This window comes from Maribacter halichondriae (assembly GCF_027474825.1).
GTDB lineage: Bacteria > Bacteroidota > Bacteroidia > Flavobacteriales > Flavobacteriaceae > Meishania > Meishania halichondriae.
In genome coordinates, this window is the sequence record NZ_CP107030.1 from 1,158,015 (window position 1) to 1,273,357 (window position 115,343).

88 protein-coding genes, 1 tRNA gene and 16 pseudogenes (2 of these 105 cut by a window edge) are annotated in these 115,343 nt (G+C 41.8%); 61 read left to right on the plus strand and 44 right to left on the minus strand.

Annotated features, from left to right (window positions below; translation table 11 throughout):
* Nucleotides 1-1,504 carry the 3' portion of a WD40/YVTN/BNR-like repeat-containing protein gene (locus N8A86_RS05335; protein WP_273568118.1) on the plus strand. 1,643 nt of this gene lie to the left of the window's left edge, so 1,504 of the gene's 3,147 nt are visible here — the last part of the coding sequence; the start codon falls outside the window, past its left edge; it ends in the stop codon at nt 1,502-1,504.
* 93 nt (nt 1,505-1,597) lie between these two features.
* Here the strand turns inward: N8A86_RS05335 and N8A86_RS05340 are convergent, their stop codons facing one another.
* From N8A86_RS05340 to N8A86_RS05350, 3 genes are all read right to left on the minus strand, one after another.
* Complete coding sequence (locus N8A86_RS05340; protein ID WP_273568119.1) at nt 1,598-2,230, minus strand: LVIVD repeat-containing protein; 633 nt, start codon at nt 2,228-2,230, stop codon at nt 1,598-1,600.
* Entirely contained in the window at nt 2,188-2,889 is a 702-nt protein-coding gene (locus N8A86_RS05345; RefSeq protein WP_273568120.1) for an LVIVD repeat-containing protein, read from the minus strand. The genes N8A86_RS05340 and N8A86_RS05345 overlap by 43 nt, the downstream gene beginning before the upstream one ends.
* Nucleotides 2,890-2,994: 105 nt before the next feature.
* Entirely contained in the window at nt 2,995-3,723 is a 729-nt protein-coding gene (locus N8A86_RS05350; RefSeq protein WP_273568121.1) for a hypothetical protein, read from the minus strand.
* Between the two features lie 130 nt (nt 3,724-3,853).
* On the opposite strand from N8A86_RS05350, the pseudogene miaB reads away from it, so the two are divergent.
* The 7 genes and pseudogenes from miaB to groL all read left to right on the plus strand — a co-directional run bounded on the left by miaB (nt 3,854) and on the right by groL (nt 10,766).
* Nucleotides 3,854-5,298: pseudogene (miaB, locus tag N8A86_RS05355) on the plus strand (tRNA (N6-isopentenyl adenosine(37)-C2)-methylthiotransferase MiaB).
* Between the two features lie 40 nt (nt 5,299-5,338).
* Nucleotides 5,339-6,615: pseudogene (locus N8A86_RS05360) on the plus strand (sigma-54 interaction domain-containing protein).
* A gap of 80 nt (nt 6,616-6,695) precedes the next feature.
* Nucleotides 6,696-7,219: pseudogene (lptE, locus tag N8A86_RS05365) on the plus strand (LPS assembly lipoprotein LptE).
* An 84-nt stretch (nt 7,220-7,303) separates the two neighbouring features.
* On the plus strand, nt 7,304-8,215 hold the full coding sequence (locus N8A86_RS05370; RefSeq protein WP_273568122.1) for a hypothetical protein: 912 nt from the start codon (nt 7,304-7,306) through the stop codon (nt 8,213-8,215).
* Nucleotides 8,215-8,586, plus strand: a complete 372-nt coding sequence (gene secG / locus N8A86_RS05375; RefSeq protein WP_273568123.1) for a preprotein translocase subunit SecG — start codon at nt 8,215-8,217, stop codon at nt 8,584-8,586. The genes N8A86_RS05370 and secG overlap by 1 nt, the downstream gene beginning before the upstream one ends.
* Before the next feature lie 140 nt (nt 8,587-8,726).
* Nucleotides 8,727-9,005, plus strand: a complete 279-nt coding sequence (locus N8A86_RS05380) for a co-chaperone GroES (RefSeq protein WP_273568124.1) — start codon at nt 8,727-8,729, stop codon at nt 9,003-9,005.
* A gap of 123 nt (nt 9,006-9,128) precedes the next feature.
* A complete protein-coding gene (gene groL / locus N8A86_RS05385; RefSeq protein ID WP_273568125.1) occupies nt 9,129-10,766 on the plus strand; it encodes a chaperonin GroEL in 1,638 nt (545 codons plus the stop codon).
* A gap of 86 nt (nt 10,767-10,852) precedes the next feature.
* On the opposite strand, the gene N8A86_RS05390 is transcribed toward groL, so the two are convergent.
* Together N8A86_RS05390 and N8A86_RS05395 are read right to left on the minus strand one after the other, a co-directional pair.
* Nucleotides 10,853-11,917 carry a DUF3179 domain-containing protein gene (locus tag N8A86_RS05390; protein WP_273568126.1) on the minus strand — a complete coding sequence of 355 codons (1,065 nt, stop codon included), beginning with the start codon at nt 11,915-11,917 and terminating at the stop codon, nt 10,853-10,855.
* Nucleotides 11,918-11,923: 6 nt separating this feature from the next.
* The gene (locus tag N8A86_RS05395) at nt 11,924-12,880 is read right to left on the minus strand and encodes a hypothetical protein (protein WP_273568127.1); all 957 of its coding nucleotides are present in this window, start codon (nt 12,878-12,880) and stop codon (nt 11,924-11,926) included.
* A gap of 157 nt (nt 12,881-13,037) precedes the next feature.
* Here N8A86_RS05395 and N8A86_RS05400 point away from each other — a divergent pair, with 157 nt between their 5' ends.
* A complete protein-coding gene (locus tag N8A86_RS05400; RefSeq protein ID WP_273568128.1) occupies nt 13,038-13,232 on the plus strand; it encodes a hypothetical protein in 195 nt (64 codons plus the stop codon).
* 125 nt (nt 13,233-13,357) lie between these two features.
* Here N8A86_RS05400 and N8A86_RS05405 read toward each other — a convergent pair whose 3' ends face one another.
* From N8A86_RS05405 to N8A86_RS05440, 8 genes and pseudogenes are all read right to left on the minus strand, one after another.
* Nucleotides 13,358-13,714, minus strand: a complete 357-nt coding sequence (locus N8A86_RS05405; protein WP_273568129.1) for a heavy-metal-associated domain-containing protein — start codon at nt 13,712-13,714, stop codon at nt 13,358-13,360.
* A 28-nt stretch (nt 13,715-13,742) separates the two neighbouring features.
* Nucleotides 13,743-15,979: pseudogene (locus N8A86_RS05410) on the minus strand (TonB-dependent receptor).
* A gap of 102 nt (nt 15,980-16,081) precedes the next feature.
* A pseudogene (locus N8A86_RS05415) lies at nt 16,082-17,347 on the minus strand (efflux RND transporter periplasmic adaptor subunit); the annotation flags it as partial.
* A 13-nt stretch (nt 17,348-17,360) separates the two neighbouring features.
* Nucleotides 17,361-19,856 (minus strand): heavy metal translocating P-type ATPase, encoded by a 2,496-nt coding sequence (locus N8A86_RS05420; protein WP_273568130.1) that lies wholly within the window; start codon nt 19,854-19,856, stop codon nt 17,361-17,363.
* A gap of 2 nt (nt 19,857-19,858) precedes the next feature.
* Entirely contained in the window at nt 19,859-20,398 is a 540-nt protein-coding gene (locus N8A86_RS05425) for a DUF3347 domain-containing protein (RefSeq protein ID WP_273568131.1), read from the minus strand.
* A 65-nt stretch (nt 20,399-20,463) separates the two neighbouring features.
* Nucleotides 20,464-21,681 (minus strand): TolC family protein, encoded by a 1,218-nt coding sequence (locus tag N8A86_RS05430; RefSeq protein ID WP_273569029.1) that lies wholly within the window; start codon nt 21,679-21,681, stop codon nt 20,464-20,466.
* Nucleotides 21,682-25,446: pseudogene (locus N8A86_RS05435) on the minus strand (efflux RND transporter permease subunit); the annotation flags it as partial.
* A 113-nt stretch (nt 25,447-25,559) separates the two neighbouring features.
* Entirely contained in the window at nt 25,560-25,982 is a 423-nt protein-coding gene (locus tag N8A86_RS05440; protein WP_273568132.1) for an HYC_CC_PP family protein, read from the minus strand.
* A gap of 291 nt (nt 25,983-26,273) precedes the next feature.
* Here N8A86_RS05440 and N8A86_RS05445 point away from each other — a divergent pair, with 291 nt between their 5' ends.
* The 8 genes and pseudogenes from N8A86_RS05445 (at nt 26,274) to rodA (ending at nt 35,575) form a co-directional block, all read left to right on the plus strand.
* A complete protein-coding gene (locus N8A86_RS05445; RefSeq protein ID WP_273568133.1) occupies nt 26,274-27,380 on the plus strand; it encodes a hypothetical protein in 1,107 nt (368 codons plus the stop codon).
* 95 nt (nt 27,381-27,475) lie between these two features.
* Nucleotides 27,476-27,931, plus strand: a complete 456-nt coding sequence (locus N8A86_RS05450) for a GAF domain-containing protein (RefSeq protein ID WP_273568134.1) — start codon at nt 27,476-27,478, stop codon at nt 27,929-27,931.
* Between the two features lie 294 nt (nt 27,932-28,225).
* Nucleotides 28,226-29,754 (plus strand): annotated as a pseudogene (purH, locus tag N8A86_RS05455) (bifunctional phosphoribosylaminoimidazolecarboxamide formyltransferase/IMP cyclohydrolase).
* 168 nt (nt 29,755-29,922) lie between these two features.
* Entirely contained in the window at nt 29,923-30,951 is a 1,029-nt protein-coding gene (locus tag N8A86_RS05460; RefSeq protein WP_273568135.1) for a rod shape-determining protein, read from the plus strand.
* Nucleotides 30,952-31,031: 80 nt separating this feature from the next.
* Nucleotides 31,032-31,850, plus strand: a complete 819-nt coding sequence (mreC, locus tag N8A86_RS05465; RefSeq protein ID WP_273568136.1) for a rod shape-determining protein MreC — start codon at nt 31,032-31,034, stop codon at nt 31,848-31,850.
* Nucleotides 31,843-32,352 (plus strand): rod shape-determining protein MreD, encoded by a 510-nt coding sequence (locus N8A86_RS05470; protein WP_273568137.1) that lies wholly within the window; start codon nt 31,843-31,845, stop codon nt 32,350-32,352. The genes mreC and N8A86_RS05470 overlap by 8 nt, the downstream gene beginning before the upstream one ends.
* Nucleotides 32,349-34,280: a peptidoglycan D,D-transpeptidase FtsI family protein gene (locus N8A86_RS05475; RefSeq protein ID WP_273568138.1), complete on the plus strand. Its 1,932-nt coding sequence runs from the start codon at nt 32,349-32,351 to the stop codon at nt 34,278-34,280. The genes N8A86_RS05470 and N8A86_RS05475 overlap by 4 nt, the downstream gene beginning before the upstream one ends.
* A 12-nt stretch (nt 34,281-34,292) precedes the next feature.
* Nucleotides 34,293-35,575, plus strand: a pseudogene (gene rodA / locus N8A86_RS05480) (rod shape-determining protein RodA).
* Between the two features lie 40 nt (nt 35,576-35,615).
* Here rodA and N8A86_RS05485 read toward each other — a convergent pair.
* Nucleotides 35,616-36,428 carry a DNA/RNA non-specific endonuclease gene (locus N8A86_RS05485; protein WP_273568139.1) on the minus strand — a complete coding sequence of 271 codons (813 nt, stop codon included), beginning with the start codon at nt 36,426-36,428 and terminating at the stop codon, nt 35,616-35,618.
* 159 nt (nt 36,429-36,587) lie between these two features.
* Here N8A86_RS05485 and msrB point away from each other — a divergent pair, with 159 nt between their 5' ends.
* The 6 genes from msrB (at nt 36,588) to N8A86_RS21395 (ending at nt 39,682) form a co-directional block, all read left to right on the plus strand.
* Nucleotides 36,588-37,049, plus strand: a complete 462-nt coding sequence (msrB, locus tag N8A86_RS05490; protein WP_273568140.1) for a peptide-methionine (R)-S-oxide reductase MsrB — start codon at nt 36,588-36,590, stop codon at nt 37,047-37,049.
* Nucleotides 37,042-37,593: a peptide-methionine (S)-S-oxide reductase MsrA gene (gene msrA, locus N8A86_RS05495; protein ID WP_273568141.1), complete on the plus strand. Its 552-nt coding sequence runs from the start codon at nt 37,042-37,044 to the stop codon at nt 37,591-37,593. The genes msrB and msrA overlap by 8 nt, the downstream gene beginning before the upstream one ends.
* Nucleotides 37,594-37,670: 77 nt before the next feature.
* On the plus strand, nt 37,671-37,922 hold the full coding sequence (locus N8A86_RS05500; RefSeq protein WP_273569030.1) for a peptide methionine sulfoxide reductase: 252 nt from the start codon (nt 37,671-37,673) through the stop codon (nt 37,920-37,922).
* Nucleotides 37,922-38,464 (plus strand): peptide-methionine (S)-S-oxide reductase, encoded by a 543-nt coding sequence (locus tag N8A86_RS05505; RefSeq protein WP_273568142.1) that lies wholly within the window; start codon nt 37,922-37,924, stop codon nt 38,462-38,464. The genes N8A86_RS05500 and N8A86_RS05505 overlap by 1 nt, the downstream gene beginning before the upstream one ends.
* A 2-nt stretch (nt 38,465-38,466) precedes the next feature.
* Entirely contained in the window at nt 38,467-39,015 is a 549-nt protein-coding gene (locus N8A86_RS21390; protein WP_337251742.1) for an alpha/beta hydrolase family protein, read from the plus strand.
* Between the two features lie 223 nt (nt 39,016-39,238).
* Nucleotides 39,239-39,682, plus strand: coding sequence for an OsmC family protein (locus N8A86_RS21395; RefSeq protein ID WP_337251743.1), 444 nt, complete (start codon nt 39,239-39,241; stop codon nt 39,680-39,682).
* Between the two features lie 443 nt (nt 39,683-40,125).
* Here the strand turns inward: N8A86_RS21395 and N8A86_RS05515 are convergent.
* Nucleotides 40,126-42,320: pseudogene (locus N8A86_RS05515) on the minus strand (carboxy terminal-processing peptidase).
* A 189-nt stretch (nt 42,321-42,509) separates the two neighbouring features.
* On the opposite strand from N8A86_RS05515, the gene surE reads away from it, so the two are divergent.
* The 6 genes and pseudogenes from surE (at nt 42,510) to N8A86_RS05545 (ending at nt 47,800) form a co-directional block, all read left to right on the plus strand.
* A complete protein-coding gene (surE, locus tag N8A86_RS05520) occupies nt 42,510-43,289 on the plus strand; it encodes a 5'/3'-nucleotidase SurE (protein WP_273568143.1) in 780 nt (259 codons plus the stop codon).
* Nucleotides 43,282-43,562: pseudogene (locus N8A86_RS05525) on the plus strand (hypothetical protein). Before surE ends, N8A86_RS05525 begins: the two are co-directional and overlap by 8 nt.
* 48 nt (nt 43,563-43,610) lie before the next feature.
* A complete protein-coding gene (locus tag N8A86_RS05530) occupies nt 43,611-43,910 on the plus strand; it encodes a four helix bundle protein (RefSeq protein ID WP_273568144.1) in 300 nt (99 codons plus the stop codon).
* Nucleotides 43,911-43,996: 86 nt separating this feature from the next.
* Nucleotides 43,997-45,111 (plus strand): annotated as a pseudogene (lpxB, locus tag N8A86_RS05535) (lipid-A-disaccharide synthase).
* A gap of 326 nt (nt 45,112-45,437) precedes the next feature.
* Nucleotides 45,438-45,739: pseudogene (locus N8A86_RS21400) on the plus strand (C40 family peptidase).
* Between the two features lie 33 nt (nt 45,740-45,772).
* Nucleotides 45,773-47,800, plus strand: a complete 2,028-nt coding sequence (locus N8A86_RS05545; protein WP_273568145.1) for a ComEC/Rec2 family competence protein — start codon at nt 45,773-45,775, stop codon at nt 47,798-47,800.
* On the opposite strand, the gene N8A86_RS05550 is transcribed toward N8A86_RS05545, so the two are convergent.
* Nucleotides 47,797-49,329 carry a peptide MFS transporter gene (locus tag N8A86_RS05550; RefSeq protein ID WP_273568146.1) on the minus strand — a complete coding sequence of 511 codons (1,533 nt, stop codon included), beginning with the start codon at nt 49,327-49,329 and terminating at the stop codon, nt 47,797-47,799. The genes N8A86_RS05545 and N8A86_RS05550 overlap by 4 nt on opposite strands.
* Before the next feature lie 17 nt (nt 49,330-49,346).
* A pseudogene (locus N8A86_RS05555) lies at nt 49,347-51,513 on the minus strand (S9 family peptidase).
* A gap of 154 nt (nt 51,514-51,667) precedes the next feature.
* Between N8A86_RS05555 and N8A86_RS05560 the strand changes: the two are divergent.
* Nucleotides 51,668-52,987: a hydroxymethylglutaryl-CoA reductase, degradative gene (locus N8A86_RS05560; RefSeq protein WP_430682181.1), complete on the plus strand. Its 1,320-nt coding sequence runs from the start codon at nt 51,668-51,670 to the stop codon at nt 52,985-52,987.
* Complete coding sequence (locus N8A86_RS05565) at nt 52,987-53,898, plus strand: GYDIA family GHMP kinase (RefSeq protein ID WP_273568147.1); 912 nt, start codon at nt 52,987-52,989, stop codon at nt 53,896-53,898. Before N8A86_RS05560 ends, N8A86_RS05565 begins: the two co-directional genes overlap by 1 nt.
* 10 nt (nt 53,899-53,908) lie before the next feature.
* On the opposite strand, the gene N8A86_RS05570 is transcribed toward N8A86_RS05565, so the two are convergent.
* From N8A86_RS05570 to N8A86_RS05600, 7 genes and pseudogenes are all read right to left on the minus strand, one after another.
* On the minus strand, nt 53,909-56,029 hold the full coding sequence (locus tag N8A86_RS05570; RefSeq protein ID WP_273568148.1) for a peptidylprolyl isomerase: 2,121 nt from the start codon (nt 56,027-56,029) through the stop codon (nt 53,909-53,911).
* Between the two features lie 91 nt (nt 56,030-56,120).
* Nucleotides 56,121-57,349 (minus strand): annotated as a pseudogene (locus N8A86_RS05575) (hemolysin family protein).
* A 62-nt stretch (nt 57,350-57,411) separates the two neighbouring features.
* Nucleotides 57,412-57,615 carry a hypothetical protein gene (locus tag N8A86_RS05580; protein WP_273568149.1) on the minus strand — a complete coding sequence of 68 codons (204 nt, stop codon included), beginning with the start codon at nt 57,613-57,615 and terminating at the stop codon, nt 57,412-57,414.
* Between the two features lies 1 nt (nt 57,616).
* Nucleotides 57,617-58,219 carry an LPS export ABC transporter periplasmic protein LptC gene (lptC, locus tag N8A86_RS05585; protein ID WP_273568150.1) on the minus strand — a complete coding sequence of 201 codons (603 nt, stop codon included), beginning with the start codon at nt 58,217-58,219 and terminating at the stop codon, nt 57,617-57,619.
* Nucleotide 58,220: 1 nt separating this feature from the next.
* Nucleotides 58,221-59,594 (minus strand): tetratricopeptide repeat protein, encoded by a 1,374-nt coding sequence (locus tag N8A86_RS05590; protein WP_273568151.1) that lies wholly within the window; start codon nt 59,592-59,594, stop codon nt 58,221-58,223.
* A gap of 38 nt (nt 59,595-59,632) precedes the next feature.
* Nucleotides 59,633-60,937, minus strand: a complete 1,305-nt coding sequence (gene bamG, locus N8A86_RS05595; RefSeq protein WP_488226203.1) for a BamG family beta-barrel-assembly machinery protein — start codon at nt 60,935-60,937, stop codon at nt 59,633-59,635.
* Complete coding sequence (locus tag N8A86_RS05600; RefSeq protein WP_273568153.1) at nt 60,922-61,650, minus strand: type III pantothenate kinase; 729 nt, start codon at nt 61,648-61,650, stop codon at nt 60,922-60,924. Before N8A86_RS05600 ends, bamG begins: the two co-directional genes overlap by 16 nt.
* A 155-nt stretch (nt 61,651-61,805) precedes the next feature.
* Between N8A86_RS05600 and N8A86_RS05605 the strand changes: the two genes are divergently transcribed.
* The 3 genes from N8A86_RS05605 to N8A86_RS05615 all read left to right on the plus strand — a co-directional run bounded on the left by N8A86_RS05605 (nt 61,806) and on the right by N8A86_RS05615 (nt 64,576).
* Nucleotides 61,806-61,878 (plus strand) — tRNA-Phe (locus N8A86_RS05605).
* 431 nt (nt 61,879-62,309) lie between these two features.
* Nucleotides 62,310-63,284 (plus strand): phosphotransferase, encoded by a 975-nt coding sequence (locus N8A86_RS05610; protein ID WP_273568154.1) that lies wholly within the window; start codon nt 62,310-62,312, stop codon nt 63,282-63,284.
* A complete protein-coding gene (locus tag N8A86_RS05615; RefSeq protein ID WP_273568155.1) occupies nt 63,281-64,576 on the plus strand; it encodes an ADP-ribosylglycohydrolase family protein in 1,296 nt (431 codons plus the stop codon). Before N8A86_RS05610 ends, N8A86_RS05615 begins: the two co-directional genes overlap by 4 nt.
* 25 nt (nt 64,577-64,601) lie before the next feature.
* On the opposite strand, the gene N8A86_RS05620 is transcribed toward N8A86_RS05615, so the two are convergent.
* Complete coding sequence (locus tag N8A86_RS05620; RefSeq protein WP_273568156.1) at nt 64,602-66,167, minus strand: glycoside hydrolase family 32 protein; 1,566 nt, start codon at nt 66,165-66,167, stop codon at nt 64,602-64,604.
* 66 nt (nt 66,168-66,233) lie between these two features.
* Here N8A86_RS05620 and N8A86_RS05625 point away from each other — a divergent pair, with 66 nt between their 5' ends.
* The 5 genes from N8A86_RS05625 to N8A86_RS05645 all read left to right on the plus strand — a co-directional run bounded on the left by N8A86_RS05625 (nt 66,234) and on the right by N8A86_RS05645 (nt 70,071).
* Nucleotides 66,234-66,758 (plus strand): rhodanese-like domain-containing protein, encoded by a 525-nt coding sequence (locus N8A86_RS05625; RefSeq protein ID WP_273568157.1) that lies wholly within the window; start codon nt 66,234-66,236, stop codon nt 66,756-66,758.
* A gap of 27 nt (nt 66,759-66,785) precedes the next feature.
* Nucleotides 66,786-67,457 carry a TIGR04282 family arsenosugar biosynthesis glycosyltransferase gene (locus tag N8A86_RS05630; RefSeq protein WP_273568158.1) on the plus strand — a complete coding sequence of 224 codons (672 nt, stop codon included), beginning with the start codon at nt 66,786-66,788 and terminating at the stop codon, nt 67,455-67,457.
* A complete protein-coding gene (locus tag N8A86_RS05635; protein ID WP_430682182.1) occupies nt 67,454-68,275 on the plus strand; it encodes a purine-nucleoside phosphorylase in 822 nt (273 codons plus the stop codon). Before N8A86_RS05630 ends, N8A86_RS05635 begins: the two co-directional genes overlap by 4 nt.
* A 115-nt stretch (nt 68,276-68,390) precedes the next feature.
* Nucleotides 68,391-69,356 (plus strand): arsenosugar biosynthesis arsenite methyltransferase ArsM, encoded by a 966-nt coding sequence (arsM, locus tag N8A86_RS05640; RefSeq protein ID WP_273568159.1) that lies wholly within the window; start codon nt 68,391-68,393, stop codon nt 69,354-69,356.
* A gap of 10 nt (nt 69,357-69,366) precedes the next feature.
* A complete protein-coding gene (locus tag N8A86_RS05645) occupies nt 69,367-70,071 on the plus strand; it encodes a TIGR04283 family arsenosugar biosynthesis glycosyltransferase (protein ID WP_273568160.1) in 705 nt (234 codons plus the stop codon).
* Here N8A86_RS05645 and N8A86_RS05650 read toward each other — a convergent pair.
* From N8A86_RS05650 to N8A86_RS05675, 6 genes are all read right to left on the minus strand, one after another.
* Nucleotides 70,068-71,138, minus strand: coding sequence for an N-acetylmuramoyl-L-alanine amidase family protein (locus N8A86_RS05650; protein ID WP_273568161.1), 1,071 nt, complete (start codon nt 71,136-71,138; stop codon nt 70,068-70,070). The two genes, N8A86_RS05645 and N8A86_RS05650, sit on opposite strands and share 4 nt — an antisense overlap.
* A gap of 155 nt (nt 71,139-71,293) precedes the next feature.
* Nucleotides 71,294-72,553 carry a POTRA domain-containing protein gene (locus N8A86_RS05655; protein ID WP_273568162.1) on the minus strand — a complete coding sequence of 420 codons (1,260 nt, stop codon included), beginning with the start codon at nt 72,551-72,553 and terminating at the stop codon, nt 71,294-71,296.
* Between the two features lie 85 nt (nt 72,554-72,638).
* On the minus strand, nt 72,639-73,361 hold the full coding sequence (locus tag N8A86_RS05660; protein ID WP_273568163.1) for a hypothetical protein: 723 nt from the start codon (nt 73,359-73,361) through the stop codon (nt 72,639-72,641).
* On the minus strand, nt 73,358-74,365 hold the full coding sequence (locus N8A86_RS05665) for a glycoside hydrolase family 113 (RefSeq protein ID WP_273568164.1): 1,008 nt from the start codon (nt 74,363-74,365) through the stop codon (nt 73,358-73,360). The genes N8A86_RS05660 and N8A86_RS05665 overlap by 4 nt, the downstream gene beginning before the upstream one ends.
* 169 nt (nt 74,366-74,534) lie before the next feature.
* A complete protein-coding gene (locus tag N8A86_RS05670) occupies nt 74,535-75,497 on the minus strand; it encodes a hypothetical protein (protein ID WP_273568165.1) in 963 nt (320 codons plus the stop codon).
* Nucleotides 75,498-75,528: 31 nt separating this feature from the next.
* On the minus strand, nt 75,529-76,245 hold the full coding sequence (locus N8A86_RS05675; protein ID WP_273568166.1) for a DUF547 domain-containing protein: 717 nt from the start codon (nt 76,243-76,245) through the stop codon (nt 75,529-75,531).
* Nucleotides 76,246-76,479: 234 nt separating this feature from the next.
* On the opposite strand from N8A86_RS05675, the gene N8A86_RS05680 reads away from it, so the two are divergent.
* The 16 genes and pseudogenes from N8A86_RS05680 (at nt 76,480) to argH (ending at nt 94,614) form a co-directional block, all read left to right on the plus strand.
* Nucleotides 76,480-77,826 carry an NAD(P)/FAD-dependent oxidoreductase gene (locus N8A86_RS05680; RefSeq protein WP_273568167.1) on the plus strand — a complete coding sequence of 449 codons (1,347 nt, stop codon included), beginning with the start codon at nt 76,480-76,482 and terminating at the stop codon, nt 77,824-77,826.
* Between the two features lie 4 nt (nt 77,827-77,830).
* The gene (locus N8A86_RS05685; protein ID WP_273568168.1) at nt 77,831-79,417 is read left to right on the plus strand and encodes a 4Fe-4S binding protein; all 1,587 of its coding nucleotides are present in this window, start codon (nt 77,831-77,833) and stop codon (nt 79,415-79,417) included.
* Nucleotides 79,418-79,483: 66 nt separating this feature from the next.
* Nucleotides 79,484-79,966: a toxin-antitoxin system YwqK family antitoxin gene (locus N8A86_RS05690; RefSeq protein ID WP_273568169.1), complete on the plus strand. Its 483-nt coding sequence runs from the start codon at nt 79,484-79,486 to the stop codon at nt 79,964-79,966.
* Nucleotides 79,966-80,676, plus strand: a complete 711-nt coding sequence (locus tag N8A86_RS05695) for a glycosyltransferase family 2 protein (RefSeq protein ID WP_273568170.1) — start codon at nt 79,966-79,968, stop codon at nt 80,674-80,676. The genes N8A86_RS05690 and N8A86_RS05695 overlap by 1 nt, the downstream gene beginning before the upstream one ends.
* Nucleotide 80,677: 1 nt before the next feature.
* A complete protein-coding gene (locus tag N8A86_RS05700) occupies nt 80,678-82,162 on the plus strand; it encodes a glycosyltransferase (protein ID WP_273569033.1) in 1,485 nt (494 codons plus the stop codon).
* Between the two features lie 389 nt (nt 82,163-82,551).
* Nucleotides 82,552-83,940 (plus strand): MptA/MptB family glycosyltransferase, encoded by a 1,389-nt coding sequence (locus N8A86_RS05705; protein ID WP_273568171.1) that lies wholly within the window; start codon nt 82,552-82,554, stop codon nt 83,938-83,940.
* A gap of 189 nt (nt 83,941-84,129) precedes the next feature.
* Nucleotides 84,130-84,753 (plus strand): GNAT family N-acetyltransferase, encoded by a 624-nt coding sequence (locus N8A86_RS05710; protein WP_273568172.1) that lies wholly within the window; start codon nt 84,130-84,132, stop codon nt 84,751-84,753.
* Between the two features lie 66 nt (nt 84,754-84,819).
* Nucleotides 84,820-86,007 (plus strand): argininosuccinate synthase, encoded by a 1,188-nt coding sequence (gene argG / locus N8A86_RS05715; RefSeq protein ID WP_273568173.1) that lies wholly within the window; start codon nt 84,820-84,822, stop codon nt 86,005-86,007.
* On the plus strand, nt 86,000-86,974 hold the full coding sequence (gene argC, locus N8A86_RS05720; RefSeq protein ID WP_273568174.1) for an N-acetyl-gamma-glutamyl-phosphate reductase: 975 nt from the start codon (nt 86,000-86,002) through the stop codon (nt 86,972-86,974). The genes argG and argC overlap by 8 nt, the downstream gene beginning before the upstream one ends.
* Nucleotides 86,975-87,185: 211 nt before the next feature.
* Nucleotides 87,186-88,019: a pyrroline-5-carboxylate reductase gene (gene proC / locus N8A86_RS05725; protein WP_273568175.1), complete on the plus strand. Its 834-nt coding sequence runs from the start codon at nt 87,186-87,188 to the stop codon at nt 88,017-88,019.
* A gap of 205 nt (nt 88,020-88,224) precedes the next feature.
* A complete protein-coding gene (locus N8A86_RS05730) occupies nt 88,225-89,364 on the plus strand; it encodes an aspartate aminotransferase family protein (protein ID WP_273568176.1) in 1,140 nt (379 codons plus the stop codon).
* Between the two features lie 195 nt (nt 89,365-89,559).
* Nucleotides 89,560-90,504 carry a Rossmann-fold NAD(P)-binding domain-containing protein gene (locus N8A86_RS05735; RefSeq protein WP_273568177.1) on the plus strand — a complete coding sequence of 315 codons (945 nt, stop codon included), beginning with the start codon at nt 89,560-89,562 and terminating at the stop codon, nt 90,502-90,504.
* 4 nt (nt 90,505-90,508) lie between these two features.
* Entirely contained in the window at nt 90,509-91,261 is a 753-nt protein-coding gene (locus tag N8A86_RS05740) for an SDR family NAD(P)-dependent oxidoreductase (protein ID WP_273568178.1), read from the plus strand.
* A gap of 1 nt (nt 91,262) precedes the next feature.
* Complete coding sequence (gene argB / locus N8A86_RS05745) at nt 91,263-92,042, plus strand: acetylglutamate kinase (RefSeq protein WP_273568179.1); 780 nt, start codon at nt 91,263-91,265, stop codon at nt 92,040-92,042.
* A 2-nt stretch (nt 92,043-92,044) separates the two neighbouring features.
* Nucleotides 92,045-93,108, plus strand: a pseudogene (locus tag N8A86_RS05750) (M20 family metallo-hydrolase).
* A gap of 225 nt (nt 93,109-93,333) precedes the next feature.
* Nucleotides 93,334-94,614 (plus strand): argininosuccinate lyase, encoded by a 1,281-nt coding sequence (gene argH, locus N8A86_RS05755; RefSeq protein ID WP_273568180.1) that lies wholly within the window; start codon nt 93,334-93,336, stop codon nt 94,612-94,614.
* On the opposite strand, the gene N8A86_RS05760 is transcribed toward argH, so the two are convergent.
* Genes N8A86_RS05760 through N8A86_RS05780 form a run of 5 tightly spaced genes read right to left on the minus strand, consistent with a single transcriptional unit; the run spans nt 94,607 to nt 99,430 of the window.
* A complete protein-coding gene (locus N8A86_RS05760) occupies nt 94,607-95,449 on the minus strand; it encodes a pseudouridine synthase (RefSeq protein ID WP_273568181.1) in 843 nt (280 codons plus the stop codon). The two genes, argH and N8A86_RS05760, sit on opposite strands and share 8 nt — an antisense overlap.
* Nucleotides 95,450-95,475: 26 nt before the next feature.
* Nucleotides 95,476-96,426 (minus strand): carbon-nitrogen hydrolase family protein, encoded by a 951-nt coding sequence (locus tag N8A86_RS05765; protein ID WP_273568182.1) that lies wholly within the window; start codon nt 96,424-96,426, stop codon nt 95,476-95,478.
* Nucleotides 96,411-97,331: a geranylgeranylglycerol-phosphate geranylgeranyltransferase gene (locus tag N8A86_RS05770; protein ID WP_273568183.1), complete on the minus strand. Its 921-nt coding sequence runs from the start codon at nt 97,329-97,331 to the stop codon at nt 96,411-96,413. Before N8A86_RS05770 ends, N8A86_RS05765 begins: the two co-directional genes overlap by 16 nt.
* Nucleotides 97,332-97,348: 17 nt before the next feature.
* Entirely contained in the window at nt 97,349-98,287 is a 939-nt protein-coding gene (locus tag N8A86_RS05775; protein WP_273568184.1) for a mevalonate kinase family protein, read from the minus strand.
* 60 nt (nt 98,288-98,347) lie between these two features.
* Nucleotides 98,348-99,430 (minus strand): diphosphomevalonate decarboxylase, encoded by a 1,083-nt coding sequence (locus N8A86_RS05780; RefSeq protein WP_273568185.1) that lies wholly within the window; start codon nt 99,428-99,430, stop codon nt 98,348-98,350.
* Nucleotides 99,431-99,571: 141 nt separating this feature from the next.
* On the opposite strand from N8A86_RS05780, the gene N8A86_RS05785 reads away from it, so the two are divergent.
* Nucleotides 99,572-100,045: a TspO/MBR family protein gene (locus tag N8A86_RS05785; protein WP_273568186.1), complete on the plus strand. Its 474-nt coding sequence runs from the start codon at nt 99,572-99,574 to the stop codon at nt 100,043-100,045.
* A gap of 102 nt (nt 100,046-100,147) precedes the next feature.
* Here the strand turns inward: N8A86_RS05785 and N8A86_RS05790 are convergent, their stop codons facing one another.
* From N8A86_RS05790 to N8A86_RS05825, 8 genes and pseudogenes are all read right to left on the minus strand, one after another.
* Nucleotides 100,148-100,687 (minus strand): DUF1697 domain-containing protein, encoded by a 540-nt coding sequence (locus N8A86_RS05790; RefSeq protein ID WP_273568187.1) that lies wholly within the window; start codon nt 100,685-100,687, stop codon nt 100,148-100,150.
* Between the two features lie 54 nt (nt 100,688-100,741).
* Complete coding sequence (locus tag N8A86_RS05795; protein ID WP_273568188.1) at nt 100,742-102,070, minus strand: BaiN/RdsA family NAD(P)/FAD-dependent oxidoreductase; 1,329 nt, start codon at nt 102,068-102,070, stop codon at nt 100,742-100,744.
* Nucleotides 102,070-102,831, minus strand: a complete 762-nt coding sequence (locus N8A86_RS05800; RefSeq protein ID WP_273568189.1) for a glycerophosphodiester phosphodiesterase — start codon at nt 102,829-102,831, stop codon at nt 102,070-102,072. Before N8A86_RS05800 ends, N8A86_RS05795 begins: the two co-directional genes overlap by 1 nt.
* 5 nt (nt 102,832-102,836) lie before the next feature.
* Nucleotides 102,837-104,704: pseudogene (locus N8A86_RS05805) on the minus strand (alpha-amylase family glycosyl hydrolase).
* A gap of 65 nt (nt 104,705-104,769) precedes the next feature.
* Nucleotides 104,770-105,138, minus strand: coding sequence for an endonuclease domain-containing protein (locus N8A86_RS05810; RefSeq protein WP_273568190.1), 369 nt, complete (start codon nt 105,136-105,138; stop codon nt 104,770-104,772).
* A gap of 245 nt (nt 105,139-105,383) precedes the next feature.
* A complete protein-coding gene (locus N8A86_RS05815) occupies nt 105,384-107,696 on the minus strand; it encodes a glycoside hydrolase family 65 protein (protein WP_273568191.1) in 2,313 nt (770 codons plus the stop codon).
* A 38-nt stretch (nt 107,697-107,734) separates the two neighbouring features.
* Entirely contained in the window at nt 107,735-108,394 is a 660-nt protein-coding gene (gene pgmB / locus N8A86_RS05820) for a beta-phosphoglucomutase (protein ID WP_273568192.1), read from the minus strand.
* 20 nt (nt 108,395-108,414) lie between these two features.
* A complete protein-coding gene (locus N8A86_RS05825; RefSeq protein WP_273568193.1) occupies nt 108,415-109,437 on the minus strand; it encodes a LacI family DNA-binding transcriptional regulator in 1,023 nt (340 codons plus the stop codon).
* A gap of 361 nt (nt 109,438-109,798) precedes the next feature.
* Here N8A86_RS05825 and N8A86_RS05830 point away from each other — a divergent pair, with 361 nt between their 5' ends.
* The 5 genes from N8A86_RS05830 to N8A86_RS05850 all read left to right on the plus strand — a co-directional run.
* Entirely contained in the window at nt 109,799-111,358 is a 1,560-nt protein-coding gene (locus N8A86_RS05830) for a SusC/RagA family TonB-linked outer membrane protein (RefSeq protein WP_273568194.1), read from the plus strand.
* Between the two features lie 56 nt (nt 111,359-111,414).
* Nucleotides 111,415-112,794, plus strand: coding sequence for a TonB-dependent receptor domain-containing protein (locus N8A86_RS05835; protein ID WP_273569034.1), 1,380 nt, complete (start codon nt 111,415-111,417; stop codon nt 112,792-112,794).
* 10 nt (nt 112,795-112,804) lie between these two features.
* Entirely contained in the window at nt 112,805-112,984 is a 180-nt protein-coding gene (locus N8A86_RS05840) for a hypothetical protein (RefSeq protein ID WP_273568195.1), read from the plus strand.
* Between the two features lie 44 nt (nt 112,985-113,028).
* Nucleotides 113,029-114,405: a RagB/SusD family nutrient uptake outer membrane protein gene (locus N8A86_RS05845; protein WP_273568196.1), complete on the plus strand. Its 1,377-nt coding sequence runs from the start codon at nt 113,029-113,031 to the stop codon at nt 114,403-114,405.
* Nucleotides 114,406-114,475: 70 nt separating this feature from the next.
* On the plus strand, nt 114,476-115,343 hold the 5' portion of the coding sequence (locus N8A86_RS05850) for an FG-GAP repeat domain-containing protein (protein ID WP_273568197.1). 236 nt of this gene lie beyond the right edge of the window; the window shows 868 of its 1,104 coding nt (coding positions 1-868); its start codon is at nt 114,476-114,478; its stop codon lies beyond the right edge, outside the window.

The window sequence follows — 115,343 nt, forward strand, 5'->3', positions numbered from 1 at the left end:
CGAATCTTCCGGCGGACCGATTACGCAAGACAATACCGGGGCCGAATTCTATTCCAATCTTTTTGCCATCAACGAATCGCCCTTGGAACAAGGAGTCATTTGGGTAGGCAGTGATGACGGATTGATTCATATTACCCGAGATAACGGAGCGAATTGGGAGAACATTACACCTCCCTCGAATATGAGTCCGAAATTGAATATGATAAATTGCATCGATCCAAGTCCGTTTCAAAAAGGGACGGCTTACGTCGCGGCCACCTCGTATAAGTTCGGGGACTATACCCCGTATTTGTACAAAACTTCCGACTATGGAAAAACCTGGAAAGTGATTACTTCAGGGATAAAAGACAATCACTATACTAGAGCCATATGTTCCGACAAAGTACGGGAAGGACTTTTGTACGCCGGTACCGAATGGGGCATATATGTTTCTTTTGATGATGGCGCCAGTTGGGCACCCTTTCAATTGAACTTGCCCATCACGGCAATACGCGATCTCGAGGTTCGGGACAATGATTTGATCGCCGCGACCCACGGAAGAAGTTTTTGGATGATCGATGACCTCACTCCCTTGCATCAACTTTCTTCGGAAATGGTTATGAGCGAATTTCATCTCTACAAACCCGATAAAGCGTATCGCACGCAACAATCGGGTGGTTGGGAAGAACCAGACACAAGACTCGTCGGCGAAAACCATCCCGATGGGGCGATTATCAATTATTATGTCAAGAACAAAAAGGAAACGGATACGGTCAGTCTTGAGATTTTGGAAATGGATGGCATCTTGATACAACGGTTTTCCAACGTTGCCAAAGAAGATAAGCTGGACCCTTCGGCACCCAAACCTTTGGAAATGAAATCAGGAGGTAATCGCCTCATCTGGAATATGCGTTATCCCGGGTTCAAGAGTTTTAAAGGTATGGTACTTTACTCTTCGCCCAACGCAGGACCAAAGGCCGTTCCTGGAGATTATAAAGTTAAAATGAATTATAACGGAAATGTTTCCGAGCAGGTCTTCACTATTGTCAAAGACCCTAGATTGCCCAATACCGATGAAGATTACCAAAAACAATTCGACTTTTTGATAAAAGTACGCGAACAGGTTTCAAGAGCCAACAATGCCATAACAGATATTCGGTCGGTCAAAAAAGATTTGGACTATCTAAAGGAGAAGACAAAGGAAAACGAAGAAATGAAAAAATTGATTTCTGATTTCGAGACGCAACTAGAGGTTATCGAGAACAACATTCATATGACCAAAAACCAAAGCCGACAAGACCCTTTGAACTATGGTATTCGAATCAATAACCGTTTGGCATTTTTGATGGCCGATTCCCAACGGGGCGATTATCCGCCAACGGGGCAATCTTTGGAATTTTTTATCGAAGTAACCAAAGAACTTGACGCGGAAATCAACGCTTTGAACCAATTAATGAAAGAACATATTTCTAAAATCAACGATCGGGTATCGGAGAATAAGATTCAAATGATTTCGTCGGAGTAGCTGCTTTAATATATAGAATCTGTCAGTTAGAGCGGAGTCGAGAACCTTTACGAAAGGCATCTCGACTCCGCTCGATGTGACAGTAATCCATATTTAGTTCAACTGTAAAGTACTCAACAACCGAATATCATTATCGATATATTCATATTGGTACAACACTTTATCGCCGATCATCAGCAATGAATTTGCCAACGGAATAACGTCATACGCAAATATCTCCGGAAAAACGCTGAGCGGGGTAATATTGGGCGCATCGGTTTTATCATATACCTTAAGTCCGGAATTACCATCACAGACAAAAAGTTTATGGCCTTGAATACCAAGTCCGTAAGGCTCATCCATCGGATATATGACTTCGAGTTGGGGATCATTCAAATTTGAAACATCCACAACATATAGTCCGCTTTCGGTATTTCCACACGTATTTCCCGAGCGCAAGGTTATATAGGCGTAATCCCCATCGACCACAACTGGGTCGCAGGCCCGGCCGTGCACAAATTCGCTGACAAATTCAGGTTTGTCGGGCGAGGATATATCATATATATACATGCCCTGTGTACCGCCGATAAAAAGAATATCACCCTGATTAAAAATGGTCTCGACAGTACCATTGGTATAGACATCTTCCAAAACTTTGGGCTTTTCAAGATCCGAGATATCGAAAACGCTGATACTGGCCCACTCTACTGCATATAAGTAATCGCCAACAATTTTGAAACGTGCCAAAGAACCACCTTGGCCAGTTGTTGATTCGGCACTACTCGGCGCCCCCCACCTGTAGATAAACCATTAAAGGAAGCATCTTCGTTCACAAAAGGACCTCCAAACCTTTTTTGAAACTCTTCATCCGATAATCTTTGGGTAGTTACTTCCCATCCTACAATCGCTTCGGTCGTCGCATCAAAAGAACCGTAATCGAACAAATCGGCCTCTGGCCATGCAACATCCCATCCTACGGTGCACCAATACTCTTGATAGATTGCGTTCTCCATACGGGTAATTGTCTTGATGTCATTGACATCCGAAATATCCAAAACTACAAGATCACCATAGCTATCAGCGAACAAACGATCGTCTTTGATAGAAATATCATAATTACCTTCCAAACGTATAAACTTTATATTTTGGGGCGAAGTGGGATCACTATTGTCGATAATGTGAAAACCCTGGTTGACGTCATTCACTAAAATATAGTTCTTATAGGCATATATCTTACCCGATTCTGTAATGGGTATAGGTTCGGTTACTTCTACGGCATCTTCCTTAAACTGTATTAAATCAGCAGTCAAGGGTATTGCAATACGGTATTCTTTTCCAGGTAGGTCATCCATATCGTCTCCACAGGATACCATAAAAAAAAGCACGCCAACAAGAGTAGCGGCCATTGATTCATCTTTTTCATAAGAATGTTATTTATCGGTTTGTATCCCATAGATGCGGTCTTGCCAAAAAAGTTGCGCCCAAACGCTGAAAATTCGATGAACGTATCCTTAGGCATTAAAAGAAATACCGATACTATCCTTATATATGAAGTAAGCAGGGATTTTGGACAGCATCGCCGTAAACAAAATTCCGACACAACATAGTAGTATTCCAAGTTCCGCCAGAATTCCCATTAAGAATACCAGGCCGAAAATAACCAGCCAGTTCTTGTTGCCCAGAGCAAAGCCTGCCTTGACGATTTCCATGGGCGATAGTTCTTCATCAAAAGCCAAAAAAGCTGGTATGATGGAAATCGGAACCATAACGTAGATAAGGCCAACTCCACAGGCCAACATACCCAAGATACTTATTCCGAAAACAAGCAGAGCCAGTGTCATACTTTTACCAAGATATCCTTTCTTCAGATAGAAAAAATAATCTTCCCTACTATTTTCATTCAAATCTTTTTGTCTGCAAATTCTTAGAAAAGCAGCATTTAAGGCTATTGAGATGGTCATTGCGGCAATCATAAGTATAGGTCCCAAGATGAGCATTGGAATGAATACCTCCGGCGGCAACTCTTCGGTCCGCATCATTTCTGGATCGGTAATTCCGGCGGCTATAAATGGAATATAGAACAATACATAAAAGGGCAGTATGACCACAAAAGTTAACAACAGGGTCACAAACCCTTGTAACCATACTTTTTTGAACAATTCGATAGCTCTATTGAAAATAGAACCGAAATCCAAATGGGTACTACTTCGTATTCTCTCGGTAACGGCATCGAAATTCATAACGTTGGATTTAGGAAATTAAAGGTATGAATAACGTCGCAAACCCTAAAATAGTACTAAAATATACTGTCATAATGTCACGATTTTGAATATAATGTTATCTTTGCAACCCCATTCAAAATGGCGATTAATGGATAAAATCATTGACGAATCGGTTCAGGGCACGACGCTGACCATCCAAAATAGCGAGAAGAACACGCGCAAGCTGTATATAGAAAGCTATGGGTGCCAGATGAATTTTTCCGATAGTGAAATCGTTGCCTCGATTTTGGCAGGGGAAGGATTCAATACCACCGATATTTTGGAGGAAGCCGATCTCGTCTTGGTCAATACCTGCTCGATTCGCGAAAAAGCGGAACTGACCGTTCGCAAGCGTCTTGAAAAATTCAATGCGGTTAAAGAAAAACGTCCGCATATGAAAGTGGGTGTCTTGGGCTGCATGGCAGAGCGCTTGAAAAGCAAGTTACTCGAGGAGGAAAAAATCGTGGATATGGTCGTAGGACCGGATGCCTACAAAGACCTTCCCAATCTGTTACAAGAAATCGATGAGGGTCGAAATGCCGTGAATGTAATTCTTTCGAAAGAAGAAACCTATGGCGATATAGCCCCTGTACGTTTGAATTCGAATGGAGTCACTGCCTTTGTTTCGATTACCCGAGGTTGCGATAACATGTGTACGTTTTGTGTGGTGCCCTTTACTAGAGGACGCGAACGTAGTCGCGATCCACAATCCATAATAGAAGAGGTCAACGATCTTTGGGAAAAGGGATTCAAAGAGATTACCCTACTTGGCCAAAATGTCGATAGCTACCTTTGGTATGGCGGCGGATTGAAAAAAGATTTCGACAAAGCCTCGGAAATGCAAAAAGCGACGGCGGTAGATTTTTCGAACTTATTGGAAATGGTCGCCTTGGCACAACCTAAAATGCGTATTCGTTTCTCGACCAGCAATCCGCAGGATATGACCTTAGATGTAATTCATACAATGGCCAAATACGAGAATATTTGCAACTATATTCATCTGCCCGTACAAAGCGGAAGCAACCGTATTCTGAAAGAAATGAACCGTCTGCATACGCGGGAGGAATATTTTGAACTTATCAATAATATTAAAAAAATAATTCCCGATTGTGCCATTTCGCAGGATATGATTACTGGATTTCCTACGGAGACAGAGGAAGACCATCAAGACACCTTATCCTTAATGGAATATGTAAAATACGATTACGGATTCATGTTTGCCTATTCAGTAAGACCGGGCACAATGGCGGCAAGAAAATTGGAGGACGACGTTCCGTTTGAAACTAAAAAAGAAGATTAGCAGAGATTATCGCCCTGCAACGCGAACATTGCCAAGAACGTACCGAACAACATTTGGGACAAGTGCAAGAAGTACTTATCGAAGGAACGTCAAAAAAATCGGGTGCTCATTTCATGGGCCGGAATTCTCAGAACACCGTTGCGGTCTTCCCAAAAGAAAACTACAAAATCGGTGATTTTGTTATGGTACGTATGGATAGCTGTACTTCGGCAACCTTGATCGGAGAGGCCGTTGGTTACAGCAAAAATAACTGAGTTTAAAATTTCATGAAAATATGGAATTGAACTAAAATAAATGGAAAGTATACAAGCCATAAAACAACGTTTTGAGATCATCGGTAACGATGTCAAGCTCAACCGCGCCATCGAAAAATCGATTCAAGTGGCCCCGACCGATATTTCCGTTTTGGTGACGGGTGAAAGTGGGGTCGGTAAAGAGGCACTCCCGAAAATCATACATTCGCTTTCGCACCGTAAACATGCAAAATATATTGCGGTAAACTGTGGGGCGATTCCTGAAGGCACTATCGACAGTGAACTTTTTGGCCACGAAAAAGGAGCTTTTACCGGTGCGACCCAGACCCGGAGTGGTTACTTTGAAGTAGCCGATGGAGGCACCATTTTTTTGGATGAGGTTGGTGAACTGCCCCTGACCACTCAAGTTCGATTGTTGCGGGTGCTCGAAAATGGAGAGTTTTTAAAAGTTGGATCGTCACAAGTTCAGAAAACCGATGTACGCATCGTGGCCGCCACTAATATCAATATGTTCGAGGCCATTAAAAAGGAAAAATTTAGGGAAGACCTTTATTATCGGTTGAGCACCGTGGAAATTAATATTCCGCCACTTCGCGAACGAAAAGATGATATTCATTTACTGTTCAGAAAGTTTGCCTCAGATTTCGGTCAGAAATACAAAATGCCAACGATTCGACTGGAAGATGATGCCATACAGTTGTTATTACGATATCGCTGGCCCGGAAACATTCGCCAACTTAGGAACATTGCCGAGCAGATTTCCGTGCTGGAAGAAAGTCGTAGTATTTCTGCCGCAACCTTAAATGGCTACTTGCCTAATGCGAGTAGTTCTAATTTGCCGGCCGTCATCGGAGGTGAAAAAAAGAAGGCGATTTTAGCACAGAGCGCGAAATTTTGTACAAAGTACTTTTCGATATGAAAGGTGACCTCAACGATCTGAAAAAGTTGACTTTGGAACTTTTAAAGAATAATGATTCTGAAAAAGTGCAGGAAGAAAACGAAGGTTTGATTCAAAAAATATATGGGGGCAACGGGCAAGATGTCGACGACGATACTTTTGAAGATGCCTCTTCAATGGAAGTATTGCAACTTCCATCGACCCATTCAGAAGCACCTGTTCGTCATGTTTCACAAGAGGATAAATACCATTTTGCCGAAGAAATCGAAGAAGAAGAAACCCTATCTTTACACGAGAAGGAAATCGAACTCATCAAAAAATCATTGGAACGAAATCGCGGAAAACGAAAGGCCGCGGCGGCCGAATTAGGAATCTCGGAACGAACTTTGTATCGTAAGATTAAACAATACGATCTTTAATTCAGTAAGCAGTTGACAGTGGCAGTTGGCAGTCCTCATTTGGAATTTGGAATTTGGAAAATTAATCTAAGTTGGAATTTTTGAGAAAACACGTTAATATTCTTTTCATTCTTTTGGTTTTAGCGACCCTTTCAAGTTGTGGTGCCTATAACTTTACCGGTGGTGATCCCGGACTTGCGAAAACTTTTCGGGTCGACTATTTTCAGAACTATGCGACCCAAAGTCCGGGCTCTACTTTTGAACCTGGAATGGACAGAGATTTTACACAGGCACTGCAAAACAGAATTCAAGACCAATCGAATCTCACCTTGGTCAATCAGGGTGGCGATTTGGTCTATGAAGGTGAAATTGTCGAATACCGTATCTCCCCTATGAGTGCTACGGCCCAGCAGACAGCCGCTCAGAATCGTTTGTCCATAGCTGTAAAAGTTCGGTTTTTCAATAATACTATCGACGATGGATCCAAAGATTTTGATCAGCGCTTTTCTTTTTTTATGACTATCCTGCGGCTACGCAACTGTCTTCGGTAAAAGATGAAGCCCACGAAGTAATATTTGAACGTATCACACAAGATATCTTTAACGCCTCATTGGCCGATTGGTAATTTTAAATACGAGGTTAGAGGTGCGAAATACGAAAGTTCGAATACACAAAAAATCAATATAAAAGAAAGCATCCAGCAAAAAACATGAACGTACAAGACTTTACATATCTTTTGCAACATCCTGAAAAGGTAAGCTCCAACGAGCAAACACAACAGTTGGAAGACGTTCTAAATGAATATCCCTATTTTCAAGCCGCACGTGCCTTGCACCTTAAAGGTTTGAAAAATGGCAATAGCTTCAAATACAATAATGCCCTAAAACTGACTGCAGCCTATACAACCGATAGAGATGTACTTTTCGATTTTATCACTTCAAAGGAATTTCTTCAAAACGGCATTGCAGAAGCAATTCAAAATGAGAATGAACATGCTAACAGTGAACAAGTAGCGGAAGAACCTACGCAACTCGTTAAGTCAACGGATGACAAGGTACTCCCCCAATCAAAAGAAGTTGCCGACTACATACTCGATCCCGAGCTTTTTAAATCAAAAGACTCCTTGATCGACAAAAAAATAGCCGAGGAAAAAGAAAAGGCAGAAGCAACTTTAGAACTAGGAAAGCCCTTGGCATTTACAAAAAATGAAAAACATTCTTTTGGCCAATGGCTACAGTTGACTTCCTTAAAAAGGATAGATAGAGACCCTGAAAAGGAAAATAAAGTGGCTCGAACGCCTTCGGAAAGCTCGGCCGCAGGATTAGAAGAGGATGTTCTGAAAAAGAAAAAATTCAAGCTTATCGACAAGTTCTTGGATGAAAACCCAAAAATCGAACCCCAAGAGAATACGGCAAAGGTAGATATTAAAAGTTCGCTGGAATTCGATAAAAACGAATTGATGACGGAGACTTTGGCAAAGGTCTATCTAGAACAAAAAAAGTACAAAAAAGCAGTCCAAGCTTATAAAATTTTAAGTTTGAAATATCCGGAAAAAAGTGGTTTCTTTGCAGACCGAATTCGAGCGGTAGAAAAAATTCAAAAAGAAAATTCAGAAGAGTAATGAGTACATTTTCAATATTCTTGATTCTTATCATCATAGTGTGCTTTCTATTGGTACTGGTCATCATGGTTCAAAACCCGAAAGGTGGCGGATTGTCGTCTTCTTTTGGCGGCGGTGGTAGCCAAATTGTGGGTGGTGTAAAAAAAACAGGTGATTTTCTTGATAAAAGTACTTGGACTCTGGCCATTTTATTGGTCGTTCTGATATTGGCCTCGAACATTGCCCTTAAAGGTAATTTCGGCGATGCCGATTCCAAACTATTACAAGGTGACGATATTGAGACGGTAGTACCGGAAACGGTTCCCGAAAGTGTACCCGAAGAAGTTCCAGCACCGACCAACGATCAAACAGATCCAACGGATAGTCTTTAAAAATCGGACAAATACTATAAAAAATGCCAGCCCAAATGACAAGCTGGCATTTTCATTTTACAAAATGTCAGTTTCTGGGCAATGGCACAATTTATGTCCATGCATACAAGAATTTTCAAAACAATTAAAAACTAAACAATATGGCTAAAGTTAACATTAAACCATTGGCGGATAGAGTTCTTATTGAGCCCATGGCGGCCGAGACCAAAACCGCTTCCGGCATCTACATTCCTGATACTGCAAAAGAAAAACCGCAAAAAGGTAAAGTCGTTGCCGTTGGACCAGGCACAAAAGATGAAAAAGTTTCCGTTAAAGTAGGCGATAAAGTCATCTATGAAAAATTCGGAGGTACCGAATTGAAATGGGAAGGCAAAGACTACCTGATGATGCAAGAGAAATATATCATCGCGATCATATAACCGACGTAAATTCCAAAAAACAAAATCCAAATTCCAAAAAAACAAGACTCAAATTCCATTATACAAGAATTGGAATTTGGGATTTGAAAATTGGAGCTTAAAATTTTAAAATAAAATTTCATTATGGCAAAAGATATAAAATTTGACATTGATGCCCGCGATGGCCTAAGAAGAGGTGTAGATGCCTTGGCCAATGCAGTTAAAGTTACTTTGGGGCCTAAAGGCCGTAACGTGATAATCAGTAAATCATTCGGCGCACCCCAAGTGACCAAAGATGGGGTCACCGTTGCAAAAGAAATAGAATTGGCCGATGCCCTTGAGAATATGGGCGCCCAAATGGTCAAGGAAGTTGCTTCCAAGACCAACGATCTTGCCGGTGACGGTACGACCACAGCCACGGTTTTGGCACAATCCATCGTTAAGGAAGGTTTGAAAAACGTTGCCGCCGGTGCAAACCCAATGGATTTAAAAAGAGGTATTGACAAAGCCGTAGAAGCTATTGTTGCCGACTTGGCAAAACAAGCCAAAAAAGTCGGGGATTCCTCTGAAAAAATCAAACAAGTTGCCGCTATTTCATCAAACAACGATGAAACTATAGGTGAACTTATCGCCCAAGCGTTTGAGAAAGTAGGTAAAGAAGGTGTTATAACTGTTGAAGAAGCCAAAGGAACAGACACCTATGTTGACGTTGTAGAGGGAATGCAGTTCGACAGAGGCTATCTTTCTCCATATTTCGTGACTGATTCTGAAAAGATGACAGCCGTCTTGGAGAACCCGTACATTTTGTTGTTCGATAAGAAAATCTCTTCAATGAAAGATTTGCTTCCTGTTTTGGAGCCAGTAGCACAATCAGGAAAGCCTTTGCTAATCATTGCCGAGGATGTTGACGGTGAAGCCTTGGCCACGTTAGTGGTGAACAAATTGAGAGGTTCATTGAAAATCGCGGCCGTAAAAGCCCCAGGTTTTGGTGATCGAAGAAAAGCGATGTTAGAAGATATCGCCATCTTGACCAAAGGTACGGTCATTGCCGAAGAAAGAGGATTCTCTTTGGAAAATACAACTTTAGATATGTTAGGTACTTGCGAAAAAGTATCGATCGACAAGGACAATACTACCATTGTTAATGGAGGTGGAGTACAAAAAGATATCAAAACTCGTGTCAATCAAATCAAATCTCAAATAGAGACTACCACTTCAGATTATGACAAGGAAAAACTTCAAGAGCGTCTGGCCAAATTGGCAGGTGGCGTTGCCGTACTATATGTAGGTGCTGCTTCTGAAGTTGAAATGAAGGAAAAGAAAGATCGCGTTGACGATGCTCTACATTCCACAAGAGCTGCTGTCGAAGAAGGCATTGTAGCAGGTGGAGGAGTTGCATTGCTCAGGGCCAAATCGGTACTTTCTAAAGTAACAACAGAAAACGAGGATGAGGAAACTGGTGTACAAATCGTTGCAAGGGCTATTGAATCACCGATTAGAACAATAGTAAGCAATGCTGGTGGAGAAGGTTCTGTTGTGGTAGCCAAGATTTTGGAAGGCAAAGGAGATTTTGGTTACGATGCTAAATCAGAAAAATATGTTGACATGCTTAAGGCAGGTATTATCGATCCTAAAAAAGTAACTCGAATCGCATTGGAAAATGCCGCTTCGGTTGCGGGAATGATTTTGACTACCGAATGTGCATTGACCGACATTAAAGAGGAAGCACCAGCCGGTGGCGGTCACGCCCACGGTGGTGGAGGTATGCCTGGAATGATGTAGGTAACAAGCCACTATAAACAAATAAGTAGAAGCAAAAACGCCCCGATATAACTGTTGGGGCGTTTTCTATATGGGGAAACTTTAATTTATTCACCATAAACTTCAGTTTCATAAAATGCGGGTATTGAAAACCAATAACCCATAAAAGAAGAAGATGCTTTCAACGCATTGCCCGAGCCTACAACTAGCTCTCCAAAAATGTTCCATTGGTTACCATTGTCATCTTGCACAAAGGCCTCGCCCGAACCATTATAAATAAATTCAAAATTAGATGTATTCTGAGTCGTATCCAGTTTAAAAGAAACGATGACTTTTGAGTTTCCGACAATCAAATAGTCTTTTCCATTAAAAGTATCCTTAAACACATTATTATCGTCAAAATTGCTGAAACGATATGCTTTTGCTTTGTCATTATCGATGATTGCGTGAACCCGCTCTTTTAACGGCAAGCGATTATCCTTTGGTGTAGGGAACAAAAAGAAATCATTGTTGGTCTTATAACTTGAATACGGATACACCCCATAGGTTCGATCAAAATCAGTTTCCAAGCTAACAACTTTAGTAGTAGGGAACATGGCGCGCCACGTGGCCCAATCGGTTTCTACCAGTTGAATTAAATCCGCTTTTTCTCCGCTAAGACTTCCGTTTACCGATTCGTTCAGAATTTGCGACCAGTTGCTTTTTGTGGCACGATCAAAAGGCACTAGATTCGTCTGGTATAAAAGTCCGGAGACACCAAACGTAGTTTCATTTCCATCAATGACCCTATTCCAACCAATACCTGTTCCTGTTAAAGGGCAATACGTGATGGCCAAAGAAACATCCCCAATGTTATCATTTATGATTTCGTGCCAATCCAATATAATATGAGGGTAGGCCCTGGTATCGTTTCCGTTCTTATACCCCAAGACCAAATCTTCGTCGAACAATATGGGATACACATTTTCGGCGGCTAAAAAAGGAGGATTTTCAAGCGCGGGAATTCCATCCCTCCCCGGACCACCATCCAAAACTTCGGATATTGGAATGCTCCACTCTTGTGAAGTATTCTCGATCTCAACTTCATCGGGCGTTTGTGTCGTTTCTTGGGTACTTGAAGTACTGCACGAAAACAGCATCAAGCAGCTAGTCAATAGTAAAATCTTGTTCATAGCAATTTAATTTATGACGTTCGATATTTTCTTTTTAAAGGTATATGACATTCCAACTGTTGACCGTACTGTAGGTGTCAATTGCGTTCCATCGACATAATTATACAAAGGGAGTTCGACACGGGCGTACAATCTTAGGTCAGGGGTTACTAAAATGGTAAGTTCCGGTCTGGCAAAAACCCATTGTCCGCCTGTGTTCGGCACATTGGAATCGTCTATCTTATCTTCGAAGGCTTTTCGATATTTAAAGACCAGTCCTGGATTAAAAATGGTATTGAATAACAAAAATTGATCGGTATATCCAAGACTGGCCTGTGCTACATTACCAAATTCATAGGCAGCCATGTTATTAAGGTATGCCGTATTCTTTCCGGTAAATCGATAGGTGAAACTACCTGAAATGGTAGCGGAAGGTCTAAAGTTAAGGCCTTTCGAGAAGGATGACCACCCCAAAACATCCCAAGCGCCACTACCCGGCTGGAGGTCTGCTGTAAGTTGAAATCCTTCTTCAGTGGTGAGGTCCGACTTGCCCAAAGGTACTTTTGTACCAAGCCCAATATTGAATACCGTTTGTTTTCCCAAAATTTCCGGGATAGCATATTTTACCAATAATACGGCATCTCCGATACCGGAAGTCTCCGCAAAATTTTCGTTTCCGAATTGTGAAATGGTCCTTGTTTGGTTCACCCAAGTAAAAAGTGCCTCTAGTGAAATTCTGTCCGTGATCGCATATCCCAAATTCGTTAAAATGGAATTGGTAATACGTAAGCGAGAATCGTCATCCAATACATTGGAGCCAGCATTCAGTGTATTGAGATTGTTGTAATCGTAGTTAATCCCAACTAAAAAAGCCCCCTTTCCCTCATTGGGCAATCCCAGATTGTTGGATAAAGGCACTCCGCCCGAACAGCATGTTTGGGAAAACAGCGGTTGCAAGGTGGTTAATATCAAAATAGACAGCATGGGTCGAAAACACATTGTGATACATCGCTTCTTATAGGTTAGTATTGAAGCAGAACGAATCCTTACACTATCTTGAATAAATGTCCATTGGTACTAAAGCACTCCATTTTTGGGTATCCCCTAAAAATAGAAAACCACCTGCTAAATAACAGGTGGTATGCTTATTCAACTCAAAGGTCTATCTTATAAACCCATAAAGAATTACTTCTTTTTTGTTGGCGCCTTTTTAGCTACTGCCTTTTTAGGAGCGGCTTTTTTTTTGGCGGCGGCCTTAGGGGCTGCTTTCTTTGCTGTTGCCATGATTGAAATGTTTAGAATTTCAATTAAATTGAGTTTTTTTTCTTGTGTTTAAATTTTTAGGGAAAGATTTTATAAACTCACTTTTCAACAAATTTATAGTATGTTTTTGCCCCAAAAGGATATGCCCACAATGCAAAACATATCACTTGTTTTCACAAGAACGCAGTTTTCTGTTTTTTAGTGTGTATCACTATCATTTGTATCATCTTCCCGATACTTGCAACAGGGGTGTACCTTTGCATAGGCTTCTTCGGTCGCTTTCAGTTCTTTGGTATCATGGCCGACCTCGACCAGAGCTGTTTTGATCTTCATGGGATCGGTCTTACGCTCATCGATAATCAAGGACAATTGATGGGAAGGAATATCCCAAAGCGCATATTTAACGCCCTTTATACCAAGTACCGCCTTTTCGATTCGGTTTTTGCACATTTCGCATTTACCATCGACCTCCATGGTCAATTTCTTGTTCTTTTCTTGGGCAAAAATGGAAAACGAAAACATCACCAACGCTAATGTTAAGAAAATTTTTTTCATATTATATCTTTTCTATAATCTATTTATTTCACAATTTATATCGAAACCCTGCATAAAACATACGGCCCATAATCGGGGCATATACTATACCGGTATCAAAATTTGCGCCAAAGGGATCATCGACCCCCAAAACCGGATTCGGTTGCTTAAAATTAGTCAAATTTTCGCCACCGACATAAATCTCAAATTTCTCTGAAAAGACCTTAGTAACCTGCGAATTCATAAGGCTATACGGATCTGAATACTCACCTAGCCGATATTGTGGCGGATTTACTTCGGTATTCGGCAAACGTTGTTTCCCTAAGGTATGCAGCGTATAGTCGAATCGCCACTGCGAACCTTTGTCGCCAATCTCGGTTTCGTAACCTAAATTGGCAAAGAAACGATGCTGCGCCTGCAAGGGTTTTTGTAAACTTCCCGAACGGTAATCAGTGGTTACATCATAATACTTATAAGCCGTACGGAGCTCGAGATTCTTCAATATTTGATGATTTACTTCCAACTGAAAACTATTGGCATAACTCTTTCCCTCCAAATTATAAAAGGAAATTGCCCTTGGGTTTTCCCAATCAACTACGACCTGGTTGATAAAATCGGTCTTGTAGAAATCCAAGGTAATGTTTCCAGGGCGGTCCAGAAAGGTGAATCCCTGTAAAAAGCTTAGGCCGTAATTCCATGCATCTTCTGGGTCAAGACCGTAAATGCTTCCTTCGGTGTCCAAAATTTGGATGCTTCGCGACGAAGCGAACAGCTGCTGGTTCTCGGCAAATATATTGGCCGCCCTCCTACCTCTTCCGAAAGACCCTCGCAGGCTTCCCATTTCCCACGGGGTATATCGAATATGGAATCTTGGGGTAATAAAAGTGCCCAGTCTGTTATGGGTATCTACTCTAAGGCCCGCGGTTAGGCTTAATTTTTCAAGATTCTCATAGCTGTATTCAAAAAACGCCCCTGCCGAGGCATCTTGCCTGGCAAAGTTTTGATTATTGACCAACTCGGCATAACCATCGTAGGCAAAAGTGACCCCTGTTTTGAACTTATTTCGGGTATCGCCGATGATGCTATTGAAGATAAGATTCGAATACACACTTTCATGGTCGATATCATATCGTCTAAAACCATAATACGAATCTTGTTTGTGGATGCTATACGAAGCTTGAAAACCAAAACTCTGAAAAGGCAGCTCTGGAAAAACATAACCCAGTTTTATGGAGGTATCGAACCTTCTTGTGTCTATTTCGCTTCCCCAAGCATCTGTAGTAAACTTATCTAGATTTGGATCAAAATCAACTTGCCCGACCTGTTTCTCATCGTTCAGAAACCTGAAGTTGATAAAACTTACCCACCCCGTTTCGAGATTTTGATACTGCCAACGGTTCAGAACATTGATCTGATCGGCCAATGGCGCATCTAAAAATCCATCGCCGTTACCATCTTCTTTTTGATCTCGTCTGTTTCCATGAATATAAAGTCCCGAACTCCAGGTATCGCTCAAAACATGATTTAAATGTGTATTGAGTTCTAGCCTGCCGTTTTGGTTCGCATATCCATTTATAAAAACAGTATTGTCGGTCAACGGTTTTACCAATTCGGTGTTTATCTGTCCTGATATACTTTCGTACCCGTTCACAACACTACCTGCACCTTTTGTAATCTGAATGCTTTCGACCCAAGTGCCGGGCGTAAAGGTCAATCCGTAGGCCTGCGAAGCACCACGAACCATGGGTATGTTCTCTTGCGTAATCAACAAATACGGACTCGTCAAACCCAACATCTGAATCTGTTTGGTGCCGGTAAGTGCATCATTAAAATTAACGTCGATGGCGGGATTGGTCTCGAAGCTCTCCGAAAGATTACAGCAGGCCGCCTTTAGCAATTCGGCACTATTCACTGTAATGACATTCTGGGTGCTGAAATAGGCTTTCTGAACTGCATCCCTCTTTTTTCAACGACCACTTCATTCAGTTCGTTCGAAGGTTTTAACGAGTGGTGAACCATTTTCGGCTCTTTGATCGTCAAAGTATCGGATTCAAAACCGACATAACTGATAATCAATTTGTCGTAGTCCTTCGAATAGGGAATGCCGAACAATCCTTCTTCGTTCGTTATCGTACCGATCTGGGAATTCATCCAGTACACGTTGGCTCCGGGAAGTCCGATGTGTTTGTTTTCTGGATTGGCCTCCATGACCATGCCTTCGACTTTTTCTTGTGAATACAAGAATATCGGAAGAATAAGAACTAAAATATAAAAGTTTAGCTTCATTTAATTGTCACTATTCAAAATTACATCTTTGTCAATAATTAGGGATGATACTCTAACTAAACATGTTTATTGTGCAGGCCGGTCCTATTTATCACCTTTGGCATGCCCTTCATGACCCGTCAATGTCTTGCCACCAGCTTCGTTCATCATGGATTTTTTCCCTTTTAGTTGCGCCGCCGCGTCGACGGTGAACGTACCATTGGTCACAATTTCATCCCCATTTCCCAAACCGGACAGCACGATATACCCTCCGTTGATGGCATCGCCCAAAGTGATTTCCCGCATTTCAAAAGTGGAATCGTTGGGATCCGGCTTTACATAAATTACGGAACGCTCCCCTGTCCAAAGGACAGCACTTTCAGGAACTATTATGGTATAATCTTTCATTTCCGAGGGAAGTGCCAATGTACCGGCCACGAACATTCCAGGTTTTAATTGACCATTTGGGTTTTGTAAAACCGCCCTAACTTCTACTGTTCTAGTGTCAGCATTCAGCACGGGATCAATAAAAGAGATCTTGGCATCGAGTTTTTTATCGGAATAAGCCCTAGTGGTAATATCAATCTTTTGACCTTCCTTTAGCAAGGAGACCTGATTTTCATAGGCATCGAAAACCGCCCACACCGTATTTAGATTGGCAATCTTGAACAAGGGCGAACCCTGTTTAACATAGTCGCCAGCTTCTACCATAATCTCAGAAACAGTACCGGATACATTAGCATATACGGGAAAATTTTCCCGAGCCTGACCTGACTTTTCAATCTGGTCAATTTGATTTTCCGATAGCTTCCAAAGTTTGAGTTTATTGCGAACAGCTTTGTACAACGCAGGTTGGGATTCCTTTAAACTTGCCGCCGTAATCAATTCCTGTTGTGCAGAAACCAATTCGGGAGAATAGATGGTCGCCAATTGTTGACCGCTTCTGACTTCCTCTCCCTCAAAATTCACAAAGAGTTTTTCTATGCGCCCGGCAAAATAAGAGGCTTGTGTCGCAACTGCCTTTTCATTTTCTTCTATAGTTCCTGAAAGTTTTAGGGTGTTGTCTCCTGAAGTACCTGAACCGACAGTTGTTGTCCTAATATCGGCCAACGCCATGGCATTTTTGGTCATTTTAAACTGATCTATTGCCAGTCCGTCTGCGTTGGATTCGGCAGGAATCAAATCCATTCCACAAATGGGACAGTCCCCGGGTTCGGGTTGCATAATCTGAGGGTGCATGGAACACGTCCACATTTCGCCTGATTCCATTTCTTGGTCATGGTCGTGTTCTTCGGCCATGTCCACACTCGTGTTGTTACCAAAAATTAAGTATCCGGCCAACAAACCTCCGATAACGGCCAATCCGATGTAAAGAACATTCTTTTTCATACTATTTCTATTTTTAATCAATTTTCTTTGTTCGTAATCTTAAAGCATTCGCTATCACGGAAACCGAACTGAAACTCATTGCCGCAGCAGCTATCATCGGGGAAAGCAATATCCCGAAAAAGGGATAGATTACTCCCGCTGCTATCGGTACGCCAAGGGTATTGTAGACTAAGGCAAAAAACAGGTTCTGTTTGATGTTCTTCATGACCTTGTTGCTAAGGTTCCGTGCCTTGACAATTCCGTGTAAGTCGCCTTTGACCAAAGTAATGGCAGCACTTTCTATAGCGACATCCGTTCCGGTGCCCATGGCTATACCCACATCACTTTTTGCCAATGCAGGGGCATCGTTGATACCATCTCCCGCCATGGCTACTACCTTGCCGTTTTCCTGAAGTTTCTCTACTTCCTTAAGTTTATCTTCGGGAAGCATTCCCGCTTTGAAATCCGCTAGTTTCAGTTCGCTGGCCACGGCTTGTGCCGTATCGTAATTGTCTCCCGTAAGCATAATGACATTGATACCTTTTTGTTGAAGGGAATTGATGGCCTGCTTACTGGTATCCTTGATTTTGTCGCCGATGACTACAAAGCCGACCGTTTCGCCGTCGATTGCCAAATAGGAAACCGTTTTGCCCTGCTTTTGAAAGGCTTGGGCCTCACTTTTCAGGTTCGAGGGTACGGCCGCTTTGGCACGCTCCATCATTTTAAAATTTCCGAGTGCCACTTTCTTACCATTAACAATGCCTTCCACGCCCTTGCCTGTAACGGCACTGAAGCCTTCGGCTTTTAACGATTCAGTTCCTTCTTGTTTTCCATAGGCCACTGTCGCCTCGGCTAATGGATGTTCACTCAATTGGTTCAAGGATACAATATATTGCAAAACTTCCGCTTCGGAATAGGCACCGCGCGATGTACCAATCGTTTCCACAGTCGGTTTCCCTTCCGTAATGGTTCCGGTCTTGTCGACGATAAGCGTATCCACCTTGTCCATTTTTTCCAAGGCTTCAGCACTTTTGATTAGCACCCCATTTTGTGCTCCTTTACCAACGCCTACCATAACGGACATGGGAGTGGCAAGACCTAAAGCACACGGACAAGCGATAATCAAAACGGCTATCGCATTGACCAGTGCATAGACGTAGGCAGGTTCTGGCCCCCAAATGGCCCAAACTGCAAATGTGATAATTGAGATCAGCACCACTACGGGAACAAAATAACCGGAAACCTTATCCGCCAAATTTTGAATGGGCGCCCGACTTCTACTGGCATCGTTGACCATCTGGATTATCTGAGAGAGCAAGGTATCGGAACCTATTTTTTCCGCTTTCATCAAAAAGGATTGGTTGCCATTGATGGTTCCGCTACTGACTTTATCTCCTTCCGATTTATTTACAGGAATGGGTTCGCCGGTAATCATGGATTCGTCCAATGAAGTATTTCCTTCAGTAATCGCCCCATCTACTGGAATTTTATCTCCTGGCTTGACCCGGAGGATATCGCCCAATTCGATTTCATCGATACTGATTTCTTCCTCCTTTCCATCCTTGACAAGAATGGCTTTATTCGGGGCAAGTTTCAACAACTCCTTAACAGCGGAATTAGTTTTACTATGTGCACGGGCTTCCAACACCTGTCCCAATAATACCAAGGTCAAGATGACCGTGGCCGCTTCAAAATAGACATGTACACTACCCGATTCCGTTTTAAATTGTTCAGGGAAGAAATCAGGCAAAAGCATTCCGAATACGCTAAAAAGCCATGCAACACCTGCACCAATCCCGATCAATGTGAACATATTGAGGTTCCATGTTTTGATGGAGCGATAGGCCCGTTCAAAGAACATCCAAGTGGCATAGAAAACTACTGGGATGGAAAGCGCAAATTGAATCCAGTTCCAGTTTTTTTGCTCCATCCAATCGTAAAGTGGATTGTTCGGTATCATTTCGCTCATCGCAATCAAGAAAATTGGCAAGGTAAAAGCAGCGGCAATCCACAATTTTTTGAGCAACTTTTTATAGGTCTTCTCCTCCGCGGAAAGGTCGGGTTCCATTGGCACGAGATCCATGCCACAAATTGGGCAGCTTCCCGGTTCGTCCCTAATGATTTCAGGATGCATTGGGCAAGTATATTGCGTAGAAGATAGGGACTCGACATTTTGTTCCTCGACCAAATCCATTCCGCAGACAGGACAATCCCCAGGTTTGTCATAGGTCTTATCGCCTTCGCAATGCATCGGGCAATAAAACGTTCCCGTGTCTTTGGGCTTTTTGGTTTGCTTTTCTGCGGTATGTTGATGCTCTCCCTGTGTATGGATACTATACTGGGCTCCATCATTTTTCAAAGCCGCTTGGAACTTTTCCAGGGGAATATGGTTTTCCATCTCAATGGCGGCTTCCGCTTTTTCCAAATCGACCGAAACCACGGTCACACCTTCCACTTTTGAGAGCGTTTGTTCTACATGGTTTCGACAACCGTTGCAGGTCATTCCGTTTATGTGATAGGTGTGTTTCATTTTTATTTTTTTATGGTTTCGGTGACTTTTCCACATTTCAGCATCTTCTCGTCGTAGTATGGATTCCGGATTTCCTCCACATTGGAAATCCAGTACCCGCCTTTTCCATCAAACGCCATTGGGCAAAACTGCTTGTAGATTGCGCCTTCGGAAATGGATTCCTTAAACAAGGGTTCCACCTTTACTGTCAACTGGGAAAATAGTTCGCGTTGTTGCTCAATTTCATAGGCTTCGGCCATGGCCATCGATTTCATTTCCGCCCTTTCTTCCGTAAAACTTTCAGCCAAGTTCTCGGCAGCGACGTTCACTTCGTCGGCATCGGAGTTGACCAATGCCATTCGAATCTGCTGATAATTATAGAATACTTTCCCGGTCATTCCAGCCGAAAAGGAAGCATCGGTGATTTCGGGGGTATTCTCCTTTTTGGTCTCGATTTCTTCAGGGGTACTGATTTTGGCATCCTGTTTATTCTTTGTGTCCCCGCATGAGGCCATAGCAATCAACATAATCGTTGCAATTGTGAATGTTAGGTTATGTTTCATTTTTTAGTTTTTAGTTTTTAGTTTTTATATTAGAAATTGATTATCAGTTAATTGTATTCCGTTTTTTATTGATTCGTTACATAGTTGATGATGCTCATTTGTTCATAATAATTTTTGACAGCTTCTATTCCGTTCATCTGGAACTTCAGTTGTAATTCCTGAATGTCCAACACATCATTAAAATCAATGGTGCCCGTTTCATAATTCTTAATAAGGATTTCCTCCGCATCGTTTGCCCGTTCGAGATTCTTTAACTGCGTATCGTATTTGATCCTTGCAGCCTCACGACTATTGATAGCATCGCTTAAAACAGTTTCCAAAAGATTTCTGCGGTTCGCTTTTTGGGCATTGATTTCCTCTTGCCGCAACTCGTTCTGTACGGTTTTCGATTTGTATTTGTTGTTGAAAATTGGAATGGACAGAGAGACCATAGGCATCACAATGTCCTTGCCGTTGTCACTTAAATTCATTCCAGCCCTATCTGCCACGGGAATATAATCCAATCCAAAACCGAGATTGGGATTCGCTTCTTTTTGGTTCAGGAGTTCCGATTGCGTTACGGATTCGTAGAGCCTATCGTATTTTTCCAATTCGGGATGCACTTCCAATACGGACTGTTCAATTTCAGTTGGTTCGTATATCGGCAAGGAATCGACAAGCTCGATAGCGATGGAACCCTCCCTGTTCAGCAGATTATTGAACTTTGTCCGTTCTGCGTGATATTCATGTTCCAAGACCAACCTATTTTCTTCCAGTTCATTTTGACGAATCTGGAGGCGAAGGACATCCACCGCCGAGGCTTTACCCACTTCTACGGAAGTCAATGCCAATCTTTCATAGGTTTTTAGGAGCTGGATATTTTCATCCAAAACCTTTTGTTTTTCCTTGATCGCAAAAAGCTGGTAATAGGATTGGAACACCGACAGGTGTAATTTTCGTTTAGTGATCGCGATATCTAGATAATCCACTTGGGCCAACGAGCTGGCATAGTTCTCCCGAGCGGTAATGGTGCCGAACCAAGGTAGCATCTGCTTGACGGAAAACCGGGCTTTTTGTGCGCCTGTCCTTGTTTCGGGTTCACTAACGAAAACTCCGGCACTCAGTTCTGTGTTCGGTAAGGCATCGGCTTCCTCAATTTTTTCCTTTGAAATGTTGTATCTCAGCTCGAAAGCCTGTATCTCGGGATTGTTGTTTTCCGCCTCTTGAATGTAGGAATCCAAGGTTTGGGCATTTGCAGCCGAGACCATTATCATCCCTAACAATAGTATCATTATTCTTTTCATGCGTTTCGTCTTTTTTAGTTGCCATTCGCTTTTCCAACTGTACAATACCGGAACTACCAATAGGGTTATCAGAGCGATCAACATTCCCCCAAAAGAGGGTATCGCCATGGGAATCATGATATCGCTACCCCTTCCCGTTGAAGTCAGCACGGGCAACAATGCTAGAATAGTTGTTGCCGTGGTCATCAAACAAGGCCGTATCCGTTTTTCCCCTGCTTCGACGACCGAAGCTCGAACCGCTTCCAAGGTGTTCGGTTTGTTCCTGTCAAAAGTCTGGGTCAGGTAGGTGGCCATAACCACCCCATCATCCGTTGCGATTCCGAAAAGGGCAATAAAACCTACCCAAACGGCCACACTTAGATTAATGGTATGCATCTGGAATAGCTCGCGAAGGTTCTCCCCAAAGAAATTAAAGTTGAGGAACCAATCCTGTCCGTAAAACCATATCATCAAGAACCCTCCTGCAAAGGCAACCGCGATTCCTGTAAATACCATGAACGAGGTGGCAACGGAACGGAACTGAAAATACAGGATCAGGAAAATGATGAACAAGGCCAGAGGTACGACTACGGACAAAGTTTTTTCGGCCCGTAATTGATTTTCATAGGTTCCTGTAAATTGATAGTTGATGCCTTTGGGGACTATCAATTCGCCATTATCGATTTTTTGTTGGATAAGGGCTTGGGCGTTCTCCACCACATTTACTTCGGCGAAACCATCCAACTTATCGAACAGTACATAGCCCAATAAAAATGTATCCTCACTTTTGATGACCTGTGGCCCTTTTTCGTATCGGATATCGACCAGTTCACTCAGGGGAACAGGACTGCCTTTCGCAACGGGAACATAGATGTTCTTGATGTCCGCGGGATTCTCCCGAAGTTCCCTTGGATATCTTACCCGAACCCCATAGCGTTCTCGACCTTCTACGGTCTGGGTCAAGGACATGCCGCCGACGGCGACTTCCAAGACCCGTTGCACGTCTTCAATTTGGATACCGTATCTGGCCAACGCTTCCCGATCGATATCAATCAACAGATAGGGTTTCCCAACGATCCTATCAGCAAATACCGCTTCGTCTTTAACACCCTCGGCTTCTTTAAGGATATTTTCCAATTGGATGCCAAAAGCTTCGATTTGTCGCAAATCCTGACCCTTGACCTTAATGCCCATCGGTGCGCGCATTCCTGTTTGCAGCATTACCAATCGGGTTTCGATAGGCTGTAATTTTGGTGCGGAAGTAACTCCCGGCAATCTCGTTACCCGAACGATTTCGTTCCAAATGTCATCGGGAGACTGTATCTCCGGTCGCCAGTTGCGGTAGTATTCCCCATCAGAATCTGGAACCAGATTCTCAAAGCCGATTTCCGAAAAGGCTTCAATATCCGATTCCTTATACTCGGATGTTTTTTCGTCAAGTACCGTATTCGGGTTTAGCAAGAAATCTCCATCCTTTAGCGCAAAAAGCCCATCTTTGTTGACCTTGAAACGCTGTCGTTTTCCATCTATGTTCAGCATGTATTCGGACTTGTACTGGATCATGTTCTCGTACATGGACATTGGCGCGGGGTCGAGCGCAGATTCCGTTCGTCCCGCCTTCCCGACTACGGTCTGGATTTCAGGAATGCTGGCCACGGCCATATCCAACTGTTGCAGCACACGTTTGTTTTCTTCCACTCCGGCATGGGGAAGGGAAGTCGGCATCAACAGAAACGAACCTTCGTTCAAAGAGGGCATAAACTCCTTGCCCGTATTTTGCATGATAAGTACCCCGAATACAACGATGGCCGTTGGAAGGGAAAGGAACAGTACTTTGTTTCGCAACGCCCAACGTAGGATACTTGTATAATATTTTTGGAAAGTGACAAATACACCCAATAATCCGAAACATATGAATCCCACAAAAACCAGATTCATGAAAATGCTCCTGCCTAAACCGAGAGGCCTCCAATAGTTTGCCAAAAGAAATACGATTGCGCTAACGGAAATAATAATGTTCAAAAGGTTAGCCTGCTTGTCGGAAAGTGAAAATCCATTGAACAGTCGTCCGGCCACTTCCGCGTTCTTTAAAGGTTTTATTGTGCCGAAAGCCATCAAGACCAGACCCAACCAATAACCATAGACTACAGCAATAAGCCCTATAAGTATCAGTAACATACTGAATACATAGCCCATAACGCTCTTGCTTCGTTTCTTTCGAAAGAGGAAAGCCGCAAAAGGTGGTATCAAAAAAAGAGCAACTATAATCGATGCGGTCAACGCAAAAGTTTTAGTAAACGCCAACGGTCGGAATAGCTTCCCTTCCGCCCCGATCATCGTGAATACGGGGATGAAGCTAATAATCGTGGTCATGACCGCCGTTACGATGGCACCGGAGACTTCCGTTGTGGCATTATAGACTACGGTATTTATGGGGAGTTTCTCCCCGTCCTCATCCAAATGTCGTATGATGTTCTCGGAGAGGATGACCCCCACATCGACCATGGTTCCGATAGCGATTGCGATACCGGAGAGTGCAACAATATTGGCATCCACCCCAAAAAGTTTCATGGCGATAAAGACCATCAGTACCGCTACGGGCAATAAACCTGAAATAAGTATGGAAGCCCGAAGGTTGAATATCATGATGACGATGACCAGTATGGTTATCAGTATTTCCAAGGTCAAGGCCTCGTTGAGCGTACCCAAGGTTTCCTGAATCAACTCGGTTCGGTCGTAGAAGGGTACAATTGTTAATTGTGATGTTCTACCATCGCTCAATTCCTTGGATGGCAATCCTGAACTCAGTTCCTTGATCTTATCCTTTACATTGTTGATGACCTCCAACGGATTCGCCCCATATCGAGCGACCACAACGCCACCTACGACTTCCGCTCCTTCCTTATCGAGAATACCACGCCGGACCGCTGGGCCGAGTGAAACGTTCGCAATATCCTTCACACGGATGGAAGTATAATCCTCCGTAGTGACCACGGCATTTTTGATATCCTCCAAGGATTCTACATAGCCAAGACCTCTTACCAAGTATTCGGCCTGATTGATTTCCAAGGTCTGTGCGCCAATATCCCGGTTGCTGCTTTTTACCGCATTGACGACATGATGCAGACCAATGTTATACTGCTTCATCAATTCAGGATCCACATCGATTTGATATTCCTGTACATAACCTCCGATAGAGGCGACCTCGGAAACCCCGCTTGCCGCGGACAGGGCATATTTTACATAGTAGTCCTGTATGCTTCGCAATTCCTGTAGATCCCAGCCTCCGGTAACGTTCCCTTCTTTGTCCCTGCCTTCCAAAGTGTACCAGAAAATTTGACCCAATCCGGTAGCATCCGGTCCTAAAGCTGGATTAACACCATCGGGCAGCAAATTACTAGGAAGCGAGTTGAGTTTTTCAAGGATCCGGCTACGGCTCCAATAGAATTCCACATCCTCGTCAAAAATGATATAGATGCTGGAAAACCCGAACATTGAGGAACTACGTATCGTTCGGACTCCCGGAATACCCAATAAAGAAGTTGTCAATGGATAGGAAATCTGGTCTTCTATATCCTGTGGGGAACGACCGCCCCATTTGGTAAAAACGATTTGTTGGTTCTCTCCAATATCGGGAATCGCATCCACGGCGACGGGATCGCTGGGCAAAAAGCCCGTGTCCCAATTGAAGGGAGCGTTGACGGTGCCCCAACCCACAAGGAGAAGGAGCATAAGTACAGCGACTAACTTATTTTCGATAAGAAATTTAATGCCTTTGTTAAGCATAGGGATTGATTATTAAACAATTAGAAACCGTGCAGCGAAAACCACACAAACAACAGGTTTAGCCCAAAAACAGCGGTTGCCGTTGGTTGGGCTTATTTTCTAATGTTCAAAAATCAAATGAGAAATGTCTGATCTAGAATCTGGATATCCCGTATTAGTGGAGGAGGGGAATAATCTTTAAAGGGAACATCGTTCTGGTCAAGCCCTTCAAATCGATTGATATAGGCATAAACGAAAGAAGCGACAAAGACTTGTTGATCAAAAGTTAGTTGGTCGAACGAAATCTTCAGATCGTCCTGTCCTTCCAATACAACTTCCACGTCGGTACAGCAGTCCATGTCCATTTCCATCACGGCACATTCGCTGGAAGATTTGGACATTTCGGCTTTCATCATGCAGGTATCCACATTATCGAAAAGACTGAAATCTACCAAATGATCACCACAATAATGCATATCCACCGAGAAGGACATGGTGGAAAATAACACTATTAGCGCCATTGTGGCGGATGCTATTTTGTGAAAGGATGCTTTCATTTGCTTTGCAAAAATACGAAATATTCGTTTGTACCGATTTAAGAACAATAGCTTTAACGAAAAATTGGCAGCCTAAGTATGGATTGCCGGCCTCAATTCTTATAGAGGTGTTTTTCAGCTATCTTTGACCCACGAAATGCAACTTATTCGTTAAATATTATGTGCGGTATTTGAAAACGATAAAAAAAATCGGGGTTTTAAATACTCAAACACGATGTAATCAGTTATTACAAGTAGAATCACCAAAAAGATTCTAAAATTCTAATTAACTATTTTAAACATTAACCGATCATGAAGAAAAAATTGAATTTAAAAGTTACCTCAGGATTTGTCATCCTTATAATGGCACTATTTGTTTCAAGTTGTGGTTCCGACGATGGAACTATTTTCGACACTCCCCTTCCCGGAGGTGACCAAGGTGGTGATGAAGGTGGTGACGAAACCCCCGAAGTTGCAACCATCGTATATAACGAAGGTGATCCATCAGGCAATAAGGTTACAGCAGAAGCTAGCGGAGAAGTCGGAACCTCGGTACCGGGGCGGGTAATATTCACTTCAACGAATACCACCCAACGCAGAATGTATATCACCCAAAATGTCTCTGGGCAAGGTGATATGCCTTTCAACAATTTCAATCTGAACAGTGATGACCTCAATAAAGTATTGAATGCCGATGGATCTATTGATTTGGATGGCGCGACCAAAAAAGAAATCGACTTTACGTTCGAACTTCCAGTACCCGATATTGACAACGGGTCTATCGTCTACAGTTTTTGGACCACAAGAGGAAAAGGGGATTTTAGGGACCCGGCCAAGCGATTGGCGTTAGGTGTTGGAACCATTACGGTTACCGTTGGTACCGGAACTAATCCCGCGGCAGCGGTAAGGGAATTTACCGGGGTCAAATTATTTGCTCCAGATGTGAACGGAAATACAGAAACGTTCTTTTCCCTGCTGAATGAGACTGTTTATAAAATCAATGTCGGTCCTGAATTCAGGGCGTTTTGGGATTTCGGATATTATTATGGTGCTTCAGGCGTGTCTGCCGACGACAATGCGTCGTTCGCCTCGACAGCCGCTTATGATGAATCATTTGGCTTTCCTGTGGAAGGCCTTGAACCTGGTGATGATGAGGAAGATGCAGATACCGAAACCTTGAACGAAGCGTTTTTTGCAATGTCTACTTTGGATGCTGCCGCTTTTGATGGTATTTCCTTATCCGGAGATTTGAATTCCGTAACCCAATCCGATGCTCAGAAAATCACCAATCTTAGTGTTGATGATGTTGTCGAATTTGTGGATAACTACGGCAAAAAAGGACTTATTAAAATCACGGATATCCAACCTGGTTTTGGCAACGCCGATTTTATCGAGTTCGACGTTAAGATACAGCCTTAAACAAAGTATATTTTGAATATTTTTAAGTGGCACCCGAATATGGGTGCCACTTTTTTTATGGGAAAAAAGTATATTTTTGATCAAAATTAGCAGGCATGTTCGACGACTTGAAATCACAGATCAGCGAAATATTGAATACTTTTGAAAATACTGCAGAAGCACGCATACAACGTATATGCGATCTTTTACAAGAAAACGTTCCGCATTACGATTGGGTAGGCTTTTATTTCAGGAACGGGAATAAGGAAGAACTAAAACTTGGCCCCTATGCCGGAGAACCGACCGACCATACAATTATTCCGTTTGGAAAAGGAATATGTGGACAGGTAGCAGTCAGCAACCAAAACTTTGTAGTGCCCGATGTCAAGGCTCAAGACAATTACATAGCTTGCAGCATTACAGTAAAGGCTGAAATTGTGGTTCCCTTGTTCGTCAATGGAGAGAATATAGGGCAAATCGATATCGATTCGAATACTGCCAATCCCTTCACTGAAGAGGATGAGCGGTTTTTGGAATTTGTGAATTTGGAGGTGGCTAAAACAATAGTTTAATACATATGAGGCAGTCGACAAAGTCTTGTTTTCCCTTTTCTGTAACATCGAGCGTCCCGAAATCTGGGGAGATTACCTGAACCTTAGGTTTGTAAAGTTCTCGACTCCGCTCGAAATGACAGTACGAAAGACTTTTTAGACGGTCTCACCAAAGAATATTTGTCCTTCCGTACTTAGTGCCTTTCTAATTTCCGTTCAAAACTTTAACGCTATTGTTGATAACCTAACGAGCTTTTTCCTTCCAAAAAAATTACTTTTGCATGCTTAGACAAGAAACCCACAAGCACGTAAAAAATGAGCGCCAAAAAAGCCACTTCTGCATTAATTTCGGTCTTTCATAAAGATGGATTAGAGCCTATCGTAAGAAAATTCAAAGAACTTGGAATTACCATCTATTCTACCGGTGGCACTGAAAAATTTATAAATGATTTAGGTGTAGACGTGGTACCCGTTGAGGAAGTAACGAGCTATCCATCCATATTGGGGGGTAGGGTTAAGACCTTGCATCCGAAAGTGTTCGGGGGCATTTTGAACCGGCAGGACAATGAAAGTGATGTGGCACAGCTTGAAGAATTCGAAATTCCGCAGTTGGATATTGTCATCGTCGATCTTTATCCTTTTGAAAAAACGGTGGCCAGTGGCGCATCTGAACAAGATATTATCGAAAAAATAGATATTGGCGGAATTTCTTTAATCCGTGCTGCAGCCAAAAATTATAAGGATGTACTTTGTGTCTCGTCCATGGAAGATTATGGTGATTTATTGGAAATCATTTCGAACAACAATGGTAATACCACGCTAGAAGACCGCAAACGATTTGCATCCAAGGCATTCAATGTTTCCTCGCATTATGACACCGCTATTTTCAACTATTTCAATAAAGACCATCAACAAGCGGTACTAAAGATAAGCGAAACAAAAGGCCAAGTGTTGCGCTACGGTGAAAACCCGCATCAAAAAGGATTCTTCTTTGGTGATTTTGAAGCTATGTTCACCAAACTGCACGGCAAGGAACTTTCTTACAATAACTTGTTAGATGTCGATGCCGCTGTGCTTTTGATGAACGAATTCAAAAAGAAGATCCGACTTTTGCGATTTTAAAACACAACAATGCATGTGGATTGGCAACTCGAAAAACCATACATCAGGCCTATGTCGACGCCTTGGCAGGTGACCCTATTTCAGCTTTTGGTGGAATTCTCATTAGCAATGTTGAAATCGACAAACCCACAGCGGAGGAAATTCATAACCTTTTCTGCGAAGTGGTGATAGCTCCGAGCTATTCCGATGAAGCACTTGAAGTCTTAAAAGGCAAAAAAAATCGGATCATTCTCGTTCAACATGAAATCGAATTACCGAGTACGATTGTTAGAACCTGTTTGAACGGTGTTTTGGTGCAAGACAAGGATTTTAAGACCGACACGGTTGCAGAATTGCAGTATGTGACCGAAAAGGAACCCACCAAAAGAGAGCTTGAAGATTTGATCTTTGCCTCTAAATTATGTAAACACACCAAATCGAATACCATAGTTTTAGCGAAGAACAAACAACTATGTGCAAGTGGCACAGGGCAAACATCACGTGTAGATGCCCTGAATCAAGCGATTCACAAGGCAAAATCGTTCAAGTTTGACCTAGAAGGCTCCGTCATGGCAAGCGATGCTTTTTTCCCTTTTCCAGATTGCGTTGAAATTGCGCATAAAAATGGTATTTCAAGCGTTATACAACCGGGTGGATCGATAAAAGACCAGTTGAGTATTGATTATTGCAACGAAAACGGAGTAGCCATGGTGATGACCGGCACACGTCATTTCAAGCATTGAGACATACAGCTCTTTTCACTTTGCGGTTTGTACACTTCAATAAAGTCAGGTTTGGCGACAAGAAGATGCAAATTCACAACATTAAACAGTATAGAGCGGCTTAATTTACTACTTTTGTCGATAAAATGCACCCCACGCATACATGTAACATAACCAAACGAATTAAAAATGGGCTTTTTTGATTTCTTGACCGAGGAAATCGCTATCGACTTAGGTACAGCGAACACCCTCATTATCCATATGGACAAAGTCGTTGTAGACAGTCCGTCCATTGTTGCCAGAGATCGCATCACTGGCAAAATCATTGCCGTTGGCAAAGAGGCCAACATGATGCAGGGCAAGACCCACGAAAACATCAAGACCATTAGACCCTTGAAAGATGGGGTAATTGCCGATTTTGATGCTTCGGAAAAGATGATAAATATGTTCATCAAGAACATTCCTGCATTAAAGAAAAAATGGTTTCCACCTGCACTGCGCATGGTCATTTGTATTCCATCAGGGATTACGGAGGTCGAGATGCGAGCTGTTAAGGAATCCGCCGAGCGTGTAAACGGAAAAGAAGTGTATTTGATCCACGAACCCATGGCGGCGGCCATCGGTATCGGTCTTGATATTATGCAGCCAAAAGGAAATATGATCGTCGATATCGGTGGGGGTACCACAGAAATTGCAGTTATCGCTTTGGGCGGTATCGTTTGTGACAAATCGGTAAAGATTGCAGGCGACGTCTTTACAAACGATATAATCTATTATATGCGTACCCAGCATAACCTCTATGTCGGTGAAAGTACCGCAGAGAATATTAAAATAGATATTGGTTCGGCAACCGAGGATTTGCAGTCGCCCCCGGATGAAAAATCGGTTCAAGGCAGGGATCTGTTGACCGGTAAACCCAAACAAGTGCAGATATCGTATCGTGAAATTGCCAAGGCCTTGGACAAATCTATTTTACGTGTCGAGGATGCCGTTATGGAAACCCTATCTCAAACACCTCCAGAGCTTGCAGCCGATATCTATAATACCGGTATCTACTTGGCCGGTGGCGGATCTATGCTACGAGGTTTGGATAGGAGGCTCTCGCAAAAAACCGATTTGCCCGTTTATATTGCCGAGGATCCTCTTCGCGCTGTTGTTCGTGGCACGGGCATCGCATTGAAAAACTTGGAGCGGTATAAGAGCATCCTAATAAAGTAGAACTGCAGACAAAATCGACCCCAATCAAAATCGTTTACCGAGCACAAATTCGAAAAGGGTTCCACAAAACTGAATAGTGCATGCAGCAGATTATCAACTTTATCATTCGATATAAGAATTTTCTTCTATATATCTTCTTGTTGATGGTCTCCCTTGGCTTTACCATACAATCGCATTCATATCATCAATCTCGGTTTTTTAATTCAAGTAATTGGATTTCTGGCAATATTTATGAAACCTCTAATAATTTCTTTTCGTATTTCGACCTTGCTGAAAAAAACAAAAAATTGGTCGAAGAAAATCATAGGTTACGCGACCAGCTTTTTAATTTTAAGCTTCCTGATACTTTACAGCTCGATTCTATTCAGCGTACCTATACCATAACAACGGGTAAGATCATTAAGAATAGCTACGCCAATCCAAGAAATTACATAACCATAAACAAAGGTCGGAGTGACAGCGTAAAACCCGACATGGGAGTCATTACCGATAAAGGTATTTTGGGAATTGTCGAAAATACGTCAGGTAACTTCGCTACGGTTCAAAGTATTCTGAACGAGAATTCCAACATCAATGCAAAAATCAAGAACTCGAATCAGTTCGGCTCATTGGTCTGGGATACCAAGAACTACAACGTTGTACAATTGACCGATATTCCGCGTATGGCGAATCTGACCGTAGGTGATACCATTGTGACCGGCGGAATGAGTAGTATTTTCCCCGAAAACATCCCCATAGGAACGATTCTAAAATTTGACTTGAATAACTCGCAGAGTCTGTATACTATAGACGTAGCGCTTTTTAACGATATGACGAACCTAAAACATATCTATATTGTCAACAACAATGATAGAGCCGAAATAATCGAACTCGAAACGGAGACCCAAAACAATGATTAGTAATAACTATTTTATTAATATCGTTCGTTTTGCACTACTGGTGCTGGTTCAGGTATTGGTGTTCAATAGATTGAATTTCTTCGGGTTCATCAACCCTATGGTCTACATCATGTTCTTGTATTGGTATCCTATCAAAGAGAACAGGGCCGCATTTATCGGCCTAAGTTTTTTATTGGGTATTGCCATCGATTTTTTTTCGGATACTCTGGCGATTCATGCAGCTTCTACGGCAACAATAGCATATTTTCGACCCGCTATCATGCGATTCGTATTTGGGGTCAATTATGAGTTTCAAAGTTTTAAGCTAGGTAATGCCACAAGGGTACAACAATTTACTTTTTTAGCGTTATTAATAATAGTGCACCACTTGGTGTTCTTTACCTTGGAGATTTTCAGTTTGGCGAACATACTGCTAATTTTGAAAAAAGTCGTTTCCATAGGTTTGGCCACCTTGGTACTATGCCTATTGTTCGGTTCACTTTTTAGCACAAGAAAGGAATGAAAAAAATTCTACTCTCGTCCATTATCATTATTATCGGTATAACCTTTATCGGTAGGCTTTCTTATTTGCAGATATTTAGTTTTTCGCCTGATCAGGTTCTTGAAGATCCTGCGATAAAGGCGATTTATGATTACCCGGAGCGAGGTTATATCTATGACCGCGACGGTGAGTTGCTGGTCGGTAATCAACCTGCTTACGATGTTATGGTAATTCCGCGCGAGGTAAAACCTCTGGATACTCTAGAATTTTGCGGTTTATTAGGACTGGAAAAAGATAGGTTCGTAGAGATTTTGCGAAAGGCACGAATATATTCTCCAAGGCTACCTTCTGTACTTGTACATCAACTCTCTAAAGAAGATTACGCCCGTTTACAGGAAAAAATGCGTCATTATGAAGGCTTTTATATTCAAAAGCGTTCGCTACGTTACTATGATACCAATAGTGCCGCCAATGTTTTAGGGTATATCAGAGAGGTCAACGAACGTGATCTAGCTAAAAACCCCTACTATGTTCAAGGTGAGTTGACCGGGGGTACGGGTGTCGAAAAAGTGTACGAAGATATTTTGAGAGGGCGTAAAGGAGTACAGTATATTCAGAAAGATCGATTTAACAGAGATATCGGTCCGTTTAAGGATGGTACTTGGGACACCTTGCCAGAACAAGGTATTGAAATCAATATTACTATCGATAAGGCATTGCAAGAATATGGAGAACGATTGATGCATGGTAAATGGGGCGGTGTCGTAGCCATCGAACCTTCTTCAGGTGAAATCTTATCTATGATATCAGGGCCAACGTATGACCCGTCGCTTTTAGTGGGAAGAAAAAGATCCGCGAACTATAGTAAATTACATTACGACTCTATTTCGAAACCTACGTTTGATCGATCTATTTCCTTTGAAAAAAGCCCAGGTTCGCCATTCAAGGCCATTAACGCCTTAATCGCATTGCAAGAAGGTGCAATCACCCCTTCTACCACATTTACTTGCTATCATGGCTTTTATATAGGAAGGAATAAAAAAGGTTGTCATTGCGGTGGAGGTACGAGAAGATTGAATGACGGTATCTATAAATCGTGTAATGCCTATTTCGTGGGTACTTATAAAAAGATTTTTGAACAATTTCCATCGAATAGTGAGGCGATGGATGCTTGGGAAAAACATGTGCGAAGTTTTGGTTTGGGCGGGTATTTGGGATCCGATTTACACACCGGAAGGCCAGGTAGTGTTCCGAGCACAGATCTTTATAACAAATGGTATGGTATAGGAGACAAGAGATGGTCGGCCACTACCACATATTCAAACGCTATTGGACAAGGAGAGGTCAACGTTACTCCATTACAATTGGCCAATATGACCGCTGCGATTGCCAATCGAGGGCATTTTTTTACCCCACATATCCTCAAAAAAATCGATGGAAAAGAAATTAGTATTCCCGATTTCGTGGAGCCCAAACAAACCACTATTGATAAAAGACACTTTGAGCCAGTAGTTCAAGGCATGGCCGATGTATATCGAAAAGGAACCGCTCAATATATACAGATTCCCGATATTGAGATTGCAGGCAAAACAGGTACCGTTGAAAATTTTATTAAAATCGATAGTGTCAAGACACAATTGACCGACAACTCGGTTTTCGTAGCTTTTGCCCCGGTCGATAATCCAAAAATCGCCATTGCCGTATACATTCAAAATGGATATTATGGTGCCAGATACGCCGGGCATATTGCTTCTTTGATGATCGAGAAATATCTTAAAGGGGAAATCACAAGAAAAGATCTCGAAAAACGCATGCTCGAAAGAACATTGGAATCGGAATATGCAAAACCCTATAGCGGACAACCGTTCAAGATAAACGAATATGATTGGAGCCAACATGCCAAAAAACCCGAAACGGTTGATACCGCTTTAGATACGGTAGAGCGCTAAAGAAGAACGAGTATGTCAGGTAAAAGCATTCTGAAACGCCTGGATTGGCTATCCATTTTTTTTATGTCGCCTTAGTGGCCATTGGTTGGGTAAGTATCTATTCGAGCACCTTTACTGAATCTGATGTCTCTTTATTCGATTTTAGCACCTTGCACGGTAAACAACTATTCTTTATCGGCGCTAGTTTCGTTTCTATTATAATTATATTGGCCCTTGAGGCGAACTTTTATGAACGCTTCTCCAGCGTATTCTACATCATCTCCCTCGTATTGCTTTTAGGCCTGTTCGTCTTCGGTAAAACGATTGCCGGGGCCACTTCTTGGTACGACTTGGGTTTTTTCAACCTTCAACCTTCGGAACTTGCAAAAACGGCAACCGCCCTTGCCTTGGCCAAGTATCTTAGTGATATTCAAACCGATATCAAGCGTGGCAAAGATCAACTTTACGCTTTTTTAATTGTGCTGATACCGGCCATTTTAATTATCCCGCAGCCTGACCCTGGTAGTGCACTGGTGTTCTTCGCCCTTGTATTTGTAATATTTAGGGAAGGTTTGCCCATATATTATCTGGGTATCGTCCTTTTGGCCATTCTAGTATTTGTAACCACATTGATGTATGGTACCGTATGGGTAAGCATAGGTTTGGTATTGCTTTTGGTGCTTTTTCTTTTCTTAAAAAAGAAAACCTTCAAAGTCGGTATTTTACCGATTGTGAGTGTGGCCATAATAACTGTTCTTTTCTCGTTGTCGGTCAATTTTGTATTTAACAATGTATTCGAACAACGCCACCGAGACCGGTTCAGTCTCTGGCTACGACTAGAAAAAGACCCTGACAAGCTCGAGAAAATCCGGAAAACAATCGGTTACAATACCTATCAATCGGAAAAGGCCATTGAATCGGGAGGGTTCTTCGGAAAAGGTTTCTTGGAAGGTACGCGCACCAAAGGAGATTTTGTACCAGAACAACATTCGGATTATATATTTACGACCATAGGAGAGGAATGGGGCTTTCTCGGTACAACGACGGTTGTGCTTCTTTTTACTTTTTTATTGTTACGTTTGGTGTATCTCGCCGAACGTCAAAAAACCGATTTTGCAAGAATGTTTGGCTATGGTGTAATCTCTATTTTGCTGATACACTATTTTATCAATATAGGTATGGTCATCGGTATACTGCCCACAATCGGTATTCCGCTACCCTATTTCAGCTACGGCGGCTCAAGTATGCTGGGGTTTACCGCACTCCTTTTTATTTTTTTGAGGCTAGATTCCAATAGGTTAAAGGAAGGGTTCTAAAGAATTTAGGAGGAACGAAGTTTTGAATTAGAGATTAGATTTAGTAGTCCCAACCATCTACATTTACTTTGCTTTCCAAATCGGCCTCTACGTCATCCGGTAGCTTTTCAAAAAAGTCGATTCCAGTGCGTCTTTCGATTTCATCGACGGACACAACAAATTCGGAGAGGGCCTTGGTACTTTCCTTTCCTTCCAATAAAAAAGCAGTTATTTTTAAATTACCCGAATTTTCCCGGGCCACGATTTTGTAGTAAAATCTAGGCACGTCTACGTCTTCTTGTCCTATTTCTTCCAACCCATTTTCTAAAACCCCGCCAGTCACCACAAAAAGTTCGTTATGCTTTTTGGCCCATTGTCGCACTTGCATTTCCAAACGGTTCCAAACTCCGGCGTTGAAATCTTTGTCTTGCGGACTTATATTGCTGGTATAAAAAGTCTCATTATAGGCCTGCTCTGAAAATCTTCGGTCTCCCGCCGGGCATAGATGGCCACGATCATATCCCGAACCTTTGTAATTGCGCCAATCGGCAGATTTCGTCGGCACCTTTGGGTCTTCTATAAAATAAGGGCGTTTTCTGTCGTCATAGGTCAGATGCTCTCGTTTGAGTATATAGGCAACCCATTCGGCCTGTTCGAAAGGTTCATTATAAGACAATTTAAAATGTTGATGATCTACAACGGTTCCCGTGGTCGAACTTGGCAAAAATATATCAGGAATTGTGGCTCTATCCGCTTCCGAGACTCCGACCGAATAGGTGCCGGGCGTGTAAAAATTCTCGAAAAGCCAAAATCCGATAACACTTAACAACAATAAAGCGGTATAAATAGTTCGATTTCTTCTGCTTCTTAACATGGCACAAATTTATAGCAAATAAATTCCGTTCAGGGATAGATTTTGTAAGTTCAGGTAACTTCTTACGACCAATATCATGTATTTCTCCTTTTACTTTTCTAAATTGTAAAGGAGGATTTTTTATTTGAACATTATCTTTTAAAAAGAAAGGAACAAACTATGCTTACATGGAAAGATGTCATTCACTTTAGTGTCAACGGAAACCCTGAACCCGACCGTAGGGTAGAAAAAACAGAAGCCGAATGGCACGAGATCTTGACCCCTGAACAATTCAGGATTACCCGTAAAAAAGGAACCGAAGCTCCGCACAGCGGAGCACTCTGTGGCATTAACGAAGCCGGAAAACACAATTGTATCTGTTGCGACACCCCTTTGTTCGATTCGACCATAAAATTCGAGTCGGGCACGGGTTGGCCCAGCTTCACCCAACCTATAAAAGAGAACGCCATCAAATATGAAAAAGATACGGCATTTGGAATGGTGCGGGTAGAGGTCATGTGCAACACTTGTGATGCACATTTGGGACATGTATTTCCCGACGGGCCAGAACCTAGCGGACTTCGGTATTGTATCAATTCAGAATCTATGCAACTTCAGAAAGAAAGGATAAACAATGAATAACAAAAATTTAGAAATCGCCACTGTTGGAGGAGGCTGCTTTTGGTGTGTCGAAGCGGTCTTGCAACAACTGAAAGGAGTCGAAAAAGTAGTATCAGGTTATACCGGAGGTAAAGCGCCGGGCAGACCTACCTACCGAGAAGTCTGTTCAGGCCTGACCGGTCATGCGGAAGTGGTTCAAGTTACGTTCGACCCTAGCATTATTTCCTATAAAGACTTGCTTGTTGTATTTATGACAAGCCACGATCCGACTACAATGAACCGTCAAGGGGCAGATGTGGGGTCGCAATATCGATCCGTCATTTATTATCACAATGAAGCACAAAAAGAAACGGCCGAAACCGTAATAAAAGAAGTTGGCGAATATTATGACAGTCCTATTGTTACCGAGGTAAGTCCATTGGAAACTTTTTATGAGGCCGAGGACTACCATCAAGACTATTATCGTAACAATACCTCACAAGGGTATTGCAGTGCGGTAATTACGCCCAAATTGGCCAAACTTCGAAAGATGCATGCCGATATGCTCTTGGATATTCCTGTCTAAGATGTCTTAGTGCATATTACTTTACTATAGATATTGAGGAGCGAGATGTGCGCTCCTCAATACTTTATCGCTTGAAAATGCTTTTAGAAAAGATTCGAATTTTACCGATAGGATATTCGAAGGTACTATACCGGAACAAAAAATATGGTGTTACCCGAACCGATTTTAATTCGGGAAAAAGCATCAAACTGTTTGCCGAAGAATTGGGTGGAAACGATTTTATCAGCTTGAACTATTATCTTACCGAAACCGCAGAAAGTTTAAAGCCTTGTGAAATGCCCGAAGAAAAAGTAATCGATTTTTTGAAAGGATATAAATCTACCAAATAATGCAAAGTACAAAATCTAAGTTGCACAAAATTGCTGTGGGAGGAGGTTGTCATTGGTGTACGGAAGCGGTATACCAATCTCTAAAAGGAGTCTCGAAGGTTGAGCAAGGGTTTATTTCTTCAAGTGGTTCGAACACTAGTTTCTCGGAAGCCGTTATCGTTCATTTTGATAAAGAGGTCATTGGTTTGGCAGCTATCATCGAAATTCATCTTCACACGCACAGCAGTACTTCTGAGCATGGCATGCGCTCAAAATATCGTTCCGCTGTCTATACCTTTTCAAAAGATCAAGCTCTTGACGTTGAAAAAATTATAAATGAGCTTCAAGAAGGATTTGAGCACAAGATCATAACTGAAGTGCTTCCTCTTGTAGATTTCAAATCCTCCGAAAAGCAGTTCGCCAACTACTATTTTAACAATCCGCAAAAACCGTTTTGTCAAAATTATATCGAACCTAAAATTCAGCTGCTATTGCAAAGATTTTCTAATCGAATTGATGCAAATAAGATAAGACGACAAGATGCCGTAGCATTAAATCCATAAAAATGAAAAACAGCAAACTTCAGATAATAAATCAAAAAGGACACAAACTTCAGGCCTACTTGGAACTGCCCGCAAATCAAAATCCTGATAAATTTGCAATTTTCGCCCATTGTTTTTCATGTAACAGTACCTTAAATGCGGTGAAGAATATTACGCGGGCACTGACATCATTCGGTTTTGGAGTGGTCCGCTTTGATTTCACAGGACTTGGAAAAAGTGAGGGCGAATTTGCTGAAAGCCATTTTTCGGGTAATGTAGATGACATTTTGGCGGTAAACAACTACTTGCAAGAGCACTATATCGTTCCGTCATTTCTTGTCGGCCATTCTCTTGGCGGTGCCGCCGTAATTGTAGCGGCTTCCAAACTTGAAAATATCAAAGCGGTGGCGACCATCGGTGCGCCGGCCACTGTGGATCATGTTACCCAACACTTTTCGCATCAATTGGAAGAAATCGAATCCAAGGGAGATATCGAAGTAAATATTGGGGGAGGCCTTTCAAGATCAATAAAGAATTTGTGGAAGATTTCGACAAGACAAACCTTCCCTTGATTACCGAGAACCTGCGAAAACCGATTTTAATTTTACATTCCCCCATTGATACTATCGTGGGTATCGACAACGCGCAACGCCTTTATCATAGTGCCAAACATCCAAAAGCTTTATAAGCCTAAACCAAGCGGATCATCTACTTACTGATGTTCTCGATAGTAGATATGTCGGCAATGTTATCGGGGCTTGGGTTCAACGTTACTTTCCGGAACAGGATAATGAAATGCTGGATACCCATGGGGAACAGCTGGTCGGACACTTAAATCTCTTGGAAGATAATTTCACGACCCAAATACAGACTAAAAAACATACGATGACCGCAGACGAACCAAAGTCTGTTGATGGGGACGATTTCGGCCCTTCGCCTTATGAATATCTCAATGCCGGTCTCGCAGCTTGTACGGCGATGACCTTGAAACTATACGCTGAACGAAAAAAATGGGACTTGCAGGAAGTATTCGTATATCTATCCCATTCAAAAAAACATTCCGATGAACTCGAATTAGATATTGAAAAACCTGGATATTTGGACCATATTGACAAGAAGCTGAAATTTGTCGGTAATTTGGACGAAAAGCAAAAAACCCGTTTGAAAGAAATCGCTTCGAAATGCCCGGTGCATAGAACATTACAAAGTGAAGTCATTATTGATACCGAAATAATATAAAATCCTTTACCCCTATTTGATATGAGTCTAGTAGAGAATGTGAAGCTTTTTTTAAGGCAAAAGCAGAGAACCGTCCGACCGAATCCGCTCCTGAAGGTGTATGCCCGAACTGCTGGGGCAAACAAGAATGGGAAGGTGAATTCTACAAACACCTAAAAGCCAATACTATTATTCCCGAATCGGACAGATATAATAATTGGATCAAAGAATTTGTCGTGAAGCATATCGATGGTATCGCCATAAACAAAGACACTCATGTTTGTACTACCTGCAAAGTGAACTACACGAAATAAGCCACTATTACTTCATTTCAAAGTACCATAATAGATTGATCTTTTCCGCAATGAACTAATAGGATGAAGACCAAATCATAGTACTTTCCAGTAACAAAAATGCCTTGCAAATAATTTGCAAGGCATTTTTATATTCTTAATCTTTAATGATTAACCTTTCACACTGGCCAATTTACCATTCTTGATATTGTTCATTTTAAGGTCTTGTAACACGTTGACAGCCTCCTCGACATAAACGTCTTTGGCCAGATTTTGGTGCCATCGATTTCTTTTTTCCTTAAAACGGAATCTTTGGTGAACAATGCTTCCTCATATTTTAAAGACCTGAAAGTCAACTTTGAATCGTAGTCTGAAAGTGTCTTGAAATACTTCGACTTTTCCTTATCCTTTTTGTCCTCGTTCTTGTATACCTCGTAGTTCAACGAAATCTCGGTTTCGTCTTGTTCTTGTTTTAACCATTGGGCATTTTCTTCGATCAATTTGATCTGCGCGTTTGTCGCCATGCGTTTCTTACTGTTCGCGATGGTCTGTTCGTAATCGATATAACCATCCCAAGGCTCGTAATTCGCGGGTTCTATTTCGTCCCATTTCAACGGATTTTCTTGATCTCGTTCCCCAAGGTCGATATAACTATATCGGTCCGGTACCACAACATCACTTTTTACACCCTCCAATTGTGTGGAACCACCATTGATACGATAGAACTTCTGTGTAGTCAATTTGATAGCGCCCAAATCTCCGTGCTCATTGCTTCTCACGATATTATCCAAAGGAATCACGTTCTGTACGGTTCCCTTCCCAAAAGTTTGCTTGCTTCCGATTACAATCGCCCTTTTATAGTCTTGCATGGCAGCAGCCAAAATTTCGGAGGCCGAAGCCGATAGCTCGTTTACAAGAATAACCAAGGGACCATCCCATTGAATTCGTTCATCCTTATCATCATAGACATCTTTTTTCTGGCCATTGGAACGAACCTGAACCACAGGACCATCTTTGATGAACAATCCTGCCATTTCTACGACGGTTTTCAAAGATCCACCACCATTGTCGCGCAGGTCTAAAATCAACCCCTCTGCACCGGCCTGCTTTAACCTTTCAATTTCTTTGGCCACATCGGTAGCACAATTTCGCTCAGAATAATCTTCAAAATCAACATAGAATTTAGGTAAATTTATAAGACCGAACTTTTGGTCTCCTTTGATAATATTCGCTGATTTGGCATATGATTCTTCCAATTCGACCACATCCCTGGTCAAGGAAATTCTTTCTATTGAACCGTCGACCTTTCTTACTGTAAGGTTCACCACGGTGCCTTCTGGGCCTTTGATAAACTTGATAGCATCATCCAACCGCATACCTACGATATCAATGGGTTCCTCACCTTTCTGACCTACCTTGATAATCTCGTCTCCTACTTCCAATCGTTGATCTCGCCATACGGGACCACCAGAAATAATCTCGACGATTCTCGCTCCATCGGCCTTTTTCGTTAACCGAGCTCCTATTCCTTCAAACTTGCCCGACATGTTCATATCGAACTTCTCTTTATCTTCTGGGCCAAAATAAAACGTATGGGGATCAAATTCGTCTACGATAGTATTGATGTACTGTTCGAACCAATCTTTGCGCTGTAGGTCATCGACGAAATCAAAAAACTCGTCCAAGGTTTTTTCGGTATATTCTCGAGCCTCCTTTTCGGCTTCTTCAGGAGTCAACGGTTCTTCCGGCATTTCATCCGCCTGCAAACCTTCAACCTCTGATTCTTCAATTTTAATTTCTTCGCCTTCGACCGCAACGCTAATTTTTGAATCGGGCTTGGCCAATGTCAGCTTTGAGTCATAATTGCCCAAAGTCGCATACTTCAATTGTTTTCTCCATCGTTCTTTCAAATCTTCTTTTGAAGATGCGAACGGCACCTTATCGTAATCAATATCTATCGATTCGTTCAGTGCATAGTCGAATGGTTTTTGAAGTACTTCTTTATAGATTGCCTTGGCATCGCCCATTCGCTCGACCAACCGCTCGTGTACCAGATTAAAGAAGGTAATGTCTGTGTTCTTTATCTGATCGTCTATTTGATATTTATATTGTTCGAATTCTTTGATATCACTATCCAAGAAATAGCGCTTGGTAGGATCTATGATATCTATAAAGTCTTCGAAAACATTCACCGAAAAATCATCGTTGATGTCTTTGGGCTCGTAGTGCCCTTTTTCAAGTACGTAGGTAATTAGATCTAACAACAACTTGTCCTTGTCGTCATTCTCAAAAGATTTGTTGGTAAAACTGCATGATGCTACCGCAATAAGCATTACGACTAATGCATAGGCCAGATTCCTTTTCATTCCTTAATTTTTTTAGTAAAAATTCGCTATTCACATTCATGATTTCAAATGGAGCGCCCAATATGGTTTATTTCCCTAAGATACTGAAAAAACCATGCCAGTTATAGGGGTAAAGCATTAATTTTTTGTTAATCGCGGCACGGGCGATATCTTTTTTTAAACGTATTTTTGGGCTTTAAAGTATACCAGATGTCGAAACCCTTGATTCTTGTTACCAATGATGACGGAATAACAGCACCTGGGTTAAGGGCTTTAATACGCTATATGGCGGCCTTAGGCGATGTAGTAGTTGTGGCGCCCGATAGTCCGCAATCAGGTATGGGACACGCCATTACGCTTGATAATGCCCTGTATTCGAAAAAAATGAAGGTCGATTTAGAGAATGGTGCCAAAGAAGAATATAGCTGTAGCGGCACACCTGCGGATTGTGTGAAATTAGGACTTCAGGTGCTTTTGAAAAGAAGACCGGATATTTGTGTAAGCGGAATCAACCATGGTTCCAATTCATCGATAAACGTTATTTATTCAGGTACGATGAGCGCTGCGATCGAATCAGGTATCGAAGGTATTCCCGCAATCGGTTTTTCGCTTTGTGATTATTCTTGGGAAGCCGATTTTCGACCTGCCGAGACAGCCATCAAAAAAATAGTCAAGGAAGCACTTGATAATGGCATACCCAAAGGAGTAGTACTCAATGTGAATATTCCCAAGTTGGGAAAAGAGGAACTAAAAGGAATTAAGATCTGTCGACAGGCACGCGCTAACTGGAAAGAAAAATTCGACCATAGGACCAACCCTATGGGAAAGGACTATTATTGGCTGACCGGGGAATTCGAATTACTTGACCGAGGAGAGGATACCGATGAATGGGCATTGGCCAACGGTTATGTATCCGTAGTTCCGACACAATTCGATCTCACGGCCCATCATGCCATTCAAAGTTTAAACAACTGGAAGTTACATGAATAAAAAAGAATTGGTAATTGGCTTCGCCGTGGGCATTATCGCCAATACTATCGGAACACTGTTATACATATTGCTATTTTCCGATTTTGGAATTGTCGAAACCTTTGATGCAGCGGTAACCCAAGGTCATGTAGGCAGTCTATTGGCCCTAGGGGCAATTCTGAATCTGGTCGCTTTTTTGGATTTCTAAGAATCAGGCGAGATGAGCGGGCGAGAGGAGTTTTAGTCGCTACATTACTAACGGCTTTAATCATTTTATACTATAAGGTATTTTAAAGTTCAAGCGCAAGTACAAGTACAAGCACAAGCACAAAAGAATCCATTATGGACAAGAAGTTTGATTTAGAAGATAGACTAGTGGATTTTGCCGCAAGTGCCGCCTTGTTTTGCACCGGCTTACCGAACGATCCAATTGGAATCTATTATTCCAATCAATTGCTGAGATCAGGTGGTAGTTCTGCCTTAAATTTCGGGGAAGCACAAGGCACAAATTCAGATAGGGACTATATAAACAAATCCACCATTTCCTCAAAGGAACTGAAAGAATCAAGGGTCAATTTGAAAATACTAAAAAACTCGATTATGGCGACCCGTCGAAGTGTACGATCCTACTTGACGAAGTAGAACAGCTTGTAAAAATAATCGCGACAATAATCAAGAACAAAAAGTAAATTTAAAATCCATTATTTGAACTTGAACTTGAACTTGAAATGAAATATTACATTATCGCCGGCGAAGCTTCGGGCGATCTTCACGGATCGAACCTCATCAAGGCCCTAAAAGCCAAAGATGAAGGTGCTGACATACGTTGCTGGGGTGGTGATCTGATGGAAAAGGCCGGTGGCATTTTGGCAAAACACTATAAAGAAATGGCCTTTATGGGGTTTCTTGAAGTGTTGCAAAATATAACCACTATTTCAAGGAATATTAAGTTGTGCAAAGAAGATATTTTCCAATTCGATCCTGACGTTATTATTTTTATCGACTATTCGGGTTTTAACCTTCGCATCGCAAAATGGGCCAAGGAACACAATTTTAAAACGAACTACTATATCTCTCCGCAGATATGGGCCTCCCGTGAAGGTCGCATCAAAAATATCAAAAGAGATATCGACGCTATGTACGTCATACTTCCTTTTGAAAAAGAATTTTATGAAAAGAAGCATGGTTTTCCGGTACATTTTGTGGGCCATCCTTTAATCGACGCCATAGAAGACAGACCCGAAATTGATACGGAAATTTTCCAGTCAGAAAATTACCTTGATTCCGAGAAGCCCATCATCGCACTTCTACCTGGCAGCCGGAAACAGGAAGTAGAAAAGATGCTGCATGTGATGCTTTCGATATTTGGTGATTTTCCCGAATATGAGTTCGTAATTGCAGGTGCGCCAAGTTTGGAGCGCGATTTCTATACTCCGTTTTTAGACAATCCGAATGTAGGTTTTGTATCCAACAAAACGTATGATCTGTTGAGTTGTGCCCATGCCGCATTGGTTACCAGTGGCACCGCGACTTTAGAGACGGCACTCTACAGAGTACCGCAAGTAGTCTGCTATCGCGCCAATTGGATATCGTACCAAATTGCGAAACGTATCATAACGCTCGATTATATCTCACTGGTGAACCTCATTATGGGCAAAGAGGTGGTGAAAGAATTACTTCAGGATGAACTAACCACAAAAAATCTAAAAAAGAGCTTTCCAAAATTCTTGAGGGGCCAAATCGTAGAGCGCAATTAGACGCATACTCCGAATTGGCCCAGAAATTAGGAGGCCCTGGAGCTAGTGAAAAAACCGCCTGCCTCATCATCGATGGTATTCAGTAGCGATACGGCCTTGAAAAAAACAATTTTAAATATTTATGTAATTTTGAGGTCTAAGCATTCAAATTACGCTCTAGTCAATGCGAAAGTTTTTATACTATATTCCCTTAATTTTTTTTCTCAGCTGTGGTACGGTCAAAAAAAGAACGACTTATGGCAAAGAAAGAAAGGTTTCTGTTGATGCCACTAAAAAGATTGGGTCAACCGGCAATATTTCTGAGGAGAAAAAGAAAACAAGTAGAGCATCATCCAAAGCGGACAATATCATAAGTACCGCTCTTACCTATTCGGGTGTTCGATATAAATTTGGCGGTACTACCAAAAAAGGTATGGACTGTTCAGGTCTTTTATATGTTTCGTTCGGTGAACATGACATACAACTACCTAGGGTTTCATATCAAATGGCGGAAGAAGGCCGTCAAATCAGGGTCAATAATGTTGAAAAAGGCGATCTACTTTTTTTAGGACGAGCAAACGCAAAAAACGAATCAATCATGTCGGTATGGTCGTAGCGGTAGAAGGAGACGAAATAAAATTCATTCACGCCTCGACTTCGAGAGGTGTCATCGTATCTTCGTTACGTGAGGGTTATTGGAACTATGCTTTTGTAAAAGCCACCAGAGTTCTATAGTTTTTGCCTATTTTAGGGGATAAGCCGAACCCAATGCAACTTCTTAAATTTATACCCATTAAGCTTACCTTTTGCTTAGTAGTGGGAATACTTTTGGGTCATTATTATAAAATTGGCATATATCCTTCCGTAATTCTGACAATTCTTTCCATTGGATCATTGGCGATAATGTACTTCAATATAGATAGTAAAAAATCTATTTTATTTGGTGTACTGGTAGTTATTGCAACGTTCAACATTGGTATTTTTTCCGTTTCACTATCTCAATCGGCAAACTATGCTTCACACTACTCTCACCAAAACCTTGGAAAACGAAATGTTTGGAGATTAAAGGTTAGAGAGGTCATGAAACCTACGGAATACTCAAATCGTTACGTAGCCTTGGTTCGAACATTGAATGGTAAAAAAAGTTCCGGTAAAATGCTTTTGAACCTTCCCGTCGATAGTGTGGGCGGACATCTAATGGTCGATGACGAATTATTAATTTATGCTCAAGCTCAAGAAATAAACGCCCCTTTGAATCCGCATCAATTCGATTATAAAGAGTACTTGGAAAGTTTGGGGATAACACATCAATTACGGGTACAAAAAGAGCATTTCGCAGTTCAGGAAAATGCTTCTAAAACTGTTTTCGGAATTGCAGCATCCCTTAGAAACAGAATAATCAACCAACTTAAAAAGACAAACTTCGGAGAGGAAGAATTGGGCATCATTCAAGCCTTGCTCTTGGGACAACGGCATGACATTTCAGAAACGACCTATAACAACTATAAAAATGCAGGAGCAGTTCATATTTTGGCCGTTTCAGGACTTCATATCGGAATATTGTTGTTGCTCTTACAATTTTTACTTCGACCCCTGGAATCTCTTCCCAAGGGAAAAACCATAAAACTCATCGTAATCGTCGTTCTTTTGTGGGGCTTTGCAATATTGGCCGGCTTGTTCGCCTCGATAATTAGGGCTGTAACTATGTTCTCTTTTGTCGCCTATGCGCTCTACTTAAATCGACCGAGCAATACATTCAATATTCTGGCCTTGTCGATGTTCTTTATTCTTTTGCTATTCGATCCGAAGTTGTTGTTTCAGGTGGGATTTCAGATGAGCTATGCCGCAGTGTTCGCCATCGTATGGATATATCCCCTTTTACAGAAATTATGGTTCCCCAAGAATAAGATCGTTCGCTATTTCTGGCAACTTTTATCGGTCAGCATTGCGGCCCAGTTGGGTGTGCTGCCCATCAGTCTCTTTTACTTTCATCAATTTCCGGGGCTGTTTTTTATTTCGAACCTATTGATTATTCCGGTTTTAGGATTGATTTTGGGGATGGGTGTTTTGGTCATTCTACTCGCCCTGGCCAATTTACTTCCGGAGTTTCTTGCCAGAGGATATAATTTTGTAATCGAATTGATGAACGATGTGATAGGCTGGGTCGCGCAACAGGAAGCTTTTGTTTTTCAGAATATTCCCTTTGACAGGGTTCAATTATTTTTGGCCTACTTGATTCTATTCAGTCTGATTTTGGTCTTTACAAAACCTACCTTTAAAAGAACAGCGTCTTTATTATTCGGAATCCTTCTTTTTCAATCGTGGATGTTATACTCGACTTTCCGAACCCAAGCAGAAGAGCACCTTATTGTGGCCCATCAAAACCGGAATTCGATTTTGTTGCATCAATCGGGGCGTAATCTTGTTGTCAATAGCAATGCAAAACAACGTACCGAACGATTGGCTAACGATTATAAAATAGCCGAACGGATTGCTTACATCGAAAATCACGATTTGAAGAACAGTTATAGCATTGGAAACGAAAAACTTCTTATTATCGATCGTATGGGAATATATCCGAAAGGCAGACTAAATCCGGCACACGTGTTACTGACCGAATCCCCAAAAATTAATCTGGAACGACTTATCGATTCCATAAAACCCAAAAAGATTATTGCAGATGGCAGCAATTACAAAAGCTATATTCAAAGATGGCAGAAAACCTGTACCAAAAGAAAACTCCCTTTTCACTATACAGGTGAAAAGGGAGCGTATTATTTTGAATTCAATAATTAATGCACGTTACCCATCAATTTCTTAATCAGAGGAGAGGCCAAAAGCACCAATATACCCGCACCGATAGAGTATTTGGCAATCAACATGAATCCATCGGTATACACCGCTAGGGTTTCAAAACCCCCAATATTCTTATCCGTGCTTTCTATGGCCAATTGTTTCCCGATAAACCCGACAACTTGAAAGGCAAAAGCAGATGACAAAAACCAAACCCCCATCATAAAGGCGACGATCCGTTTGGGCGAAAGATCGGTGATTTTTGAAAGACCGACAGGTGACATAAAGAGTTCGCCCACAGAAAGCAAGAAATACATCAACAATAGATATGCGAATGGCACCAAGCCATTTTCATTGGCACTCGCACCACTGATAGATAAAACGTAAAAACTAATGCCTGCGAACAACAATCCCAAACCGAATTTATAGGGTGTTCTTGGATTTTTTCCATTCTTGCTCAGGTATGTCCACATCATTGATATAGGAATGGCCAAAATAATAATGAACATGGAGTTTAGTGAATTGGTCTGTGCCGCAGACATTAAAGTCAATTCAACGTTTCGGGCCGCGAAAAGGGTAATAACGCTTCCCGAAAGCTCATGAAAGCCCCAAAAAATAGTCATGAAAAATGTAATCAAGACAGCAACGATGAGTTTTTTACGTTCGTCGACCGTCGCCTTGACCATAATACTCCCCAAATAAATAAGTATAGAAATACCAATCAATTTGAAAATTATGTTGACTATGTTTTGGTCTTCAAAAAAACTTCCTTCATCGCCCAATGCCTTGTAAGATGAAAGTAAAAATGCAATTAGCGGAGCGGATAGAACTGCCAACAACGGTACTAGCGTACCTTGTCGTATGCCTAATACTTTTTTATCCATGACCTGTTCATTAGGAGGTAACCCTCTATCCCCAAAGACATTTTTTCTAATCCCGCTCCAAAAGAACAAAAGGCCTGTTAGCATGCCGATACCGGCAAGTCCAAAACCATAATGCCATCCGTATTCATAAGCCAGCCAACCACATAATAATGGGGCCACCCAGCCACCGATATTGATTCCCATATAGAAAATGGTAAAACCAGAATCCTTTTTAGGGTCGCCATATGGATAAAGGGTCCCGACGAAAGTGGAAATATTTGGCTTAAAGAACCCATTCCCGACAATGATAAAGGCGAGTGCCAAAAAGAAAGCTATATTGTTTTCAATGGCCAATACAAAATGGCCTATCGCCATTAAGATTCCACCCAAGAAAATGGAATTACGCATTCCTAAAATCTTATCTGAAATCTGGCCTCCGATTACCGTCGAAGCATACACCAAAGAACCATATGAAGCATAAACAGCCGCTGTAGCATAGTCACGTTCCGCGAGAGCCTCAAAGATTACTTGAACCATGTAAAGCGTCAACAACGCCCTCATGCCATAGAAGCTAAAACGCTCCCAGAGTTCGGCAAAAAACAAATAGAAAAGTCCCTTGGGATGACCGAACATTTGTTGTTGATCGGCAAATTCGTTTTTAGCTTCCATAAATTATTAGATTGGTTTTATAAGTTTTCTTTTACAAAGTTGGTCAATTTGGTGAATAGGTGTATTCTCGTATTACCTCCATATATCCCATGATTTTTATCGGGATAAATCGCCCAATCAAATTGTTTGTTGGCTTGCACGAGTGCCTCTATCATGCGCATACTATTCTGCACATGCACATTGTCATCGCCCGAACCGTGCACTAAAAGATATTCTCCCTTTAGGAGTTCTGGGTAATTGAAAGGTGAATTGTCATCATATCCACCGGGGTTTTCGGCCGGGGTTCGCATGAAACGTTCCGTATAAATAGTATCATAAAATCGCCAGCTCGTTACCGGTGCCACGGCAATGCCCATTTCAAATACATCATTACCTTTTAAAATACAGTTGGTAGCCATGTGACCGCCAAAGCTCCAGCCCCAAATTCCGGTACGGTCTTCATCGATATAAGGGAGTTCGCTCAACTTTTTTGGCCGCGGCAATCTGGTCTTCGGTCTCATATTTTACCAAATTCAAATAGGTTACTTTTTTAAAATCACGTCCCTTGAGACCAGTTCCGCGTCCATCGACACACACTACGACATAGCCATCTGCGACCAGCATTTGATGCCAATAGTCGTTAGCACCCATCCACCGGTTCGAAACACTTTGTGAACCTGGACCACTATATTGGGTCATAAACAATGGGTACTTTTTACTCTCGTCAAAATCTTTTGGCTTCATCATGTACATATTCAGATCATTGCCATTTATTGAAATCGTAGAAAACTCTTTAGGGACAATTTCATAACTCTTCAAAGTCTCCAAAAGTGACTCATTATCTTTAATATCCTTCAATTTTTTACCGGTCAAAGCCTTGTGCAAGGTATAGGTAGGTGGGGTATCAGAGCTAGAGAAAGTATTTATGAAATAGGTAAAATCGGCACTAAAATCTGCATTGTTGGTGCCTTCCTCGGCGGTCAGGGCTTTTCTGTTTTTTCCATTGCTATCGACACTGTACACGCCTCGATTTATCGAACCATTTTCGGTAGATTGATAATAGATCTTGTCTTCGTTCTGGTCATAACCATAGTACGCGGTAACTTCCCATGGGCCTTTGGTAATCTGGTTCATCAATTTTCCATCTTCATTATGAAGGTAGATATGGTTCCAACCATCTTTTTCGCTCGACCAGATAAAACTATCGTCCGCTAGAAAGGTAAGGTTATCGTGAATATCGACATAGGCCGGGTCTTTTTCCTGTAATAATAGGGTAACACTATTATCCATTGTATTCACGCGCTGCAATTTCAAATCGTTCTGATGGCGGTTTATGGTCTGAACGCTGAGACTGCGTGGGTCGTTCATCCATTTGATTCGAGGAATATAATAAGCTTCTCCCAAATCGACATCCGAAATTGTGCCAGAGGCTAAATCGTACATATGCAACGTGACGATTGCATTGTCTTCACCCGCCTTGGGGTATTTGAAAACATAAGGTTTTTGATATAGTTCGTCACCGTAGACATCCATTGAAAATTCTGGGACATTGGTTTCATCGAAGCGTAAAAAGGCAATTTTTGTTCCGTCTGAATTCCATTCAAAAGCCCTTACAAAAGAAAACTCCTCTTCATATACCCAATCGGTAACCCCATTGATAATCTTATTTTTTACCCCGTCGGTGGTTAGTTGTTTTGTAGATTTATTGGCAATATCGAAAATATATAGGTTGTTTTCATAAACATAGGCTACTTGTTTTCCATCAGGAGAAAGTGAAGGTTCCTGAATTTTGGTATCCGCTATTCTGGTCAATGCTTTTGAGGCGATGTCGTACACATGAAATATACCAAGTGTCGAACGTCTGAAAATTGATTCGATCTCACTGGCCAATAAAATCTTGGTTTCATCCGAACTAAACTCATATGATGAAAAATAAGGCACATCGGTCAAATCGTCTGATGAAACTATAGTAGCGACCTTCTCCAAAGTTTTATAGTCATAGGTGTCGATAGTACTGGTCTGGGAGGATCGGTCAACGTTTAAAATGGTATACTGTTTACCATTTTTTAGCGATCGAAGCGCATCTAGGCCCTCAGTTCTGAAAGCACCCTGATAAATTTCTTCTACGGTAATTTGTTTTTGCTGGGCGGCCACATAGGTCAAGGAAAAAGCGGCCAAGAACAGGAGTAAAAATGTTTTTTGCATTAGTTTCTTAAAAATTGAATTAAAACTTTCAAGTTTAGTGATAATTTTGCGAAAAAAATAGCCTTTTGCCTTAAAATGAGCTGGTTCTCGATGGACTCATCACCACAATCCTTAATCTCATTATGAGTATATTTATACCGAAATCCAAAGTTATATGATCAAGCCTATCGAGGGATTTTCCAAACTGACCAAAACCGAAAAAATAGATTGGATAGCGACCCATTATACCAAAAACCCCGAAACTTCTAAAGAAACCCTAAAACGATATTGGAGTTCCGATGACGCGTTGCAAAAATTGCACGACGAGTTTATAGAAAACACGATCAGCAACTATTATCTGCCTTTTGGGATTGCCCCCAATTTCTTGGTCAATGACGAATTATATGCCATACCCATGGCCATTGAGGAAAGTTCAGTAGTGGCCGCAGCAAGTAAAGCTGCAAAATTTTGGTTGGAACGTGGGGGATTTAAAACGACCGTACTAGGTACCGAAAAAATTGGACAAGTGCATTTTATGTACTATGGTGAGGCACAAAAACTGAAGGACTTTTTTGTGGAAGTACATCGTAAACTATTATCCAGTACTTCTTCCCTCACCAAGAACATGCAAAAAAGGGGCGGTGGCATTTCGAATATCGAACTTCGCGATCAAACGAACAAGCTCGAGAACTACTATCAATTACATTGCACCTTTGAAACCTCGGATGCCATGGGGGCCAATTTTATCAATTCTTGTCTAGAACAGTTTGCCAAGACTTTCAAAGAGGAAGCGCAACATTTCAATGCCTTTACCGATAAGGAGAAAGATTTCGAAATTGTTATGAGCATCTTGAGCAACTACGTTCCCAACTGTTTGGTCAGGGCCGAAGTGAGTTGTCCTATCGCGGAGTTGAATGTCGGAAATTCTATTTCCGCTGAAAAATTTGCCGAAAAGATGGTCAGGGCGGTAAACATTGCCATGGTAGAACCGCATCGGGCGGTCACACATAATAAAGGCATCATGAACGGAATCGACGCCGTTGTACTCGCCACCGGAAACGATTTTAGGGCCGTAGAGGCCGGTGTACATGCCTATGCAGCGAGAAACGGTTCCTATTCAAGTTTGACCCATGCCTCGGTCGAAAATGGGCAGTTTAGATTTTGGATGGAAATTCCACTAGCCTTGGGAACTGTTGGCGGGCTCACCAGCCTTCACCCTTTGGTAAAGTTGGCCTTGGAAATTTTAGGAAACCCCTCGGCGGAAGAACTAATGCAAATTGTCGCGGTTGCCGGGTTAGCGCAAAACTTTGCTGCAGTACGTTCTTTGGTCACCACCGGAATTCAGGAAGGCCATATGAAAATGCATCTCTTGAACATTTTAAACCAATTAGGTGCCAATGACGATGAGAAGAAGAAGCTGATCGAGCACTTCAAAAAAAATGCGGCCACCCATAATGCCGTTGTCGAAGCTTTCGAACAACTAAGAAATCGGTAATGACCCAAGAATTCTACAGCAACGGAAAACTATTAGTGTCAGGTGAATATGCGATTTTGGATGGTGCACAAGGATGGGCGGTTCCTACCAAATTCGGACAGTATTTGAGGGTGACGAAAAAAACAAGCCAAAATCTCTTTTGGAAAAGTCTGGATCACAAAGGGAAAATCTGGTTCGAAGGGATTTACAAAACAGAGCCCCTTGAGGAAGTCGAAAGTTCTCATCCCGATACCTCGAAAATGTTGCTAAAAATACTATCAGAGGCACAACGTTTGAATACTGATTTCTTGCATAGTACCCAAGGTTACGAAATTGAGACCGAGCTTACATTTCCGAAAGATTGGGGTTTGGGTTCTTCATCGACCTTGATAAATACTATTGCTGAATGGGCCGATGTAAACGCTTTTGAATTACTTGCAGCAACTTTTGGAGGAAGCGGGTATGACATTGCCTGTGCGCAGCACGACCACGCCATTCTTTACAAACTGAAAAACAAAAGACCCGCTGTGGAAGAGATTGTGTTCAATCCGCATTTTAAGGATCGACTATATTTCATATACCTCAACAAAAAACAGAACAGTAGAGAGGGGATTGCCGCCTATCGACAAAGGAAGATTGACAAAAACGCCCTAATCGAACAGATTACCGAAATTACGCAAGAAATGGTCTCAAGCACCGCCCTTGACGATTTCAATCGTCTACTTGCCCTACACGAAAAAACCCTATCAGAAGTATTGGGCATTCCCACGGTTCAAGAAAGACTATTTTCCGATTATTTTGGAAAAGTAAAAAGTCTCGGTGCTTGGGGCGGAGATTTTGTTTTGGCCACCGGCAACGAAAACACTACCGATTATTTCATGAAAAAAGGGTATGAAACGATCATACCCTATTCCGAAATGGTGTTGGCCTAATTTTTTTCAACTAGTAGAATGTAGCTCTCCTATCCTCAATTTCAGAAGCTTCTTTTAAAGCTTCATACACCGCCGTATTCACTTTGGCCGCATTCGCAGATTGTAAAGAATTTGCAAAAGTGCTATAGTTTTCTAGTTTCGGCGCCTCTTCTTTTTTGGTCAGTGTAATCATGTAGACTCCTGTTTCACCTTCAATTAGGTTAGAAGTTTCGCCTTCGGCCATGGCGTAGGCCGTACCAATGACCACAGGCTCACTACCCGCACCGGGAATAGTGGGTGACTTTACGGTCAAGGCCGTTGCCGTACTTTTACTTACATTGTTGTCCGCCGCAAAGGCATCCATGCTCTTACCGTTATTGGCCGAAATCAGCTGTGCGGCCTTTCTTTCTTTTCTGATTTTAGGAAGTACGGTCGCCGAAGCATCTTCTGGTGCCATCAGGCCCTCCTTATAGCTTGCCGTAACTTGGGCAATAGCATATCCGTTATTGATATTGAAGCGCTTGATGTCTCCCACTTCCGTTTCAGGATTAAAGGCCCACTGCACGATATTACGCTGTGCACCAAGACCTGGTAGGTTTTCGTCCATAGCTTTGATTTTATTGACAGGCAGCACTGAATATTCATTTTCTTGGGCCAAGGCCGTAAATGACTTGTCAGAATCTATGGATTCCATTTCAAATTTAGTGGCGTCGGTAAACAGCGAATTTATTGTTTCTTCAGAGGGTTCGATTTCACGGGTCAATGTGGCAATCTGCATGATATCTTGCTTATCGTCTACCTTTACAATATGGAAACCAAATTCGGTCTCTACCAAACCTATTGTACCAATAGGATTATCGAAAGCAAAATCATTGAATTTTGGTGTCATGATGCCTTCTTGAAAATAGCCTAGGTCACCACCATTCGGTGCAGATGGACCATCGGAGTTGTCACGTGCCAATTCAACGAAAACGGCATCCTTTTTCTTGGCCTCGATCAAGAGTTCTTTGGCCCGTACCTCGGCTTCTTCTTTAGTTCTTTTGACATCAGGGTTGGCCCTCATCGCTCCCTCATAGGTAATCAAGATATGGCTGGCCTTTACACTTCCGTTCAGCTTTCGGTCGATCATCTTTGAGATTTTGAAAAAATCTCCGTCACGATACGGGCCGAAAAGTTCCCCTTCCTTTAAAGCTGCCAAAGTATCCGCGAAACTGGCCGGTAAATCATTTTTGGCCCTATAAATAGTATCGTATTTGGTATCTGAACGACGGTCGAGAAACGCAGCAATGTTTTTTGTATTTCTCATGCCCAAAATGGTATCCGTTTTATCGGTCTGTGCATTGTACTCAACTGTATCGTCCAACAATTTTGATACTTCTTCTTTGACGGCGTTTTCATCTGCCAAAGATGGCTTCTCTTCAAAATAGACAAATTGAATGTCGCGCGCGGCATCTTGTTTGAAATCTTCTTTATGGGCATTGATGTATTCCGAGATTTCACTTTTGGTGACATTGATGGTACTATCCGGAATTGAAGAATAAGGGACCCGAACATATTGGATATCCATTTTGGTGTTCGCCAAATTATAGTCCAGTTCTCCTTCTTTCAGCGTTGCTACAACTCCAGCCTTGATCAAATTGAAATAGGTCTGTTGTTTCGCATTCTGTATAATGGACTCTTCATCTTGCAGCCATAGATCATATTGCGCCGGATTGTTTACTTTCATATCCGCAATAAACTCCCTGAACTTGTTCTCATCAAAAACTCCACTCTCATTTTGAAATTGAGGACTTTGAGAATATGAAGGAATGTTCTTGATATAGTCCATAATCTGATCCCGTTCGATGTCGATACCCAAATCTTCGAACTGCTCACTTAATATGGTATTACGCACTTCTTGATCCCACACCTGGTTGATCACTTGCATCGAAGAGGTTGTTGGCCCTTGTCTACGAGAAGCCAATTCGACTTTTTGTCTAAACGCATCGATGGAAATTTCCTCGCCATTAATTTCGGCTACCGAAGTACCGACCTTTTGACCTGTCATACTACTGTTGGTAAAAACGCCCGATATTACGAACGCGAACAAGGCAAGACCAATAATCAATATCAAAATGGTCGTACGTTTCCTTATATTCTCTAAAATTGCCATTATATGGTTTGTTTAAAATCAGTTGGCGAAATTACCATTTTCTTTTGAAATATTAAAAGTAAAACCATTCAAATAGAAGTCGTTCAGGGGCTTAGTCTTTTTCTAGTACCTGCAAGGTGACCAAGTCTATTTTTGTACTTGAAACCTCTAAAATGGTGATAAGGAAACCGTCAATTTTTATTTCGGAGTCTTTTTCGGGTATTTCCCCAATTTCGTTGACGATGAGCCCCCCAAGGTTTCGTATTCGTCATCTTCCGGAAGCTCTAGCTTATATTGTTCATTGAGATAGTCGACCTCAAGTCTAGCGGAAAATTTATAGGTTGTCCCGGTCATCTGCTCTTCTATCAGGTCGGTCGTATCATGCTCATCTTCTATTTCACCGAAAAGCTCTTCAACAATATCTTCGACCGTCATAAGACCTGAAGTGCCCCCATATTCATCCAATACCACGGCGATACTTTTTCGTTTCTTGGTAAGCACGTTCAAAACATCGTGAATCAGCATCGTTTCAGGCACAAACTCGACCGGCAGCAAAATACTCTTGATGGTTTTAGGTTTTTTAAAAAGTTCGTAAGAATGTACATAGCCTACAACATTGTCAATAGTGTCTTTGTACACCAATATTTTCGAATACCCGGTTTCCGTAAAAAGCTTGGCGAGGTTTTTTGGGGTCTCATGTAGTTCTACGGCCGTAATCTCGGTTCGGGGAACCATAACTTCACGGGCCTTGACGGCCGCAAACTCAAGGGCATTCTGAAAAATTTGAATTTCGGAATCGACCTCGTCTTCTTCCGCTACCGTTTCCATTTGTTCTGTAATGTAATCGCCCAATTCTACCTTACTAAAGGCAAGTTGTACCTCGTCACCCGCAGTACCGAAGAAGTTTTTCAATATAAAATCGGAAACCTTGATAACGAAGTCGGATATGAATGAAAACAGAATATAGAACAGATAGGCAGGAAACGCCAAAATCTTCAAAAGACTGTTCGAATAAATCTGAAATAGCACTTTTGGTAAAAATTCGGCCGTAAACAGGATAATCAGCGTAGAAATAATGGTTTGCGAAAGCAGGCTGAAATCGGTCAAAAGTCCATTCAAAAAAGCATTTGAAGACGGACCCATACTGGTAAACCAGTTCATCAATAATTCCCCCATAAAGAACCCGTAGATGACCAGTGCGATATTATTGCCAATGAGCATCGTCGCGATAAACTTCGATGGCTTTTTGGTCAGTCGCGTAAGCACTTTGGCCAAAAACCCATCTTGTTTCTTTACAATTTCGATATGGATTTTATTGGCCGAAATAAAGGCGATCTCCATGCCCGAGAAAAAGGCAGAGAACAATAGCGACCCCACAATGATCAATATCGATGTCTCCACGGTCAGTTTTGGTTATCGCGTTTTCGTTGTTCGAACTTTTTGAAATAAAACCTTCTGAAAAAGAACATAAATCCGGTGATGACCGCCAAGAAGATAAAAATATAGGCCCTATTTCTATCGGTATCCCAAAGATTAAACGCCATTATAGTGGATAATATAGCAATAATGAGATTCACATATATCGTATATTTAAAGAATTTTCCCATACTATTCTTTTTCTTTTATCGTCATTAAACCGTATGTCTTATGCGCATTTAAAAAACTTAGTTCTCTATTGAAATCCATTCCTTCGCCATCCATGATGGTGCCATCTTCAGGGTTGGTGAATTTAAAGACTTCTTGGGTGAAGATCCATTGATTATCCTGATCATAATATAACTGAGGAGTTTCCAATTTTTTGCCATCGGGAGTCTCCAAAACCACGTTGCCCTGTAAATCTATTAAATTTGTGGCAGAGTAGATAATACCATAATCTGCCCTGACTTTATTCTTTTCTCCGTTTTCATCAAAGAAATCAACTTCCAGACCCTCAGGGAATAGTCGATATGGAAAGAGTAGATTTTCATAATTATACGCAATCGGACTTCTTAAAACCGCAATATTATTTGCTGCCTTTGCTTCAACACCCTCTAGAGGCTCGTTCAATTCACTATAGGTCAGTTCGGAGTTCTCGGCTATCCCCCGAGGATACATCTCTTTTTGAGCTTCTTCACCTACCCGCTTATAATTATCGGTACATGCAAAAAAAAGCATTGCCATGGAAAACACCACGGCAATGCCTATAAATCTATTTCTCAAACGGATTATCATCTTATAGATTCGGCACTTTTACGCTACCACCTACCCAACAACTGAAAGAAACCGTTTTACCGGCCATGCCAGCCGAAAATATCATTTCTTTAGTTGGGGCCTTGGCCGCATAACTTGCAGCAGACTGACTTGCGGATGAACTTAACGAGGGATCTACCCTACCCGCCTTTCTGGCCATATCTGCAGCTTTCCAATACATCGCACGCTTTTCAAAAGGCGTACTACCACAATCGTTGGCACTTGTTGCGTACAAATTAGCAATCAATAAGTAGGCACGACCGTTCGCAGGGTTAGAATCAATTGCCGCTTGGGCATATTTTCTCGCCGTTGACTTACTGCCTTTTCGTTTGTTGATAACAGCAACCTTGTAGGCGATATTGGACTTTTTCTTACCATCGGTCTCCAAACTCAGTGCTTTGTCAAAATCGGCCAATGCCCCTTTCGAATCACCATTTTTCATTTTAAGAGTTCCGAGGTAGACGTAAACATCTGCAGAAGGATCAAGGCTTGCTTGGATCTCCACCATTTTACTGAACAAGGGTTCATCGGTACATTCTTTACTGAACATTCTTCCTACAGCTCTCTTAACCCAGGTAATATCACCTTTTTTCTCTTCAAAGCTCTTTTCGTAAAGCGGTATCAAGTTAGTACAGTCTGCTAGAGCACCTAATTTGGAATCAATACTTCCGGCTATCTTACCGTAATTTTCAGAATAGCTGTTATACGAACTCAGTTGTTTCTTCTCTTTCGACGTCAAGGTGTTCGCCTCTTCCTTAGGTAGTAACTTAGCAATATTGTCGGTCAATTTGTCATTTTCATCCTCGATTTTTTCGGTAACCTCATCATAAACATCGAATACCTCTTGTAAATCTTTTTTGCCCGCCTTATGTAAATCTACCAGGCTTGAGAAATACAAATAAAGAGCCTTGGGGTTTTTGAAATTAGCCCTGTCTTCGGTAAAGGCTTGACTGAGTTGTGCATAGATATCATCGTCATTGATCATTTTATTGTCGTATTTCAACAATACCTTATCGATAATAACGTCGGCTTTTTTTGCTTTTTTAGGGAAATACTTCAAACTATTGTCCCATACGCCAAATAATTCATTGACAAGTGCGTCCTTATCGCCACCGGAAGATTTTTCTATCTTATCCTTTAAAATACGTTCACCATATGCATAAATGGCCCAGTTCGCGTCTGGACAGTTATCATAGACCATTTTCCAAGGCGCGTACGCCGCATCATAGTTTTTTACCTTCGCATGCTCTGAAAAAATAGAGAGGTTGGTCATACATTCAGGGTTTTGCGCCTGGGCGTTACCGGCCATCATACAACCAAGAAGCATCACTGCCGTGAAGTAAAGTTTCGTTTTCATACTGTTTTGTTTATTGTGGTTAATGTACTAAATTTTTATTAATTTATTTTTCGTTTTCTAAACCATTGATCGTTCAATGACATGCCAACATTGACTTTGAAGTAACTTTCTTCCAACAAATCGGCCGAAGTAGTACCTCTTCTGCCGAATTCGAACCCGAGGTTTAAATTGGAAAAACTTCTACTCAACGGTAACCCAAGACCAAAAGTTATGCCAAAGTTATTTATCTCTGTGTTGTTAACGATCATTCCCGTCTTGTCCAAACGAACGCCTGCCCTATAGGTGACCCTTTTTAAATAGCTCGTGAAGGATGTAGCTTCGGGTATAAAAAATCCTCCCAATGCCAAACTGCTGGCATCTTTGTATTCCAGGTTATCGACACCAAGAAAATCGTTAGAAAAGGAGCTTAATCCTTGAAAACTGTACTCCGCACCGACAAACCACTTGCGTTCCTCCCCATAGCCCAGCCCCAATGTAGTAGTGGTCGGTATCTTCAATTCGGTATTTCGCAAATCTTGGGCGGCAAGGTCTACATCGAGCACTTCAATATTTTGACCGTTGACCAACGAGAAAGAACCTACTTGTTGCGTGTTTTCGGACACTAGGTTCGCCTGTGTATTGATTCGTACCGAAGCCACAAGGTTGTACTTATCCTTAAAAGTAGGTGTATAGCTCAGGGCATAGTTAAAATCCAAACCATTAACACGGGAAGATCTATCATCTAACGTACCGAACTGTACACCTTCGACACTCTGTATCCTTCTATAATCAAATTTTCCAAAATTAAAATTAGCGGTCACCCCGATACTTACATCCTTAAAAATTTGGTATCCTGTAGACATATATACACGGTTCAGTCCGCCCTCACCGGTATATGAATTAGTAACCTCGGCGCCAGTGCTATTGGTATTCTCCGAAAATAAACTGTAGCCAACCGAAGAAAATGGCATAATTCCAAAACCGAGGCCCCATCCTTTGCGAAGCGTGAAGGCGAGTGCCAAATAGTCAAGGTTGGTGATTGAGGTATTCTGTTGCTCGGTAAAGCTTTTGAGCCGTATCATCTTATGTGACACACCAGCTGCATATGTAGTTATCCCGAAATCTTCTCCCGCCTGCACGCCTAATTTACTGTACGCAGCAGGGTTTTTAAAATTAATGTGGATGCTATCCGCGAACATACCGATACCGCCCATCATTTGATTTTCGACCGTGCCCAAATTACGCATATCGCCAATACCGAAATAAGAATAAGGAGAAATGGTACCGTCTTGTGCACATATGCCTAAAGTGACGAAGCACAGTATAGCAAAACCAATTTTTTTACCATCTAGATTTTGTTGTATTCCAGCAAATAGTTTAGCCCCTCAAGGAGAAATTTGGAATTGGCAAAGATGGTATTTTTTAATCGTTTAGACAAAAATTGGCTATCGCCACCTGTTAAAATAACTGTTAAATGTGCAAATCGGTTGCGATACTGGTCGATAACTCCGTCTATTTCGGCAGAAATACCGTTCAAAACGCCGCTATGTATACTACTTTCAGTAGAGTTGCCAATAAAGTCGAGGAGCTGTCCTGGACTTAAAAGTGGCAGTTTGGAGGTATGTTCGTGCAGGGCTTTATAACGCATCATCAAACCCGGGGATATCGCCCCGCCCAAATACTCACCATAATCGTTGACCATATCGTAAGTGAGGCACGTTCCGGCATCCAAAACCAATGTATTTCCGTTGGGGTTATGATAAAATGCGGCCGTGGCCAAGGCTATTCTATCGACCCCTAAAGTTTGAGGCGTGGCATACGAGTTTTTGAAAGGTGTTTTCGAGGCATGGCTCAATATGTGCACCTTGCAAAAAACGGAAAGTACGGCAATATCCTTCTCATCAACATGGCCCACCGACGAGACAATGGCATACTTTATTTTGGGATACTTTTTGAACATATCCTTTATATGATCCACAAACTGTTGATTGTTAGCCGAGTCATCAAAAAGAAGGGTTCTCTTTTCGAAGATGGCAAACTTCACAAGGCTATTACCTGCATCTATAATTAGATTCATTTTACAAAGATCAATAAATGGAAAAAAACAAAAGCCTTTTTTACCGATTTTGTTTGTTTATCCTAAATTTGAAATTATATTTGCACCCGCCTTCGGCAAAGCTTGCAGAGGATGCGAGCCACTTACTTGGGGCTACAAAAAAATATTGAAAAATTGGTGCCTTAGCTCAGTTGGTAGAGCAATGGACTGAAAATCCATGTGTCCCTGGTTCGATTCCTGGAGGCACCACAGAAACCCCGCAAATGCGGGGTTTTTTGTTTAGATTTACGTTTGCATTACCTATACATCCAGCATAGTAAGACCATCGACAAATATTGTATTGGAGAAACCCCAAAACTCTAAAATCGTCTTGAACAGCCCAATGCTCATTATTTCAAGAAGAGCTTTACCAAAGTCGCCGGAGATTGGCAAACGGTGCTTTCCAAAACATGCGAATCGATGGAAGGTGCGAAATTCTTGGAAAGGTTCATTCAAGTAAAGATGGATCATGTGGGATTTGGCAATAATCGAAGCCCTTATACACCCAGAATTGGCGGAAAAAAGTACTTTTATGACACCGAAAGAAAACGAACAACGACCCATACGTATATATACGAGCTTATCCGCTGAAGAAATGGTTTCTGACTTTTGGCAAATTATTTTAAAAGAGTAGCCTGAAGATGAAACACATAGACCTCGATATTCCAATTTCTGAATTGCAAGAATATATGCATCAAAACGATTGGTTGTTATCAAAAAATGAAGAAATACTAGGCATAGAAAAACCAGGGGAGGGCAATATGAACGTGGTACTGCGGGCAATAACGAACCAGCGTTCGCTTATTTTGAAACAGTCTCGCCCTTTTGTTCAGAAATATCAACAGATTAAGGCCCCTTTAGATCGAATAGCGGTGGAACATGAGTTCTATGAGGCCATTCAAAATAGTGCCCTGAGTGCACATATTCCCAAAATATTGGGATACGATATGGAAGACCATCTACTACTCCTTGAAGATTTGGGAAATTGTGAGGACATGACCAGTCTCTACCAGAAGCGAACCATCGATAAAAAGGAACTGCAAAAGTTGATATTTATTCTTGGGTTGATACATCGAACAAAAGTTCCGCAAGATTTTCCCGATAATATTGAAATGCGAAAACTTAACCATCAACACATTTTTGTACTTCCCTTCATGGAGGATAATGGTTTTTCTTTGGATGAAATTCAACCCGGTCTACAAGAACTGTCCCTTTCCTATAAAAAGGATAACGCTTTGAAAAAAATCGTTAAAAAAATAGGTGACCGTTATCTTTCGAAAGGTACTACCCTTCTGCACGGAGATTATTACCCCGGCAGTTGGATGACCGAAACCAATAATCTATATGTCATCGACCCAGAGTTCGGTTTTGTCGGATTCGCTGAATTTGATCTCGGTGTTATGGTGGCGCACCTCATCATGGCTTCAGGCAAGAAAAAGTATTTGAAACGCATCTTGGCGCAATACAATGGAGAGGTCGATGAAAAATTGGTTGCTCAAATCGCTGGCATAGAAATCATTAGGCGCCTAATAGGTTTGGCACAATTGCCAATGGAACGTACCATCAAAGAAAGAAAATCGCTTTTGAAAAAGGCTTATAAAATGATTATGGCATGACTAAAAGATTGATTTTATTTGGCCTTCTTTCCTTTCTCTCGGTTCTGGCGTGCAAAAAATCGAAATCCGACGTTACGATTCCCTCACCCATAAAAACCGCCTTTGTTTCAGACACACTTCAATTGAGCAAAGAAGCATACTACGACAAAGTTCTCGGTGCCTTGGTAGGTTCGGCCATCGGCGATGCGATGGGTGCCTCTACCGAAATGTGGCACAGAAAAGATATTCAATTGAAATACGGATACATTACAGGTCTTACCCCGGCCGTACGCGAACAGTCCCCAGAAGGTACCTGGGCACACAATCTTTTGGCAGGGGCCACTACCGATGATACCCGTTGGAAGTACCTCATGGTAAAATACTTCAATCAATCCGAAGAAAAGAGGAGTCCTGAAAATTTTGCGGACTTCATCGTCGGCTATTATGAATCGGTAGCCAAGACTTTGGGAGATAAGGATATTTTGATCGACACCGATGCCGTCGACGATAAAATCGAAAAACTCGATTGGATCAAAGAATGGGCGCGGGTCGCCATGGCCTATAAAAAAGGAACGTCTGAATACCAATCCGCACAAAACCGTTTTTATGGTGGCGAAATGTCTTGTGCCGGTCAATTGTACACGCCCATGTTCGGTTTGGTTGCCGAGACTCCTGAAAATGCCTACAACACCGCCTACGAACATGCCATTTTTGATTTGGGATATGCAAAGGATATCTCGGCCCTCGTTGCCGCTATGACCCACATGGCCTTGCGAACCCAGAATATGGATTCGATTTTGAACACAGCTACATTTATCGACCCACAAGGCTATCAAAATAGTCGTTTGGTAGGGCGTATTGCCTATTCGGTAGCGGATGCTTCTATTAAAAATACACTCTCCGTTGAACAATTGGTTTTAAAGGATACATTGACCCGACAAGATTCGATACTTTTTAGGATACCCAATGGATATCCCGGAAATCAAAAAGATTGGATGCGGCAGGAAATGGTCAACCAATTTCTGGAAAAAGACAAGAAGGCCATCGCCTTTCATTCTGGGGAAATATGGCAGATTTTGGTCACGGCGCTTCAATTCGGCAAAGGCGATTTTGAAAAGACACTACAATTTATCGTGAACTACGGCAGGGACAATGACACAGTGGCCGCGGTAGCTGGAATGATTTTGGGAGCGAAAGATGGGTTTTCTAAGCTGCCCGTTGGTTTACGCACCGAAGTGCTGCGGGTCAACAAAGAAGTCATTGGCATTGATTTAGAGGTTTTGGCGCGAGAAATGTCGGAGAACACCTATTGAAGTGATTTAAAATCACCCATAATCTCTACCATATGCGCTTGACAAGATTGATTCCGAAATCTTTTAATTCGAAAGACTTTTGAGAGGTATTCTTTATTTCCATCGTGTTATACTGTTCATTAGGAAATATCTGTGCCGTCATCACGTACTGCCCCTTATTGACAAAAACTTCGATGGATGATCGATCTATTAGAATACGAACTTCATATTCCCCATTCGGTAGATTGGTTACGGGCATCTGCATTGTAGTGCCAAAGTCCTCTTGAAAATCGGTCTTGCCCGATCGACTTCGATCCAGCCTCAATAGTTGTTTTTCACCATTCGAAGTCAATATCAATTGCTCGTCGTTTTTATTTTTAAAGGTGATTTGAAAGTCTTTCGAGCTAGTTAAGAACTTTGTTTCAGATTGGTTGAAATTTTCGAAGGTCTTTTCCACATTGGCTCCACCCTCGATGGTTACAGTCTCTTTCGACCCTGCTGTAATAATCTTATCCAGATTGGACAAAGGATAGTTGATAAGTTCATACCTACCGTTTATCTTCTGCAAAGCTAATTTTCTGGGCAAGGTCGTTGCGCTTCGCCATTTTTCGGTAGGTGTATCCCGGGCATAGGTCCAATTGCTCATCCATCCTATAAAAATTCGGTCTCCGCCGGGAACATTATTATAGGTTACCCCGGCATAATTATCGGTACCCCAATCGATCCAGCGATTATCCTTCTGGTCGGAAGTAAATGTCGTTCCATCAAAGTCTCCGATAAAATATTGCGTGCCGCTACCTCCATTTGGTGCTCCAGGATTGATGCTGATCAAAAGCACCCATTTCTCCTCCTCGGAACCCTCAACCTTTAATTTGAATAAATCGGGACATTCCCAAACCCCACCATGCGCTCCTTGATCTTTTCCGAATTCGCTCACCTTTTCCCATTCTTTCAAATCAGGGGAATTCCAGATTTGAAGATGGTCACCCGCTACCAAGAGCATCGTCCATACGTTTTCTTTATCGTTCCAAAAAACCTTGGGGTCTCTAAAATCTTTTATACCATCATTTCCGATTACGGGGTTACCTTCATATTTCGTCCATGTATCCCCATTGTCCAGACTGTAGGCAATGCCTTGGGTCTGAAAATCGGTACGCCCCGCTTTTTCGCCTTCCATAAGATGATAGGTGAAAATGGCCACCAAAGGTGAATTACCCTCTTTTCCGAACCCTGAAGTATTTGCTTCGTCAAGAACTGCACTTCCCGAAAAAATCAAACCGTGCTCATCTGGGAAAAGTGCGATGGGTTTATGCGCCCAATGAATCATATCGGAGCTTATTGCATGCCCCCAATGCATGGGCCCCCAAACAATATCTTCAGGATAGTACTGGAAAAACAGATGATACACCCCATCATTATACACTAATCCATTCGGATCGTTCATCCAATTTTCTTCGGGAGAAAAATGAAATTGTGGACGGTAGGGTTCGGTATAGTATTCCGTTCTAACTTCTTCCGCTACATCTTCAATTTTTTCAGGTTGTTTTTCTTTGCAGGCCATAGAAGCGAATAGTATACAGACAATTGGCATTAAGGTTTTCTTTAATTTCATTTTTTACGCTAAACGTTGTACATAGGTAATTTCAAGTACCCCTAAAATAGTATCTTTGTGACATAATTGAACCGTCATTATGCGATTTCTTTTAACACTTGCGCTAATCTTTGTTTTTTCACCATCGGTCGATGCCCAAAAAAAGCTGGACAAGACCTTAAAAAATTCAATAAAGAAAGTGTTCCCTATATTCAGGTCGAAGAGCTTTCGGGCAATGATATAGTTCTTTTACTTGATGCCCGGGAAAAAGAAGAATTCGAGGTCAGCCATCTTGAAGATGCCCTCTGGGTCGGGCATAAAACTTTTGAAATCGATACCCTTCTAAAAAAAGTTCCCAAAAAAAATAAACAGATTGTAGTGTATTGTTCCATCGGGGTTCGCTCTGAAAATATTGGCGAGAAACTCCAAAAAGCAGGCTATACCAACGTGAAAAATCTCTATGGAGGTATATTCGAATGGAAAAATCGGGGCTACCCGGTATATAACGCTGACGGAATAGAAACTGAAAATGTGCATGCCTTTAGTAAGCATTGGGGGAAATTATTGACCATAGGCCAGAAAGTCTACGGGCCGGCCGAAATGGTAGAATAATAGATTGCTAGCTTCAAAAATTTCCTAATGGGCATCATACTTCCTCACAAAACCAATAAAAACCGTAAAACCGTTCATTACGGTCTGGTAGACTCCAAAAACCTACTCCTAATCTTTACACGCAACCCTGAATTGGGTAAATGCAAGACCCGATTGGCAGCTACCGTTGGCGACGAAACCGCCCTTAAAATCTATAAATTTCTATTGGCCCATACGGTCAAGATAACCTCAAATTTAACTGTCGCGAAACAAGTGCATTACTCAGAGCGTGTTCGAGAGAATGATATTTGGGACAATGTCATATACGATAAAAGACAACAGGTCGGAAACGATTTGGGCGAACGCATGGCAAATGCCTTTCAGGAAGGATTTGCTTCCGGATTTGAAAAAATCTGTATTATTGGAAGTGATATGTTCGATTTGGACCAAACGAATCTTGAGCAGGCATTTTTGGCACTTGATTCATCTGATTTTGTAATCGGACCGGCCATCGACGGGGGGTACTATCTTTTAGGAATGAAGGTCTTTGAACCAAGAATCTTCAAAAACAAAGATTGGGGCACTGATTCCGTTTTCCAAGATACGCTGACCGATTTAAAAGATTATAATCTTCACTTGCTCGACAAAAGAAACGATGTCGATGTATATGAGGATATTAAGGATATTCCGGCATTCAAACCTTTTCTAAAGAACATATGAGAATTACCAAAAAACAGCTTGAAGAATCAGTTGCCTATCTACAGAACAAGGGTTTCGACCAACCCGAAATCGGAATTGTCTTGGGTACGGGACTAGGCAAATTGGTACATGAAATCGAGAATCCGATCGAGGCGCATTACAACCATATTCCTTTCTTTCCGTTGGCCACGGTCGAATTCCATACCGGAAAGTTGATCTATGGCACTATTGCTGGTAAAAAGGTCGTGGTTATGGAAGGTCGTTTTCATTTGTACGAGGGATATGATTTTTTGGATATCACCTACTCCATACGCGTCATGCATCTCTTGGGAATTCAACGTCTTTTCATTTCGAATGCGGCCGGAGCCATAAATCTTGATTACCAAAAAGGCGATATGATGTTGATTGAAGATCATATCAATTTACAAGGTGGATCACCATTGGCATTTGGAAATGTGGCTGAATTCGGAGATCGATTTGTAGATATGCTTGAACCCTACGACACTAAAATGTGTAAACAATTGAAAAGTATTGCAGAACGTGAAGGTATCACATTAAGAAGTGGAGTTTATGCCTCTGTCGTTGGCCCGCAATTAGAGACCAAGGCCGAATATCGTATGTTAAAGATACTCGGTGCCGATGCGGTCGGAATGAGTACCGTACCCGAAGTAATTGTTGCCAATCATTTACGACTACCCATCGTAGCTGTTTCGGTCTTGACCGACGAATGCGACCCTGATAATCTCCAACCTGTTAATATTCAGGAGATTATCGAAATTGCTGGCAAAACGGAACCTAAGATGATAAAACTTTTTACGGAGTTGATAAAAGAGATTTAGGCTGGATGCTAAAAAGCAAAACACCGTGCTTCGCGCGCCGAGCACCCAGCGATTTTAGACCTAGAGAAACTACAAGAATCATAACTTACTAACTAGTAACGATTAACCCACATACATGAGCTATTTAGAAGCAACGAATGACCTGTACAAAGAAGCAGCCATTACACCCGATGTCGGGTTGTGCTGTACGACCAATCCGATTTGGCAGTTTCCGGGACTCTCGATTCCGAAAATTATGCAGGAAATGAACTATGGCTGCGGAAGCACGGTTTCGGCCCAAGACCTTATCAACAATCCTAAAATACTTTATGTTGGTGTTGGAGGAGGTATGGAACTCTTGCAGTTCGCTTATTTTTCGCGTCAAAAAAGAGGCGTTACAGGGGTCGATGTGGTTGATGAAATGTTGGAAGCCTCCCGAAAGAATTTCAAGATCGCCGAAGACGAAAACGACTGGTTCAAAAGTGAATTCGTAAATTTGGTCAAGGGTGATGCACTCCATCTTCCGGTCGAAGATGAAAGTATCGATGTGGCCGCTCAAAATTGTTTGTTCAATATTTTTAAGTTGGACGACCTCAAAAAGGCCGTGGCCGAAATGTACCGTGTGCTTAAACTTCATGGCCGATTGGTGATGAGCGACCCTACCTGTGAACAGCCTATGAACGTGACGCTTCGCAATGACGATCGCTTGCGGGCACTTTGTCTCAGTGGCAGCATCCCTATAAAAGATTATGTAAAGGTCTTGACCGACGCAGGTTTCGGAACGATAGAGATCCGAGCGCGAAAATCGTACCGTGTACTATCACCGAACCACTACCCGACAGACGAGCTGATTTTTATAGAATCTATCGAAATAGCGGCGATAAAAGACCCCATGCCGGTAGATGGCCCCTGTATCTTTACCGGAAAAACGGCAATTTATTACGGAGATGCCGAATTTTTCGATGACCATATGGGTCATGTTCTGATGCAGAACCAACCGTTGGCAGTTTGCGATAAAACGGCTGCTGCACTCGCAAATTCGAGTGACGAAATTCACATTAGCGAAAGTACTTGGCACTATAACGGTGGTGGATGTTGCTAAAATTAGTTGAATGGATATAGGGCTTCCACGAATAAGTATTATAATACCCGTTCTGAACGAGGAAAACGATATTGCCAAGGTGCTAACATTCCTTAAAGACCAAAGCGGTACAGGCTCAATCAAAGAAATTTTAGTAGTTGATGGAGGTAGTTCAGACACTACCGTGGCTATTGCCCGCCGAATGGGAGCTGATGTCATTGAAGCAACTAAGGGTCGTGCAAAACAAATGAATCTTGGTGCGAATGCCGCCCAAGGGGAAATACTTTACTTTCTTCATGTTGATACACTTCCGGCTAAAGACTTTGATGAGTTGATTTGCAATGCCGTTCAAAACGGTCATGAAGCAGGTTGTTTTCGTATGAAATTTGATAGTAAAAGTAAGTTCTTGGCATTTTTTGCGTGGTTCACCAAGTTAAATTTCAAAGTTTGTCGCGGCGGCGATCAATCACTATTTATCACAAAAAGACTATTTAAAAAAACAGGAGGCTTCAATGAAAGCTACATTATTTACGAGGATAATGAATTTACGGATAGGCTATATGACTATGCAAATTTCAAAATCTTGCCGAGACATGTCATCACCTCGGCCCGTAGGTATAAAGAAAAGGGCGAAATCAAATTGCAATTTCATTTTGGAATGATTCACCTAAAAAACTACTTGGGTGCCGGACCTGAAAAGTTATATGATTATTACCGAAAGAAAATCGCATACTAGCGAATCGGGCCGATCTCTCCTCCCTCAAAATCCAAAAGAACGCCCTCCGAGATCCATTTGGCAAGGGCTTGTCGGTTCTCGGGATCCAAAATTCTTCTTTGGTCTTTCTTGTTTCTGATGTTCCCAATCTCGATAAAGGTCATCGCAGGATGCGTCTTTTTTACCAGATAGAGTGAGGTTCTATCTTCAAAAGTACCTGTGTAGGTTCTGTTGGGCTGATATTTTTTGTACTTCTTCTGAAAAGTCTTGTGAATACTTTGCGCCAATTTTTTTCCGTTCTTGCTCTTCTCATGATGGTAGAAGAACACATCGATGTTCTGGCCTTTACTGCGGCTATCGACATGGGTTACGATCAATCGCTGGAATTGTCCACGATGTTTGCGATGCAACTCATTTACGATATCGACGCGCTGTCGCAATCGAGCGACCTGATTTAAGGGAATTACCTTGTCAGGATAGGCTACCTCATCATGGTCAATATCCAAAATTCGTTCGTCTCGAATGCCGTCATTTTCATCACGAATGATAATATAGACCACTGCACCATGGGCCAAAAGTTCTTTGGCTAAACGTAGCGTAATATCATAGGCGTACTCGTCTTCAGCAATTTTTTTCCCGGCATAGGTGGCCATGGCACCGGGATCCGGGCCTCCGTGCCCCGAGACCAAATAATAAACCGCGCCCTTTAGCGTTTCGCTTTTGGGAAGAACAGTCTCTTTTCCCTCTCCAAAAATGGAAAAAGATTTTCCTTCGATTTTTTTTATTTCGGCAGCTTGCTTTTCGATGGAATCGACCACCGTTACACTATCGATTGTAATTGGGGGTATTTTGTAGGTTCGCCCTGCATAAAGGTGTACACTATCGCGAAGGTTATCCATGTTCATGGCGATAAAGTCGTCATACCGCTCGTACGGATTCACGCCCTGTTTCCGCAATAAAGAGAGTATTCCGTCTCCTTTTTGGGCGGTAACGGTTATCAACGAATCTTGGGCGGAAATGCTCGACATTACCAGAATGCCCAGAATCAAAAAAACACATGAAGTTTTACGAAGCGTAATCAATGTCATTACAGTCTTTTCCTAAACAAGTTCAAAAACGATGCCTTACAGTACGTTGTTGGTACAAAATTACACAAGCAAATGAAAAATGAAAAGCCGATGGAGATATTTAGTTAACCATTTCTTCAACATTAAGGCGGACTTTCATAATTGAAAACAATGGATTAAAAATACTGCCCGATCCCGAAAACAATACCACGTGAAGCATCTTTTGTAATACCATAGCCATAGTCAATCCTGAAAATAGCGTTAAAAATTTTCTTGTGAATGAACCTCAATCCTACCCCGGGATAAATTCGAATATTCTGGTCATCGGCAAAATCGCCAAAGTCACCTCCCGGATTTCGCCATGAACCACCATCGATGAAAATATTGCTTTGCAATACGAACCAATTCTTATCGATCAAGGTATGTCTGTATTCGGTGTTCAGCACGATGGCTCCAGTACCGCGATCAATAGTGTTGCCGACTCCCCTAATGTTTAGATTATTATCAACGGTAAACGGTGCAAACGGGGTTTTCATATTGCTTGCGAGGCCCAACCGAAGGCGATTGGCCCAATTGCCACGTTGACCGATATGTTTGAAATAAATGAAGTCATTGAAGCCTATCACGAATTCGGGTAGGTTCTCATCGGTGCTTCCCACAAACTGAAGATTCAAGCTACTTCGAAATCCTTTTAAATACTGATAATGGTATGCTACATTATCATATTGATAAATGAACTTGAACAAATGTTTATCGACCATTAGATTTTGAGGAACCGCTGGATTCGTAGCCCCTGAAATATAATTATAGTCTTCGGTAAAAAGACTAAAGCCAAGCTCCACCCGATTTTTAAAATTGAGTTCGTAAAGTCCAAGAACCTCGAATCCTTTGTTATTATAGCGGTAGTCGGCGGCCGTATTATCAAAAAAAACAGGTTCTAGGGTGGTAAGATCCTTATAATTTACTTCTAGACCGAATCGATTTCCAAATAAATAAGGGGCACGAAAATTAGCTCCGTACGAGTTAAATACATCGTGCTGATAAAATCCTCCTAATGTTATGTTACGTCCTAAGAAATTAAACTCCTGAAGCCCGATACGAAAAGCAAAGTCATCATTGCTCGAAGAAAAAAGGTTGGCAAAGGGAATTATGGTAAAATTCTCCTCAACGTTATAGAAAACATTATGCCTGCCATCATTTGAGGAAAAAACCTGAAAATAGGCATGTGAAATAGAGGGCAGACGTTTTAAGCGCTCCATGTCTTCCTGCATCAAAGTGGAGTCCAGTAGCATTCCGGCTTGCATTTTCACCAATCTTTTCAGAAAGACAGGTTTGGTCTTTTTGGTACCTTGAATCTTGATATCCGCAATCAAATGATCTTGTGAGTAGCCAGTGAGCGATAGCAAAAAGAAGAAAAGTATGGCGTATGACCTCATCTACTGTCAAATAGTTCAGAGCTCAAAGGTAAGGCATACCTATAACAAAGAAATCACGGGCGTCAATATTCAATAGGTCTACACCTTACAAATCGAAGGATATTACGGAGAACTGGTTCACCCAATTGTCTTCACTAACGCCCATTAGCGTAAATGCATACGAAAGATTCATTTTAAGTGCGGGAGGAGTTCCCCTGGTGATATTCAAAACAACATTGTCCAACTCATAAAACCTGAACATTCTGTCAAAGGTATACGTACCGGAAATGAGATTCTGTTGCGGGTCGGAAATCACTTGAAAATAAATCTTTGTATCATCATAGGTACCATCGACCCATGAAAAATCGGGGTTTTCTGAGGAAGCATCGACCGTAATGTTCTGGGGAAGATACTCCGTTGGTTTGGTAATCTGTTTTAACCGTATGGGGTTCGACAGGTGCGTCTTTCCATCTTCCTCAAAGGTGACAATGACCCATTTTTCTTCGGAAACCGCCACTTCAAATTTTTTCAGATACCCATTAAAAATGTCTTTGGATGGAATCTCTAATTCAGAATACGATGAAAAATCGTTCTCATCGACCTCGGCACTCTCCGTTTCGAAATATTTGAAATTCGAAGCACCATCCCTTGGATAAAAAAATACGCTTACCTGGCTGTCATTTTCGTTGCTGGCTGCACAGGCGATTACATTCTCGACGACGATTTCGGTACTTTCCAAAACACTCTCAAGGGTTCCTTCAAGTTGCACCTTGTCGGTTGAGCACCCTGTGAACAAGACTATTGTCATCAAAAAGAAAAGACCTTTCATTTCGAATTGGATTTGTAGTATTCAGCGATAATTTCCTGCGCGGGTTTATTTTGTGGCGTAAACCGATTGTCGCTATCCCCGCCTACCTCTTTATGACGGATGAACCATTTCCAAACATAGCCCCCGGCGAACCAATTCTCTTTCCAAAACTCTTCGAAAATTGCCTTAGTGGCGTTGGCCTGGGCCGCAAGATTTACCTTTTCTTCATGTCGATCGACCAACCATGGCTTGTGAGCGGTAAAATCCATACTGCGGTAGCCCCATTCGGTAAAAAGTATGGGCTTTTTTTTCTGTGACGATAATTCGGCCATAGGGATTTTCCACTTTTGCCAGCCCGTTTTCAAATTTTCCAAAGTGGGCGTTTCATCTTCACATAAAGGAAAGTAGGCGTCGATACCGATATAATCCAAGTCTTCCCAAAAAGGAACTCTTGGATATTCATCCCAATTGGCCGCATAGGTCAGTTTTCCCTTATATACGTTTCTGATCTTTGGTATGAGTCGGTGCCAGAAGTCAGGTCTCTTCGTAGCGAATTTCTCTAATTCTGTACCGATACAAAATAATTCGGCTTTTGCCTCTTCGGCCATTTCGGCATAGGTCATAATAAAATCTTCGTATGAACTTTCCAGGAGCTTCCAATCGGCTTCCGATTGCATTTCCAAAGTTCCGGTAAATTCGCCCTTCCATATCCATATTTGGGGCTTGACCATGACGTTGACACCATTTTTATGCAACATTTCGATGTATTGCATAGCACCCTTTTTGGTTTCTCCGAACCATTGCCGATCTGTATTATGAATAATTTGGGGGGAAGTGATATCCCTAATAAATCCAAACGGCATTACCGCGGCATGGTTCGCATTGACTCTCAAAACCTCGTTTATATGCTCTTGGGCGACTTCTTCCCTAGAAGCCACAAAACTGATACCGTTGATTTTTTCCTTGACCTGCCCAGAACAGGAAATTTGTAGAAAGCAAAGCACTATAAAGCCTAAAGTCCTCATTCATTAGCAATTAAGAACTTCAAAAATAGGCTTTTTTTAATCCCCTCCTAACCCTCCCCAATGGGGAGGGAATTCATTTCAGTACTTGATTAAGATTTTTATCCTCCCCTTATGGGGAATTAGAGGGGGACTGCGCACAAGTAAGAATCCCCAAACTAAGGTGATTCCTCTAAAAAATGGCACGTAACCCAAGATTGAAGGTCTGACCGAGACCCGTATTGCTTCCTCTTACAAAATTGGTGTAGAGCAACTCCAAATTCAGGGCATCGGTCAATTGATATTTCATGCCTCCGCCAGCAGCCGTAAAGTCCTGGGCAAAATTATTTCCAAAGTCAACACGCTGCGAATGCTGTACCAAACCCAAAATGGTAAACTTTGAACTTGGAAAATAACTTAAAAAGATACCTGGTGTGAGATTCAAACTATTATTGGCAAAACTACCATCAACGGTGTTTCCATTAGTATCACGAACGGAACCATTACCGAAACTGAACTCAGAATTTAATTCTGTAAATAATTGCCACTTACCGCCTGAAAAAGTATGGTCATAGAAAAATCGGTTCTGCCAAATAAAACCATCTTGATCCAAGAATACGGCCCTTCGAGTCGTTTGCCCCGTGGCTTGGTCAATAATTCCATCTTCAGTCTCTTGATCTACCAAGGGAATAAAAAACGAACTCTGTATGCTGAAGTTACTCACCGAAGCGAAGGGTACAAATTTAATAGAGGGTGCAATGGAAGTCAATCCTGAACGAGCTGTCCCCGATTCACCGTCAAAACTAAATACATCCAAAGCTTTTCGGTCAGCAATGACATTCGAACGGAATTCCAATATGGCACCGATATTCCATCTTTTGTTCTCACCGACCCCGGTATATGCCTCTAAAGTCGAAGTGAAAAAAGTTTCTCTTGGTTCAACACCTTCCGAGAAAGTACTTTTGGTCTGCGTGTAGAGATTGTTGAACCACTTCAAATCTATCTGACCCTTACCTATCAATTTCGATGGGGTATATTGTTGAATATTACTTTGTTGTTGGGGTTGGTCTTGGGGTTCGGCATCGTCTTGAGAAAATACGTAAGCCGATGACAAAAGCAATCCCGCAAGAAATAGGTTTCTTCTTAGTGAAATCATACTAGTTGTTTTTAAAAAATTGAGGCTTTTTTTATTTCGATTCGTTCAAGGTCCAATCGTAGGGATAGTAGGAAACCTTAGCTTTCTCAGGCAGTTTTTCAGTTTTGTAGGTATTGATAAAGTCGACAACGTCTTTTCCATCTTGGGTAAAGTCTCCCTTATACCATTCAAAAATCTGCGATATTTTTACCTTGTTCTTATTGACCTGAATAAAGTTGGAATCGTTCAGGGCCAACTTGGTCTGCTTTTCCAATTGGACATCCAGCGTTGATGGCATATAGGCCTGATTTATGATGGGAGGGCAACCCAATCCACCACAGACCAACACAAAATGAAAACGTGGTTCAGAGGGAAAATTGGCCCGAAGAAGTTTGTTCTCGATATCATTTAATGTAATACTGGTTCCGCCAATGTCATGTTTGGTTTTGTCGAAAAATCCTCCGACATCTCTTGGGGACTTTACAGGATAGTTCTCAACAATTTCCTTGATTACCCAAAGATTATATCCGTTGATCCAAAACGCCTGATATTCATCGGCATTCTCCTTAGCAACGGTTATTCCTTTAGCTATATTGACCAATTCCTCAAGGGCCTGAGGATTACTTTTAATCGCTTCATAAGCCACCTTTCCATTCTTTACATAGGTATTGAAAAAAGCATCTGACTTTTTATAAAAGTCGGCGGTCGTTTGTGCGAACCCAAAAAAGGTTCCTAATAAGAGTACTAGTATTGTGGTATTTTTTTTCATAATGATGGTACTATGTTAAAATTGAAACCTATGTCGAGAAGAATCCAGTGACCCTACAAAAAGCATAAAAATTTAAGATTAATTTAAGTTTTTAAAAATCGGAGATATACAGGTTCGAAGAATAAATTAAAACCTTACAAGATATTTTAATATTTAAATTCTTTCTAAATTAAGCAATCCTATTTAAGTTCTTACTTTTAGAAACGACATAACTTTCATTTACCAATTCACGCTATGGATCATATCATTATTATCGGAAATGGCATCGCCGGAGTTACGGCAGCCCGCCACATTCGAAAAAATTCCGATAAAAAAATTACTATCGTTTCGACTGAAACCGACTATTTTTTTTCACGTACCGCCTTGATGTATGTGTATATGGGTCACATGAAATTTGAACATACCCAACCTTATGAAAACTGGTTTTGGAAAAAAAACCGTATCGATTTGGTCAAAGGTTATGTTTCGAAGGTCGAACATGGAAACAAAAAAATCATTCTCGAAGATGGGGCATCAATTACATTTGACAAACTGATAATAGCGACCGGATCTAAACCGAATAAATTCGGCTGGTCGGGTCAGGATCTTGATGGTGTACAGGGACTGTATTCCAAACAAGATCTGGACCAACTAGAAGCCAATGCCCCAAATAAAGAAGTCTGCAAGCGCGCGGTTATTGTTGGGGGCGGGTTGATAGGCATCGAATTGGCCGAAATGTTACGAAGTCGTGACATTCCCGTAACCTTTTTGGTTCGAGAAAGTAGTTTTTGGAACGGCGTACTACCGAAAGGAGAATCAGAAATGATCAACGAACATATTCTTGAACATCATATCGATTTACGGTTGGCAACAAATCTTGTCGAAATTATATCGGATGAAAACGGAAAGGCCAGAGCGGTGGCAACCGATAAGGGCGATACAATCGAATGCGATGTGGTCGGATTGACGGCAGGGGTAACCCCGAACATTGATTTTCTCAAAGATTCAGGAATTGAACTGGGTCGCGGGGTAAAGGTCAATCGTTATCTAGAGACCAATATCGAAGATGTGTATGCCATTGGCGATTGCGCAGAACAACATGAGGCCATAGGAAATCGAAGGCCGATCGAGGCTGTTTGGTATACGGGGCGCATGATGGGCGAAGCTTTGGCGCAGACCATTTGCGGCAAAAAACGCGAGTACAATCCCGGACATTGGTTCAACTCCGCCAAGTTTCTTGATATCGAATACCAGACCTATGGCTGGGTTTTCAGCGAAAGGGGAATGAAGGAAAACGAGCAACATTTTCATTGGCGACATCCAAAAGAATATATCTGTATAACCTTCGCCTTTGATAAGGAGAACAGAAAGTTCTTGGGCATTAATACCTTCGGAATCAGAATGCGCCATGAAATTTTTGACCGTTGGCTGACCGAAGAAAGAAGTGTCGATTATGTCATGGAATATCTAAAGGATGCAAATTTCGACCCGGAATTTTATGCCCAATATGAATCTGAAATCATCTCAAAATTCAATTCAGAATTTGACACCCATATTTCACCCAAGAAAAAAAACTGGAAACGAATTTTTGAAAAAGTTTAGATTAATGAAAACAATAAAAAATATAGGTCTTGCAATTTTCTTAATCGGATTGGGAATTTTTACAGCACTTCCCCTAATCGGAACTTACTCGTTGGATGCTTCCACCTTTGATAACATGGTATCGGATAAGGGTTTCAAAAGTGACCTCTTCATTCAATCGATGCGGAATAAAGTAGTAGGTAAAGAATTCAATGGTATGCTAGGTCTTTCATCTGAGGTCACCGAAGCCCTTGAATCGGCCAATGCTACCCATAGAAAAAATAAAGAGCACAAAAAAGTCATCTACACCAAAACCCATGACATGGCGGCCCTTATCGGCAAAGAATCTGGGAGCGGATTCATTGCTGAAAACAAAGGCCTAATGTGGTTTTTGACATTCGGACTTGGGATAATCGGGGCACTAATGTTCATTCTGCCCAATGTTATTCTTTTGGGTAAAAAGGGCATAAAAAATGACGGCATCTATCATGAAAATGCCACGAACCGCGGTTGGATTGCTTGGTTGGTGTTTATCTTTTTGGTCGGTTTTTATCTTGTTCTGTATTTCCGTCCGGAATTTGCGGTAAATTGGACGTATCTCGTAGACCCCATAAGTGAAAGTCTAAGTGGAAACCCTGCAGGACACTGGTTTGTATACGGTTTTATGTATTGTGTAGTCATGACCGTAATGGCGGTTCGCATGTACATCAAGTATCGTCAAAATGTCTACCAAATGGTGCGCACCACTTCCGTATTGTTCTTTCAAATTGTGTTCGCGTTTTTAATTCCTGAAATCATGGTACGTCTTCAAATGCCCTATTATGATTTTAAGAATGCCTTTCCATTAGATTACGATTTCTTTTTTCAATGGAATTTAAAGGAGCTTTTGAACAGCGGTGGTATCGGACTCTTTATTTTGGTTTGGGGCATCGTTTTGACTTTGGTCATCGTTCCGGTCATGGTCTATTTCTTTGGAAAAAGATGGTACTGCTCTTGGGTCTGCGGTTGTGGCGGTCTCGCCGAAACTTTGGGGGATCCTTACCGACAGCATTCCGACAAGTCGTTGTTCGCGTGGAAGATAGAAAGATGGCTGATTCATGGGGTCTTGGTATTTGCCGTAGTCATGACGGGCATGACCCTATATAGTTTCTTTGCCGAGTCGGGCACGGTACTCGGTATAAAGACGCAAAGTGTTCAAAATACCTACAGCCTGGCCGTAGGCTCTGTATTCGCCGGGGTCATTGGTACAGGGTTCTATCCTATTTTCGGTAATCGCATGTGGTGCAGATTTGGGTGTCCGTTGGCCGCCTACTTGGGTTTTGTGCAACGATTTAAATCTCGCTTCAGAATAACTACAAACGGTGGTCAATGTATTTCCTGTGGAAATTGCTCCACCTATTGTGAGCAGGGCATCGATGTTCGAGCTTACGCCCAAAAGGGCGAAAATATCGTTCGTTCGAGTTGTGTAGGCTGCGGTATTTGCTCGGCCGTTTGTCCTCGTGGCGTACTTAAATTGGAAAACGGCCCACCGGTTGGTCGAATCAATCCCACTGAAATATTATTGGGAAATGACGTTGATTTGATGGAACTCGTCAATAAAAAGCAACCGTAGATCGAATAAAAATTACTGAGTTAGTTATCCTGCGTTTTCTCGACAAAAGCAAAATAAACGAGTATCATGTTATCTAAAATTTTCTTTGTGCTCTCATTTCTTCTTCTGGGAAATACTCCCGGAGAGATGGGTTCGTACCACAAAGAATATTACGAAACCGGGAAGCCGAAGGCCGAAGGTTGGATTAAAAATGGCATCAGAACCGGATATTGGAAATTCTATCACAAAAAAGGGAAGGTTTCCGAAAAGGGACATTACCAAAACAATCAAAGGGTAAAATATTGGTATTTTTATTCCGAAAATGGAATCCCCAGCAAAGAAGGACATTACCGAAATGGCAAAAAAGCAAGCTGGTGGTTATTTTATGATAGCCATGGTAAGCTCGACTACAAGTGTCAACTTTCAAATGGTGTCAAAAATGGATATTGTTTGCAATATGACTATGGCGATATCGCCTCCGCATCCAAATATAAAAATGGCAAAAAACTAAAGGATTGGTATGATTATCGAAGTTTCAGAAGAGAAAATAACCTGTCCGATTTGAAATAATGACGGCTGCATTTGAAATTAATCCTAATATCAAGGTCATTATTCCTGCGTTTAACGAAGCTGATTCCATAGCCAATGTAGTGAATGGGTTGCCCGATGTCGTTTCCGAAATAATAGTTGTTAACAATAATTCTAGCGACAGTACCTCTAAGAATGCCGTAAGTGCGGGGGCAACAGTCCTTTCAGAGCCTAGAAAGGGATACGGATATGCTTGCCTTTGTGGAATGAATTACATCGCGCAACAATCCGAACCACCCGATATTATCGTATTTATTGACGGAGACTATAGCGATTATCCCGAAGAGCTAACGAAGGTCGTAAAACCGATATTGAAAGACAACATTGACTTTGTAATCGGGGCCCGAGTAAAGCGATTAAGGGAAGACGGCAGCATGACGCCCCAACAAATTTTCGGTAATTGGTTGGCGACGAGTCTTATGAAATTGTTTTTTGGGGCAACATATACCGACCTTGGTCCGTTTAGGGCTATAAAGTATGATAAGTTGCTAGAATTGCAGATGGAGGACAAGACCTATGGTTGGACGGTCGAAATGCAATTGAAGGCTTTGAAGAAAAAACTGACATATACCGAAGTACCAGTGCGTTACAAGAAAAGAATTGGCGTTTCAAAGGTGTCGGGAACCGTAAAAGGTAGTATCTTTGCAGGCGTAAAAATCCTAGGTTGGATTTTTAAATATAGTTTAAAATAAAATCGGAATGGTAATTACATATATTATCCTTGTAGTCTACGGTATTTCGCTGTTGTTGATCTTTTTATACAGCCTTGCCCAATTGAACCTTTTGGTCAATTATTTGGGTTATAAAAGAAGAAACCAAACGGCTCCGAAATTCAATCTTTTGGATCCCAGGGAGATTCCTTATGTGACGATCCAGCTTCCGGTCTATAATGAGGAGTATGTAATGGATCGCTTGTTGGAAAACATTGCGAAAATCGAATACCCCAAGAGTAAACTTGAGATTCAGGTTTTGGATGATTCCACGGATGATTCCGTTCTCAAAACCGCTGAAAGTATAAAAGAGTTACAGGAAACCGGACTCGACATCGTACATATCCGTCGAGAAAATCGTCAAGGTTTTAAGGCTGGAGCTTTAAAGGAGGGTCTAAAAATTGCTAAGGGCGAGTTCATTGCCATTTTTGATGCTGATTTCTTACCTGATTCCGATTGGTTGAAAAAAACGGTAATTTATTTCAAGGATGAGGAAATCGGTGTTGTACAGACCCGTTGGGGCCATATCAACAGAGACTATTCCGTATTGACCAGAATCCAAGCCTTCGCTTTGGATGCGCATTTTACCTTGGAACAAGTCGGACGAAATTCGAAAGGCCATTTCATCAATTTTAACGGTACCGCTGGTATTTGGCGAAAAGAATGTATTATCGATGCCGGAAACTGGGAAGGCGATACCTTGACCGAAGATCTTGATCTGAGCTATCGTGCACAATTGAAAAACTGGAAATTCAAATATCTGGAAGATGTAGAAACTCCTGCCGAACTTCCAGTCGTAATTAGTGCCGCACGTTCCCAACAGTTCCGCTGGAACAAAGGTGGGGCCGAAAACTTTAGAAAGTCGGTCTGGAGCGTTGTCAGTGCCAAGAACATTTCGTTCAAAACGAAATTCCATGGCGTGATGCACCTCTTGAACAGTTCGATGTTCTTGTGTGTATTTCTGGTAGCTTTGTTGAGTATTCCCGCTATGTATATCAAGAATATCTATCCACAGTTCGATGGCTTGTTCAATGCGTTGAACTTCTTTATCGTAAGTACAATCATTCTTTTTGTATGCTATTGGTTTACCTATAAGAGTATTCAGGGCAGTAGCTTCGATAATTTTGTGGATTATATTAAACTCTTCTTTACCTTTTTCGCAGTTGCTCTTGGGTTCTCGCTGCACAACTCCATTGCCGTTCTCGAAGGGCATATGGGCAAACGCAGTGAATTCGTGCGCACACCTAAATTCAACCTCAACAATTTGACCGATAGCTGGAAAGGCAACAAATACCTGACCAAAAAACTATCGCCGAATATGATTCTTGAGGCGGCTCTTGTGGTATATTTCCTTTTTGGCATGTATAGCGCGATACCATTAGATGACTTCGGGCTCTTTCCATTTCACTTTATGCTGTTTCTAGGGTTTGGTTTTGTATTTACCAAGTCTTTGACGGCTAGGGCTTAGATAAGATTTATAAACTCAAACAGGCAAAAAGTAATTTTCTATTTTCCTAAAAACACTTATCCATGTCAAAATGGAAATAAGGTTTTTAGCCAACAAAACTATTGTTGTTACTTTTTTAAAATACTTTTTAGATAGTTTAAATCTTCTTATGTTCTTCATAATTATGATATTTCGAACGAAGAAAATTTATTTAGAGAAAAAGTGCTGTAACATGGTTTAGCCGAAATCGCTAGTTTCGGGAAACTTTTGTTTTCCTATCTAAAATGAGGGTTTCTTATAGGTTTAGAGAAGTTCCTAAGAGATAATATTTAAATACTCCCAAAAATTAGAAGCAGGTATCCCATTTAAATTTCTTATTTTTTCAATTCGTTTGAGAAAACAAGATTTAAATGCCCAACCGAATTATCACATTCCTAAAGCTTCATAAGGTTTCCCTTATTTTAATGGTGATTTGTTTGGCATTTTACTACACCTTTGCCTACCACCTTGAGCGAACTGACTTTATAAAGCTAATAGCTCTATTTGCCGCTATCTTCTTTCTTTGCTTCAAATTAATCCAGTTCGAAAAATGGAATTTCAAGTTTCTTTTGGCTGTCGGAATTCTATTTCGATTAACATTCCTATTTGCGGAGCCTAATCTCTCACAAGATTTCTATCGTTTTATTTGGGATGGGGAACTCGTACGAAATGGAATCAATCCCTATTTATTTCTACCGGATGATTTGATACAACAGAAAGATCTTTTAGTAGCTAACGCGCAAGTGCTCTACGAGGGTATGGGAAGTTTGAGTGCTCGACATTTCAGCAATTATCCTCCATTAAATCAATTCACCTTTGCCCTTGCGACTCTACTAGGTGGTAAAAGCATTCTAGGCTCCGTGATTGCAATGCGCTGTACCATTATCTTGGCAGATATCGGCATCGTCTATTTCGGGAGAAAACTACTCAAGACCCTGAACCGCTCGCCACATCTTATTTTCTGGTACTTTTTGAATCCTTTGATCATCATCGAACTTACCGGAAACCTTCATTTTGAAGGCGTCATGTTGTTCTTTTTCGTTTGGGCATTATACTTGCTTTCAGTTAACAAATGGATGTTCGCGGCGGTCATCTGTGCTTTTTCGATATCCGTAAAATTAGTCCCGTTAATGTTCTTACCCTTGTTTCTGATGTATTTGGGTCTTAAGAAAAGTGTATTCTTTTATCTGATCGTTGCAACAACCTCAATTTTACTCTTGATTCCATTTTTCGCCCCGGAGTTTATTTCGAATTATTCGGAAACCGTAGGGCTATGGTTCTCCAATTTTGAGTTCAATGCGGGACTCTATAACCTCATTAAAAAAATTGCGGTACTTGACGGAGCCAAACCCTGGGAACTCATTAAAACCTACGGGAAGATCACTCCATATTTAGTCATCGCCACCACTCTGTTCTTGACCTTCTTCGGTAAGAATGAAAAACTACAAAATGTTATTACGAATATGTTATGGGTCTTGACCCTCTACTATTTTCTCTCGGCAACTGTACATCCTTGGTACATCATATTCTTGGTGTTGCTTGCCATATTTACAGAATATCGGTACGCATTGTTATGGTCGGGGGTAGTAATTTTAAGTTATTTCGCCTATTCGCTCTCAGATTATAAAGAAAATCTTTGGCTCTTGGCCATTGAGTATATTCTCTTATATGGATTTCTCATTTATGAAATTATCACGGTCGGTGGCAAAAAAGTGTTATTTCGTAAAAAAGATGGTTCAAATTATGCCAGTTCAAATTAATTTGTACATTTGAACCATTATGAAGAACGAATTATATCTTGAAACTAATAACTGGAAGTCTTTTCCGGTCCGTTCTTTGGTACCCGTTCGCCGTCGCCCGTAAGGGTGCACTCCAATTATGGAAATAGGTGAGTCCATTTCCGCATATTCAACAAATCATTTTCAATTTTATCCTTAAATCAAGTGGCAATGGAAATTGTTATTGCGAACGAAGCCCATTTTAAATACGCCCCGATTATTTGCGACACCATAGCCGAGTCTGCAAAAGTCAGAGGCACGGGTATTGCGAAACGAACCCCTGAGTACATTCACAAGAAGCTGGAAAACGGCAATGCGGTCATCGCCTTGGACGGAGATAAATTCGCAGGCTTCTGTTATATCGAAGTCTGGGGAAACAAAGGTTTTGTAGCCAATTCAGGACTCATCGTACACCCCGATTATAGAGGACAAGGGTTGGCAAAAAAAATCAAACAGAGGATTTTTGATTTGAGCCGGGAAAAATTCCCGAATGCCAAGATATTTGGTATCACCACCGGTTTGGCGGTAATGAAAATAAATTATGAGCTAGGTTACAAACCAGTTACTTTTTCAGAACTGACCGACGACCCTGAATTCTGGAAGGGTTGCCAGACCTGCAAAAATTTCGATATCCTGACTCGTACCGAACAAAGAATGTGCCTATGTACCGGTATGTTGCACGACCCGGACGCAAAAGCTAAGGAAGAAACGTCAAGAAAAGAGAAAATCAATGGTAAAGCCTTCAAAAGATTAAAGAGCATTAAGGAAAGTTTGTTCCTGAAAAAAAGAAAATAGACAAGAGAGAAGAGAAAAAAGAGTCTATTCTCTATTTTCCCTGTTCTCTATTCTTTACTAAAAAATATGAAACTAGTACTAGCATACAGCGGCGGATTGGATACTTCGTATTGCGCCAAATACTTATCCAAGGAAAAAGGTTTTGAAGTGCATGCCGTAAGCGTGAATACAGGCGGATTCTCTAAGGAAGAAATCGCCGATATCAAAGAAAAGGCATTGCAATTAGGTGCAACTACCTATACCTCGATTGACGCAGTACAGACCTTTTATGAAAAAGTGGTTAAATACCTCATTTTCGGGAATGTTCTGAAGAACAATACCTATCCCCTATCGGTCAGTGCCGAGCGGATCGTGCAAGCCATCGAGATAGTTAACCATGCCAAAAAAATCGGTGCGGAGTATATCGCGCATGGAAGTACCGGTGCCGGAAACGATCAAGTACGTTTCGATATGATCTTTCAAATCATAGCTCCTGAGATAGAAATCATTACCCCAATACGGGACAATAAATTGGCTAGGGAAACAGAAATCGAATACCTCAAACAAAACGGTGTTGATTACCCTTGGGAAAAAGCCAAGTATTCCATCAACAAAGGACTTTGGGGAACTTCAGTTGGTGGCGAAGAGACCTTGACCTCCGAAAAACCCCTACCCGATTCGGCCTATCCAAGCCAGTTACAGGAAAAAGAACCGTCAGAGGTCAAATTGACTTTTGAAAAAGGAGAGCTCGTCGCAATAAACGGCGAAAAAGACAATCCTGTTTCGAATATCGAAAAACTTGAAGCTATGGCTTCCAAATATGCGATTGGACGTGATATCCATGTAGGCGATACCATAATCGGGATAAAAGGCCGTGTAGGATTTGAAGCTCCAGCATCCCTTATTATTATCAAAGCACACCATTTGCTTGAAAAACATACCTTGAGCAAATGGCAACAATTCCAAAAAGAACAGTTGGGCAATTTCTACGGAATGTTGCTCCACGAAGGCAATTACCTCGACGAAGTCATGCGAAATATCGAGGCCTTTTTGACCGATACCCAAAAGAATGTTTCAGGGGATGTTTTTGTGGGATTGTACCCGTTCCAGTTTCGATTGAACGGTGTTTCGTCGAAACATGATCTAATGAACGCATCCTTTGGAAGTTATGGCGAAATGAACAAGGGTTGGACGGCCGATGACGCGAAAGGGTTTATTAAAATTCTATCCAATCCTGGGAAAATTGCGAACCACGTAAATCAAAATCATGATTAAAGCAGGCATCATTGGCGGTTCGGGCTACACAGGCGGGGAATTGATTCGAATTCTACTGCACCATCCCGAAGTGGAAATCGACTTTGTGTATAGCACGACCCGAGCAGGTAAAAAAGTATCAACGGCGCATCCCGATCTTTTGGGCACCACCAATATGGAATTCACGGGAGATGTAAACCTAAATGTAGATGTTGTTTTCCTGTGTTTGGGACATGGCAATTCCTCAAAATTTTTAAAAGGAAACGCTTTTTCCAAAAACACGAAAATTATCGACCTCAGCAATGATTTCCGTTTACAAAAAGATGCGGTTTTCGAAGGAAAGAAATTTGTTTACGGATTGCCTGAATTAAATAAATCAAAAATAAAAGATGCAAAATACATCGCAAATCCGGGATGTTTCGCTACTACCATTCAATTGGGACTTCTGCCCTTGGCCCAAGCCGGATTGTTGGGTCAGGATGTCCATATCAATGCAGTTACCGGCAGTACCGGGGCCGGTGTGAGTCCTTCGGAAACTTCCCATTTCAGTTGGCGGAACAATAATGTGAGCTGGTACAAGCCCTTTACGCACCAGCATTTGGGGGAGATCAATGAGAGTTTACATTCGTTGCAGAAAGATGCGGGAAAACTTTTTTTCCTTCCTAATAGAGGAAACTTCACTCGAGGTATTTTGTCTACGTCGTACACAAAGTTCGATGGAAGCCGGGAGGAAGCAATCCAACAATACAAAGACTTTTATTCGGATGCCGCTTTTACCCATTTAGCATCAGCACCCATCCATCTGAAACAAGTAGTGAACACAAATCAATGTCATATCCATGTACACAAACATGATGACATTTTGTTGATTACTTCCGCAACCGATAATCTTTTAAAAGGAGCCTCGGGACAAGCAGTGCAGAACATGAATTTGATGTTTGGGTTTAATGAAAAAGAGGGGTTGAATCTGAAAGCAGGAGTTTTTTAAAATACGAAGAAAGAAGTGCGAGGTACGTAGGGTAAATATAAAATAAAACGGCTCCTCCCCTCAGACGAGGGGAGGTGGACTCCCGCGAAGCGTGGAGGACGGAGGGGTTGAAAGCCCAAGCCACAATAAACATACAACCAACATTAAAAAGATTCCCGTGAACCTGCCTGCCGGCAGGCAGGTTCACGGGAATGAAAAAAATAGCTAATTCATGAAAATAGCCATCATAGGAACTGGAAACTTAGGACTGTCCATAGCAAAAGGGGTGCTCCATACCAACGGTGCCACGACCATGTATCTGACCAAACGCAATACGAACAGCATAAAGGATTTGGAAAAATACGGAAATGTCACGGTAACCTCGGACAATTTGGAGGCCGTCAAAAATTCCGATATCCTGATCTTTGCCGTTCAGCCAGGGCATTTTGCACAAATTTTGGAGGATGTCAAAGACCTTCTTACCGAAAAGCATGTCGTCATCTCGACCATTACGGGATTCAGTATTGCCAAGATGGAAAGCATTTTGGGCGATGACAAATTCATCATTCGAAGTATGCCCAATACGGCCATTTCTGTAGGAAAATCAATGACCTGTATTTGTGCCAACGGACCAGGAACAAAACGTATCGATCTGGCCAAGGCCATTTTTAACCGCATGGGACATTCGATGGAAATTCCTGAAAGTCAGATGCAGGCCGCCACGGTCATCTGCGCCAGCGGCATTGCCTTTTGGATGCGCCTCATCCGTGCAACGACCCAAGGCGCGATACAATTGGGGTTTGACTCCAAGGAGGCACAAGAATTGGCCATGCACACTTGCAATGGCGCCGCTAGCCTGCTTATCGAGTCGGGCAACCATCCTGAGGAAGAAATCGATAGGGTGACGACGCCCATGGGTTGCACTATACAGGGACTGAACGAAATGGAGCACCAAGGGTTAAGTTCATCGCTGATTCAAGGTATTGTAGCTAGTTTTGATAAGATAACCGAGTTTAAAAAGGATAAAAAAAGGTACGAAGTTAGAAGTACGAGGTACGAAGATTAAAATACAAAAAAAAGTGGGCTCCTCCCCTCAGACGAGGGGAGGTGGACTTAAGCGAAGCGAAAAGGACGGAGGGGTTGAAAGCCCAAACCTTGGTAAAATACCATACTGGAATCGAGCCTGAGCAAGTTTGCGGGTCAACCTTCCCCATTTAGCGAAGCTAAATTTCCCCTCCTCCGTTGAGGAGGGGAGCAAAAGTGAAAAAATTATGAACTTATTCGACGTATATCCCCTTTACAATGTAACCCCGGTTTCCGCAAAGGGAATTGTAGTCACTGATGACAAGGGCCAAGAATATCTTGATTTTTACGGCGGGCATGCCGTAATTTCAATTGGGCACTCCCACCCACATTATGTAAAAAGACTAAAAGATCAATTGGATAAAATTGGGTTTTACAGCAATGCCGTACAAAATCCCTTACAGCAAGAATTGGCGACCAAGCTTGGTACGCTTTCGGGATGCGGTGATTACAATCTGTTTTTATGCAATTCAGGTGCCGAAGCCAATGAAAATGCGCTTAAATTAGCGTCCTTCCATACCGGAAAATCCCGCGTCATTGCGTTCAAAAATAGTTTCCATGGTAGAACATCGGCAGCCGTGGCGACCACGGATAACGAAAAAATAAACGCTCCGCTGAACAAACAACAAAAAGTTACTTTCCTTGAATTCGACGATTTAGATTCATTCCAATCGGAAATCACAAAGGGAGATGTTTGCGCTGTAATTCTTGAGGCCATTCAAGGTGTGGGCGGTTTGGACGAACCCAATACGGTATTCTACCAAAAAGTTGCGAAACTATGTAGAGAAAATGATGTAGTACTGATAGCCGACGAAGTACAATCCGGTTTTGGCCGTACGGGAAAATTCTTCGGTTTTCAACATCACGATATAAAGCCAGATATTGTCAGTATTGCCAAAGGTATGGGCAACGGGTTTCCCGTAGGTGGCATCCTAATACATGCAAATATCAAAGCGTCTTATGGGTTATTGGGCACTACTTTTGGCGGCAACCATTTGGCCTGTGTAGCTACCTTGGCGGTTCTGGAAGTTTTGAAGAATGAAAGGTTGATTGAAAATGCGGCAAAACTTGAGGGGTGCTTTAGAGGATTGGCTGCCGAAATTAAACAAGTAAGACGTGTGAAAGGCCGTGGACTCATGTTGGGTCTCGAATTTGATTTTGAGGTGGCCGAACTTCGAAAAAGACTTATTTATGACCAACATCTTTTCACGGGAGGTGCCAAGGATAAATATGTACTTCGAATTTTGCCTGCTTTGAACATCACGGAAAAGCATTTGGATATATTTTTTGAAAAGTTGAAACAAGAATTGAAAAAGCAAAATAATTAAACGCTCCTCCCTTTAGACAAAGGGAGGTGGATTTTGGGTTTAGCCAAAAGACGGAGGGTTTGAAAACGCGAGCCATTGGAATTGTACCGCAGTTCGAGAAAACTAGCGAGGGTTGGGGCTTTGGAACTCCCTTTCTCCGCCAAAGTCGGATTCATTCTCCTCTTCATCTGAAGAGGGGAGCCATAAGAAAATAGTATGAAACATTACCTATCTGTAAAAGACATCAACTCTCTCCCCGATTGGGTATCCGAAGCGAGAACGTTGAAAGAAAACCCGACCCAATTCAAAGCCCTAGGCGCAGGAAAAACCATTTGCCTGCTGTTTTTCAATAACAGCCTTCGCACGCGATTAAGCACACAAAAAGCCGCAATGAACTTGGGCATGGAGGTCATGGTCATGAATTTCGGCAATGAAGGGTGGGCCTTGGAATTTGATGATGGAACAATTATGGACCAGGGAAAGGCAGAGCATATTAAGGAAGCTGCCAAGGTAGTTTCTCAGTATTGCGATATCATTGCCATTCGTGCTTTTGCAGGATTAAAGGATAAGGCAAAAGATGAGGCGGAAGAAGTTCTGATGGGATTTAAAAAATATGCCTCAGTACCCATTGTAAATATGGAAAGCTCGGTCGGTCATCCCTTGCAGGCATTGGCGGATGCAATTACCCTAGCGGAACACAATACCAAATCAAAACCGAAAGTAGTACTTTCATGGGCACCACATCCGAAGGCCTTGCCACATGCTGTGGCCAATTCCTTTGTGGAAATGATGCAATTGCAAGATTCCGAATTCGTGATAACCCATCCAAAAGGCTACGAGTTGAATTCGGAAATCACAAAAAATATAAAAATCGAATATGACCAGAAAAAAGCTTGTGAGAATGCGGATTTTGTATATGTGAAGAATTGGAGCAGTTATTCGGATTACGGAAAAGTTGTAAATCAAGATACCGATTGGATGTTCACCAAGGAAAAAATGGGTCAAGCCAAATTTATGCATTGCCTTCCGGTTCGGAGAAACGTGGTTGTTGAAGATTCGGTTTTAGACAGCGAACAATCGTTGGTCATTGAACAGGCCAATAATAGAATTTATTCCGCACAATTGGTTTTAAAGAAATTTTTGGAGAATCATCAAGAATAGCGATATGGCACAAAAACTAAGGGATAAGGTTTGTATCATTACCGGGGCGACCAGCGGTATGGGCAAAGCCATCGCGGAGTCATTTAATGAGGAAGGGGCAAAATTGATGCTATCGGGAAGAAATGAAGAAAAGGGAAATGCCCTAACCGAAAAATTAGAAAATGCTATTTTCATGGCAGGGGATGTTAGTGATCCAAGCTATAATGAAAAACTTGTCAATAAAGCGATTGAAAACTTTGGAAGGCTAGACATAGTATCAATTAATGCGGGAATTTTAGGGTTGGGAAATGTTGTGGATTTACCCATTGCCGAATGGCAGAAAACCTTGAATACCAATCTAAGTTCCATTTTTTATGTTTCAAAATATGCCATACCTCATTTGGAACAAGCGGAAGGGGCGACTATTTTAATCAATGCCTCCATCGCGGCCTATAAAAGCTTTCCGAACCACCCTGCATATTGCGCTTCAAAAGCAGCTTCTATTGCATTGATGAAGCAAATGGCTGTGGAATACGGACCAAAAATCAGAATCAACGCAATATGTCCAGGACCTGTCGATACTCCATTGTTATGGGATTCGGCAAAAGCTTTTAAAAATCCTGAAAGAGCCGTAGAAAATGCGGGGAAGGCGACCTTAATGAAGCGATTGGGTACACCTCAAGAGATAGCAAAATTGGCACTTTTTCTTGTTTCGAAAGATGCTTCTTGGATAACGGGAACGGCCATGACTATTGACGGAGGAATATTAAACGTGTAGCATGACAGAAAAATTAGCCATAGTCAAAATTGGCGGAAACGTTATCGAGAACAAAACAGAACTGTCCAAATTTCTACTCCTGTTTTCGAAGATTGACGGAGCTAAAATTCTGGTCCATGGTGGCGGAAAAAAAGCGACAGAGATCTTGAAAAAAATGGGTATTGTTCCCAAAATGGTTGGAGGCCGAAGAATTACGGATGCTGAAAGTTTGGAAGTTGTAGTTATGGTTTATGCCGGATTGACCAACAAAAATATCGTGGCCGAATTGCAGGCAAATAAGTGCAACGCCATTGGTCTCAGCGGAGTTGATGGCAATACGATCCAAGCACATAAACGATTTGTAAAAGACATTGATTATGGATTTGCCGGCGATGTGGATGGCATAAATTCAGAAACGATTTCATCGCTTTTAAATTCTGGCTTGGTTCCGGTATTCTGTGCTTTGACCCATGATGGAAAAGGGCAATTGTTGAATACCAATGCAGATACCATTGCCTCTGAATTGGCAATTGGTATGAGCGAAAACTATGAAACAACCTTGTATTACTGTTTTGAAAGGAAAGGAGTTCTCATGGATATAAATGATGATGAATCCGTAGTGAAGCACATTGATTCGGAGTCCTATAAAAAATTGCTTGACGAAAAAATCATCGCCGACGGAATGCTTCCAAAAATGGAAAATTGCTTCCATGCGTTGAATAAAAACGTAGATAAGGTGTGCATCGGTGATATTTCGATGCTGGATGGAAAATCCGAACTATTCACTACAATAACCTTATGAAGATGAATCAAAAAATGCTTACGGAAAAGGCACTCGAATTACTGAAAAAACTGATCTCGATACAATCATTTTCATCGGAGGAAGATAAGACCGCGGATGCGATAGGCGAATGGTTAACCTCTTTCAACATTCCATTTAAACGGGAACTGAACAATGTATTTGCCGTCAATAAACATTTTGATGAAAGCAAGCCGACCTTATTGTTGAACTCCCATCACGACACGGTGAAACCGAATTCCGCTTATACGAGAGATCCTTTTCATCCGCATATTGAAGATAGAAAATTGTATGGGTTGGGGAGTAACGATGCGGGTGGTGCCTTAGTTTCCTTGTTGGCGACTTTTGTTCATTTTTATGCGGACGCAAATCTAAACCACAACATCTTGATGGTCGCTTCGATGGAAGAGGAAAGTGCCGGCCCCAATAGCCTGCATGGATTGTTGCCAAAACTTCCAAAAATCGATGTCGCCATCGTCGGCGAACCTACTTTATTGGATTTGGCCATTGCCGAAAAAGGGCTGATTGTCTTTGATGCCAAGGTGAAAGGCACCCCTTCACATGCCGCACATCCGAACGAGGATAATTCCATTTACAACATGATAGAAGTATTGGAGTGGTTTAAAAATTATAAGTTCGATAAAGTGTCCGAGGTCTTGGGCGAGGTAAAACTGACCGTAACCCAAATCAATGCAGGAAGTCAGCATAACGTGGTTCCCGCACAGGTCGATTTGGTTATCGATGTGCGGGTCAACGATAAATATACCAATGCCGAAATCGCTGAAATTTTAAAAGGGAAGCACCCTGCGAATTGAAAGAACGATCGTTGCGGTTGAATTCGTCGGCAATCGCAAAAGAGCATCCCTTGGTGCAATCGGGTATTGCTTTGGGCAGAAAAACCTATGGCTCTCCCACCCTTTCGGATCAGGCGGCTTTGACCTGTCAATCTTTGAAATTAGGGCCTGGAGACAGTACCCGCTCACATTCAGCTGATGAGTATATTTATGTGCACGAAATCGAGGAAGGGGTTGATTTGTATATTAAAATTCTAAAGGGTTTTTTGAAATAAGAATGAATTAAAGGCTCCTCCCCTCAGACGAGGGGAGGTGGATTCAATCCGACAGCTGGCGGAGAAGAAGACGGAGGGGTTGAAAGCGCAAGCCATAAGAGATAGTACGGACCTTAAACAGATTGCCGCGCTTTGCTCGCAATGACAACCAACATTAAACAGATTCCCGCCTTTACTGAAACGAGTTCAGCACAGGCTTGGGAATGAAAACTAAAATATTGATTTATGCGACTCTGGGACAAAGGCTTTAGCACCGACAAAAAAATAGACCATTTTACGGTCGGCAATGATCGTGAGCTCGATCTGCACTTGGCAAAATACGATGTCATTGCCTCGAAAGCCCATGCAAACATGTTGGGCAAGATCGGTTTGTTGACGGAAGATGAAACTTCGAGCTTGGTCAACGAATTGGATAACATTGCAAAATCCATCGAAAAAGGCACCTTCACTATAGAAGATTCTTTTGAGGACATGCACTCCAAAATCGAATATTTACTCACGGAAAAGTTGGGTGATACAGGAAAGAAAATCCATACAGCACGATCAAGAAACGATCAGGTTTTGGTGGCAATGCATCTGTATTTAAAGGATGAACTGACGGAAATAAAATCAGCAACCAAAACCTTGTTCAATTTGCTATTGGATTTAGCGGAAAAACACATGGACATTTTATTACCCGGCTATACCCATTTGCAGATTGCCATGCCTTCCTCCTTCGGATTGTGGTTCTCGGCCTATGCCGAAAGTCTGATCGATGACCTTATTTTTATTAATGCGGCCTATAAAGTAGCGGATCAAAATCCCCTTGGGAGTGCTGCGGGCTATGGAAGTTCTTTTCCGATAGACAGAAGCTTTACCACTAAAGAAATGGAATTCGAGACCCTAAAATACAACGTGGTCGCCGCTCAAATGGGGCGCGGGAAAGTGGAAAATGCCACCGCATTCGGAATGGCAAGTATCGCCGCTACGCTATCAAAACTGGCCATGGATATCTGCCTGTACATGAGCCAGAATTTTGATTTTATCTCCTTTCCTGATGAACTGACGACCGGGTCGAGTATTATGCCCCATAAAAAGAATCCCGATGTGTTTGAACTGGTAAGGGCAAAATGCAACAAGCTACAAGCCGTACCCAATCAATTGACTTTGGTCATTAACAATCTACCTTCCGGCTATCATCGTGATCTCCAATTGGTCAAGGAAATAATCGTTCCCTCGATTCAGGATATGAGGGCCTGTTTGGAAATTTTGACGTTTTCCCTGAAGGAAATCCGTGTTAACAAAAATATTTTGGATGACCCCAAATACGATTACCTCTTCAGTGTCGATACGCTAAACGAACGGGTTTTATCTGGAATGCCCTTTCGGGATGCCTACAAAAAAATGGGACAAGAAATTCAAGAAGGTACATTTGAACCGAAGCGAGATATTTCTCACTCCCACGAAGGCAGTTTGGGAAATTTGTGTTTGGAAGAGATTAGAGAGAAGATGAATAAGACTATTTAATCATCCCCAAATTAATAATCTCTTGTTCGGTCAAATACCGCCAATGCCCACGGGGAAGGTCTTTCTTGGTTAGCCCCGCATAAACAACACGGTCGATTTTGACCACTTCATATTCCAAATACTCAAACAGGCGTTCTATAATTTTGTGCTTGGTACTGTAAATTTCTATCCCTACCTCACGTTTCGGGGCATCATTGAGGAAACTGATTTCCTGAATACGTACCGGTTTCTCATCCAAGGTAATCCCTTCCTGGATTTTTTTTAGGTCGGCACTTCGTAAATCTTTGTTCAACTCGACATGATAGATTTTTCGAAGTCCGTTTTTCGGACTTTTCAACCGTTTGGTCAAATCGCCATCGTTGGTGAACAACAACAAACCAGTAGCGTCCTTGTCCATTTTATCTATGGGAAGCAGCGGAGTTTTCGAGGCATTTGAAATCAGACCGGAGACATTTCTACGCCCTTTTTCATCACGAACGGTTGTAGCAAAGTCCTTTGGTTTGTTGAGCAGTACATATTCTTTTTTGACAGGGTTCAGCAAACGCCCGTCGAACTTGATCTCGTCGGTCAACTTTACCTTATAACCCATTTCGGTGATGGGCTTGCCGTTTACGGTCACATTTCCTGCAGCAATGTAGATATCGGCGTCCCGGCGTGAACAGACTCCTGAATTGGCCACATATTTGTTCAGACGAATCAATTCAGGATTGGAAGTCTGCTGATTTTCCGTTCTTTTTTTTATGGGTGCGTTGCCTCGGGCGTAGCTCTTTTTGCGATAGGTACCGCCTTGTCTTCCTGATTTCTTACCATCACGACTTGAATCCTGCCTGCTCATAACCCTTTGTTTTTGCAAAGATACCCTTAATCTTCAAACTCCACGGTAGTTTGCCGCTCTCGATTCACGAGTAACTTGGTCACATCAGGTCTGGAATAATGCCCCACAGGGTCAAAATTCTGTCTTTCCTCGTATACAAGATTGAAGTCTAAAGTCTTATAAATCAGTTCTTCTTTGTATAATACTGGTTCTATGATCCACTCCCCGTCAGGACCTGCGATACAGGAACCTCCATTAGCTAGAACATCAGGTGCTTGTTCGAGAATCTTATCCAGGTGTGGCGTGCTTTTCGGAAAATCTTCTTTCTTCATCAACGAGGAAACCGAAATCACATAGCTTCGTGACTCTCTGGCAATAAAACGGGTAATGTCTTTTGTGTTATGCTCGCTTCCGGGCCAGACCGCTATATGTAGATTTTCACCTTGACCGTATAGTGCCGTTCGAGGTAGCGGCATCCAATTCTCCCAACAATTGAGTCCGCCTACGGTAAACTGTTTCAGTGGATGTACTTGCAATCCGTTTCCATCGCCGGGCGCCCATGTCAGTCGTTCATCATAGGTTGGCTGTAGTTTTCTGTGAACGGATTTTATCTCTCCCTTTTCATCAACATAAACCAATGAGGCATAGAGACTGTGGCCGCCCCGATTCTTGGCACGCTCCATTATTCCTAAATAAATCGCAATCTTATGTTCCTTGGCTAGTTCGCAAATCGAGTCAAGCTCTCCGGCCTCTATCTGAATGGAATTTCTAACATAGTGCGCGTGAATTTCCTTGTTGATCTTTAAATCCCATTTTGCGCCGTCGGTCAAAGCCAACCAAAATGGATATCCAGGCAAAAGGGCTTCCCCAAATACGATCAATTCGGTTTTTTCTTTTGCAGCTTCTCGAATGGTATTCTCAATTTTTTTAGTTGTGGCAGTTTTATCCAACCAAACGGGAGCGATTTGGGCAAGTGCAACTTTTAAATGATGTTCCATTGTCGGAATCGATTTAGTATCAAATCTACGTCGATCAACAAAATACTGAATACCCCGACGATGATGATAAATTTCAAAATATTATGCAATAGTACGTAGTCCTTTTTAGATGTTGACCTCCAAAGTAAAACAAGGGAAATCAATAATAGAACATTACATCCTATAAAATAAAGATACATGTGCCCCACATCAAAATTGACAATCAATAACAACGAAGGGAGCAAGGTCAAGAGAATCAACAGGGTAATACCGATCTTTGAGGTACGAGCCCCATAAATAATAGGGATAGTTCTATAATTCTGGGCCATGTCGCCTGTCAAATTTTCAAGGTCCTTGATCATTTCACGGACCAATATCAGCAAAAACAGAAAAATCGCATGTACGAAGATGACCGTCTCGAAATTTTTATAATATACGAACACAGCAAAGAAAGGAGAAATGGCCAAAGTCGCGGATACAAAATTGCCCAAGAAGGGTACGCGTTTCAGCTTATGGGAATAGAACCAAATACCGAAGATGTATGCCGAAAAGAAAAGTACGGCCCTAAAGGACACATAGCTTGCCGCAAAAACCGCTAAAAAGTTCAGCACGAAATACGTGGTCAATTTAAAACGTTGGCTGACCAATCGGTCAAGCATGCTTTTGCGAGGTTTGTTTATCAGGTCTTTTTCAGCATCGTAAAAATTATTGATAATATATCCACTGGCAATGACCAACGCCGAAGCCAAAACAATAATAAAAAGATTAAGATCGAAAACGACCTTTCGTAAGGGCAAGTCGGGAGAAAGTATATAAATCGAGGCCAGATACTGGGCCAAGGCAATCATTAAAATATTATAACCACGCACCACGGAAAAAAGGCTCAACAACTTTAGAAGCAAGAGCTTGTTTTTTCTGCTCAACATGTTTTCTGAGAATTGTACTAGAAATTATAGACCACCTCTAGTTTATAATCTTTCAATGTCTTTTTAGCCTTATCGATATCTTGGGTAAACCCTAGAATATAACCTCCTCCGCCAGAACCGCACAGTTTTAGGTAGTATTCGTTCGTATCGATACCCTGTTGCCAAAGCTGGTGGAATTTTTCAGGAATCATGGGCTTAAAATTGTCGAGCACCACATGTGACAATTGTTTTAGGTTGCCAAAAAGTGATTTCACGTTTCCGTTTACAAAATCTTCGACACAGGCATCGGTATGTTTTATAAACTGGTTCTTCAACATATTTCGGAAACCTTCATGCTTCATTTTTTCCATAAATAGCTGTACCATCGGTGCTGTCTCACCGGTCGAGCCACTATCCAATAAGAAAACCGCTCCCTTGCCTTCGGTATTTTGTGAAGGAATACTTGTCGATTCAATATTGTCTTTAGAATTGATTAAGATAGGAAGGCTCAAGTAGCTGTTCAAAGGATCCAAACCCGATGATTTTCCGTGGAAAAAGGATTCCATTTTTCCGAAAATCGCTTTTAGTTTTAATAGCTTTTCGCGCGTAAGGTTTTCAAGTACCGTTATTTTATCTAAAGCATATTTGTCATAGATAGCCGCAACCAAAGCGCCACTACTTCCTACTCCATAACCTTGTGGAATGGAACTGTCAAAATACATCCCCGAATCAACATCTTTTTTCAATGCTTTAAAATCAAAAGAAACCAACTCAGGACTATTCTTTTGTATCATCTCCAAATAGCTCACGAACTCGCGTAAGCCACTGTTCGACTTTTTCGCGGTTTCAGAACCGATATCATCGGTCTTCAGCGCACCCTTAAAAAAATTATAGGGAATCGATAAACCTTTGGAATCTTTGATAATTCCGTATTCTCCGAAAAGAAGGATTTTTGAATAAAATAGGGGTCCTTTCATAATTATTTGATCTGGGACATTCTAGTTAACGTCGTATATACGTAGAAATTGATTAAAAAGTTACATTTTTTTTGCACCAAATCCAATTCTATCGCAAATATACTGTCCGTTTTGGCAATGTGCAACCAACTCATCTTGAATAAATTGGTATACCTCATCCCTTTCGCTTTCGGGGTAAAGCACGTGAACGTTGGCCCCAGCATCTAAAGTGAAGCAGACATGTGTTTTCGAATGTTCCCTAAAAGCCCATATTTTATTGATGATTTCAAGAGTATTCGGCTTCATGAGAATAAAATAAGGATGGCTTGTCAGCATCATGGCGTGTAACGTTAGCGCCTCACTTTCAACAATTTTAATAAAATCCTCAAGGTTTCCCGAGGCGAAAATCGATTTTAATTTGGTCAGATTTTTATGCGCTTGGTCGAACCGTCTTTCGGCGAAAGGGTGGTCGTGCATCAAATCATGCCCCAAAGTACTGCTTACTTGCTTTTGACCTTTGTCCACCAAAAGAATTGTGTCGTGAAATTTCTTAAAAACGGAATGCACTTTATAGGGATATTTAATTCCGTATAAATCAGAACTTCCAGCGGTTTCTTCATGGTCGCCCCATTGCACCAAGCTGCCCTCGATACTTCTCGCTGCACTACCCGACCCCAATCGTGCCAGAAAAGAAGCTTTTCGGTTGAAAAAATCTTCGCTCATTTTAGGATTCAGTTGTTTTTCGACATCCATTAGACATAGGGCCAAGGCACTCATAGCGGATGCCGAGGAGGCAATGCCACTACTATGCGGAAACGAGTTGGATGATTCGATTTTCAAATCATACGATTTCAAAAAGGGCAAATACTTTTCTACCCTATCGAAAAAGGTCGCAATTTTGGGCTTAAAATCATCCTTTGATTTTCCTTCGAACCAAAAATCAAAAGAAAATGAATCGGTACGGGTCTCTTTTTTCTTAAAGCTCAAAATGGTCTTCGTGGCACAGGCATCCAACGTAAAACTGACCGAAGGGTTGGCGGGAATCTGGTTTTCTTTCTTTCCCCAATATTTGACAAGTGCGATATTGCTGGGAGCCTTCCATGCCACAATGCCCTCATTGATTTCATTGGAATATGTCGAGGGAATAAAGTCTTTTTCCGTCATGAACCGCAGTTTGTGCAAAGATAGTTTTTTAATCATCCAATGCCATTCCCGCTAAGGCGGGAATCTATATAAAGAGAATATTCATTTGTTGATTTCACTATCAAATTATTTGACTATTTTAGGACAAATACTCCAATCATCTTGAAAAAAAAACTGACCTATATCGCCATATCAGTAGGTATTTGCATACTTATCGGATTCTTGTCAAGTTTCGCCACCCAAAGCTCGGTCAACGATTGGTATCTGGGTCTGAATAAACCCAGTTTTAATCCGCCAAACTGGCTTTTTGCACCGGTGTGGACGGTACTGTATGTTATGATAGGGGTCGCGGCCGGTATTGTTTGGGCGAAAGGTTTTTATCATTTATGGGTCAAGACCGCATTGTACCATTATGGTTTTCAACTATTGCTCAACGCTTCTTGGAGCATTGTTTTCTTCGGATTAAAGGAACCTTTTTGGGCGCTACTCATCATAGGAACCCTTCTTGTTTTGGTCATTCTGACCATTCGTTGGTTCAGCGTAGTAAGCAAGCTCGCGGCATACCTTTTGGTGCCCTATCTTCTATGGATATGCTTTGCGACCGTGCTTAATTATAAGATATGGGAGTTGAATTAGGAATGCTGGATGCTGGATGCTGGATGCTGGATGCTGGATGCTGGATGCTGGATGCTGGATGCTGGATGCTAAAAATTACTGTTTACTGCCAACTGGATACTTTTATCCGGCCATTTCCAATAATTTGAGCATAGTCCGGTAGTTTCGGGTAGTGGCAGAAACTTTTAGTTTTCGCTCGATAAGATTGTTACTGAGTTTTGCTTCAGCAGCTCCTTTTAGGCAGTTCAGGTATATACAGTTACCCGTAGCCAAAAATTCCTCGTGGTCGAATTTCTCTTTTTTAAATGCTGCCATCAAATCAGGTGCGGGAGTTTCTTTTAAAATTGCAAAATAAACCTGTTTTTTTTCGATATCGACTTGGTCTGTAAACGGATTTTTCTCAAAAATAGACTTTAGCTCGTCGTACGTTCTTACCAAAACCGGCACATCAAAATCAAAGGTCTTTAGTATTTCTTTCTGAATCATCTGCTCTAAGACATGCAAAAATTTTTCACTGCTGCCAAAGACAATATTACCGCTTTGAATATAAGTCTCGACCTTTTTAAAGTCAAGTTCTTCGAGCATGGTCCGCAAATCGGCCATTTTTATTTTCTTATGGCCGCTCACGTTTATACCTCGAAGAAGGGCGATATATGTTTTCATATGGTTTTCAGGTTTCAGGTTTCAGGTTTCAGGTTTCAGGTTTCAGGTTTCAAATTATGAACTTGAAACAAGAAACAACAGAAACTTAAAACTATTTTCTTGAACAATTCCCTTGGCCGCTATAAACCCTGTAGTCCATGCATTTTGAAAATTGAAACCGCCCGTAATGGCATCTACATTGATCACCTCTCCTGCAAAATAAAGACCGGGCAATACCTTGCTTTGCATCGTCTTAAAATTGATTTCCTTTAAATCGACCCCACCGGCCGTTACGAATTCTTCCTTAAAAGTACTTTTTCCATCTACCCGAAACTCGCCTTGGGTAAGTTGTTCAGATAAGTTTTGAAGCTGAACTTTTGTAACATCGGCCCATTTCAAGTCGCTATCGATATCTGAAGCCCTTACCAAATTTGTCCATAGACGTCTCGGAATATCCAGGGCTTTTGTTCTCAAAACGGTTTTCTTGGCTTCAACATCTTTTATTTCCATCAAATAGGGAAGTACAGCACCTTCATGAAATTGCGGAACCCAATTCACCCGTATAGTGAATTTATACTTGAAATCGCCCAACAATTTGGCACCCCAAGCAGATAGTTTTAGAATCGCCGGTCCACTTAGTCCCCAGTGGGTCACCAAAATCGGACCCTCTGATTCGAGCAGCGATTCGGCAGCCACCTCGCTCCGCAGTTTTATGGTAATCTTGGGGTTAAAGATTTTTTTGGCCAATATTTGAACCTTTGCATGGGTACTCAGTCCCTGGATACCCGCTATACGCTCATCACCAATATTAAATGTAAAAAGTGATGGAACGGCCGGTTCGATGGTATGGCCCAACCTTTCGAGAATTTTCCAAATTTTCGAACTGCTACCAGAGGCAATCAACAATTTTTTAGAAGTGTAGTCACTTTTGATGGACGTCACTTTCCAGCCTTCAATGACCTTCGCTTTTTTTTCGGAAACAATGGGCTCAAAATCAATCACCGAGCTATGCTTCAATATCTTTATTCCCAACTGTTCAGCTTGCTTTAAAAACAAATCGATGATTGTACCAGAGCTGTTCGATGTTGGAAACATACGCCCATCTTCTTCTATTTTCAAAGGAACACCACGTTCTTCAAAAAAAGCTACGGTATCGCCGGTGCAATAGGTATGAAAAGGACCTAGGAGTTCTTTTTCTCCCCTAGGATAATTTTTGACCAATTCGGCCGGGTCGAACTCGGCATGGGTTACATTGCATCGTCCGCCACCGGAAACTTTAACTTTCGAAAGTACTTCCTTGCCTCGCTCAAGGATAGCTATTTTCAATTTAGGCTTAGCTTCGGCAATATGTATCGCTGCATAAAAACCTGCCGCACCTCCGCCAATGATAAGAACGTCGAACATTATTTGACACGTTCAGGAAAGTTGGTGATGATACCATCTACCTTTAATTTTTTCATCGCATCAATATCTTTAGAATCATTGACCGTCCATGTATAGATTTTAAATCCGGATTTCTTGATGGTGTCAGCGATTACTTGATCAAGTTTATTATAACTTGGATTAATGGCTTCTGCATTGAGTTCCTTCGCAATCGGAAGAGCCTCTAAAGGGTCACCTTCTGTTAAGATGGCAATGGGCATATCTTCGTTCAATTCGCGCATTGCCTTGAGCTCATCCCAATTAAAACTTGAAATCAAGAAGTTTTCCAACGTCCACCCTTTATCTTTGATATAATACTCGGTAATGAAATTTACGCGATCTGCGGTATTCGCTCCTTTTAATTCTATGTTAAGACGTACTTTATTATCGATAAGTTTCAGAACATCCTGCAACATTGGAATTCTGTGATTCCCATCCAACATTACCTTTTTAAGATCGGTAATATTGTACTCCTCGATATTGCCTCCGGCATTTGAAATACGCTCAAGTCGCTCGTCATGAAAGACTACTATTTCTCCACTCTTGATCTTAAAAACATCGATTTCTATCATATCGACACCTAAATCCATGGCCTTTTGGATGGATGCCAAGGTATTCTCTGTCTCATGCCCCATAGCGCCTCGATGGCCGATTACCAGTGGTCCGTTCATTGTACAGCTTGATACTATTAGTAGTGCAAAAGTGACAAGAATAAATCGCATTTTCATTCTAAAAGAGTTCATTAGGTCTATTTTACCGCAAAAATAAAAGATTCCAGCGGATTTAAACGAATCTCGATCTTTCCTATTCCGTTGTCAACTTCCAATGTGTTCATAGATTCATAGAGCATATCTTTCAATTCATACTTTCCCGGACCCAGTTTCCATTCATCAATAATCTCTTTTGGAATTTTGAGTTGAAATGAATAGGTCTTATCAGAATCAAAATTGGAGATTACAACTAGTTTTTCATTCTTCGACCAACGCACAAATGACAAAACCCTGTGGTCATAGTTTTCGGTATTCTCCCTATTATAATAATGAATATCACTATACTCGCCCATCAAGGCACTACTGTTTATCGTAACATTCAAAAGACGCTTGTAAAAATCACGAAGGTCTTTTTCTTCTTTGGATAATTGTCCTCCGTCAAATTTCCTATCATTCACCCAACGTTGGTATGTTGGAACACCTATATAATCGAAAATTGATGTTCGGGTCGGACTTCCGAATCCCGCCTGTTCTTCGGCGGGCTCTCCAACTTCTTGCCCGAAATAAATCATGGTAGGCGAGGTGCTCAAGGTCGCAGAAACCACCATGGCCGGTTTTCCTTTTTGGGCATCCCCGGCAAAATCAGGACTTGCGATTCGTTGCTCGTCATGATTTTCCAAAAAATGTAACATTTGATGTTCTATATCTTGAAGACCTTCCTGCACTTTAGGAATATGATCCGTCCAACCATGACCTTGCATGATGTGTTTTAGACTATCGTACAGTTCCACCTTGTCGTAGAGATAGTCCATTTTTCCTTTATGGATATAATCTCTATACAATCCCGGGTTATAGACCTCTGCCAAAAGAAAAGCATCCGGGTTATTCATTTTGATATGGGAGTTCATATAGCTCCAAAATTCTACGGGAACCATTTCGGCCATATCGAACCGGAAACCGTCGACTCCCATTTCAAGCCAATACAGAGCGATATCCTTAAATTTTTTCCAAGAACCAGGTACATCTTTATCGGACCAAAATGCAAAATGCTTTTTATAATCCAGCGTATCGGAACCTTCTGGAAGCACATCGAAATCATAAGAACCATCGGGCCGCACCCCATAATTTATTTTTACCGTTTCGTACCAATCGTTCATATCGGGGTGGGGCGAACGCGAGCCATTGCCCGTCCATTTCGCGGGAACTTCTTTAAATCTTCCATCTGCCAAAGGGAGCGGCTCTCCGCCCAAGGGCTGGTATCCATTTTGCCATTCCGGTACTTGAAATTCGCTATCGGGAACATAATAAAAATCATTATCCCTTTTATATTCAACGGTAGTATCGTCGTTCGCTCCAAACGGCTCGGAACCCTTGGGTGTCGATTTACCTTCATAATTTCGAGCAACGTGGTTCGGGACGATATCAATCAGTAATTTCAGGCCTGCCTTATGCGTTCTGTCAATCAATGCTTTGAACTCTTCCAATCGTTTGAACGGATCCTCGGCCAAATCAGGATTCACGTTATAATAATCCTTCACCGCATAAGGCGAACCTGCCCGACCCTTGACAACATCTGGGTCATCGTTGGTAATATCATAATCTGAATAATCGGTTACCAAAGCATGATGTGGCACCCCGGTATACCAAATGTGGGTAACGCCTAAATTCTTAATTTCTTGAAGTGCCTTTTCGGTAAAATCGGAAAACTTGCCGACACCATTTTCTTCTAAAGTGCCCCAAGGTTTATTATTGGCACTGGTATTTCCGAAAAGACGGGTAAAAACTTGGTAGATGACTTGTTTTTTTTGATTTTTGAATCAGTATCCATAGGGGTAGAAGGTTCTTTTTTTGATTGACAGCCAAATGTGAGAATCAGTATAATGAACGCCAAGCTGGTCTTTATCATTTTTTTGGCTAATTTATTATTTATCAAGCTTCCCTCTTAAGGAAAAGGGGGAAACCTTTTCATAGCTAGTTTGCACTAAAATTCTCTTTTATTTCCATCAGGACTGCACTCACATTCTCAAAAACCATTTTGTTTTCAAATCTGATGACCTTGTAGCCCATTCTTTCAAAATAACATGTCCTTTTTGCGTCGTATTCCTCTGCATTCGGGTTTTGATGTCCATCTCCGTCCAATTCAATAATCAATTTTTCAGAGGCACAATAAAAATCTACTATATAGTTGCCAATACTGTGTTGCTTTGTAAATCTTTTGCTCTGGAATTTTCTAGCTTTTAATTGCTTCCAAAGAAATGCTTCTGCAGGTGTTAAATGGGACCTTAATTCTTTGCGAAACACGGCAAGTTCTTTTCTAGTATGCAACGGAGACCTTTTCATGTACACTTTATCTTTTTAAAGGCTCCCCTCTTTAGAAAAAGAGGGGAAATTCAGCTTTGCTGAATGGGGAGTTTGACCCGCAAACTTGCTCACGTACCCATATTCACATAAAAATCAGGTATGAGATAAACTGAGTAACGATATGTTAGTTACTTACGGGTCAAACCCTCCGTCTTCGCTAAAGCGAATCCACCTCCCTTCTTCTGAAGGGAGGAGTTTTTTTATCCCTCCAAAGAACTCAGATATCAATTTTTTACCTCCGTTACCTCCCCGGGGGTTATGGCTGCTCGCCTTCCGTTGACCCTAATAGAAACATCTTCCTTTCCGTCCAATTCAAATTGGGTTTCGGTCTTGGTTACGGTGATTTTTAAAATTCGCTTCCTGAAATTGATCTTAAATGAATAGCCTTTCCATTGCTTAGGAATTCTGGGTGTGAAAGATAATTTATCATCAACGACACGCATTCCGGCAAAACCTTCTACAATACTCATCCAGGTACCGGCCATTGAGGTGATGTGCAATCCTTCTTCCACTTCTTTATTATAGTCATCCAAATCCAACCGTGAGGTTCGAAGGTAAAATTGATAGGCCTGCTCCATGCGGTTCAATTTGGCCGCTTGAATACTATGAACACAGGGCGACAATGATGATTCGTGAACTGTAAATGGTTCATAGAAATCAAAATGTCGTTCCAAGTCACCCAAGGTAAAATCGGATTCGAAGAGGTAAAACCCTTGAAGTGTGTCTGCTTGTTTTATGTACGGTGATCTCAAAATACGGTCCCAACTCCATTTTTGGTTGATCGGGCGCTGTGATTTTGGAAGGTCGGCGACGGTAATCAATTCCTTGTCCAAAAACCCGTCTTGCTGCAGAAAGATATCATGCTCTTCGGAACGTGGGAAATACATATTCTTCGCCACTCTTTTCCACCCATCCATCTCTTTTTCGGTCAACTTTGTCAAACCAATGACACGGTCATAATCATCGCGATAGCCATCCTTCACTTTTTGTAACTGCTCCAAGGTGTAATTGATACACCATTTGGCCAAATAGTTTGTATACCAATTGTTGTTGACATTGTTCTCATACTCATTGGGACCAGTTACCCCGAGAATTACATACTTCTTCTTTTGCTCGGAAAAAGTGGCGCGTTGGTGCCAGAATTTTGAAATTCCGATCAGCACTTCAAGCCCCATTTCGGGGATATAGGTATAATCGCCCGTAAAACGATAATAATTATAAATCGCGAACGCGATAGCCCCGTTTCGATGGATTTCCTCAAAAGTAATCTCCCATTCATTATGACATTCCTCACCGTTCATGGTCACCATGGGGTACAAGGCGGCACCGTTTGAAAAACCAAGCTTTTTGGCATTTTCGATGGCCTTTTCAAGATGGTTAAAACGGTATTTTAAAAGATTTCGGGCAACCTTTTGGTCTTTGGTAGCCATATAAAAGGGAATACAATAGGCTTCAGTATCCCAATAGGTGCTTCCACCATATTTCTCTCCTGTAAAGCCTTTTGGGCCAATGTTCAGACGAGAATCCCTTCCTAAATAGGTTTGATTCAAGTGGAAGATATTAAAGCGGATACCCTGTTGTGCCTTAATATCACCGTCGATGGTTATATCGCTCATTTCCCAAATCTTGGCCCACGATGCTTTTTGTTTTTCCAAAAGCGCATCGAAACCTAAGTCAGTCGCTTTATTCAATGCTTTTTTAGCGGCATCGACCAACTCGGAAGCCTTATGATTCCTGGAAACCGTATATCCGCCAAATTTATGAAGTGAAAGGGTCTCCCCTTTTTTTACTTTTTGGGTGTATTCATGCCCTACCCACATTTCTTTTTTCGTCGAGGATGGTTTTTTGGAAATCTGTTTGCCATCAAGAAACAGCTGTGATTCCATAAAGGTGCAGGTTGCAAAATTGGTCTTCATCGTATGGGCTTCGATAAAAGCCTGACTGCGCTCGGATATTACATTTGTGGTGTTCCAGAATTTATCGTCCCAGTTGGTATCATGATTTTTTATACTACTATCCAAATACGGATTGAAGCTGATCTCGACCTCGGCGTCAAGCACTGTAATCGCGTAGTTAATGGCCCCAACCTCATCAATATCCAGACTTAGAAACCGTGTTATAATAACCTCTAGTTTTATGTCGTTGGAAGTTACCGCCTTAAACTTTCTTTGGTACAACCCTTCTTTCATATTCAGTTCACGGCAAAAACCCGAAACCTTTTTACAGGTGTTCAAATCCAGCGGTTCACCATCTATGGAAATATCAATTCCGATCCAATTGGGAGCGTTCAGCACCTTGGCGAAATATTCGGGATAACCGTTCTTCCACCAACCTACTCTAGTTTTATCGGGATAGTATACTCCTGCTATATAACTTCCCTGAAATGTCGGTCCGGAATAATGTTCTTCAAAGTTGGCACGTTGGCCCATAGCGCCATTGCCGATACTGAAAAGACTTTCGGAAGATTTTACCATTTCTTTGTCGAAGCCCTCTTCGATGATGGACCATGGGTCGGATAGAATGTAGTCTTGGTTCATGTTTTAGGTAATTATGATAAAAGTTGTTCGCTGTTCTGCTACTCTTGGCTAATCAATTTATCTAAAAAATCCAGATTAATTTCGGTAAAATCGATAAAATTAAATTTTGCTTCAGTAAGTACCGAAGGTTCTCCGATTCCAATGCTGGTCATTCCCGCGTTGTTTGCCGCCTCGATACCGGCCAGTGCATCTTCGAAAACCACACAGTTTTCTGGGGGCACACCTAGATTTTCTGCGGCAATGAGAAATACTTCGGGGTCGGGCTTTGCCTTTGTTACGCTGTTACCGTCAACCAAAGTTTCAAAATACGATAATAAGTTCACCTTCTCCAAAATTGGTCTTGCATTTTTACTGGCCGAACCAAGTGCCATTGGTATTTTATTTTCCCTAAGATATTTCAAGACCTTAGGCACATCGGGCAAAATCTCAGACTCGTCCATTTTAGTTATATATGATAGATAATCCTCATTTTTTTCTTTGAGCCATGTATCGATTTGTTCTTGAGAAGCCTCAATACTTCCCATTTCAAGCAAAATTTCGAGACACCGCTTCCGGCTTACGCCCTTAAACCGTTCGTTATCCTGCTCTGTAAATTCGATACCCAGTTCATCGGCCAAGTTTTTCCAGGCCAAATAATGATATTTCGCGGTGTCGACGATGACGCCGTCCAAATCGAATATAACTCCGGTTTTTTTCATGTTTTGCTAGGGGTGTGAAATTAGTTTATGGTAGATTGCCGTTCAATGATGGTGGCCTCTGTGACCTCCGTACGATATGTTTGATTCACATCGTATTCATTCTCGACCTTTTCGATGAGCATTTTAGCGGCAACTTCCCCCATACGGTCTCCATGCTGAGCAACCGTGGTCAAAGTGGGTCTGGAATATTTGGAGAGTATGCCATCTGTAAAACCGATAAAGGCAATATCTTGGGGCACTCGAAGTCCCTTTTCCTGGACAACTCCCATACATATTACCGCAAACAACTCATTTACGCACAAAGCCGCGTCCACCTCGTTTTGGTCGAAAAAATTATGAATTGGCGTTTCATCGATTTCTTTATAGGGCAATGTAAGAATCAGGTTTTCATTCACTTTGATTCCGTTATTTTCTAAGGCTTTTCGATATCCTTCAGCCCTTTTGACACTCACGTTAAAATAGTTTTCAGTAGTAATCAATGCAATACGTTTTCTTCCCTGAGCAATTAGTTTTAAAACGGCTTGATATGCTATTTCCAAATCGTTCAAAACAACTTTGTCACAATCGACTTCGTCGGTAACCCTATCAAAAAGAACCAGAGGTATACCCTGATCCATAACTTCGTGAATATGTCGAAAGTCGTTTTTCTGCTCCGTTTCACCCGATAGCGACATGATAAAGCCATCGACGCTTCCATTGGCCAATAACTCCATGTTGAGAACCTCTTTATCAAACGATTCGTCCGAAACACAAACAATCACATTGTACCCTTGGGTATTGGCATATTTCTCGATTCCTCGAAATACGGTCATAAAAAAATGATGGACTATTTCAGGTATGATAACCCCGATATTCTTGGTCTGCTTGTTTTTAAGGCTGATTGCAATGTTGTTGGGCTTATAATTGTAGAGTTTGGCAAAGGCCTGCACTTTTTCCTTGGTGTCCCTTCCTATTTCGTCACTATTCTTCAGCGCTTTCGAAACGGTAGAAATAGAAACCTCAAGTTCGCGGGCAATATCTTTTAATGTGATTTTCTTTCTCAATGCTTACTTCGATTGAAATACCGTGATATACAATAAGGAAAATTAAGTATTAAAAATTCAAGGGAGGAATCTTCTGCCTTATTTTAACATGCTGCAAGATAAGCATCAATATGTTAAAATTTTTAAGACCGTCAAAAAATGCTATATTTATCAAAAAATTACGTTTTCCCAATCTTCTGCCGCTATATATTATGAATCAGATAATTGGAGGCGCAACACTTTATCAATCTGTTATTCCTGAAAGTTATCAACACGAAACCGTTGTAGTGGTTTCTTTATCTCCGATTTACCATGGTTTAACATAAAATTTACATAATTTCATTTTTACAAATTGTTTAACTCAAATTAAAACTAACTCTTTATGAAGATTACACTGCTAAAAAGCTTGCTGATGCTAGGGGCATTTTTATGCTTCGGTTTCATACAGGCCCAAGAAGTGGCCGGAACCGTTTCCGACGCCAACGGCCCCCTACCGGGTGCCAGTGTGGTAGAAAAGGGAACAACGAACGGTACACAAACAGATTTTGATGGTAACTACACACTGACGGTCAGTGATGCGGATGCCGTTCTCTTGTTCAGTTACATTGGTTTCAAAGGACAGGAAATACCCCTTGGCGGCCAAACTACTATCGACGTAACCCTTGAAGAAGATGCCCAGGCATTGGAAGAAGTGGTCGTTGTGGGTTACGGTAGCCAACAGAAAAAGGAGATTACTACCGCGGTAACCAGTGTGGGTGAAGAAGATTTCAACCAGGGCACCGTTAACGATCCAACCCAATTGCTACAAGGTAAAGTAGCGGGTATGACTATTGTCAACAAAGGGGGTGACCCTAACAGCAATGCAACGATTCGCTTGCGAGGTTTATCGACTATCGGTGGTAATCAAGAACCCTTGGTCGTTATCGACGGAGTTTTAGGTGGGTCATTGAATAATGTGGATCCCAATGATATTGCCAACATTACCGTCTTAAAAGACGGTTCCGCTGCAGCGATTTATGGTACTCGAGGTTCGAGTGGTGTAATATTGGTAACTACCAAGTCTGGTAAAACAGGTCAACCATTACAGCTAAGTTATGCCGGCCAATTTGCTACTTCTAGTATTGCCAATCAAATCGATATTATGACCGGTAGCGAATTTCTAACGGCTGGTGGTAACGATTTGGGTAGTGATACGGATTGGATCGACGAAGTTACCCAGACGGGTTATTCTCAAGTACATAATATAGCTGCCGTTGGGGGTACGGGCGATGTTACCTATCGTGTTTCAACCAACTTTAGACGTGCCGATGGTATTCTATATAACTCTGGTTTCGACCAGTTCAACGCACGTACCAACCTTTCGGGCCGTTTGTTCGATGACAAGTTGAAAATTGATTTCAATACAGCGCTGACCTCTAGGGAAAGTAAATTAGGCTATACCGAGGCACTGCGCTATGCGGTTACTTATAATCCTACTGCACCTGTATTTGGTAACGATGCGCCTTTTCCTTTTGCCACATCTCAATATGGAGGGTTCTTTGAAACATTAGGACTTTTTGACAGCTTCAACCCCGCATCTATAGCTCGACAGGCCCAGAACGATCAGACCGCGAGTACGCTGAGTTATAACATCAATCTGAACTACCGGTTCACCGATAATTTCGCGATGAACGTCAACTTTGCGGAACAGAACATTAAAACGGATCGCTCTCAATTCTATCCAACTACCTTATTGTTCAGGGGAAATGCTGTTAGCCCCACGGCACGTGGTCTTGCAAGTTTCTACAATCAGGAACAAAAATTTCTTCTGTTGGAGACTTTTGCAACCTACACCAACACCTTAGGTGATCTGGGCAGCTTTACGCTGACCGGTGGTTATTCCTTTCAGGAAAACGATTTCAATAATTATTTCTTTCAGTTAGGGATTTCCCTCCAGGACTAAATTTCGACTGGAGAAACAATATTGAAAGTGCACAGGATCTTAGAGAGGCAGGTCGTATACAAGCAAATAGCGACAGAGCCGATGGAGATCGTATTGTCGCTTTCTTTGGTAGGGTAAATGCAACTTTCGATGATGCCATTTATTTCAATGCTTCTCTTAGACGTGAGGGTTCTAGCCGTTTTGGTGAAGGCAATCAATGGGGTCTTTTCCCTGCAGTAGCTGTAGGTGCCGACCTCAACAAATACTTGCAATTGGAAAATGTAAATTTGTTAAAAGCTAGAATTGGCTATGGTGTTACAGGAGCGATTCCGCCAGAGGTAGGTTTATTTGAAACTGTATTTACCGTGAATCCCGGATCAAGTGGTTCGGATGGTTCCAGTACAGGTCAGGGGAACAGGGCACCAAACCCAGACTTGAAATGGGAAGAGAAAGGAGAACTTAACTTTGGACTAGAGTACGCTACAAATCGACTTTCCGCAACTTTGGATATCTACAACCGTAATATAAAAGATTTTATTAGTCTGGTCAACGTAGATGCGGCACTTTTTGGAGGTATTAGCCAGCGCTATGAGAACGCAGGTAGAATCAAAACCAATGGTGTCGAACTTACCGTAAATTATGATGCGGTCAAAACTGAAAACCTAAACTACAATACGGGCTTGGTCTTCTCTACGTACAAAACGACCTTGGAAGAAAACCCACAAGGAGATCAGGTCATAGCCAACCTTGGTTCACCGGGCCAAAACAATACCAATGTGATTTTGGTACGTGAAGGTGAGGAAGTCGGCCAAATTTGGGGACCTGTCTTTACCGGTGAAGTCGATGCGGCAGGAACGCCATTACTACAGGATATTAATGGCGACGGCCAACTGGTAACCGACCAGGGAAGCGCCCTATTGGAAGAAGCTGATTTTGAAGTATTGGGTACCGGTTTCCCTGATTTTGAATTAGGCTGGACGAACCAGTTGACTTTCGGCAATTGGGATGCCAATGTGTTCTTCAGAGGCGTTTTCGGTCATAGTTTGGTAAACACGTTCCGTGCGTTCTACGAACCCATTATTGGTTCTCAGGCATCGTATAACTATATTAATACCAAATTTGCAAGACCTGATATTAAAACGGCGCAATTCAGTTCGTACTATGTCGAGAAAGCGGATTTTGTACGATTGGAAAACTTGTCCGTAGGATATAATTTTGATATCAATGGAAGTTTTGTGAAAGATGTTCGCTTGTCGTTAACGGGGCAGAATCTGTTCACCATTACCGGGTACTCAGGTACGGATCCTGAACCAGCTTTACAAGATTTTGGAGCAAATGCTAGTGCCAACACCAATATTCGTGGAAACGGTGCTAACGCTCTTGCACCCGGTATCGACCGAAGAAATAACTATTTTACCCAACGCACATTTACCTTGGGTCTAAATATTAACTTTTAAAAAAAAAACTATGAAACGATTAATTAGATTAACACTTCTCAGTACCGTGCTCATAGCATTTTCGTGTACGGACTTAGAGGACGAATTGGAGGATTCTTTTGTGGAGGATCAGCAATTTTCAAATGATGGCATCTCTGTGGGTGCAGGCGGAGGCGGAGGCGGTGCTCTTTTGGCTCCCTTGACCGATTAAAATCAGGAACTGCCAGTAACACAGGGTTCTTTGCGACCCAGACCGTGACCAGTGATGCAGTTGCCGTAACCCAAAAAGGGGGTGACTGGTTCGATGGAGGTATTTGGATTCAATTACATCGTCATACCTACGGATCTACCCATGACCGTATCAATGAACTTTGGAATCAATCGTATACAGGTATCGGAGAATGTAACACTTCATTGGCAGGTAGCCTTGATGCAAATCAAACGGCACAAGTCAGGGCATTGCGTGCCTATTTATATTGGAGGTTATTGGATGGTTTTGGAAGGGTAAAATTGATTACCGCGCCGGGGGCAGACGCGCCACAATCAGATCGTCAAGCGGTTTTCGATTTTGTAGAAGCTGAACTTTTAGGCGCTCTGGGCGTTCCCGCGATTACCGCAAGTTTGGATCTTTCGGGTAGCCCGCTAACTACAGAAGTCAATAACTACCGTATCAACCAATATGCAGCTTTGGCCATTATTGCCAAATTGTATCTTAATGCTGAAGCGTATACAGGTACGCCCCGATGGCAGGAAGCAGAATGGGCAACGTCATATATCTTGGATAACAGTCCGTATCAATTGTGCGGCGCAGGTTGCACGGTGCCCAATTTAGCCAAAAGACCAGAGGTGCCTTCCGATCCTGAAAATTTAGAAGGTTATTCGGCCATTTTTGCACCGAATAACGAGGGCAATCCTGAAATCATTTGGGCGGTCGATTTTGACGAAAACAACACGGCCAATGGTGGTATGAACTTCAATATGATGACATTGCACGGACCAAGTCAGTTGACTTGGGGTCTTGATGCACAACCATGGAACGGTTTTGTTGTTCTAGAAGAGTTTTATAACAGCCATGGCACCGATGACGGACGCAGACAAATGAACTTTTTACAAGGCCCACAGACCGATTTTGGTGGAAACCCATTGTTAGACTATGCCGCGGATGATGATGACCTTGTTATCGATTACAAACCACCCGTCAATGAATTGGAGCCGAACGCGAAAAGAGATGGTGGAGTACGTATGGGTAAATTTGGTTTTGCCGTCTTCCAACGACAGAATATGAACAACGATTACCCAATCGTTCGTTTGGGCGATGTGCATTTGATGCACGCCGAGGCCGCTTCACGTGCCGCGGGAGATTGGAGCCTTGCCTTACCTGAAGTTAATGTACTTCGAGCAAGGGTAGGTGCTGCGCCGTTGACCACTATGGATGCTGCTTCTTTCTTAGCTGAAAGGGGTAAAGAAATGTTCCAAGAGTCAAGTAGAAGAACCGATCAAATCCGTTTCGGAACCTACGAAGACCAATGGTGGGAAAAAACCGATTCAGATCCGAACAAAAGATTGTTTCCGATTCCTCAAGGGCAAATCGATGCCTCAGGAGGTTCTTTAACACAAAACCCTGGCTATTAATTTAGAAGGTTTATTAAATTGCAAGGGTTGTTCCGAAAAGAACAACCCTTTTTTTATCCATTCATAATTGATGAAGTATTTCTGGATCTTTATAATTATGCTTCATGTTTCTTGCAGTAAAAAAGAAGATATTTCTAAAGAAGTTAATCCGCTTTTTGCTTTGAGGGATTCTTCTATTGGCATATCCTTTGAGAATAATCTTAGCTATGACGAAGCCTTCAACCCATACGTCTACCGGAATTTTTATAACGGCGGTGGCGTAGCGATTGGTGACGTCAACAATGATGGTCTTGAAGATGTTTATTTTACCGGCAATATGGTCGATAATAAACTTTTCTTGAACAAGGGGAATTGGAAATTCGAGGATGTAACCGAACAGACCGGAGTTGCCTGCCCCAACGTATGGTCTACCGGCGCTACTTTTGCGGATATAAACGGAGATGGATATCTTGACCTTTATGTCTGCAAATCAGGAAAACCGGAAGGTAGCAATCGCCATAACGAGCTTTTTATCAATAATGGCCCCGATGCGAAAGGCAATGTTTCCTTTACGGAATCTTCAAAGCAATATGGCCTAGATGTGGAAGGCTTATCGGTACATGCCGCTTTTTTCGATTATGACAGAGACGGCGACTTGGATGCCTATGTATTGAACAATTCATTACGATCTATTGGGGGTTTTGATTTAATAAAAGACCAGCGCAAAATTCCGGATGCCAGCGGTAACGGGAATAAGTTCTTTAGAAACGATGGAGAAGTCTTTACCGATATCACGGAAGAAGCAGGTATCTATTCCAGTAAAATAGGATTCGGACTTGGTATTACGCTAGGGGACTTCAACAATGACGATTGGACGGATATTTTTATTTCAAACGACTTTTTCGAACGAGATTACCTTTACATAAACGATACGAACGGAAAATTTGAGGAAAAACTAG

What these genes read in the sequence shown, in the direction of transcription:
- N8A86_RS05735 (WP_273568177.1), top strand. Translation starts at nt 89,560, where the DNA reads ATGAAACATTACCTATCTGTAAAAGACATCAACTCTCTCCCCGATTGG.
- argG (WP_273568173.1), top strand. Translation starts at nt 84,820, where the DNA reads ATGAAACTAGTACTAGCATACAGCGGCGGATTGGATACTTCGTATTGC.
- N8A86_RS05650 (WP_273568161.1), bottom strand. Translation starts at nt 71,138, where the DNA reads ATGACATTGATTACGCTTCGTAAAACTTCATGTGTTTTTTTGATTCTG.
- N8A86_RS05810 (WP_273568190.1), bottom strand. Translation starts at nt 105,138, where the DNA reads ATGAAAAGGTCTCCGTTGCATACTAGAAAAGAACTTGCCGTGTTTCGC.
- N8A86_RS05430 (WP_273569029.1), bottom strand. Translation starts at nt 21,681, where the DNA reads ATGAAAAGAATAATGATACTATTGTTAGGGATGATAATGGTCTCGGCT.
- pgmB (WP_273568192.1), bottom strand. Translation starts at nt 108,394, where the DNA reads ATGAAAAAAACCGGAGTTATATTCGATTTGGACGGCGTCATCGTCGAC.
- N8A86_RS05680 (WP_273568167.1), top strand. Translation starts at nt 76,480, where the DNA reads ATGGATCATATCATTATTATCGGAAATGGCATCGCCGGAGTTACGGCA.
- N8A86_RS05440 (WP_273568132.1), bottom strand. Translation starts at nt 25,982, where the DNA reads ATGAAAGCATCCTTTCACAAAATAGCATCCGCCACAATGGCGCTAATA.
- N8A86_RS05690 (WP_273568169.1), top strand. Translation starts at nt 79,484, where the DNA reads ATGTTATCTAAAATTTTCTTTGTGCTCTCATTTCTTCTTCTGGGAAAT.
- N8A86_RS05635 (WP_430682182.1), top strand. Translation starts at nt 67,454, where the DNA reads ATGAGAATTACCAAAAAACAGCTTGAAGAATCAGTTGCCTATCTACAG.
- msrB (WP_273568140.1), top strand. Translation starts at nt 36,588, where the DNA reads ATGCTTACATGGAAAGATGTCATTCACTTTAGTGTCAACGGAAACCCT.
- N8A86_RS05615 (WP_273568155.1), top strand. Translation starts at nt 63,281, where the DNA reads ATGACTAAAAGATTGATTTTATTTGGCCTTCTTTCCTTTCTCTCGGTT.
- N8A86_RS05395 (WP_273568127.1), bottom strand. Translation starts at nt 12,880, where the DNA reads ATGCTGTCTATTTTGATATTAACCACCTTGCAACCGCTGTTTTCCCAA.
- N8A86_RS05390 (WP_273568126.1), bottom strand. Translation starts at nt 11,917, where the DNA reads ATGAACAAGATTTTACTATTGACTAGCTGCTTGATGCTGTTTTCGTGC.
- N8A86_RS05610 (WP_273568154.1), top strand. Translation starts at nt 62,310, where the DNA reads ATGAAACACATAGACCTCGATATTCCAATTTCTGAATTGCAAGAATAT.
- N8A86_RS05705 (WP_273568171.1), top strand. Translation starts at nt 82,552, where the DNA reads ATGCCCAACCGAATTATCACATTCCTAAAGCTTCATAAGGTTTCCCTT.
- N8A86_RS05630 (WP_273568158.1), top strand. Translation starts at nt 66,786, where the DNA reads ATGGGCATCATACTTCCTCACAAAACCAATAAAAACCGTAAAACCGTT.
- N8A86_RS05665 (WP_273568164.1), bottom strand. Translation starts at nt 74,365, where the DNA reads ATGAGGACTTTAGGCTTTATAGTGCTTTGCTTTCTACAAATTTCCTGT.
- N8A86_RS05570 (WP_273568148.1), bottom strand. Translation starts at nt 56,029, where the DNA reads ATGGCAATTTTAGAGAATATAAGGAAACGTACGACCATTTTGATATTG.
- N8A86_RS05450 (WP_273568134.1), top strand. Translation starts at nt 27,476, where the DNA reads ATGTTCGACGACTTGAAATCACAGATCAGCGAAATATTGAATACTTTT.
- N8A86_RS05405 (WP_273568129.1), bottom strand. Translation starts at nt 13,714, where the DNA reads ATGAAAAAAATTTTCTTAACATTAGCGTTGGTGATGTTTTCGTTTTCC.
- N8A86_RS05420 (WP_273568130.1), bottom strand. Translation starts at nt 19,856, where the DNA reads ATGAAACACACCTATCACATAAACGGAATGACCTGCAACGGTTGTCGA.
- N8A86_RS05500 (WP_273569030.1), top strand. Translation starts at nt 37,671, where the DNA reads ATGCTTTTAGAAAAGATTCGAATTTTACCGATAGGATATTCGAAGGTA.
- N8A86_RS05505 (WP_273568142.1), top strand. Translation starts at nt 37,922, where the DNA reads ATGCAAAGTACAAAATCTAAGTTGCACAAAATTGCTGTGGGAGGAGGT.
- N8A86_RS05795 (WP_273568188.1), bottom strand. Translation starts at nt 102,070, where the DNA reads ATGTTCGACGTTCTTATCATTGGCGGAGGTGCGGCAGGTTTTTATGCA.
- N8A86_RS05350 (WP_273568121.1), bottom strand. Translation starts at nt 3,723, where the DNA reads ATGAATTTCGATGCCGTTACCGAGAGAATACGAAGTAGTACCCATTTG.
- N8A86_RS05790 (WP_273568187.1), bottom strand. Translation starts at nt 100,687, where the DNA reads ATGAAAACATATATCGCCCTTCTTCGAGGTATAAACGTGAGCGGCCAT.
- N8A86_RS05675 (WP_273568166.1), bottom strand. Translation starts at nt 76,245, where the DNA reads ATGAAAAAAAATACCACAATACTAGTACTCTTATTAGGAACCTTTTTT.
- N8A86_RS05710 (WP_273568172.1), top strand. Translation starts at nt 84,130, where the DNA reads ATGGAAATTGTTATTGCGAACGAAGCCCATTTTAAATACGCCCCGATT.
- N8A86_RS05840 (WP_273568195.1), top strand. Translation starts at nt 112,805, where the DNA reads ATGAAACGATTAATTAGATTAACACTTCTCAGTACCGTGCTCATAGCA.
- N8A86_RS05765 (WP_273568182.1), bottom strand. Translation starts at nt 96,426, where the DNA reads ATGGAACATCATTTAAAAGTTGCACTTGCCCAAATCGCTCCCGTTTGG.
- N8A86_RS05695 (WP_273568170.1), top strand. Translation starts at nt 79,966, where the DNA reads ATGACGGCTGCATTTGAAATTAATCCTAATATCAAGGTCATTATTCCT.
- N8A86_RS05800 (WP_273568189.1), bottom strand. Translation starts at nt 102,831, where the DNA reads ATGAACTCTTTTAGAATGAAAATGCGATTTATTCTTGTCACTTTTGCA.
- N8A86_RS21395 (WP_337251743.1), top strand. Translation starts at nt 39,239, where the DNA reads ATGCTGGATACCCATGGGGAACAGCTGGTCGGACACTTAAATCTCTTG.
- N8A86_RS05565 (WP_273568147.1), top strand. Translation starts at nt 52,987, where the DNA reads ATGACCCAAGAATTCTACAGCAACGGAAAACTATTAGTGTCAGGTGAA.
- argH (WP_273568180.1), top strand. Translation starts at nt 93,334, where the DNA reads ATGCGACTCTGGGACAAAGGCTTTAGCACCGACAAAAAAATAGACCAT.
- N8A86_RS05760 (WP_273568181.1), bottom strand. Translation starts at nt 95,449, where the DNA reads ATGAGCAGGCAGGATTCAAGTCGTGATGGTAAGAAATCAGGAAGACAA.
- N8A86_RS05345 (WP_273568120.1), bottom strand. Translation starts at nt 2,889, where the DNA reads ATGGCCGCTACTCTTGTTGGCGTGCTTTTTTTTATGGTATCCTGTGGA.
- N8A86_RS05685 (WP_273568168.1), top strand. Translation starts at nt 77,831, where the DNA reads ATGAAAACAATAAAAAATATAGGTCTTGCAATTTTCTTAATCGGATTG.
- argB (WP_273568179.1), top strand. Translation starts at nt 91,263, where the DNA reads ATGACAGAAAAATTAGCCATAGTCAAAATTGGCGGAAACGTTATCGAG.
- surE (WP_273568143.1), top strand. Translation starts at nt 42,510, where the DNA reads ATGTCGAAACCCTTGATTCTTGTTACCAATGATGACGGAATAACAGCA.
- N8A86_RS05730 (WP_273568176.1), top strand. Translation starts at nt 88,225, where the DNA reads ATGAACTTATTCGACGTATATCCCCTTTACAATGTAACCCCGGTTTCC.
- N8A86_RS05425 (WP_273568131.1), bottom strand. Translation starts at nt 20,398, where the DNA reads ATGAAACATAACCTAACATTCACAATTGCAACGATTATGTTGATTGCT.
- mreC (WP_273568136.1), top strand. Translation starts at nt 31,032, where the DNA reads ATGCAGCAGATTATCAACTTTATCATTCGATATAAGAATTTTCTTCTA.
- N8A86_RS05545 (WP_273568145.1), top strand. Translation starts at nt 45,773, where the DNA reads ATGCAACTTCTTAAATTTATACCCATTAAGCTTACCTTTTGCTTAGTA.
- N8A86_RS05645 (WP_273568160.1), top strand. Translation starts at nt 69,367, where the DNA reads ATGGATATAGGGCTTCCACGAATAAGTATTATAATACCCGTTCTGAAC.
- lptC (WP_273568150.1), bottom strand. Translation starts at nt 58,219, where the DNA reads ATGATAATCCGTTTGAGAAATAGATTTATAGGCATTGCCGTGGTGTTT.
- N8A86_RS05655 (WP_273568162.1), bottom strand. Translation starts at nt 72,553, where the DNA reads ATGAGGTCATACGCCATACTTTTCTTCTTTTTGCTATCGCTCACTGGC.
- N8A86_RS05550 (WP_273568146.1), bottom strand. Translation starts at nt 49,329, where the DNA reads ATGGAAGCTAAAAACGAATTTGCCGATCAACAACAAATGTTCGGTCAT.
- N8A86_RS05600 (WP_273568153.1), bottom strand. Translation starts at nt 61,650, where the DNA reads ATGAATCTAATTATAGATGCAGGTAATAGCCTTGTGAAGTTTGCCATC.
- N8A86_RS05660 (WP_273568163.1), bottom strand. Translation starts at nt 73,361, where the DNA reads ATGAAAGGTCTTTTCTTTTTGATGACAATAGTCTTGTTCACAGGGTGC.
- N8A86_RS05560 (WP_430682181.1), top strand. Translation starts at nt 51,668, where the DNA reads ATGATCAAGCCTATCGAGGGATTTTCCAAACTGACCAAAACCGAAAAA.
- N8A86_RS05775 (WP_273568184.1), bottom strand. Translation starts at nt 98,287, where the DNA reads ATGAAAGGACCCCTATTTTATTCAAAAATCCTTCTTTTCGGAGAATAC.
- N8A86_RS21390 (WP_337251742.1), top strand. Translation starts at nt 38,467, where the DNA reads ATGAAAAACAGCAAACTTCAGATAATAAATCAAAAAGGACACAAACTT.
- groL (WP_273568125.1), top strand. Translation starts at nt 9,129, where the DNA reads ATGGCAAAAGATATAAAATTTGACATTGATGCCCGCGATGGCCTAAGA.
- N8A86_RS05620 (WP_273568156.1), bottom strand. Translation starts at nt 66,167, where the DNA reads ATGAAATTAAAGAAAACCTTAATGCCAATTGTCTGTATACTATTCGCT.
- N8A86_RS05590 (WP_273568151.1), bottom strand. Translation starts at nt 59,594, where the DNA reads ATGAAAACGAAACTTTACTTCACGGCAGTGATGCTTCTTGGTTGTATG.
- N8A86_RS05470 (WP_273568137.1), top strand. Translation starts at nt 31,843, where the DNA reads ATGATTAGTAATAACTATTTTATTAATATCGTTCGTTTTGCACTACTG.
- N8A86_RS05475 (WP_273568138.1), top strand. Translation starts at nt 32,349, where the DNA reads ATGAAAAAAATTCTACTCTCGTCCATTATCATTATTATCGGTATAACC.
- N8A86_RS05740 (WP_273568178.1), top strand. Translation starts at nt 90,509, where the DNA reads ATGGCACAAAAACTAAGGGATAAGGTTTGTATCATTACCGGGGCGACC.
- N8A86_RS05370 (WP_273568122.1), top strand. Translation starts at nt 7,304, where the DNA reads ATGAACGTACAAGACTTTACATATCTTTTGCAACATCCTGAAAAGGTA.
- N8A86_RS05460 (WP_273568135.1), top strand. Translation starts at nt 29,923, where the DNA reads ATGGGCTTTTTTGATTTCTTGACCGAGGAAATCGCTATCGACTTAGGT.
- N8A86_RS05445 (WP_273568133.1), top strand. Translation starts at nt 26,274, where the DNA reads ATGAAGAAAAAATTGAATTTAAAAGTTACCTCAGGATTTGTCATCCTT.
- N8A86_RS05815 (WP_273568191.1), bottom strand. Translation starts at nt 107,696, where the DNA reads ATGAACCAAGACTACATTCTATCCGACCCATGGTCCATCATCGAAGAG.
- N8A86_RS05780 (WP_273568185.1), bottom strand. Translation starts at nt 99,430, where the DNA reads ATGACGGAAAAAGACTTTATTCCCTCGACATATTCCAATGAAATCAAT.
- N8A86_RS05580 (WP_273568149.1), bottom strand. Translation starts at nt 57,615, where the DNA reads ATGGGAAAATTCTTTAAATATACGATATATGTGAATCTCATTATTGCT.
- N8A86_RS05400 (WP_273568128.1), top strand. Translation starts at nt 13,038, where the DNA reads ATGCTTATTCAACTCAAAGGTCTATCTTATAAACCCATAAAGAATTAC.
- N8A86_RS05485 (WP_273568139.1), bottom strand. Translation starts at nt 36,428, where the DNA reads ATGTTAAGAAGCAGAAGAAATCGAACTATTTATACCGCTTTATTGTTG.
- N8A86_RS05670 (WP_273568165.1), bottom strand. Translation starts at nt 75,497, where the DNA reads ATGATTTCACTAAGAAGAAACCTATTTCTTGCGGGATTGCTTTTGTCA.
- msrA (WP_273568141.1), top strand. Translation starts at nt 37,042, where the DNA reads ATGAATAACAAAAATTTAGAAATCGCCACTGTTGGAGGAGGCTGCTTT.
- N8A86_RS05830 (WP_273568194.1), top strand. Translation starts at nt 109,799, where the DNA reads ATGAAGATTACACTGCTAAAAAGCTTGCTGATGCTAGGGGCATTTTTA.
- secG (WP_273568123.1), top strand. Translation starts at nt 8,215, where the DNA reads ATGAGTACATTTTCAATATTCTTGATTCTTATCATCATAGTGTGCTTT.
- proC (WP_273568175.1), top strand. Translation starts at nt 87,186, where the DNA reads ATGAAAATAGCCATCATAGGAACTGGAAACTTAGGACTGTCCATAGCA.
- N8A86_RS05770 (WP_273568183.1), bottom strand. Translation starts at nt 97,331, where the DNA reads ATGTTGAGCAGAAAAAACAAGCTCTTGCTTCTAAAGTTGTTGAGCCTT.
- arsM (WP_273568159.1), top strand. Translation starts at nt 68,391, where the DNA reads ATGAGCTATTTAGAAGCAACGAATGACCTGTACAAAGAAGCAGCCATT.
- N8A86_RS05380 (WP_273568124.1), top strand. Translation starts at nt 8,727, where the DNA reads ATGGCTAAAGTTAACATTAAACCATTGGCGGATAGAGTTCTTATTGAG.
- N8A86_RS05530 (WP_273568144.1), top strand. Translation starts at nt 43,611, where the DNA reads ATGGACAAGAAGTTTGATTTAGAAGATAGACTAGTGGATTTTGCCGCA.
- argC (WP_273568174.1), top strand. Translation starts at nt 86,000, where the DNA reads ATGATTAAAGCAGGCATCATTGGCGGTTCGGGCTACACAGGCGGGGAA.